Below are 111,551 nucleotides of genomic sequence, written 5' to 3'. Positions count from 1 at the left end.
GCCGGCTGGAGTACGCCGTTTCGGGCGGCTCGGCGATCGAGGTGCAGGGCGAGAAGTTCGAGGGCAGCTCCGACAGCGACCTCACCGTGGCGGTCCGGACGCCGGACGGCCTGGTGACGATGAGTGAGCCCTCGCCCGGGTTCGCGCCGGTCGCCCGCGCGGACATCGGCGAGCTGGTGACCCTGTTCCTGCTCATCGGGCTGCTGGCCGGGGCGACCGGCTGGCTCGCCGCCCGGGGCCTCTCACGGCCGTTCCAGAAGCTCGCCGTCGCGGCCGGCGCGCTGGGGCGGGGCCGGTTCGACCTCGAGCTGCCACGGACCCGGATCCCCGAGGCGCAGGCGATCGGGCAGTCGCTGCGGACCAGCGCCATGCAGCTCGAGTCGCGGCTGCGACGCGAGCGCGACTTCGCCGAGCACGCCTCGCACGTGCTGCGCACCCCACTGACCTCGCTGCGTCTCGAGCTGGAGGACCTGACGCTGCGCGACGACGTCCCCGAGGACGCCCGCGCGGCCGCCGAGCGGGGGCTGCGCTGCGTCGACGACGTCAACGCGTCGGCCGGCGAGCTGGTCGCGCTCTCCCGCAAGGGCGTGCTCGTCGAGGGCGCGCAGGTGAGCCTCCGGGAGATGGCCACCGACCTCGCCCAGCGCTGGGCAGACCGGCTCGGCGAGGACAGGCGCCGGCTGTCCGCCCGCGCCGAGGGCGACCTCGACCTGAAGTTCACCCCGGGCCCGGTCGAGCAGGTGCTGGACCTCGTCCTCGCCGACGTCGTGCTGTCCGGCAAGGAGCCGGTGCGGATGGCGTTCGTCGGCGAGGAGAACCACCTGCGCGTCCGGATGCCCGCCGGGGTCATCGCCGCAGGGACAGCCACCAACGGCCACGGCCGGCTCGCCGCTGCGGCGGCGGGGGTGCGTGCCTTCCTCGGCCCCCGGCGGCCCCAGCCCGGAGCGGGTCTCGCCGAGGCGCGGGCCGTCGCCGAGGCGCAGGGTGGCCGGGTCGTCGGGGACGGCGTCACCGACGACCTCGAGATCCTGCTGCCGCGCCGCTGACGCGCCGTGCACGGCCGGATCGAGGGGGGCATGACTAGGGACGTTCGGCCTGTCCTTGGTCCCGGCCGCTGAGTAGCGTGCTGAGCGCCGTGGGAGGGATGGCGCACATGAGGACCACCAGCAGGCACAGGCTGACGACCGGCCTCCGTACGTGTCTTCTGCTGGCCGAGCTCGCGCCGGGTGGCGTGAGGCCGCGCCGGGTGGCGACCGTGGTCCCGGCCGACTCCGTCCGGGCGCTGGTGCAGCAGGCGGTGCGCGAGGCGCGCTCGCAGCACTGGAGCGTGCTCCGGAGTGCGGAGCGACTCGTGGTCCGCGCGCACGGCAACCCCACGGCGCTGCGTGCCGCGTGCGACCGGCTGCGGCGCCGGCCGCCGCGGCAGACCGGCGCCTGGCACGCGCGGGCCATGGCGGCGCTGCTGGTGGCCATCGCAGCCGCGGAGGAGCGGCGAGACCACAGGACGCCGCGCGCCGGAGCGTCTCCCTGAGGCGGGTGGGGACCGCGGGCGCGCCCTGAGTGGCGTGCCGCGCGGCGGACGGCGGGCCGGCGGCCGGGGCGGGGGGTGCCCGGGACAGGGTCGGCCCGCCGTCCGCGACGCCCGCCCGACCAGTCCGTTCAGCCGGTCGGCACCATCAGCGCACGGTGCCGCCAGGTGCCGTCGCTGCTCAGCACCGTCGGCGGACCTGTCACCCGGCCGCCGCTGAACGGCACCGACCGGAGCGAGCCGTCCGTGGCGCCGTACAGGATCCGACCGCCGGCGAGGGTGAGACCAGCGACGGAGCTGAGGCTCACGCCGCCGTTGTCGGCGACGAAGGTCTGGCCGCCCACGATCTCGCTCTCGGGGGTGAAGTAGCGGTAGAGGAGCCGGCTGTCGCCCGCCACGCTGTAGTAGATCCGGTGGGTGCCCGGATCGAAGAACATCCCGGTGACCGACGCGATCGGCCACGGGATCCGGACGCCGGTGTCGGGGTCGTCGTGGAGGTCCACCGGCGCCTGCGGACCGAGCGCACCCGTCGCCGGGTCGAAGCTGCGCCGGTAGAAGCCGTTGTCGACGAGGCCGTAGTAGAGCGTGCCGCCGAGCAGGAAGGCTCCGCGCACCGCGCCCCAGTCCATGGTCCCCGGGCTGGTGGTCACCGGCGTCGCCGCGCCGGCCGGGGCGCCGGACGCGTCGACCGGCAGTCGCAGCAGCCCGCCGGGCGTGCCCGGGGACGCGCCCGCGTCGAGGATCTCGATCGCGCTGACCATCGCGTTGTCGACCACGTTGCGCAGGTCGATGTCGACGTTGCCGTCACTGGTGATCGCGAACTCCCGCATCGTGCCGGTGCGGTGGCCGACCGCCGCGACGACGTCGAAGTCGTCGAGCACCGTCGTGTTCTCGAGCCGGACGTCGAAGACGCGCTCGCCCGGCTGGTCCGTCGAGGTGCTCTGGTTGGCGAAGTAGAGCCGCACCCTCAGGGGGGTGCCGGACGCCACCGGGAAGTTCCAGTCCTGGCTGCCGCGGCGGTCGCTGCCGAACACCTCGGTCGGGGCGCTCGCCGGCAGCGTGGCGTCGCGGGCCGCCACGGTCGTGAACGTCGCGTTGCTGCCGCCGCTGACGCGGTTGCCCTGGCTGCTCCACGCCGGCCCGCCGTCGGTGGCGTTGACCGTGGACCCACCGGCGTTGACGCGGTGCAGCACGTTGCCGGGAGCGGTCGAGTACTGCGCGGCGTACAGGTCGTCGGGCAGCGTGGCCGCCGGGGGGGTCGTCGGCACGGTGGTGCCGCCGGCCAGCGGCAGGAACGCGACCCGGCCGCGGCGCTGGTTGGCGAACAGGGTGGTGTCGCTGCCGACCCACAGCCCCTGCGACGTCGCGAGCAGCGCCTGGGCGCCGACGCCGCGGTCGCGGCCGGGGTTCCAGCGCAGCGGCAGGCCGTTGCGCGGGTCGAGGGCCGCGATGCCCTCCCGCGACACGGCGCCCGGGCCCGCCTGGTCGCCCTGGAACGGGTTGTTCAGCCACCGCTGGTGGCCGCCGATGTAGACGGCGCTGCCGGTCACCGCGACGCCGTACAGCGTGTCGCCGCCGGTGTAGTCGACCCAGGTCGGGTCGTTGCCCGTCTGGTCGGTCTCCCAGCGGGAGACGGTGTCGCACAGGCCGCCGGAGTTGGCGCCGCCGCCGAAGGCGCCGGTCGTCGTGACCACGAAGAACGAGCCGTCGGGGGAGAAGTCGACGTCGCGGGTGAACGTGTCGAACGAGCCGGAGCAGACGCTGCGCGTGCGATCGAAGCGGTTGGTGGACCAGGGGGTCAGCGAGGCCGTCGGCCCGCTGACGTCGAGCACGGCCACCTGGTTGCGGGTCTGCCCCGAGATCGTGGTGAAGTTCCCGACCATCGCCAGCCGGGTTCCGGCGCTGTCGACGTCGAAGCGCTTGACGTTGGTGGTGCCGGGGTTCTTCTTGTTCGGGTTGTAGACCCCTGAGAAGGCCAGGTCGATCGCGTCGAGCGGGGTGCCGCGCACGCTGTCGAGGGCAGCGAGCCGGCCGATCGGGTAGGTGACCGTACGCGACTTGATCGAGGTGAAACCGCCGCCGACGTAGACCCGCGAGCCGCGCACCACGACCTCGTTGGTGACCGCGTTCGGGACCGCCTTGAACTCCTTGACCGGGGTGCCCGTCATGTCGAGCTTCACCAGCCGCTTGTAGCCGGACTTGCCGCCCACCGAGCCGAACGAGCCCGCGGCGTACACGTGCGTGCCGTCGGTGGCGAGGGAGTTGACCGGCCCGCCGAGGTTCGGGTCGAAGGCGGGGTCGATGACCCCGGTGGTCGCGTCGAAGGCGAACAGCCGGTTGCGGACGAGGTCGTCGCTGGTGTCGGTGTAGGTGGCCGACGGGCTGACCGAGGTGAAGCTGCCGCCGGCGACGATGGTGTTGCCGACCTGCACCAGGGCCGAGACGGTGCCGTTCATGACGTGCGGGGTACCGAGCTTCGGCATCGCGGAGACGACCTGGTTGCCGTGGTCGGCGTTGACGGCTCCGGTGGGGGCCGGCGTGAGCCCGACGAGGCCCAGCGCCCCGACGGAGACGAGGACCGGGAGGCGGCGGCTCAGCGACGCGCGCCGGCGCAGCAGTCGGTGGGGCATGGGGCAGCTCCTGGGGCACGCAGGGCGTCCGCGGCGTGGCGCCGTGGGATGGCTCGACCGTACGGACGGCGCGGGGGCGTGCCATCGCCGTCGTTGGGTAAGTCACGACCAGTTGCCCGACCATCCCCCCGGTTCTAGGGTCGTAAGGACGGGGGTGACCACCGACAGGAGGTTCCGGAGCCGTGAGTGTGAAGGAGAACCAACCGTCCGAGGCGGCCGGGAGGCCGCCCTGGAGAGCATCAGAGGGGTTGCTCTCATCCGTCGCGCCGGGCGTCTTCTGGCCCGCGCTCGCGATTCTCGGCGGCGCCGTCGTGCTGTCCATCGCCTTCCCGGACGGGACCGGCGAGTTCCTGGGTGACATCCAGGGCGGCATCGTGGACAAGATGGGCTGGTACTACGTGCTGGCCGTGGCCGGGTTCGTCGGCTTCTCGCTGTGGATGGGCTTCAGCCGCTTCGGCGACATCACGCTGGGCAAGGACGACGACGAGCCCGAGTTCAGCCTGATGGCCTGGTTCGCGATGCTCTTCGCGGCCGGCATGGGGATCGGACTGGTCTTCTGGGGCGCGGCCGAGCCGCTGACCTTCTTCACCAACCCGAAGCCGGGGGTCGAGGGTGATGACGCCGAGCTGGCTCAGGCGGCGATGTCCCAGGTGTTCCTGCACTGGGGCTTCCACGCGTGGGCCATCTACGTGGTCGTCGGCCTGGCCCTGGCGTACGCCGTGCACCGCAAGGGCCGCCCGGTGTCGATCCGCTGGGCCCTCGAGCCGCTGATCGGCGAGGAGCGTGCCCGCGGCTGGATCGGCGACGTCATCGACACGGTCGCCGTGGTCGGCACCGTCGCCGGCGTCGCCACCTCGCTGGGCCTCGGTGTCCAGCAGGTCTCGGCGGGCCTGGTGCACCTCGGCGTGTTCAGCGAGCCGAGCGACCTGCTCCTGGTCGTCCTCATCACGGTGATCACCGGGTTCGCGATCATCTCCGTGGTCACCGGCCTCAAGAAGGGCATCAAGTGGCTGTCCAACACCAACCTGGTGCTGGCCGGCGTGTTCCTGCTCGCCATCCTGCTGCTCGGCGAGACGTTCTTCTTGCTGAGGGAGTTCGTGCAGAACTTCGGCGGCTACTTCCGTGACGTGCTGCTGCTGAGCTTCGACACCAGCGCCTTCTCGGGCAACGACGGCCAGGTGTGGCAGAGCTCGTGGACGACGTTCTACTGGGGCTGGTGGATCTCGTGGGCGCCCTTCGTCGGCGTCTTCATCGCCCGCATCTCCCGTGGCCGCACGGTCCGCGAGTTCGTGGCCGGCGTGCTGCTGGTGCCGACGCTCGTGACGTTCCTGTGGTTCTCGGTGCTGGGCGGCCAGGCGATCTTCCGGCAGATCGAGGAGGGCGACCTCCTCGAGGACGACGGCAGCCTGATCAGCCAGAACGTCCTGTTCGACCTGCTGCAGACGCTGCCCGGAGGCGTGCTGCTGTCGGTCGGGGCAATCGTCCTGGTGACGATCTTCTTCGTCACCTCGTCCGACTCCGGCTCGCTGGTGGTCGACATGCTCGCCTCCGGCGGCGACCCGGACCCGCCGACGTGGAGCCGCGTGCTGTGGGCCTCGCTCGAAGGTCTCGTCGCGATCGCACTGCTGCTGGCCGGTGGCCTGGCGGCGCTGCAGACCGGAGCCATCATCACCGCGCTGCCGTTCAGTGTCGTCATGGTCGCCATGTGCGTGGCGACGTACAAGGCGCTCAAGTCCGAGCACCGGGTGCTGCTGCGCGCGCAGAACCACCAGCGCCACGAGCAGATGCACCGCGAGGTGCACGGACGGGTCACCGAGGACCTCCGGGAGAACTTCGACGAGCACTTCGAGGAGCCGGTGGCCCGCGTGGTCGAGAAGGTCGTCAGGCAGCAGAACGGCGACCTCGACGACGGCTCGAGCACGCGCGGCTCGGGCGGCTCGGGCGGCACGGGCGGCTCGGGCACGTCGGGCGGTTCCGGCGGGCCGGGCCCCGGCCGGCACCGCGACGACGGCACCACCTGACGCCGAGCTGCCAGCAGTTACCCGGTTGTCACCACCGAGCTGCCGCCAGTTCCCCCGCACGGGGGCAACTGGTGGCAGCTCGGCGCATCTCGGACCGCTCTCGCGCCGTAGCACTCCTTGGCCAGCGACACGCCGATGGTGGCGTGTGAAGTTTTCGTACAATCGCTCACAGATCGTCCGGATCGTCCGATGGTGGAAGGGACCAGCAGTTCTCCACGGGGGTGTGAGAGATGACCGGACGTGCCCGCCTTCTCGGCCCGGCCACGGCCCTGGCCGCCCTCGCGGCGGTCCTCGCCGGTGCCCCGTCCTGGTCTGCCACGGGCGACGTCGGCGACGAGCAGGGCGGCGACCCGACCTCCTCCGCCATCGCGACCGCCGTACCCGGCCTGGAGGACGACGACGTCCTCGACGTGGTCGAGGTGAAGACCCAGAAACGGCGTCAGCTGTGGGTCACCGTTGCGGTCCGCCGGGACCGTCGGAGCGTGGCGTTCAGCGCGCCGACCCGGGTGGACCTCGGCAGCCGCTACCGCGTGTCCGGGGTCGTCCCGAGCGCCTCCGGCGCGGAGCAGCGGCGGCCCGTCAGGGTGCAGCGGCGGGTGTCCGGCGGGTGGCGGACCGTCGCCTCGCTGCGCACGAGCCGTTCCGGCAGCTTCGCGACCCGGCTCCCCGGCGTGGGCCGGTCGCGGGTCGACGAGCTGCGCGCCTTCGCGCCGGCCACGAGCCGCCAACCCTCCGCCAGGTCGACGTCCATGCGCGTCGCCTACGGCAGCAAGCACCAGGTGGCCCGCAAGGGACGCGCGAACACCGCCGACGACTGGGGCTGGCTCCTGGACGGGCCGGCCCGGTGGGAGGGCTGCGAGCTGTCGTGGACGCACGACCGTTCCGGGGCTCCGCACGGTGCGGCAGGGGCGGTGAAGGACGCGGTCGCGGCCGTGGACCGGGAGAGCGGGTTCACCTTCACCGAGCAGCGGCGCGCGGTCGACGAGCAGACGATCGTCGTGGACTGGGCCACCGAGCGGAGGAACGCGCACCTGCGCGGCTCCGTCGTCGGCGTCGTGACGGTGCACGCGACACGCATCGAGGACGATGACCCGGGCCCGTGGACGATCCGGTCGGCGCGGATCACGCTCGACGCAACCGCCGGGCACCTCGCCGCCGGCGGGCTCTGGTCGGCGGTCGCGATGCACGAGCTGGGGCACGCGCTGGGCCTGGACCACGCCGTCGGAGACCGGCAGGTCATGAGCGGTACCCCGCTCCCGGCCGCGTGGGGTGCCGGGGACCGGGCGGGCCTGGCCGCCGCCAGCCGCCACTGCTGAAGAGCCGGACTGCGGGCCAGCCGGCCAGACGGCACTGCCGGGGGCGCTGCGCCGCCTCGGCATCGGGAGGCCCCGCACCAGGTCGCGGGTGCGGTCCCGGGACACTGACCCGTCCACACCGGGACGTCGTACAGATCCGCTCGGGACGGGCGCCCTGCTTCTCTGCAGAACCGTGGCGGCGAACGTCGTCGCCAGTGGAACGAGGAGAACCAGATGTCACTTGTCGCCGGCGCGGAGACCGGCTCGCGGCTGTCCACGGCCCGAGTCGCGGTCGCCGCCACCTTCATGCTTGCTGTGGCCCTGCTCTGGGCCGGCGGCGCGTACAGCCCCTTCCCTGGCGGCTATCCGGACGCGGCCACCACGGTGCAGGTCGCGGCCGAGCGCCAGGGTGACGTGATCGCCTTCGGGGCGATCAACCTCGCCTACTCGGTCCTGTTCTGCCTCGCCATGCTCGGTGTCGCCGGGTCCGTCCGGGGTCGTGGCGAGTGGCTCACCACCGCGGCAGCGGTCCTGGTGACCGCTGGCGTGGCCTCGCACGCGGGTGAGGCCGTGCAGTCCTTCACCCTCGTGGCGACGGCGCGCAGCGGCGGGGACGCCGCCGTGGCCGTCTGGAGCGACTTCATCGAGCTCTCCAGCCCGGTCTTCCTGCTGATCCCCGTGTTCCTGCTCGGGCTGCTCCTACTGCCGTACGGGCTGTGGCGAGCGGGACGCCTTCCCCTCGCGGTCCCGGTCGCGACGACGGTCGTGGTGATCGGCGGCATGATCGTGGGCGCAGGCGCCGACAAGTCGTCCCCGAGGTTCTGGCTGCCCGTGGCGGTGCACCTCGTGCTCACGGCATGGCAGGCAGTGGCCATCGCCCGCGCCGACAGCCTCGAAATCAGTGGCGCGTCCCCCGGCCGCCGCGAGTAGGCTCTTCGCCGTGGTCGTCGGGGCATCGTCCCAGTCGGCCGGAGTGCTGCAGGCCGACGCGCTCGGCGTCCTTCGCCGCAGCACTCCGGGCCGGCCCAGCGCGACGCCGATCGCCGTCGGCACGACGGCCGGTGCCGTCGCGGCCGTGGCCTGCGCGGCTCTGCTGCTGATCGTCTGGGACAACGGCCGCACGGCCGTCGTCGAGCCCGGCAGCTTCCTGCGACCGCTCAACGCCCTCGTGGTCCTGCTCCCGGCGGCGGTCCTGGCCGCGAGGCTGCCGCGCAGCCCGATCGGGTGGCTGTTGCTGTGGGACGCGGTCTGGCTGGCCGTCGGAGCCCTCGCCCAGCAGCTCGCCGTGCACTGGGGAGCGGTGGACGCGACGTCGACGCGCGTCGCGGTGGCCGCATGGGTCGCGACCCGGCTGGCGACCGCCCAGGTGCTCAGCTTCCCGCTGCTCCTGCTGCTGTTCCCGAGCGGCGGCCTCCCCTCCCGGCGGTGGCGAGCAGCCCTGCTGCCCGTGCTGCTCGGGCCCGGCGCGCTGCTCCTTCTCGCGCTGGTGCATCCCGGCCCGCTGCTGCCGGGCCTGCCCGGCAGGTTCGGCGCCGGGTCCGCCTGGGAGCTCGGACCGGTCGCGGATGTCGCGGTCCGGCTCCTCCCCGCCGCACTGGTGGTGTACGCCGTGAGCGTGGCCGTCGGAGCCGCCGCGATCCTGTTCCGCTACCGCGCCGCAGCCGACCGCGGCGCGTTGGGCTGGGTGGCGGGAGCCGCGGCCGCACAGACCGTGGCCACGCTCGTCGCACCGGCGATGGGGCCGGCCACGGGGAATGCGTTGTACTTCGCCGGGCACACGGCCTTCGCCCTGGCGGTCGCCCTGAGCCTCGTCGGTGGGCAGCTCTTCGGGGTCGGGCCGATGCTCAACCGGGCGCTGGTCTACGCCACGTGCACGGCGCTGGTCGCCCTGGCGTACCTCGGCTCCGCCGCGGTCCTCGCAGCCCTGCTGCCGGCACCGACGTCGCTGGCGCCGGTGCTGTCCGCCGTCCTGGTGGCCGTCGTGTTCGCACCGGCGCGGGCACGGGTCCAGCATCAGGTCGACCGGTTGTTCTACGGCGACCGGACGCGGCCCCACCAGGCGTTGCGCAGGCTCACCCGGCGGCTGGACGCGACCGACGAGCTCGAGGAGGTGGCTCACCACCTGGCGGCGTCCCTGGTCGACGCCCTGCGGGCGCCGTGGGTCTCGGTGCAGGTGGCCGAGGGGCCCGCCTGCGAGGCGGGCGGGCCGGTCGGCGACGAGGTGCGGGCGCGGGCCGAACGTCGACCGCTCACGCTGCACGGGCGGGTGCTCGGTGAGGTCCGCGTGGCGCGGCGGGGTCCGGGCGAGGCCTTCTCCGCGGCTGACCTGCGACTCATCGACGACCTGGTGCGTCAGGGGGCGGTCGCCGTCAGCGCCGTCCGGCTCTCGCGCGAGGTGGCGGCCTCTCGTGAACGACTGGTCCGGGCGCGGGAGGAGGAACGGCTGGCGATCCGGCGCGACCTGCACGACAACCTGGGCCCGACGCTGGCGGCGATGACGATGCGGGTGGACGCGGCCGCACGTTCCCTCGGGGCGGCCGACGGGGGGTCGGCGCGCCACCTGGCCGAGCTGCGTGGGCACCTGGAGGAGAGCATCCGCGAGGTCCGCCGGATCGTGCACGGCCTCCGTCCGGCGGTGCTGGACGACCTGGGCCTGGCGGGCGCCCTGCGCCAGCGGGCGGCCGAGCTGGGATCCGAGGGGTTCGAGGTGTCCGTCGTCGTGGAGGACCCGGGTCCCGTGGGCGCGGCCACCGAGGTCGCGGCGTACCTGATCGCGACGGAGGCGCTCACCAACGCGAGGCGGCACTCGAGCGCGCGTCGCTGCCGGGTCGAGGTGCGGGTGCAGGGCGGGGCGATCCACGTGGTGGTCGAGGACGACGGGGCCGGCCTCGCCGGTGACCGCGGAGGCGGAGGGATCGGGATGCAGTCCATGCGTGAGCGGGCCGAGGAGCTCGGTGGAGTCGTCCGGGTCGGGCCCGGGGCCTCGGCGGGGACCAGAGTCCATGCCGTGCTGCCGGTCGTCGCGACGAAGCAGGCCACCGATGGCTGACCCGACCACCGGGGCTCCGCTCCACGACTCGGTATCGGTCGTCCTGGCCGACGACCACCCGGTGTTCCTCGCGGGCCTGAGGGCCCTGCTCGACGTGCCGGGGATCGACGTGGTCGGCACGGCAACGACCGGTGCCGAGGTGCTCCGGCAGGTGGAGGAGGTCCAGCCCGACGTCGTGGTGATGGACCTGAACATGCCCGAGGTGAGCGGCGTCGAGGCGACCCGCCGGCTCGCGGTCAGCAGCCCGCACGTCGCCGTGCTCGTGCTGACGATGTCCGATGACGACTCGACGTTGCTGGCGGCGATCCGGGCCGGCGCCCGGGGCTACGTCCTCAAGGGCGCCGCGCCGGGCGACATCGAGCGGGCGGTGCGGGGCGTGGCGCGCGGCGACGCGGTGTTCGGCCCGGCTGTGGCCGGCCGGTTGCTCGACCTGGTCGGGACCTCAGACGCGCTCCGGCGGGCCACGGTGTTCCCGGACCTGACCGAGCGGGAGCGCCAGGTGCTGGAGCTGATTGCCGCGGGCCTGTCGAACGTCGAGGTCGCCCGGCGGCTCGGCATGAGTGCGAAGACCGCCCGCAACCACGCGAGCAACGTGTTCGGCAAGCTCCACGTCACCGACCGCGCGCAGGCGGTCGTCGTCGCACGGGAGGCCGGTCTCGTCGGTCCCTGACGTCGACCTGCCACCAGTTGGCTGCGGGATGATGCCGAGCTGCCACCAGTTGTCCTGCCCGGGGGACAACTGGCGGCAGCTCGGCGCCTCTCTGGGGTGAACTGGTGGCAGGTCGCGGAATCTTTGCCTTTCCACAGGTTGCGATCGGGGCGGAGCGGGGTAGGCGACGGCTGACGTAGGTTCGAGGCCGGCCCCGGGCGGGGCCGGCCTCACTCGGGGGACGGGGGTCCGCATGACCGTGGCCGACGCGCACGCTTCGCTCGTCGAGTCGCTCGACGAGCAGGTGCGTGCCCTGGTGCGCCACGAGGGCGTCGACCCGCAGCGCGACGCCATCGTCGTACGCCGGATCGCGGAGGGCGTGGTCCGCCGGCACGACGAGCGCAGCCTGACCGGCGCGGTCGCCCCGGTGCCCGACCCCGACGCGGTGGTGGGGGAGCTGGTCGCCCGGGTGGCGGGGTTCGGCCCGCTGCAGCCGCTGCTGGAGGACCCCGAGGTCGAGGAGGTCTGGATCAACGATCCGAGCCGGGTGTTCGTGGCCCGGCGCGGGCGCCACGAGCTCACCAACCTCGTGCTCACCCCGGCCCAGGTCAACGAGCTCGTCGAGCGGATGCTGAAGTCCAGCGGCCGCAGGGTCGACGTGAGCCAGCCGTTCGTCGACGCGATGCTGCCCGAGGGCCACCGGCTCCACGTGGTGCTCGAGGGCATCAGCAGGGGCTTCTCCGCGGTCAACATCCGGAAGTTCGTGCTCCGGGCGGGGCGGCTCGAGGGGCTCGTCGAGCTCGGCAGCCTGACGCCCCAGGCCGCGGCGTTCCTCGGCGCCGCGGTGCGGGCCGGCCTCAACGTCCTCGTCGCCGGCGGGACCCAGGCCGGGAAGACGACGATGCTCAACTGCCTGGCCGCCGCCATCCCCGGCGGTGAGCGGGTCGTGTCGTGCGAGGAGGTCTTCGAGCTGCGCTTCCCGCATCCCGACTGGGTTGCGCTGCAGACTCGGCAGTCCGGGCTCGAGGGCACCGGCGAGGTCACGCTGCGCACGCTGGTCAAGGAGAGCCTCCGGATGCGGCCGAGCCGGGTCATCGTCGGCGAGGTCCGGGCCGAGGAGTGCATGGACCTGCTCCTGGCGCTCAACGCGGGCCTGCCCGGGATGTGCACCCTCCACGCCAACAGCGCCCGCGAGGCCCTGATGAAGATGTGCACCCTGCCGCTGCTGGCCGGCGAGAACATCTCGGCCCGGTTCGTCGTCCCGACGGTGGCGGCGTCCGTCGACCTGGTCGTCCACCTCGGCATCGACCGGCACGGCGTACGCCGGGTCAACGAGGTCGTCGGCGTGCCCGGCCGGGTGGAGAACGACGTGATCGAGGTCGAGCCCCTGTTCGTGCGGACCGGGGAACGGCTGCAGCGGACCGGCGGGATGCCGCCACGGGCCGAGCTGTTCGAGCGGGCGGGCATCGACGTCCGCCGGATCCTGGCGGGTGCCTGATGGGGGCGCTCGTCGGCCTGGGCGTCGGCACCGGCCTGCTGCTCGTGTGGTCCGCATTCGCCCTGCCGCGGGGCGTCCGCGGGCCCGTGGCGTCGGCGCCCCGGAGCGCGTGCGGCCGGGTCGCCGAGCTGCTCGCCAGGGCGGGGATGGCACAGGTGTCGCCGCGCGCCTTCCTCGCCGTGTGCGCCACCCTGGGCGCCTCGACCGCGCTCATGGTCCAAGCGGTCTCGGCGACGCCGACGGTCGCGGCGGCGTTCGGGCTCATCGGCGCCTGGGCGCCGGTGACGGCCTTGCGCGGCCGGGCACGACGGCGGCAGCGGGAGTTCGCCGACGTGTGGCCGGAGGCCATCGACAACCTCGCGTCCGCGGTGCGGGCCGGCCTCTCGCTGCCTGACGCCCTGGCTGCGCTCGGCACCCGCGGTCCCGAGCCGCTGCGCGACGCCTTCGACCAGTTCGCGCTCGACTACCAGGTGAGCGGGCGCTTCGGCGACGCGCTCGACCGGCTCAAGGAGCGGCTCGCCGACCCCACCGGCGACCGGGTGTGCGAGGGGCTGCGAATCGCCCGCGAGGTCGGCGGCGGCGAGCTGGGCCGCCTGCTGCGGAACCTGTCCGGCTACCTCCGGGACGACGCGCGCACCCGCGCGGAGATGGAGTCGCGCCAGGCCTGGACCATCAACGGCGCCCGGCTCGCCGTGGCCTCGCCATGGCTGGTGCTCCTCTTCATGTCCTTCCAGACCGAGGTCATCCGTCGCTACGCCTCGCCTGCCGGCGCCGTCGTGCTCGTCGTCGGGGGAGCCGCGTGCCTCGCCGCCTACCGGCTGATGATGCGCATCGGCCGGCTGCCCCTCGAGCGGCGGATCCTGGCATGACTGCGGAGCTGTGGGGTGCCGCCTCAGGGGCGGGCGTCGCGCTGGGCGGGCTCCTGGTGTGGTCGCGGGTGCGGGCCGCCCGTCGGCCCCAGCTGGCGCTGCGCGTCCTGCCCTACGTGCGGGATCTGCCCCAGGTGGGCCGAAGCCCCGCGCTCCGGGTCGTCCCGCCGGTCGCGGCCGCCGCGGGACCCGGCCTGCTCGGGGCCCCGCTGCGGACCGCCGCCGACCTCGTGGAGCGGGTTCTCGGCGGCGCGACCTCGGTACGGCGCCGGCTCGACCGGGCGGCCCTGCCGCTGACCGTGCACGAGTTCCGCGTCGAGCAGGTGGTGTGGGGGCTGGTCGGCTTCGCGGTGGCCGCGGCGTGGGGGCTGCTGCGGGCCGTCGCCGGGACCGGCTCGGCGGGGTCGTCGCTGCTCCTCTGCGGCGTCGGTCTCGCTCTCGGAGTCGTCGCGCGCGACCACCACCTCACCTCGCAGGTCCGCACCCGCGAGCGCCGCATGGTCGCGGAGTTCCCCGCGGTCGCCGAGCTCCTCGCCCTCGCCGTGGCGGCGGGCGAGGGCCCGACCGCGGCCCTCGACCGCGTCGTACGACGCAGCGGCGGAGAGCTGTCGCGGGACCTGGCGCGGGTCCTCGCCGACGTCCGCACCGGCACCCCCGTGGCCGCAGCGTTCGACCGCTGGGGTTCGGTCACCGGGCTGCCGCTGGTGGCGCGCTTCGCCCAGGGGATCGCGGTGGCCGTCGAGCGCGGCACGCCCCTCGCCGACGTGCTGCACGCCCAGGCCGCCGACGTGCGCGAGGCGGGGCGCCGCGAGCTCATCGAGGTCGCGGCCCGCAAGGAGGTGCTGATGATGGTGCCGGTCGTCTTCCTGGTGCTGCCCGTGACCGTGTTCTTCGCCTTCTGGCCCGGAGTGGTCGGGCTGAGCCTGACCACCCCCTGAGGAGCACTCGCCGTACCCACCCACCCGAGCTGTCGTTGAAGTCGTCGTCGAACGGAGGACCATGGAGACCTTGACCCTCGCCCTGACCCGCTGCTGGCTCGCCCTGGCCGTCCCGGCCCGCCGCACCGATCGCGGCGACGTGCCCGGATGGGTGCTCATCACCGTGATGACCGCCGGCCTCGTCACGATCATCTGGCAGCTCGCCCGCGGCGAGCTGACCGGCATGCTGCGCGCCGCGCTGAGCTCCGTGAGCTGACCGTGGTGCGGTCGAGCCGCTCCCGCGACCACGGGGCCGCGGTGGTGGACCTCGTGCTGGTGCTCGTGGTGCTGCTGCCGCTGTTCCTCGGCATCCTGCAGGTGGCGCTCGTGCTGATGGTCCGCAACACGCTCGCATCCGCTGCCGCCGAGGGGGCGCGGCACGCCGCGTCGCTCGAGCACGACGCCGCCGACGGGGTCGCCCGCACCCGCGCACAGATCGACGCCGCCGTCTCCGGCAGGTTCGCCCGCGACGTCGAGGCCTCGTCGGTGACCGTGGACGGGGCGCCCGCCGTCCGGGTCACGGTGCGGGCCACCGTGCCGGCGCTCGGGCTGGGCGGGCCCGCGGTGGAGCTCGTCGTCTCCGGGCACGCCGTCGAGGAGCAGGTCGGATGAGACGCGGAGGACCCGAGGGCGGCGGGCCGTCGCCGGAAGAGCGCGGCAGCGCGGTCGTCGAGCTCATCTGGCTCGGCATCCTGCTGCTGGTTCCGGTGCTGTGGATTGTGCTGTCGGTGTTCGAGGTGCAGCGGGGTGCCTTCGCGACCAGCGGCGCCGCGCGGGCCGCGGGCCGCGCGTTCGTGCTCGCCCCCGACGCGGCCGCGGGCCACGCGCGGGCGCAGGCGGTGGCCGGGCAGTCGCTCGCCGACCAGGGGGTGCCCGACCAGCCGTGGCGGCTGACGGTGTCGTGCGCGCCCGTCCCGTCCGACTGCCACCGGGCGGGCAGCGTCGTCACGGTCGTCGTCCACTCCCGCGTGGACCTGCCGCTGCTCCCCGAGGCGCTCGGCGGCGACGCGCCGAGCTTTGCGCTCACCGCGTCCCACACGGTTCCCGTCGGCCAGTTCCGGGACGTGCCATGAGGGCCGCCGGGAGCCGCGGCGACCTCGGCCAGACGACACTCCTGATCGTCGGGCTCGCCGTGGTCCTGCTCATGGCGGTGGCAGTCGTGGTGGACGCCTCGGCGGCGTTCCTCGAGCGGCAGTCGCTCGACACCGTGGCGGACGGCGCCGCGCTGGCGGGTGCGGACGCCGGGTCCACCGACCCCGCCCTGCTGTACGCCGACGGCGTCGCCGCCGCAGGCCGGCTCGACCTGGCCGAGGCGCGGGTCCGTGCCGCGGTGGCCGAGCACCTGCGCCGGACCGGGGCCCACGCAGCCTTTCCCGGCCTGAGCTACGAGGTGGCGCTCGACCCCGCCGACGACAGCGTCGCGGTCCGGCTGCGCGCCCCGGTCGAGCTGCCGCTCACCTTCCCCGGCGCGCCGCGGACGGCGGTCGTGACGTCGCAGAGCGAGGCCGCGGTGACCCTCGAGCCGCTCGGCTGAGACCGGCCCCGGACTCCTCGGTGGACTGGACCGGGCGGACTGGACCTGTCGACCAGACCACCGGATCCCGCGCGACCATGAATCGTTGGACCCGGCAGGACCCCGAGGCGCGGAGGAGGGGTGGGCATGGGCTTTCGAGCGACCACGCACGTCATGCGTACGTCCCGAAATGACGAGGAGCAGAGGCGTCGGTGGGGGGTCCGACGTCCCTGCTCCTCAGTGCCGCCTGGGTGGGGGGTAAGGGGGTGAGTGCCCGAGCGGCGTGTCGACCGTCGCGGGGATCGGCTCCCGGGCCGCCGACCCACATCGACTGGTCTGACAAACTTGTTGACTGATTATTACCCGAGGCAGTCAACTGATGCAGCAGAATGAGGAAAACCGGCTCCAACCCCCGAACCGAGGAGTTTCCGATGAACCGCTCGCTCCGCATGGCCGTCGCCGTCATCGCTTCGTTCGCCGCCCTGCTCGTGGCCGGCGCTCCCGCCGAGGCCGGCAAGCCCACCGACCGTCGTGGCGGCGGCGACTCCTGGTGCTGCTGATCAGCGACCGCTGACCAGTTGAACGACGGCCGGTCGGGGGACCGGCCTGCGGCCTCGGCGCCGCCTCCTCCTCCAGCCTCCTGAGGCGCTCGCCTCGGAGGTGGCCGCGACCCCGGTTCCACGGGGTTGCCCGCAGTCTCTGCGTTGCTCCCCAGGCCAGCCTCTGGCGCCGTCCCTGTCCCGGCCCGACCTTGTGCGGCGCGGTTCCCGCGCGGCCCCGTCGGTGTCGCGATCCCCGGCTATCCGGGGATTCGTGGTGTGCGCGTGCGCGGGAGCAGGTCCGGGGCAGCCTGGCGCCTGCGTTTGCGCACACAGCGATGCCGCAGCCGGCGCCGTACGGCGCAACGCTCGGCCAGGCGGAGGCGCGGCCCCGCCGACGCCCGGACAGAGCCGGGCCAGGCAAGGTCAGCGCCGGACGGACTCGCTGGCGTCGGTGCTGCGCGCCGTGGTCCGCGGGGTGACCCGGCGGTCCTGGAGGCCGGCGGAGGCCGCCGCGCTGCGGAACGCGTCGAGGGCGCCGAGGGTGTCGCCGACCTCGTCGAGCTGGTTGCCGAGCTCGTACCAGAGCTGGGCGGCGCTACGGTCGGCGCCGATCGCGCTCAGCGCCAGCACCGCCTTGCGGTAGCAGTCCTTGGCGCGGTCGGTGGCGCCCTCGTCGGCTGCCAGCTGGCCGGAGAGGACCCAGGCCTCGGCGGCGAGCAGCGGGGTGCCGCGCGCCTCGTCGAGCGCGGCGGCGATCTGGAGCTCGGCGGCGCCGGTGTCGCCGGCGAGGTAGTGGGCGCGGGCGAGCGCGAGCTGGTTGCGGGCGACGTCGACGGCGCTGGCGCTGGACCACTCGAGCTCGCGGGCGGCCTGCAACAGCGTCTGCTGGGCCTCGGCCACCGGCGGCGGGTCCATGCGCAGCTGGGTGATCCCGAGCTGGGTGCGGAGCCGGGCGAGGTTGCGGCCGTCGTCGTCGACGTCGAGCAGTGCGAGCGCCTTCTTGGCCATGGACACCGCCGTCTCGACGGAGCCCTGCTGGGCCTGCATGACGCTGGCGTTCCAGTAGGCGGAGGCCTTGGCCTTGGGTGAGCCGAGCCGCTCGGCGCGGTCGATGGCCCGCTGGCACTGGCGGGCGGCGTGCGCGGTGTCGCCGCGCTCGTAGTGGGCGGCCGCCAGGGTCACGGTGAGCTGGACCGACTCGTCGGTGCCCTCGAGGCCGTACTCCTCGAGGTGGTTCAGCGCCTCCTCGCCGGTCTCGACGGCGCGCGTCAGGTCGCCGGTCTCCCGGTAGCAGCGGCACAGCGCGATCGCCGACGCCAGCCACACGTCGCTGGGTTCGGCGACGAGGTCCTCGAGGCCGATGATCGCCTCGTCCATCCGGTCTGCGGTCTCGAGTGCGCGCGCACGCAGGAAGAGGGCACGGTTGCGGAGCTCGGGGAGGACGCCGTCCTCGACCCTCGCGAGGACGGAGTCGGTGCGCTGCAGCGCCTCCTGGGCCTGTCCCGAGACCAGGGCGAGCTCGGCGTAGTCGAGCTCCAGGATGACCTCGGAGCGCTGCTCGGGCGCGATGCCGACCAGCAGCTCTTCGACAGCGACGCCGAGACGGCCGGCCATCTGCTCGAGCAGCTTCGCGTCGGGACGGCGGTGGCCGGCCTCGATGCGGGAGACGTAGGCGGTGGACGCGTCCTCACCGGCCACCTGGGCCTGGGTGAGGCCGGCCGCGACCCGCGCGTTGCGCAGGCGGGACCCGAGCGTCGGCAGGTCGATGTCCCTCAGGAGCCCCGCCATCTCGTTGTCCACGTGACTCATGCTGCCTCTTTTCCTGGCCGTGCCACCCCGGGATCGTGGTGGACCCAGAATAAGGTGGTCATGGGGACGTTGCCTCCGTTTGACTGAAAAGTGGCAATTCCTTTGACTTCGAAACCCGTGCCCGATCGACCGATCTGCCCCGGATCCCGGGGTGCCACGTCCGTTCCGGGAGGACATCATGGCCCTGGCAGTGGTCCGTACCAGCATTGCGGCCGTGGTGGCCGCCGTCCTGGCGAGCACGCTCGTCGCGGTCCCGCTCGCCCCTGCGGCGCACGCCTCCGAGGCGGGTGACTACGCCCGGCAGGCCTTCAAGGTGACCAACAACAAGCGCGACAAGCACGACCTGGCCGACCTGCGCCGGATGCGCTGCCTGCAGAAGGCCGCACGTCGCCACGCCAAGGACATGGCAGAGGCCGAGATGATCTGGCACCAGGACATCGGCCAGGTGATGCGCGACTGCGGCCTGGACCGGGTCGGGGAGAACGTCGCGGCGGGCTACCCGACCGGGCGGGCCGTCGTCCGGGCCTGGATGCGCTCGCCGGGCCACCGCCGCAACATCCTCAACGACGAGTTCGAGCGGATGGGGCTGGCGGCGCGCAAGGGCGACGACGGCCGCTGGTACGCCGCGCAGGTGTTCGGCCGCAAGGCCTGACCCGGCCCGCTCGACCCCCGGCCCACGCCCGGGCCGACCCCCACGGCCGCCGCGGCTAGGTCAGGAGGGGGCTGCCACGTAGGCTTGCCCCTCGTGGCAGGCCCCGACTTCGACGTAGAGATCAAGCAGCTCCAGGCGACCATGCGCACCATCGGCCAGGTCCTGGACCTCGACGCGATGCGCGCGGAGATCGCCGACCTCGGCGAGCAGGTGGCCGCCCCCGACCTGTGGGACGACCAGGCCAACGCCCAGCGCGTCACCGGCCGGCTGTCCGCGCTGCAGGGAGAGCTCGAGCGGTTCACCGACCTCGAGGGCCGGATCGAGGACCTCGGTGTCCTCGTCGAGCTGGCCGTCGAGGAGGGCGACGAGGCGTCGCTGGCCGAGGCCAACGCCGAGCTCGTCAAGATCAAGAAGGCCGTCGAGGCGCTCGAGGTCCGCACCCTCCTCTCCGGCGAGTACGACTCCCGCGAGGCGATCGTGACCATCCGCGCCGGCGCCGGCGGCGTGGACGCCGCCGACTTCGCCGAGATGCTGATGCGGATGTACACCCGCTGGGCGGAGCGCAACAAGTACCCCGTCGAGGTCTTCGACGTCTCCTACGCCGAGGAGGCCGGCATCAAGTCGGCCGAGTTCGCGATCCACGCGCCGTACGCCTACGGCACACTGTCGGTCGAGGTCGGCACCCACCGTCTCGTGCGGATCAGCCCCTTCGACAACCAGGGCCGCCGGCAGACGTCGTTCGCCGCCGTCGAGGTCGTGCCGCAGCTCGACCAGACCGACGAGATCGAGGTCGACGAGAACGACATCCGCACCGACGTCTTCCGCTCCGGCGGCCCGGGTGGCCAGTCGGTCAACACCACCGACTCGGCGGTGCGGCTGACCCACATCCCGACCGGCATCGTGGTCTCCTGCCAGAACGAGAAGAGCCAGCTGCAGAACAAGGCCGCGGCGATGATCGTCCTCAAGGCCAAGCTGCTCGCCAAGAAGAAGGCCGAGGAGGCCGCCCTCAAGAAGGACCTCAAGGGCGACGTCGCGGCGAGCTGGGGCGACCAGATGCGCAACTACGTGCTCAACCCGTACCAGATCGTCAAGGACCTGCGGACCGGCTTCGAGACCGGCAACCCGCAGCCGGTCTTCGACGGCGAGATCGACGGCTTCCTCGAGGCCGGCATCCGCTGGCGCCGCGGCGCCGACAAGCAGGCCGCCGACCAGAACTAGCCGGCACTCCGGCCTCTGGTACGCCGGCGGGCTCAGGCGCAGCCGGTGGCGCGCCACCGGTAGGCGCCCAGGCTGGCGTAGTCGTCGTACGCCGGCGAGCGGCCGCCCGCGCCGATCCCCGCCACCTCGAGGTGGTAGCGGCCGCGCGGCACCTCGACCTCCAGCCGCGCGCCGAGCCCGCGCACCCCGCCGAGCCGGGTCTTCCGGGTGCGCGGCGCGGCCCGGGCGACCGGGTCGCCGTCGCGGTCGAGCAGGGTGATCCGCAGGTCCAGGTTGGGGCTGGGGCGGGCGCCCCGCGCCCGCACCTCGAGCAGTCCGCGGCACCGCCCGAGCGCGAAGACGTCGACGTCGCCCGCGTTGACGAGGTGCCCCACGCCGGCGACCACCGGCCCCACCCGGACGGCCGGCACCGCCGCCGCGACCACGTCCCCCGCCTCGTCTGTGCGCAGCGGCGCCCCGTGGGCGGCGATCAGGGCCAGGTCGTCCTCGTGGTTGTTCGCGCCCCGGACCCGGCGTGCCGCGGGCGCCGGGTCCGCGGGCGCAACCTCGGGGAGGCGGTCGGTGACGAACCAGTGCCGGTCCGCGCCGCGCCGCAGCGTGGGGTCGGGCCGCCACGTCTTGCCTGCCTTGCCGGCCTTGTCGCCCGTTCCGAACGCCGCGGCCCGTTCGGCCGCGCTCGGCCCCGGGAGGTCCCCTCCGGTCGCGGCCGGAGCCCCCGCTCCGGCCGCGACCGGCCCCATCCCCACCGTCATGAGCAGCGCAGCGAGGGTCGCCGCACCGCGGCCCCCCTGCTTGTCCATCGCAGCCCCCTACGACGCAGCACGTTCCTGCCAGCCTGCGCGGACCGTCGTGGCCGCCGTGGCGGAACCGGGTGGGGGTACCACGGATTGGTGAGACGGTGCCCCGGCCGCGCCCGATGCGCTTGAATGGCGAGGGATGGGCGCCCCAGACGACGTGCACACAGCAGCCGAGAAGATCCTCGCCGGCATGAGCGCGGAGCGCCGCGAGGCGTTCGCGCTCCGGCTGGACCGGTGGTGGCTCGACCTCCACGACGGGGTCGCCGCGGTCCACGACGACGCCGATACCGTGGCGCGCCGCCTCGTCGACGTCGCCGCCCGGGGGTACGCCGACCGGCCGGCCGACCTGCACCGGCTCGACCTTCGCCGGCTGCTGCAACCCGACTGGCTGCAGCAGCCCGGCATGTTCGGCTACGCCTGCTACACCGAGCGGTTCGCCGACGACCTGCGCGGCCTGGCCGGGCACCTCGACCACCTGCGCGACCTCGGCGTCACCTACCTCCACCTGATGCCGCTCCTGCAGCCGCGCGACGGCGACAACGACGGCGGCTACGCCGTGCAGGACTACCGGCGGGTGCGCGCCGACCTCGGCACCATGGACGACCTGCGCGACCTCGCCACCACGCTGCGCGCCGAGGGGATCAGCCTGGTCCTCGACCTGGTCCTCAACCACGTCGCGCGCGAGCACGACTGGGCGGTGCGGGCCCGCGCCGGCGACCCGACGTACCGCGCCTACTTCCACGTCTTCCCCGACCGGGTCGAGCCCGACGCCTACGAGCGGACGCTGCCGGAGGTGTTCCCCGACTTCGCGCCCGGCAACTTCACGTGGGACGAGGAGCTCGACGGCTGGGTGTGGACCACGTTCAACGAGTGGCAGTGGGACCTCGACTGGGGCAACCCCGACGTGCTCGTCGAGATGGCGGACGTGATCGTCTCGCTGGCCAACGCCGGCGTCGAGGTGCTGCGGCTCGACGCGATCGCGTTCCTGTGGAAGCGGCTCGGCACCGACTGCCAGAACCAGCCGGAGGTCCACGCGCTCACCCAGGCACTGCGCGCGGTCGCGCACCTGGTCGCGCCGGCGCTCGCGTTCAAGGCCGAGGCGATCGTCGGGCCGCGAGACCTGGTGCAGTACCTCGGGCTGGGGGAGCGGGCCGGCCGCGTCAGCGACCTCGCCTACCACAACAGCCTGATGGTGCAGGTGTGGTCGATGCTGGCCGCGCGCAGCACCGTGCTCGCCCGCCACGCCCTCGCCGCGCTGCCGCCGACCCCGGCCAGCGGCACCTGGATCACCTACGTCCGCTGCCACGACGACATCGGCTGGGCGATCGACGACGGCGACGCCGCCTCGGTGGGGCTCGACGGCGCGGCCCACCGGCGATTCCTCGCCGACTGGTACGCCGGGGAGTTCCCCGGCTCCTGGGCCGACGGGCTGGTCTTCCAGCACAACCCGGCCACCGGTGACAAGCGCATCAGCGGCACCGCCGCCTCCCTCGCCGGGCTGGAGGAGGACGAGCACGGCGCGCTGGCCCGGATCTTCCTCGCCCACGCGGTCGTCGCCGGCTGGGGCGGGGTCCCGGTGGTGTGGAGCGGCGACGAGCTCGCCCAGCCCAACGACCCCGGCTGGGCCGACGAGCCGGGCCACGAGGACGACAACCGATGGGCGCACCGGCCGCGGCTCGACTGGGCCCGTGCCCGCGCCCGCCACGACCTGCGCACCGTGCCCGGCAAGGTCTTCTCCGGCATCGCCCACCTCGCCCGGGTGCGGGCCGGGCTGCCGCAGCTGCACGCGTCGGCGGCCGCGGAGGTGCTGACCGACACCGACGACGGCGTGCTCGCGGTGGTGCGCCGGCACGCCTTCGGCCCGCTCGTCGGGCTCTACAACGTGACGCCGACGCCCCGGCCGTTCCCGATGTGGCGGCTGCACGCCGCGGGCGTCGGGGCGCCGTACGACGCCCTCGGCGGGCACCCCGTCACCGCGGGCGCGGGCGGGCTCGCATGGCTCCCGCCGTACGCCGCGTGGTGGGTGGTCGAGCACCCGTCCTGAGGGTCGAGCTCCCGGTTCCGGGTGACCCGCGCCACGCGGCCGGCACGGGGTGGGGCGGGTTCGCCCGCCGGTCACCGGGCTCGACTACCCTCGATCCGGTGATCCGCTTCGAGAAGGTCGTCAAGACCTACCCCGGACAGGGCAGCGCCGCGCTCGACCACGTGACGGTCGACGTGGAGAAGGGCGAGTTCGTCTTCCTCGTCGGCACGTCCGGCTCGGGGAAGTCGACCTTCCTCCGCATGGTGCTCCGCGAGACCCGGCCGACGGCCGGCCGCGTCTACGTCGCCGGCAAGGAGATCAACCGGCTGGCCGGCTGGAAGGTGCCGCGGCTGCGCCGCCAGATCGGCACCGTCTTCCAGGACTTCCGGCTGCTGCAGAACAAGACCGTCGCCGAGAACGTCGCCTTCGCGATGCAGGTGATCGGCAAGTCGCGCGCCGAGATCAACCAGCTGGTCCCCGAGACGCTGGAGCTGGTCGGGCTCGAGGGCAAGGCCGACCGGATGCCCGACGAGCTCTCCGGTGGTGAGCAGCAGCGCGTCGCGATCGCGCGCGCCTTCGTCAACCGGCCGATGATCCTCATCGCCGACGAGCCCACCGGAAACCTCGACCCGACCACCTCGGTCGGCATCATGAAGCTGCTGGACCGGATCAACCGGACCGGCACCACCGTCGTCATGGCCACCCACGACGCCGGCATCGTCGACCAGATGCGCAAGCGCGTCATCGAGCTCGAGGCCGGCCGGGTCGTCCGCGACCAGGCGCAGGGCGTCTACGGCTTCCAGCACTGACCTCCGGCGACCGCCGGCACCGATCCGCACGCTCCGACTCCGCACCGAAGAGAGCCACCCACCCATGCAGCTGCGTTACGTCTTCTCCGAGCTCGGCCAGGGCCTGCGCCGCAACCTGACCATGCACGTCGCGGTCGTGCTGACCCTGTTCGTGTCGCTCACACTGGTGGGCCTCGGCGTCCTGCTCAACCAGCAGGCCGACAAGGCCGCGCAGCACTGGGGCAGCCAGCTGCAGATCACGGTGTGGCTGTGCAAGGACAAGGACGACAACCCGGCCTGCACGGGCGAGGTGACCGACGCCGAGAAGGCCGCGATCCTCGACGTGGTCGACGACAACCCGGAGGTCGCGGACTACCACACCGAGTCGAAGGAGGAGGCCTTCGACAAGGTGAAGGAGCTGCTCGGCCCGGAGCGGTTCGAGGGCCCCAACCCGGCGGCGACCGCCGAGGACATGCCCGAGTCGGTGTGGATCGAGCTGAAGGACCCCGAGGAGTACGAAGGCGTCACCAGCGCCGTCGTCGGCCTCGACGGCGTCTCCGGCATCCGCGACATGCGCGAGGTGCTCGAGCCGATCTACGGCTCGATCAACGCGCTGCAGTGGGGTGCGCTCGGCACCGCGGCTTTCCTGGTCCTCGCGGCGCTGCTGCTGGTCGGCAACACCATCCGGCTCGCCGCGTTCGCCCGCCGCAAGGAGATCGGCATCATGCGGCTGGTCGGCGCTTCGACGCTCTACATCGCGCTGCCGTTCCTGCTCGAGGCGCTGGTCACCGCGCTCATCGGCGTGGTGCTCGCCGGCAGCGCGCTGGCGGCGTTCATGTACTTCGGCATCGAGGAGCGCGCCGGCGACCAGCTGAAGTTCATGCCGTGGATCGGCATGGACGAGTTCCTCGTCGGCCTGGGCGCGATCGCGGTGCTCGGCCCGATCCTGACGCTGCTGCCGACACTCCTGCTGACCCGCAAATACGTCAAAGTCTGATCCCGCCGGGCTACGCGTCGACGCGTTCACTTCCCCGAAAGCTGAAGGCGAAACCGGTGCGCCCCTTCCCCCGTGCCGCCCGCCGCCGGCTGGCAGCGTCGCTCGTCGCGTGCGCCGTCGCCGTCGGCGCCATGACCGTCCCCTTCGCCCACGCCGACCCGCTCAAGGATCGGCAGAGGAAGGTCCAGGGCCAGATCCGGCAGGCCGACAAGGACCTCCACGCCTCCAGCGCCGCGCTGCGCAAGGCCGACGCCCGCCTCGCCACGGCGCAGGCCGCGCTGACGACGGCCCGCGGGGAGCTGCAGTCCGCCCGGACCCGGCTCGCCGCCGCCCGGGTCCGCGACCAGGAGATGCAGGCGCGGCTCGAGCAGGCCGAGGACCGGCTCGACACCGCCGAGGCCGACCTCTCGAACGGCCGGCTCGCCCTCGACGACCAGCGCGACGTGGTCACCGGGGTGATCACCTCCATCTACCAGGAGGGCGACCCGCAGCTGCTGACGTTCTCCTCGCTGCTCGACTCCGAGACGCCCTCCGACCTGACCCTGCGCATGGAGATGCAGAACGCCATGGTCGGCCGGGAGTCCCGCGCCTACGACGAGCTCCGCGCCGCTGAGGTGCTGCTCGAGGTGCGCCAGCAGCAGGTCGAGGAGGCGCGCAACGAGGTCGCCGTACGCCGGCGCGAGGCCGCCCGGCACCTCGACACCATGCAGGAGCTCGAGGCCACCGCCCAGGACGCCCGCGACCGGGTCCAGGTGCTCGTCGTCGACCGCCGCGACGCCCGCCGCTCGGCTGCCTCGGCCCGCGCGCAGGACCGCGCGCAGCTCGCGCGGCTGAGGGCGCAGGAGCGCAAGATCAAGGAGCGGATCCTCGAGCAGGCGCGTCGCGCCCGGCAGGGCCGCGGCGGCTACACCGGCAACCCGTCCGGGCTGCTGAGCCGGCCGGTCCCGGGCCCGGTGACCTCGCCGTTCGGCTACCGGATCCACCCGATCTACAAGTACTACGGCCTCCACAACGGCACCGACTTCTACACCGCGTGCGGCCAGGCCATGCAGGCCGTCGCCACCGGCCGGGTGATCGCGCGCTACCACTCGCCGGTCTACGGCAACCGGCTGTTCCTCGGCCTCGGCATGATCAACGGCAAGTTCATCACCGCCGTCTACAACCACGCCTCGTCGTACCGCTACGGCGTGGGCGCCACCGTGAGCCGCGGCGCCACGATCGGGTACGCCGGGTCGACCGGCTGGTCGACCGGGTGCCACCTGCACTTCACGATCCTGGCCAACGGCAAGCCGGTGCCGCCGTTCAACTACCTGTGACGGCCACCGGCCGCGACCAATCCGGTTGCGGCATTTGAGAGACTGACGGGATGCCGAAGGAACAGGGGCGCAAGCTCGTCGCGCAGAACAAGAAGGCGCGCCACGACTACCACATCGAGGACACCTACGAGGCCGGCCTGGTGCTCGTCGGGACCGAGGTGAAGTCGCTGCGGATGGGGCGCGCCTCGCTGGTCGACGGCTTCGTGGACATCGACAACGGCGAGGCCTGGCTGCACGGCGTCCACATCCCCGAGTACTCCCAGGGCACCTGGACCAACCACTCGGCCCGTCGCAAGCGCAAGCTGCTGCTGAACCGGATCGAGATCGACAAGATCGAGCGCCGGGTCAACGAGAAGGGCCTCACCGTCGTCCCGCTGTCGCTCTACTTCAAGGACGGCCGGGCCAAGGTCGAGATCGCCCTTGCCAAGGGCAAGAAGTCGTGGGACAAGCGGCACTCCATCGCCGCCCGTCAGGCAGACCGGGAGAAGGAGCAGGCCCTGGGCCGCCGCCTGAAGGGCATGCGTGACTGATCGGTCGGAGGCCGAGGTGACCGCCGACGGCGACCACCCGCCGGTCGATCCGGTGGTTGAGGTGCGAGGTTTCGAGACGGGCGCTGCGCGCCCTCCTCAACCGACATCTCCGCGAGCCTCGAAACCCCCGCACCCGACCGCCGACCGCCACCATCCGCCGGTCGAGCCCGTCGAGACCACGACGACCGCCGTCGGCGACCCCACGCCGGTCGAGCCCGTCGAGACCACGACGACCGCCGTCGGCGACCCCACGCCGGTCGAGCCCGTCGAGACCACCCGCCGCTTCTGGACAGACCTCGGCCTGCCCGGCCTCTACGACGTCCACGTCCACTTCCTGCCGGAGAACGTGCAGCGCAAGGTGTGGGCGCAGTTCGACCAGGCCGGCCCCAAGATCGGCCGCGAGTGGCCGATCCGCTACCGCGGCAGCCACGACGAGCGCGTCGCCCTGCTGCGCGAGCTGGGCGTGCGCCGCTTCCCGACGCTGCCCTACGCCCACCGGCCCGGCATCGCGGGGTACCTCAACGAGTGGGCTGCCGGCTTCGCCCGTGAGGTGCCGGAGTCGCTGTGGTCGGCGACGTTCTACCCCGAGACCGAGGCGCCGGCGTACGTCGCCGAGCTGGTCGAGGCAGGCGTGGAGATCTTCAAGGTCCACGTGCAGGTGGGGGAGTTCCACCTGCACGACCCGCTGCTCGACAACGTGTGGGGCACGCTCGCCGAGGCGGGGACGCCGGTCGTGATCCATGCCGGGTCCGGGCCGGTCGGCAACGCGTTCACCGGCCCCGACCCGCTCCGCAAGGTCCTCGAGCGGCACCCGCGGCTCGCCGCCGTCGTCGCCCACATGGGCGCCCCGGAGTACGCCGAGTTCCTGGCGCTGGCCGAGCAGTACGACCGGGTCCACCTCGACACCACGATGGTCTTCACCGAATTCTTCGAGGCCGAGGCGCCCTACCCCCGCGAGCTGCGGGACCGGCTGCGCGACCTGCAGGAGAAGGTGCTGCTCGGCAGCGACTTCCCGACCATCCCGTACCCCTACCTGCACCAGCTCGAGGGACTCGTCCGGCTGGACCTGGGTGACGACTGGCTGCGGGACGTGTGCTGGCACAACGGCGCGCGGCTGCTGGGGGAGGACCGCCGCCGTCCGTGACACTCTGGGCCCGTGGTCACTGAGGTCAGTCGAACCCGCACCTACCCGGTCGCCGTCGAGGACGCCTTCGACGCGGTCCTGACCGCCGACCTCACGAGCGTGTTCCGTCACTGGTACGCCGCGCTGCCGCCGATCCGCGAGGTCCGGGGTCACGAGGACGACTGGGGGAGCGAGGGGCAGGAACGCACGCTCTGCTTCGCCGCGGGCGGCGGCGAGCTGACCGAGACGCTGACCGAGGTCGACCGGCCCCGGGCGTTCGGCTATCGGCTGACCCCGGTGTCCGGCCCGCTCGGTCAGCTGGCGGAGCGGATCGACGGCCGCTGGGAGTTCACGCCGGCCGGGACCGGAGTGCGGATCACCTGGTCGCTGCGCATCCACGAGCGCGAGGGCGCCGCCGCTCGGGTCGCCGTGCCGGCGTACGTCCGGATGTGGCGCGGCTACGCCCGGCAGGGGCTGGAGGAGCTGGAGAGCCTGCTCGTCCCGTGACCCGTCCACGACCGGCTCGGGGAATGTCCTGTGCGGTGCGTGTGTTGAGTCCGTTAGCCTGTGACACACAGGTAGAGCGGTCCACGGGCCGCGCTTGACAACACCAGAGGGGCTGATCGGTTTCGACTTGGGACGTTAGTTCCAGGGGAAGCGGGTCGAGAAGCCAGCGTCATCTCGTAAACGATCGCTGGAAACCAATAACTGCCAACGCTAAGCGCAGTTCCTTCGCTCTCGCCGCCTGATTGCGGTGATCGAAGCGTCAGACCGGGTATCCGCCTCCGGCCCGGATCCTGGCGTCATCTAGGAGGCTTGCTGCTCATTCCGTGTCACGGAGGATGAGCGGGACTTTTTCGTGACTGAGCCTGTCGGGGACGTGTCCGTGCGAGCCCCGGGGCCGAGAAAAGCGACATCGCGGACTGCACCCGGAGAAGACCTGGTTCGACGCTCGAGGACGCGGGTTCGATTCCCGCCAGCTCCACTGACCTGAGAGGTCTCCGCAGATGGTGCGGAGTCCCTCGCAGCACGAGACGGGCCCGCGGCGACGCCGCGGGCCCGTTCGTGTCTCGTGACAGGACACCGGCGTCCAGCGTGGATACCGTTACCGGGGTCCCGCCCGCGGGCGCCGTTGCCGGACCAGGCGTCTGGCGAGCAACCGAGCGAGGTCGACGTGAACCGTAGGTACCGCGACTACATGCAACTGGAGGAGCCGCCGGACGACGGCGGGGCCGGACCGGACGGAGAGCCGGCGCGCGCCTGGATCCGGCAGGCCCCCACGCCCTCGTTCACGGGAGGCTGGTTCAGCGCAGGGCGTCCCATCCCTTGGCTGATGACGCTCGAGCGCGGCGGTGAGACCACCAGCCACGAGGCCTCCCTCGAGCAGCTGGTGTACCTGGCCCAACGCTCCGGGGTGCGCGACGTGCGGGTCTGGGACCCGGGGCTGGAGGACTTCCGGGCTCTCGGCCCCGAGGACGTCCGCCTGCTGGCCGAGTGACCCACGGGCGGGGCGCCTGCGCCGGTCAGGCGTTCGGGACGTAGCCGCACGTGTCGGCGACGGTGACCGCGGCGCCCGGGTCGTCGGCCTCCGACTCGTCGCTCTCCGTCACGCCGTCCACCGCCTCGGTGTCCTCGGTCGTGGTGCCGCCGTCGGCCGGCTCGGGCTCCTCGGCGGGGGCCGTCGCGACGGGCGGGTCCAGGGCCCGGTCCACCACCGACTGCATCCACTCGAAGTCCGGGTCACCGGAGAAGAACCGGTCGGAGGCGACGAACGCCACGGACCGCGTCTTGCGCTGCTTGACCTTCTGAGCCAGGTCGACGAACGCCGGCAGCAGCTCCTGCGGGATGTCGGTCTGCACGAGCTGCTTCCCCGCGGCGGCGAGGTCCTGGTAGCGGCGCAGCAGGTTGAAGGGGTCCGCCTCCGCGATCAGCGCGTCGATCAGGCAGCGCTGCCGCAGCATCCGCGCGTAGTCGTCCGAGCCGTACCTGCCGCGCGCGAACCACATCGCGTGGAAGCCGTCGAGGTGCTGGTCGGGCCCCGGCTCGAGCCAGCCCTGCGGGGGCACGCCGAGGTCGGTGATCCCGCCGATCGCCACCGGCTCGTTGATGTTCACGGTGACGCCGCCGATGGCGTCGACGAGCTGCGGGAAGCCCTGGAGGTCGACCAGGACGTAGTAGTCGACCCGGGTGCCGAGGGTGCCCGCGACGGCCTGCTTCAGAGCGTCCGCGCCCTCGTTGTCCGACCCACCCAGGACGCCGGGATGCAGGATCGGGACCTGCCCGTAGACCGCGTTCAGCATCCAGGCCGCGGGGTCCCCGTCGCCGCCGAACCCCTCGGGGTACAGCGCGTGCAGCGGGCTGTCGAGGGGGAACTGCGCGTTCATCATGTTGCGCGGCAGGCTGAACAGCACCGACTCGCCGGTGCGGGTGTCGACGTCCAGCAGCGCCATGGTGTCGGTGCGGGTCCCGTCCCGGTTCGGTCCGGAGTCCCCGCCGACGAGCAGCACGCCGACGTTCCGGCGACCGCCCCAGGGGTCGACCGGGGTGACGTCGCGCGGCACGGTCGCCGTCCGGTTGTCCTCGAACACCGACTCCACCAGGTCGGCCTGGGTGTCGGCGTACCTCACTGCCTGGACCGTCGGCACCGCGACGACCAGGCACAGCGCGCTCACCAGCACCCCGCCGGCCACCCGGCGGTGTCGCGGCATCCCCACCGGGCGGACCATGCGGTACGTCGTCACGACGACGAACGCCCACAGGGCAAGGCCGACCGAGACGGACGCCGCCACGAGCGTCAGCCGGGACGGGTCGACCGCCAGCGCGACGAGGGCGTCGAGGTCCGTCACACGCACCAGCAGTACCACCTGCGCGGCCACGGTGGCGGCGGCCAGCAGGTAGCCGAGCCGCCGGCCCGCCCAGACGTACCCCGCGCCCGGGACCACGGCGCCGAGCAGGGTCACGAGCAGCGCACCGCGCAGGGTGCGGGCGCGGCGCCTGCCGCCGGGGGACTCCCCTCCCATGAAGGCATCATCCGCCACCCGACGGTCGACGGACACCCTTCGGTACGGCGAGTCGTGGGGCCGTGGCGTCAGCGCTGGCGGCTGCGGGACCGGGTGCGGATCTCCTCGACGAGCTGATCGGGATCGATCCCGAAGGCGAGGATCGGCACGACCACGTCACCGTCACGGGACTCGACCCTGATGCCCGCCGGACTGCGCCGCTGGGTCTCCACCCGGGTGACCCGGTTCCACGGGATGGTCCGCGACGTCCGGAAGCCGCGGTAGGTGAGCCCGTCGGGGCCGAGCTCGAGGCGCCAGCGGTGCAGCCGTCCGGTGGTGAGTCGCACCAGGTCGGGCAGCGTCCCGATCGCGCCGACGACCGCCAGCAGCGCGCCGCCGGGCGACTCGATCTGCGAGAAGTCGGTGATCGCCACGCGCGCGATCAGGACGGCCAGCACCAGCACCGCCGCCCAGGCCGTGAGGACGCCGACCGTGATCGCGAGCGGCGACCGCAGGACGACCACGCCGTCCTCGTCGGGTGCCAGCTCGATCCGTCGGCGGCGCCCCAGCAGCGTCGGTCAGGCGGCGACGAGCCCCGCGACGGACGCCAGCGACACAGCCGTCATGGCGGGTGCAGCAGGCCCGTCGTCAAAGGCCCCCATGAGCGCGCCGAACAGCGCGAAGCCACAGAGCAGCGTGAAGACCAGGGGGACGTACCAGACCGGTAGGAATCGGCGCATGCTCACCACGGGGTCACCGCCTGGTTGCTCACGACCGACACCATGCCCCCTCTGTCCAGGAGGCATGCATGCGCCACGGGTGGAGCGCAGCCGGCCCCGATGGGGCAACCCAGACGGGCCAGTGACGTGTCGTCGGCCGCGGCGCGAGGATGGAAAGACCCGCCGGTCACGAGGCGGGGAACCCACTGAGCACTCAGGAGGCGATCATGGTCAGCTCGAAGGGCACGTTCGGCAGCTTCGCGGTCAGCGACCTCGAGGCCGCGAAGGAGTTCTACTCAGCCACGCTGGGCCTCGACGTCAAGAGCGAGGAGGACCCCCTCGGGAACGGCGTTCTCTGGATCCACGGCCCGGGTCCGGGATCGGTCATGGTCTACTCCAAGCCCGAGCACACACCCGCGGGGTTCACCGTCTACAACCTCGAGGTCGACGACCTCGAGGCCGCCTGCGACGACCTGTCCGGACGCGGCGCGACCTTCGAGCGCTATGAGCAGATGGAGCCTGACGACCGCGGCATCGTCCGGCAGGGCGGCATCGCCGCCGCGTGGCTCAAGGACCCCAGCGGCAACGTGGTCGGACTGATGGAGCGGAGCGACCAGGCGTGAGCCTGCCGGGGGAGCACGGGGAGGAACCGGCGCACCGGGTGCGCCGACTCCTCCCCGGGTGGAGGCGCTGCCGGTTCAGCCGAACCAGGCGTCGGACGTCGGTTTGTCCATCCGGCCGTCCCAGCTGCCGGTGGTGCCGTTCCAGAACAACCCCCACTCGAACCGGCCGGACACGAGGACCTCGGCCCGCATCGTCGCTGTCTTCGCGACCCGGTCGGGGTCGCTGACGGGTGCTCCCGTCTCGGCCAGGCCCGTGCGGGTGTAGCCCGCGGCGTCCGCGCCGGCGAGGATCTTGGCCACCTGCGCTGCCGGTGACTGCTTGCCGTAGTAGGCGTCGAAGGCGAACACGTCGACGGTTCCCGGCGCGGGCGTCCAGTCGGCGAGGTCACGCCCCGACCTGTAGTCGACGGTCCAGGCCATGAGGATGCTGGTCGGGATCATGCCCTCGGCGCGCATGAGCGGCGACTGCAGCGACCACTGGTTGCGGTACTCCGCCGACCACGCCTGGTACTCCGGCGAGCCCACGGCGCCGTGGTCGTCCTCGGGCTCGTGGTTGAAGCAGGTGTAGACCGTCAGGCCGTCGGGGATGCCCGCCAGGAACTGCTCGATCACCGGCAGCTCGGTCTCCTTCCAGGAGATGACGAAGATGCTGACGCCGTCCGCCAGGGCGTCCTGCACTGCCACGGACGTCAGGAACTGCACGTCGTTCAGCTGCTGGAAGAAGATCCGCGCCACGCGCGCGCGGTCCTCGTAGACCCCCTCGTCGACCTCCGTCAGGTGGGTGTAGTTCGCGCCGAAGAGCGTCGGGCTCACCGGCGGCGGCTCGGGCGCCGGGGCGGGACCTGGTTCGGGAGTGGGGTCGGGAGTGGGGTCGGGAGTGGGGTCAGGAGCCGGCTCCGGGCTGGGCTCGGGTGTGGGCTCGGGTGTGGGCTCAGGCGTCGGTTCGGGTGGTGGTGCCGGGGTGGGGTCCGGTGTCGGCTCGGGTGTGGGCTCAGGCGTCGGTTCGGGTGGTGGTGCCGGGGTGGGGTCCGGTGTCGGCTCGGGTGTGGGCTCAGGCGTCGGCTCAGGCGTCGGTTCGGGTGTGGGCTCAGGCGTCGGCGTCGGCCTCGGTTCGGGTGTCGGCGTGGGCGTGGGCTCCGGGGTGGGCGTGGGCTCCGGGGAGGGCGTGGGCTCCGGGGAGGGCGTGGGCTCCGGCGTGGGGGACGGTTCCGGCGGAGGTGGCGGAGGCGGCTCGGGGGCCGGGGCCTGGCCGGTCGTCCGGGCCTCGATGGTGTTGGAGAACTCGCCCTCGACGGTCTTGTTGTTCATGACGACCACGCGGACCCGAACCCAGTAGCTCGTGCCGGGCTGCAAGCTGCGCAGCGTGAGCTGCTTGTTCTTCGTGAACTTGCTGACGAAGCCCGCCATCGTCGGGGCGGTGGCGTAGTCGAGGCGGAACCGGGAGGCGCCGCTGGCTGCGGACCACGCGAGCGTCAGCGAGGTGTTCGTCGCCTTCGTGACGCGTAGGTTGGTGGGGGCCGGCGCGTTGCCGTGGGCGGGTCCGCCCACGACGAGGAGCGCGAGACAGACGAAGGCCGCCGACAGGGCGCCCAGCAGTCGCCGCGCAGAGGAGGTCTGCATGGTGGTCTCCGGGTGGATCCACGACCGGTCGACCCGTCGACGCGGACGCGCGTCGGCGGGGTCCTCCGGTGACCCGAACGGGGGGGCTGCGCTGAGGAGAGTCAGCACGGTGGCACCCCGCCGACCCGATGTGACGGTCGGAGGGCGGGCTGCCAATCTCGGCTCGGCTCGTGGCTCGAGCCCTCACGTCCACCACCCCGCGGTGAGCCCTCCGGAGCGGGCGGGCACGACCGTGGCGGAGTGCGCGCTGCGGGACCGGGATCCTCCCGGTCGCGTGCGGTACCGGGATGGCACCGCACGCGGAGCTACGAGGGTGCTGCCGAGCGACCAGCCGCGCCGGCGGGAGAGGTCCCGGTCCGGCGTCCGCCCCCCGGACGGCTGTGCGTTTCGGTCATCGGCTCGAATGCGCTTCCCATCAGGGCCCCGCGCGGCTTTCAGTATGCGCGTGCCGGGCACCCGCGACAAGAGACGCGAAGGCGCCCACGCACCCGGTGCGTGGGCGCCTTCGCGTTCAGGCGTACGTCGTGGCTCAGCCGAACCAGGCGTCGGCGGTCGCCGTGTCCATGCGCGAGTCGTAGCCGCCCTCGGCGCTGTTCCAGTAGAGGCCCCACTCGAACATGCCCGAGTCGATGATCGCGGCCCGCATCTCCCGGGTGTTCTGGACGCGGCCCGGGTCGCTGGTCGGTGCGCCGGTCTCCGCGAGGCCGGTGCGGTCGACGCCCGCCGCCTTGGCGGCAGCCTCCATGCGCGAGACCAGCGTCGCCGGGTCCTTGCCCTTGCCGTAGTAGGCGTCGAAGGCGAAGACGTCGAAGGTGCCCTTCGGCGGGGTCCAGTCGGCGACGTCACGGCCCGACTTCGGGTCGAGGGTCCAGCCCATGAGGATGTTGGTGGGGATCATGCCCTCGGCGCGCATCAGCGGCGCCTGGAGCGACCACTGCCGCTTGTACTCCTCCGACCAGGCCCGGTAGCTGGCGGAGCCCGGGTTCCCCTCGTCGTTCTCCGGCTCGTGGTTGAAAGACGTGTAGACGGTCAGGTCGTCCGGGATGCCGGCGAGGAAGCGCTGGATCGCGTCGCGGTCGGTCTCCTTCCACGAGATGACGAACGTCGTGATGCCGTCGGCCAGCGCTTCCTGGACCGCGCCGTTGCGCGAGAACTGGGTGGAGTCGAGCTGCTGGAAGAAGATCCGGGCAGCCTTGGCGCGGTCCTCGTAGACGCGCTCGTCGACCTCGGAGCGCGTCGTGTAGTTGGCGCCGAAGAGGGACTTGCCGGTCGGCGTGGGCTCGGTGGTCGGCTCCGGCGTGGGCTCGGGGGTCGGCTCCTGAGTCGGCTCCTGCGTCGGCTCCTGAGTCGGCTGCTGGGGGGCGCCGGCGCCCGTGGTCGTCACCTCGACCACCTCCGAGAAGTCGCCGTAGACCGGGGCGCCGTTCACGCCGGTGGTGCGGACCCGGACCCAGTAGGACGTGCCGGCCTCGAGGTCGCGCAGCGTGAACCGCTCGTTGCTGGTCCACTTCTTGCGGAAGCCGTCCATGACCGGGTTGTCGGCGTAGTCGAGCCGGAACTGGGTGGCGCCGGCGGGGCCGTCCCAGGCGACGGTGATGCTCGAGGCGGTGGCGTCGGTCGCGCGGACGTTGGTGGCGGCGGGCGCCTGCGAGCTGGTGACCGAGGCCTGACCGACATCCGCGGTGGGCAGGGCGCTGGCGACTCCGCTCACGGCGAGCGCCGAGAGCCCGACGGCGGACGCGGCCACGGCGGCCAGCGTCCGGTGGGGGGCAGAGAATCTCTTCACGGGTGTGCTTCTCCAGGGGGGATGACACGGGCCGGGGATGCCCGGCCGCGATGGGCGGTTGGATCGACGGCGACGCGCCCTGCGAGCAGGGCCGTGGAGGCAGCACCGAGGTCCCGAGAAGCAGGTCGGCACCGGGGCCGACCGGCTGACCTGTCAGTGCCGGCGGGCGTCGCCGGTGACGGGGGAGATCAGGGCCGTCGGGTGGTGGGTCACGACCTGAGGAGGGAACGGTTGGGTGGCGACGGCGTCGGGCCGCGATCGGGCCACGGGCCGGTCCGGGACGTCACCGGGCTGACCGACTGTCCACCCCGAGCTCCGCGGGGTGCGCCCGGCCGACTCGTGGTCGCGCCGTGGTTCACCTCGGTCCGCCTCCTGTCACCGGGACAGGTGCGTGTGTGGATCATCTGCCTGGACTCGCTTCCTCGTCAGGCCCCGCGCGGGGAGGACTGTGCCCGATCAGCGGCCGAAAAGAAACCTGATTGTGATCGAGGCCATGGATTTGGCCCGTAACTTCCCGCTGATTCCCTCGGAGCGACCGGGACCGTCCGCTGGCCGGTTCGACCCGGGCCCGCGAGCGCCGTTCCCTCAGCCGAACCAGATGTCGGCGATGTCCTCGGACATCCTGGCGTCGTAGCCGCCCTCCGCGCCGTTCCAGTACAACGCCCAGGCGAACATGCCCGCCTCGGTCACGGCGTCCTTCATCGCCGCAGTGGCCGACGGGCGGTCGGGGTCCCCGACCGGAGCCCCCGTCTCGGCGAGGCCGGTCGTCGCGAGGCCGGCGGCCTCGGTGGCGGCGACCATCCGGCCGACCTGCACGTGCGGGTCCTGACCCTTGCCGTAGTAGGCGTCGAAGGCGAACACGTCGACGGTGCCCTCCGGCGGGGTCCAGTCGGCGATGTCGCGCCCGGACCTCGGGTCGAGGGTCCAGCCCATCAGGATGCTGGTCGGGATCATGCCCTCGGCCCTCATCAACGGCGACTGCAGGGACCACTGCCGCCGGTACTCGGCCGACCACGCCCGGTACTCGGCGGAGCCGAGGGAGCCGTGGTCGTTCTCGGGCTCGTGGTTGAAGGTCGTGTAGACGGTGAGGTCGCCCGGGATCCCCGCGAGGAACCGCTGGATCGCCGCCCGGTCGGTCTCCTTCCACGAGATCACGAACGTGGAGACGCCGTCGGCCAGGGCCTCACGGACGGCGCTGTTGGTCGAGAACTGCGCACGGTCGAGCTCCTGGAAGAAGACCCGCGCGGCCCCGGCCCGGCCGCCGTAGACGCGCTCGTCGACGTGCGCCATCGTGCTGTAGTTGGCCCCGAACAGGGCCTTCCCGGTCGGGGCGGGGGTGGTGCGCACCTCCACCACGTCGGACCACGGCCCCACGTTCCGTTCGCCGTCGACCCGCACGACGCGCACCCGGACCCAGTAGCTGGTGTCCGGCTGGAGCAGGCGCATGGTCAGCTGCGGCCTGGCCCGCCGCGAGGTGCGCCGGTACCGCATCGCCGAGTCGGCGGCGTGGTCGATCCGGTACTTCGTGGCGGAGCGCATGGCCGACCAGGCGACGGTGAGGCGGGTGGGGGCGGTCGCGACGGGCCGGACCTCGACCGGTGCCGCCGGCGAGGTCCTCGCCGCCCACACGTGCGCTGCCTGCGGCTCCGCCTGCGCCGGGAGGCCGACGAGCAGCCCGCAGAGGACCCCACAGACGACGAGGACGGAGGCGATGATGCCGGCCCCGCGCGGGGCTTCCGGGATGCGCGTCATGAGGGCTCCGAGACGAGAGGACTGCGGCCGGGACGTCCGGCCGACGCGGGCGGGACCCGCGTCAGGTGGGTCACATTGTGGGCAGGGGTGGTTCCGGCTGTCCGTGGATTGGGCAGAACCCGGGTGCGGGGGCCGACCGAGAGCGAGGAGCGGCCATGGCGGACACCGGCGAGACCGTCTGCGTGTACTGCAAGGCGAGGACCGAGACCCACTGCACGACGGCCGGGTGCGACTGGCGCAGCTGCACCGAGTGCGGCGCCGTCCTGTGGGGTGCGGCGCGCCGGGCGCTGCGCCGGGGCAAGCCGGTGGCCTGGCCCTACACCCAGCCCGAGTCCGCCTGACCGACCCGCCCGACGGGGCCCACGGATCCAGGGGCACGACACGCCGCGCGGCTGGGTGTGGGCCGCGTCGGCGCGGGGCACAGTGCTCGCATGTCTCTCGGGATCCGCACCACGACCGGCCTCCTCGGCCTCGCCCTGACGGTGTCGCTCGCACCGCCCGCCCAGGCCCAGGAACCACCGGAGCCGCCGGCCGCCACCACCCTGACGCTGTCCGCCGAGGCGCAGTACGCCGACCGCGACACCGCCCTCGACCTCCTGCTCGTCCGCGAGGACGGCTCGCCGGTGGTCGGCGGCGAGCTCGTCGTCGAGCGCAGTGACGACGGCGCGTGGCAGCCGTTCGAGGTGCTGCCGACCGACGACGAGGGGCGGGCGGCCACGCAGGCCACCATGGCGCGGGAGGCCCGCGACAACATCTTCCGGGCGACGTACGCCGGCGACGGGGCCACCACCGAGGGCAGCGAGACCGGCTGGGTGCGGGTGCCGCTGCTGCGGCGCAGCACGAAGGTCGCCGTGCGCGGTCCTGACGAGGTGCGCGACGGGCAGAAGATCACCCTCGAGCTGCTCTGGCGCACCCGGGGCGGTGAGCCGGTCTCGGGCCCCGTGAGGCTGATGCGGCGCAACGCCGGCGGCTCCTGGCGGCTCGCGAAGAGGCTGCGTACCGGGGGCGAGGGCCGCGCGACGTACACCGTGCGTCCGCGCACCGACACCCGCTGGCGCGCCGTGGCCCGGCGCGTCGACTGGGCCACCGGCGACCGCAGCCGCGTCCACCGCGTCGACAACCGTCCGCCCGGCATCCCGGTCGCGCTGCCCAAGGGCGCGCCGCGGCCGCGGATCAACCTCCCCGACCAGCCACGCGCCGCGGGCAGCGGCCCGAACGCCGTCGTCACGGCGATCCCGAACGCGGTGTGGAACCACATGACCGGGCGCAGCTGGCACCAGGGCTGCCCGGTCGGACGGAGCAGCCTGCGCCTGCTGCGCATCAACTACTGGGACTTCTCCGGCTACCGCCGCCGCGGCGAGCTCGTCGCCCACGCCGACGCCGTCGGCAAGATGGCGGGGGCGCTGTCGGAGATGTACCGCCGCAAGCTGCCGATCCGGTCGATGTACCGCGTCGACCGCTTCGGCTGGTCCTCGCGGCTCCGCGGCGCTGACGACTACAAGTCCATGGCCGCCGACAACACCTCGGCCTTCAACTGCCGCGGCGTGGTCGGCAACCCGAGCCGCCGATCGCCGCACTCCTACGGCCGGTCCCTCGACATCAACCCGTGGGAGAACCCCTACCGCGCCAGCCACGGCTGGACGCCCAACTCCTGGTGGGTGGGCCGGTCGCACCCGCGGGTGGCCTGGCGGTCCCGCTCCCACGTCGTGGTGCAGGTGATGGCGCGCCACGGCCTTCGGTGGACCTACGGCACCTCCGACTCCCACCACTTCGACGCGGGCAGCCACTCGCACCGGGTGGCGGCGCGGATGGCCGACTGCGGCGGCTACGACTGCGAGTAGGTGGACTGGACCAGCCGAGGGAGTCTCCGGTCACCCGTACCCCTGCGGCCCCGCCCGTCGATCAGGAGGGCGAGGCGGGTCGCAGCGGTCCGCGTTGACGACAGGGGAGAAGAGCCATGGCAAGAGTCTTGGGTCGCATCGTCGCTTCCGTGGCGGTGCTGTGCTTGCTGGTCGCGGGACAGCCCGCCGTCGCAGGTGGCGGGAAGCCGGACCGGGTCGGTGACGTCCGGGAGCGGGCGATGAAGGTCCGGGTCGACAAGGCGGGCGGCAAGTCGAGGTGGGTGGAGGTGACCAAGCGGACGCGGGTCATCCTCAAGAACACGCGCACCGGTGAGCGCACCCGGCAGGACGTGAACGAGCTGGCCCGGGGTGCGAAGGTCCTCGGCAAGCGCGTCGTGGACGGCCGCCTCGCCCGGGTCGTGCTCAAGGAGATGCCCACCGGCAACGCGGACTGCTCGTTCGACAGCAGCGAGGAGGACGGCGACGACGTCACCGAGGACACCTCGTTCGACTGCTCGCTCGACTACGACGACGGCGACACCGCCACGGACACCGACTGCTCGTACGACTCGTCGGCCGACGGTCCGGCCAACGACTGGTCGATGGACACCTCGTGGGACTGCTCCTACTCCGAGGACAGCGAGGGTGACGCGGACGGGCTCGACTGGGACTGCTCCTACAGCGCCTCGGCCGGTGGCTCCGAGGAGGCCGGCGGCGGTGACGTGGACGCCGACTTCGACTTCGACTGCTCCTGGAGCGGCGCAGGCACCGACGCGCCGCTGTGGGACTGCACGTTCCTCAAGGGCGTCATGGGCTTCCGCTGCGTGTCGGCCGAGCTCGACCAGCAGTTCGAGTACGTCCTCGACTCCGAGACCATGCGGTTCGACGGCGGCTTCGACTTCCAGTCCGACCTGGTCGACGAGGACACCGACGACAACGGCGCCGGCTGCGCCGGCAATGCGGCCGACGGCTACGAGTGCAGCTTCGACGGCGAGGCCGGCCAGGGCGACTGCGGGCTCGACTGGGACTTCGACAGCAGCCGTGGTTCTCGCGAGGGCGACGTGAGCGGCTCGATGTCCTACTCCTGCTCGTGGGACTCGTGAGCCACCGATGAGGAGCGTCGTGGGACCGGGCCCGGGGGCCCGGTCCCACGACGCCGTTCGGGGCCTGCCGCAGCCAGATGTGAGTTCCCTCATCTGCCTGTCCCGAGCGGACGGAGCACGAAGGATGAGGGCATGGCTCGGACCGGCTGGCGCAGCGTCGTCGAGGCGGCCTGCGCCGGTGAGGAGTGGGCGTTCGCGGAGCTGTGGCGCGAGTACTCACCGCGGGTCCAGGCATTCGTCCGGGCCAGGGGAGCGTCGGAGCCGGACGACCTCACGAGCGAGGTGTTCCTCCAGGTCCTGCGACGACTCCCGACGTTCGAGGGGGACGAGTCCGACTTCCGGGCGTTCCTGTTCACGGTGGCCCGGTGCCGGCTGGTCGACGAGCTGCGCCGCCGGTCGCGGCAGCCGCTGCACCTCGAGTGGGCGCCCGAGCGGGACGGCCGCAGCAGTGAGAGCGCGGAGGCCCTGGCGATGCGGGCCGTCGCCGACGGAGAGACGGCCCGACTGATGGACGAGCTGACCCCCGACCAGCGCGAGGTCATCGCGCTCCGGGTGCTGGGCGAGCTGACGGTGGAGGAGGTGGCGAGGGTGACGGACCGGCCCGCCGGCGCGGTCAAGGCGCTGCAGCGCCGCGGCCTCGACCGGCTCCGCCGCCTCGTGAGGGACCAGGAGCAGGCCGCCGGGGGCGCCATCGAGGCAGGTGGTCGACGATGACCGGCCGCACCTTCCCGCCCGTGGACGACCTGCAGCTCGTGCTCGACGGCCACGAGCCGAAGAGCGACGAGCAGCGGGAGCTCGCCACGGTGGTCACGGCGCTGCGGTCGGCGTACGGCGAGGGCACGCCGACCCCGTCCGCCGAGCTGGCGGCCCTGCTCGACCGCGCCGCGACGGACCCGGCCCGTCCCGTGGCCGGACCGGTGGCCCGGCCGCCCCGATCGCGCGTCGTCCCACTGCGAGCCAGGGTCGTCGGCGCCGTCACCGGCGCCGGGGTCGCCGCCCAGCTGGCGATCGCCTCGGCCGCAGCCGCGACCGCCACGGTGGTCGCGGGCGTCGCGGGCGTCCTGCCGTCGCAGCTCCAGGAGGGGTTCGACGAGATGGTCTCCGTCATCGTGCCCGGTGCCTCGGCGACTGAGACCGAGATCGAGCGCGGCGACGTGCCCACGACAGAGCCGCAGCCCACGCAGGACGGGCCGGAGCCGGTGGTCGGGGGTGACCGGTTCGACGGTGCCACCAACCCCGTGGACGAGGTGGACGACTCCGCCGCGGACAAGAAGGACGCCGAGCGGGACGCAGCCGAGGACAAGGAGGACGACGACCGCGACGCAGCCGAGGACAAGAGGGACGCCGAGCGCGACGCTGCCGAGGACCAGAAGGACGCGGAGCGCGACGCCGCGGAGGACGTGAAGGACGACGCCCGGGACGCTGCCGAGGACGCGAAGGACGACGCCCGGGACGCCCAGGAGGACAAGCAGGACGCGGTCGCGGGTGCCGAGGACGACAAGCAGGACGCCGCCGAGGAGGCCCAGGACGAGGCGGAGGACGCGAACGGCGACGCCCGTGACCGGGGCGAGGACCGCGGCGAGCGGACCGACAAGGACGAGGCCGAGCGTGACCGCGAGGGGGATCGCTAGCCTGCCGGGGTGACTGCCGCCGCGGACTGCGTGTTCTGCCGGATCGTCGCGGGGGAGGCCGAGGCGGGCGTCGTGCTCGACGAGCCCGACTTCGTGGCGTTCCTCGACGCGCGGCCGCTGTTCAAGGGCCACCTGCTGCTGGTGCCGCGCCGCCACGTCGACACCCTGCTCGACCTGCCGGACGACCTGCGCGACGGCTTCCTCGCCACAGCCCAGCGGCTGGCCCGCGCGGTGGTCGAGGGGCTCGGTGCGCAGGGCTCGTTCGTGGCGATGAACAACGTGGTCAGCCAGTCGGTCCCGCACCTGCACCTCCACGTCGTGCCCCGGACCAAGGGCGACGGGCTGCGCGGCTTCTTCTGGCCCCGCACGAAGTACGCCGACCGCGACGACCGAGACCGGTTCGTGACCATGCTGCGGGCCGCTCTAGAGTGAGTGGCCGCCAGCAGCCCCCCACACGGAGGAGTCACACGATGGGTCGCTACGACGGACGCGTCGTCGTCGTCACCGGAGCCGCACGAGGCATCGGCTTCGGCACCGCCCAGCGCTTCGCCGAGGAGGGCGCCTCGGTCGCCGTGCTCGACCTCGACGAGGCCGCGGCCGCCGATGCCGCCGGCAAGCTGCCGCTGGCGGAGGGCGCGAAGGCCGTGGGCATCGGCTGCGACGTCAGCGACGCCGCCGCCGCGGAGGCCGCCGTCGAGCGGGTCGTCGCCGAGCTCGGCGGCATCCACGTGCTGGTCAACAACGCCGGCATCACCCGCGACAACCTGCTCTTCAAGATGACCGAGCAGGACTGGGACCTCGTCATGGACGTCCACCTCAAGGGTGCGTTCCTCATGACCAAGGCCGCCCAGAAGCACTTCGTCGAGCAGAAGTACGGCAAGATCCTGAACCTCTCGAGCGTCTCCGCGCTCGGCAACCGCGGCCAGGCCAACTACTCGGCCGCGAAGATGGGGATCCAGGGCTTCACCCGCACGCTCGGCATCGAGCTCGGCCCGTTCGGCGTCAACGCCAACGCCATCGCCCCCGGCTTCATCGCCACCGACATGACCGACGCCACCGCGGCCCGGCTGAAGATGGACGTCGAGGAGTTCCGCCGCCTCAACGCCGAGGCCAACCCGGTGCGCCGGGTCGGCTTCCCCGAGGACATCGCCGCCGCGGCCGCCTTCCTGTGCAGCGACGAGGCGTCGTACATCACCGGCCAGACCCTGTACGTCGACGGCGGGGCCAAGCTGGGCTGACGCCCGCCCCTCGCTCCGTCGCACCAGAACACCCGCAGAACCACACGATCGGATCACCCATGCGCCGCCTTCGCCTGACCGCCGCCGCCCTGGTCGCCACCAGCCTCGTCCTCGCCGGGTGCGGCGGGGGAGACGAGGAGCCCGCCGACGAGAAGCCGGAGGCCCAGGAGATCGCCGGGGGCTCCGAGTTCGCCTCCACCTGGCCGCTGACCGGCCTGCCCGTCGAGGGCGAGGACACCTCGGTCCGGACCCACCCGGTGCTGGTGACCAAGATCGACAACACCGGGTCCAGCGCGCCGCAGGTCGGCCTCGGCAGCGCAGACCTGGTGGTCGAGGAGCTTGTCGAGGGCGGCATGACCCGGCTCGCGGTCTTCCACTACTCCGAGCTCCCGGAGAAGATCGGCCCGGTCCGGTCGATGAGGGCCACCGACATCGGCATCGTCTCCCCGGTCGACGCCTCCGTGGTGACCAGCGGCGCCGCCGCGCAGACGATCGCGCGCGTCAAGAGTGCCGGCATCCGGATCATCCAGGAGGGCGCGAAGGGGATCTACCGGGAGAGCTCGCGCAGCGCCCCGTACAACGTCTTCGCCAACCTGCCCGACATCGCCGAGAGCATCGAGGGCGAGGAGGACCGGCCCGACGACTATCTCCAGTGGGGCGAGGCCGGCGACCTGCCGAAGGGCCAGAACGCCCGCACCGTTGCGGCGTCGTTCTCGGGCGGCCACACCACCAGCTGGTCCTACGACAAGGACGGCTACCGCAACGTCGACGGCTACGCCGCCGAGGGCGACGAGTTCGTCGCCGACACGGTGCTGGTGCTGCGGGTCCAGGTCGGCGACGCCGGCTACAGGGACCCGGCCGGCAACCCGGTCCCGGAGACCAAGCTCGAGGGCAAGGGCCAGGCGATGCTCTTCCACGACGGCCGGCTGGTGCGCGGCACGTGGACGAAGGACGGCCTCGACGCGCCGTTGGAGCTGTCGACCAAGGCAGGCCGGCTGACCGTGCCCGCAGGGCACACCTGGATCGAGCTGGTCCCGGCCAACGGCGGCAACGTCACCTTCGGCAAGTGACGCACCGCTGACGGGCGGGCGCCCGCCGCCTGCAGGTCAGCGGCGGGTGCTGCCCATGCTCGCGGGGAGCTCGGCCCCGGAGTCGGCGAGCGACCGGAAGCCCGCGAGGATGAACGCGATGGCCGTCTCGACGCGTGCCGCCGCGGCCTCGGGGTCGGAGGCGGTCGAGACCGACTCGCCGGCCGAGGACATCGCCCCGAAGAAGATCCGGGCGAACGTGTGCAGCATGTCCTCGTCGAGCTCCCAGGCCCCGGCGTTGAGCACCGAGGTCACGATGTCGAGCACGTTGGCGTACGTCGACCGCTCCTCCTGCTCGCGGTAGCGCGGATAGCCGAGGACGGCCGGGCCGTCCTGGATGACCACCCGGCGGTAGGTGGGCTCGCGCACCACGTCGAGGAACGCCTGCAGGCCGGCAATCGCCTTCTCCCAGGGGTCGTTGTGGCCGGCGTGGGCCTGCGAGATGGCCTGCGCCGCCCGGGTCTCGACCCGCTCGAAGACGGCCTCGAACAGCGCCTGCTTGCCGCTGAAGTGGTGGTAGAGCGCGCCCTTGGTGACGTCGGCGCCGGCCACGATCGCGTCCAATGAGGTGGCGGCGTACCCGCTCTCGGTGAACAGCTCCTCAGCGACGTCGACCAGTGCGCGCTTGGTCGACGCGGAGTACTGGGCGCGCCTGCTCGCGCCGCTGACCAGCTTGTGCACCGAGGACTTGGTCATTGGCGCAGTCTAGGTGGTTTCCCTCTCGTCACCGCGTCATGCCGGTGAGCGAGGTCACGGGCAGTTGAAGTTTGGCATACCCAGAGTGCGGGTCATACTGAGAGTACGTACCAAAGGTATGTGCGTGAGACAGGAGAGACAGAGCCATGACCTGGAAGTCCTTCCACCGCCGCGGAGAGGTCCTCCGCAGCGTGATCGCCGCCGCCAACGAGCGCCGTGACGGTGTCCTGCCCTGGGACCTCGACGGTGTCGCCGAGACGTTCGACGACGAGCTGGCGCTGCTGGCCGCCCTGCAGCTGCAGTGGCACACCCGGCTCGCGGGCCGTATCGAGCGCGAGCTGATGACCCAGCCGATGGACCTCGAGGCGGCGGTGATCGTGGCGTGGCGGGACCTCGCCGACGAGCAGCCCGGCGTGCTCGCGGTGCTGGACCACTACCGAGCCCACCCCACCGACGACGCCATGGCCGAGGCCATGGCCAAGTCGACCGAGAAGGAGCACATCCTGCTGGCCATGATGGCCGGCCGCTCCAGCGCGATGGACGCCGCGGCCGCCCGAGTCGGCGCCCTGATCGAGAGCCAGGCGCGCGCCCTGCCGCCCGCCCCGCAGTCCGTGGCCGCCGCGGCGGCCAACCACGGCCTCCTCGAGCGCATCAAGGCGGTCCTCGCGGCCTGATCGGCCGCACCCACGACCGGCCCCACGACCAGGCCCCGGCCCCGACGCACCCCCTCGCGGCTCCCTCCCACTTGCCGCACTCCCACCCGCGTCGGGCCCGGGGCCGACGCGTACCCGGTCCGGGTGTCGTGGCAGCCGTGGCGGTCGGCCATCATGGGGGCATGGTCGAGGTGCGTGCGGGAATGCTGCTCGTGGCGACGCCCGTGCTGCTCGACCCCAACTTCGCCGACACCGTCGTGCTGCTGCTCGACGCCGACGACGACGGCGCCCTCGGCGTGGTCCTCAACCGGCCTTCGGTCGTCGCCGTGGCCGACGTGCTCGCCGACTGGCGCGACGTGGTCGCCGCCCCCGAGGTCCTCTTCCACGGCGGACCGGTCAGCGCCGACGGCGCCCTCGCCGTGGGCCTGCTGCGCACCAGCGACGACGTCCCCGTCGGCTTCCGCGCGGTCACCGGCCAGCTCGGCATCATCGATCTCGACACGCCCGTCGAGCTCGTCGACGGCACCCTCGACGGGATGCGCATCTTCGCCGGGTACGCCGGCTGGGGCGCCGGCCAGCTCCAGGCCGAGATCGAGGAGGGCAGCTGGTACGTCGTCCCGGCGGAGGCCGTCGACGTGTTCCGGATGGACCCGACGGACCTGTGGCGCGACGTGCTGCGGCGCCAGCCAGGCGAGCTCGCCTGGCACTCGACGCGGCCGGTCGACCCGGACCTGAACTGAGATCCGACCGCTTAGGATGGGGGCCATCATGACCAGCATCGGCTTCTCTCCCGGCACCGAGACGATCGAGGATCGGCGCACCCAACCGACCGACGACGGGGACCACGAGCGGTTCTCCCACTACGTCGACAAGGACAAGCTGACCGAGGCCATGGTGATGGGCACCCCCGTGGTGGCCCTCTGCGGCAAGGTGTGGGTCCCCAGCCGCGCTCCGGAGAAGTACCCCGTGTGCCCGGAGTGCAAGGAGGTCTGGGAGTCGATGAAGCCTGGGGACGAGGGGAACGAGTGACCGGGCGGCCCGACGACGCCGCCCCTCCGACCCCCGCACTTCCTCCCGCCTGGCCCGAGCGCGCTGCCTGGGGCACCGCGCCGTCGCTGCGCGCGTGGCAGGCCGCGGCGATGGGGAAGTACTTCGAGGAGAGCCCACGCGACTTCCTCGCGGTCGCGACCCCCGGGGCCGGCAAGACGACGTTCGCGCTGACCGTGGCGGCCGAGCTGCTCGGCCGACGGGTCGTCGACCGGGTCACGGTCGTCGCCCCCACCGAGCACCTCAAGCTGCAGTGGGCCGAGGCCGCGGCGCGCGCCGGCATCCCCATCGACCCGACGTACTCCGCCGGCAAGGGGAAGACCTCGCAGGACTACGTCGGCATCGCGGTGACCTACGCCGGCGTCGCGGTGAACCCGCTCGCCATGCGGATCCGCACAGAGCGCTTCAAGACGCTGGTGATCCTCGACGAGGTGCACCACGCCGGTGACGCGCTGTCGTGGGGCGAGGGGATCCGGGAGGCGTTCGAGCCGGCCGCGCGCCGGCTGGCGCTGACCGGGACGCCCTTCCGAAGCGACGTGAACCCGATCCCGTTCGTCCAGTACGCGCCCGGTCCCGACGGCATCCCGCGCTCGGTGGCCGACTACACCTACGGCTACTCGCACGCGCTCGCCGACCACGTGGTCCGTCCGGTGCTCTTCATGGCCTACTCCGGCGAGATGAAGTGGCGCACCCGCGCCGGCGACGAGGTCGCCGCGCGGCTGGGGGAGCCGCTGACCAAGGACATGACCGGGCAGGCGCTGCGCACCGCGCTCGACCCGAAGGGCTCGTGGATCCCGTCGGTCCTCGCCGCCGCCGACAAGCGGCTCTCCGAGGTCCGCCGGCACGTGCCGGACGCCGGCGGCCTCGTGATCGCGACCGACCAGGACTCCGCGCGTGCCTACGCCAAGACGCTGCGCGAGATCACCGGCGAGGGCCCCACCGTCGTGCTCTCGGACGAGAAGGCCGCGTCGAAGAAGATCACCGCCTTCAGCGAGAGCGAGGACCGCTGGATGGTTGCGGTCCGGATGGTGTCCGAGGGTGTCGACGTGCCGCGGCTCGCGGTCGGCGTCTATGCCACGACCACCTCGACGCCGCTGTTCTTCGCGCAGGCCGTCGGTCGCTTCGTCCGGGCCCGCGCCAAGGGCGAGACGGCGTCGGTCTTCCTGCCGTCGGTGCCGAACCTGCTCGGCTTCGCCTCCGAGATGGAGGTGCAGCGCGACCACGTGCTCGGCCGGGTCGTCACCGACGAGGACGACATCTTCGCCGCGGAGCAGGAGCTGCTCGACCGGGCGGCCGCGTCCGAGGCGGCCTCGGCCGAGCTCGAGCAGTCCTTCGAGGCGATCGGCTCCGAGGCCCGCTTCGACCGGGTGCTGTACGACGGCGGCGAGTTCGGCCACAGCGGCGAGGTGCACGTCGGCTCCGAGGAGGAGATGGACTTCCTCGGCATCCCCGGCCTGCTCGAGCCCGACCAGGTGCGCGAGCTGCTCCACCACCGGCAGAGCGAGCGAGCCCGCAAGCAGAAGGCGGCGCCGCCGCCCGGGTCCCAGGGGCCGCACGCCGACACGGTCCGCGAGGTCTCCACCCACGAGCAGCTCGCCGTGCTGCGGCGCGAGCTCAACGGGCTCGTGGCCGCGTGGTTCCACCGCACCGGCCAGCCGCACGGCGTGACGCACGCGGCGCTGCGCAAGGAGTGCGGCGGCCCGGCCGCGGCGATCGCGAGCGCCGAGCAGCTGCACGCCCGCATCGACCGGATCCGCGACTGGGCGGTGAAGAAGTCCTCCTGACGGGAGCCCGGTCAGCCCTTCGCGGCGCGGGCCACCTCCCCGGCGCGTCCGCCCCAGGCGAGCAGCTGGTCGGGGTCCTGCAGCACGGCGTCGGGGATGCGCCAGTAGGGCATCCGGCCGTGCCGCTCGCTGCCGGCGGCCTCGAAGTCGGGCGCCGTCGCGTCGTCGGCGCGGAGGTAAGCCGCGCCGCGGGTGTCGACGAGCGCGAACATCGTGCCGTCGAGGAAGATGCCGTGGCCGCCGAACATCGTGCGGCTGGTGACCGGGCCGAGCGGCTCCAGCGACTCGACGAGCATCGCCGCCCGCTCCGCTCCCTCGGCCGACTGCCTCGCGCCCTTCTCGCCCATCCTCCGATGCTCCCACCGGGCGCGAGCGGCGTCACGGCGCCTCCCGCAGGTGGGGTACGCGAGGTCCGATCGGCGTCCGGACCCTCGGCCTGACCCGCCTGCCCTCCCTAGAGTGGGGTCCATGGCGGCCGAGACCTCCCAGACGCTGGACCGCGGGCTGCGCGTCCTCGACGCGCTGGCGGGAGCGCCCGGCGGGCTGACGGTCACCGAGCTCGCGCGGCACCTCGGCGTGAACCGGACGGTCGTCTACCGGCTCGTCAGCACCCTCGAGCAGCACGCCCTGATCCGCCGCGACGGCCGCGGCCGGCTCCACGTCGGCCTCGGCGTCCTCCACCTCGCCTCGGCCGTGCAGCCGGTGCTGCGCGACCTCGCCGTCCCCGTGCTGCGGGCGCTCGCCGAGGACGTCGGCTGCACCGCCCACCTGACCGTCGCCGACGGCGACGAGGCGCTGGCGCTGGCGGTCGTCGAGCCGTCGTGGACCGACTTCCACGTCGCCTACCGGGTCGGGGCCCGGCACGCGCTGGCCAAGGGCGCCGCGGGCAAGGCCATCCTCGCCGGCCGCGAGCCCGGCGGACCGCCGTACGTCGTGACGCAGGGTGAGCTGCAGTCCGGGGCCACCGGACTGGCGGCTCCCGTCCCTGGCATCGAGGGGCTGGAGGCGAGCGTCGGCATCGTGACGCTGGACTCCCTGGACGCCCCGCGGATCGGCCCGCAGGTGGCCGCGGCGGCACGCGAGGTCGCGACCCGCCTGGCCTGACCCGCGAGCTGCCACCACTTACCCCGGAGAAGGCGCCGAGCTGCCACAAGTTCCCCCGGAGAAGGCGCCGAGCTGCCAACAGTTCCCCTCGCAGGCGGGCCGAGCTGCCAACAGTTGTCAGTCCTCGACGCTGGCGCGGGCCAGCTCGAGGACCCGGAACGGCACCTGCTCGGCCAGCGCGATCACCGTCGAGCTGCGCACGATCGCGGCGTCGTCGAGGACCCGGTCGATCACCCGCTGCAGGTCGGCGTTGGTGCGCGCGACCACCCGTGCCCACATGTCGCCGGCCCCGGTGATCGTGTGCGCCTCCAGCACCTCGGGGATCGCGGCGAGGTGCCGCGCGACGGCGTCGTGGCCGGCGCCCTGGCGGATCTCGAGGGTGAGGAACGCGGTGACCGGGTAGCCCAGCGCCTCGGGGGAGAGCTCGGGTCCCCAGCCGGTGATCACACCGCCGGCGACGAGCTTGTCGAGCCGCGCCTGGACCGTGCCACGGGCCACCCCGAGCCGGCGCGACGCCTCGAGGATCCCGATCTTGGGCTGGCTGGCGAAGAGATCGATCAACCTGCTGTCCAGTGCATCCATCATCGTCCTCGGAGTGGGCAACTTGACCAGTGAATTGTCGTACTGTTGCACAGGATGCCCTGTGGCGGCAGGGTGATCTGCATGACCTCCACCCACGAGACCCCGACCACCGGCGGCGCCCTCACCGCCGACGAGCTCAAGGCCGACCTCACCCTCGACCAGCTCAAGCAGCTCGTCGGGCTGGTGGAGTACGACGCCAGCAACGACCCGTTCCCGGTCATCGCGATGGACTCCGTCGGCTTCGTCGTCGGCAACGCGACCCAGACCGCGAACTTCTACCAGCTGGCGCTCGGCATGGAGCTCGAGGCGTACCGCGGCCCCGAGACCGGCCACCGCGACTCGAAGTCCTTCGTGCTGCGCTCCGGCTCCGCCCGGTTCGTCTTCACCGGCGGCGTGACTCCGGACAGCCCGGTGCTCGACCACCACCGCAAGCACGGCGACGGCGTCGTCGACCTCGCGCTCGAGGTGCCCGACGTCGACCGGTGCATCGAGCACGCCCGCGCCCAGGGCGCCACCGTCCTCGAGGAGCCGCACGACGTCTCCGACGAGCACGGCACCGTCCGGATGGCCGCGATCGCGACGTACGGCGAGACCCGCCACACCCTCGTCGACCGCTCGCAGTACCACGGCCCCTACCTGCCCGGCTTCGTCGCGAAGACCACGACGGTCACCCGGCGCGAGGGGCACCCCAAGCGGCTCTTCCAGGCGATCGACCACTGCGTCGGCAACGTCGAGATCGGCCGGATGGACGAGTGGGTCGAGTTCTACAACAAGGTCATGGGCTTCACGAACATGGCCGAGTTCATCGGCGACGACATCGCCACCGACTACTCCGCGCTGATGTCGAAGGTCGTCGCGTCCGGCAACCACCGGGTGAAGTTCCCGCTCAACGAGCCGGCCATCGCCAAGAAGAAGTCGCAGATCGACGAGTACCTCGAGTTCTACGACGGCGCCGGCTGCCAGCACATCGCGCTCGCCACCAACGACATCCTGCGGACCGTCGACATCCTGCGCGACAACGGCATCCAGTTCCTCGACACCCCGGACTCCTACTACGACGACCCGGAGCTGCGTGCCCGGATCGGCGAGGTGCGGGTTCCGATCGAGGAGCTGAAGAAGCGGCGGATCCTGGTCGACCGCGACGAGGACGGCTACCTGCTGCAGATCTTCACCAAGCCGATGGGCGACCGCCCGACGGTCTTCTACGAGTTCATCGAGCGCCACGGCTCCCTCGGCTTCGGCAAGGGCAACTTCAAGGCCCTCTTCGAGGCGATCGAGCGCGAGCAGGAGATCCGCGGCAACCTCTGACCTCTCGCCCGCAAGGGCTCCGGCGCACACGGCCCGGCCGTCGGTAACCGATGGCCGGGCCGTCCCGTCCGCCGTACGCTGAGGCTGAACGGCAGACGAGGTGCGACATGGTCCAGAGCCCGGGACTCGACAGCGCAGGCGTCGACGCGCTGGCTGCGGGGCGGGCCGCGCTCGAGACCGGCGACTGGCCGGCCGCTGCCGCCAGCCTCGAGGCCGCGGTCGCCGCCGACGCCGCGCCAGATGCGCTGGAGTCGCTCGGCACGGCGTACTTCTGGCTCGACGACCCGCGCACCATCGAGGTGCGGGAGAGCGCCTACCGCGGCTACCGGCAGCGCGGCGACCGCCGGGACGCGGCGCGGGTCGCGATCACGCTGGCCTACGACCTGGTGACCTTCCGGGGTGAGCCGGCGATCGGCCAGGGCTGGCTCGAGCTCGCCGAGCGGCAGCTCGACGGGGTGCCGCTCTCGCCCGAGCACGGGCTGCTCGCGATGTGGCGGGCCGACTTCGCCCTCGACGCCTTCGGCGACACCGAGGAGGCCGTCCGGCAGGCCGCGCGGGCCCGGGAGATCGGCCGCGAGCTCGGCCAGGACGACATCGAGCTGTTCGGCCGGGCCATCGAGGGCAACCTGCTCGTGACCCGCGGCCAGGTCACCGAGGGGATGCGGCTACTGACCGCCGCCGCGGCCGCCGCTGTGAGCGGGGACATCGCCGACCGGGCGCTGGCGGGCTACGCCTGCTGCTACCTCATCAACGCCTGCGACCTCGTCAACGACTTCGACCGCGCGGCGCAGTGGTGCCGCCAGCTCGACGAGCTGTGCGGGCGGGTCGGCTTCCACTCGCTGCAGCAGCTGTGCCGCGCCGAGTACGCCGGGGTGCTGCTCGAGCAGGGCGACTGGACCCGCGCGGAGGAGCACATGGTGGCCGCGGCCGAGGCGCTCGGCCGGGCCCGCCCGGCGATGGCGGGGGAGGCGTGGGTCCGGCTCGCCGAGCTGCGGCGGCGCCAGGGGCGGCACGACGAGGCCGTCGACATCCTCGGGCGCGCGGCCGGCCACCCGCGCCTGCCGCTGGTCGAGGGCGAGCTCGCCCTCGACGCCGGCGAGGCGGCCGACGCCGCCGCGGCGGCCGAGCGCTACCTGCGGGGCGTCCGGCCCCAGGACCTCGCCTGGCGGGCGGCCGGGCTCGACCTCCTCGCCCGCGCCGGGGTCGAGGCCGGCGACCTCGACGAGGCCGAGACCGCGCTGGCCGAGCTCGAGCAGATCGCGGCGCACGTCGGGCCCGGGCCGCTGCTGGCCGGCGCCCGGCTTGCGCGCGCCGAGCTGCTGCTGCGGCGCGGCGACCACGTCCGCGCCCGGCACTGCGCCGAGGACGCGATCGACCTCTACGACAGAGCCGGCGCCCGCTACGGCGCGGCCCGCGGGACGCAGGTGCTGGCGCGGCTCCTCGCCGCCGCCGGCGACCACGAGTCGGCCGCGCGGGAGGCCGCGGCGGCCGACCGGGCGCTGCGGGCACTTCGGCTGCCCCCTGGCGGGCCCGGCGACGCGCCCCAGCCGGCCGGGCGGCCGGACTCGCCGCTCTCGCCCCGCGAGCTAGAGGTCCTGCACCTCGTCGCCGAGGGACTGACCAACGCCGAGATCGCCGGTCGCCTGGTGCTCAGCGAGCACACCGTGCACCGCCACGTCGCCAACGCGATGGGCAAGCTCCAGGTCGGCAGCCGGGCGGCGGCGGTCGCGCGCGCGTCCGCCCTCGGCGTGCTCTGAGGCGGATCAGGCAGCGTCCTGTGAGGAGGAGTCGGTGGCCCGTTCGGGCCATCCGTGCGCAGCCCCGGAAATGGCCGCTCCGTGCGACGCGGCGACCCGGTCACCGTTCCTAGCGTGGCGTCACCAGCCACCCCAGGAGGAGCCATGACCGAGACCGTCCGCGACGCCGCGGCCCAGCCCAGCAGCCGGGCCGGCGAATTCCTGACGCCGGGCGACCCGGCGTACGACGAGGCGCGCCGGCTGCACAACGCCATGATCGACAAGCGCCCGTCCGTGATCGCCCGCTGCACCAGCGCCGACGACGTGGTCGCCGCGCTGGCCTACGCCCGCGAGCACGGGCTGGAGGTCGCCGTGCGCGGCGGCGGCCACGGCGTCGCCGGCACTGCGCTCGTCGAGGACGGCCTCGTGGTCGACCTGTCCCGGATGCGGGAGGTCGAGGTAGACCCGGACCGGCGGACCGCCCGGGTCGCCGGCGGTGCCCTGATGACCGACCTGGACCGCGCCTGCCAGCCGCACGGACTCGCCACCACCGGCGGCCGGGTCTCGACCACCGGCGTCGGCGGCTTCACGCTCGGCGGCGGGACGGGCTGGCTCGACCGGGCGTTCGGGCTCGCCTGCGACAACCTGGTGTCGGTCGACCTGGTCACCGCCGACGGCCGGAAGGTGACCGCCTCCGAGGACGAGAACCCCGACCTGTTCTGGGCGCTGCACGGGGGCGGCGGCAACTTCGGCGTCGCGACCTCGCTCACCCTGCGGCTGCACGAGCTGCCGGTCTTCAGCGCGGTGCTGATGATGTTCGAGGTCGAGGACGGCGAGGCCGCGATCCGGGAGTACCGCGACATCGTCGAGAGCGCCGGCGACCACGTCAGCGGCGGCTGCATCTATGTCGCCGCCCCCGAGGAGGACTTCGTCCCCGAGCGGCTCGTCGGCAAGGTGGTGCTGCTCGTGCTGACCACCGTGATCGCGGGAGAGGCCGAGGCGCGCGCTCTCACCGGGCCGCTGCGCGACCTCGGCCCGGCCATCGACGAGGTCATGGAGATGCCGTACGCCGACGTGAACTGCATGCTCGACGACCCGCCGGGGAACCGGAACTACTGGTCGGCCGAGCACCTGATGACGCTGCCCGACGCGGCCGTGACCGCGCACGTCGCGGCGCTGGAGACGATGCCGCAGCCGACCGGTTGCCAGCACGTGCTCTTCGCCGCGGGCGGGGCGTCCGCGCGGAACACCGCCGGCTACCCGGTGCCGTGGCGCGACGCGCCCTGGGTGGTGCACCCCTTCGCGGTGTGGGCCGACCCGGCCGACGACGACCGGGCGCGGGCCTGGGTCCGGCAGGTGCGGGAGGCGGTCCGGCCCTGGTCGACCGGCGACGTCTACCTGAACTTCATCGGGCACGAGGGCGCCGACCGGGTCCGCGCCGGCTACGGCGAGGCCGCCTGGCGGCGGCTGGTCGAGGTCAAGCGCGAGTGGGACCCCGGCAACGTCTTCCACCTCAACCACAACATCGACCCGGACTGAGGGCGGGTCGGGACAGAATGGCCGGGTGCCGACGTACGTGGGGTTCCTGAGGGCGATCAACCTGGGGGCGACGAGGAAGTTCCCGAAGGACGCCGTGGTGGCGGCGGCGGAGGGCGCCGGCTTCTCCGACGTCGCCACCCACCTCAACACCGGCAACGTCCGGGTCAGCACAGCGCTGCGGTCGCGGGCCCGGGTCGAGTCGGCGCTGGAGGAGGCGTTCGCGGCCGACCGCGGCTTCGCGGTGCCGACCGTGGTGCTGACGCCGGCCGAGCTCCGGGCGGTCGCGGCCGACGCCGACGCGCTCGGTGGCGGGCACGACGGGATGCACTACGTCTCGTTCCTCAAGGAGGAGCCGACGGCGGAGGGCACCGAGGCGCTGGAGGCCCTCGCCCGTGACGGTGAACGCGCCCACGTGCGCGGCCGGGCGGTCCACCTGCTCGTCGGCGCGGAGTACCGCTCCGCCCGGCTCACCAACGCGGCCGTCGAGAAGTGGCTCGGCGTCGCGACCAACCGCAACGTCACCGTGGTCCGCGCCCTCGCCGAGAAGTGGGCCTGACGGGCGGGAGCCGCGTCAGGAGCCGCTGAAGTCGGGGGCCCGCTTCTCGCGGAACGCCGCCAGGCCCTCCGCCGCGTCGGCAGTGCGCAGCAGCATCGTCTGGCCGACCCGCTCCCGCTCCAGGGCGGGATCGAGCCCGGTCGGTCCCACCAGGGTTGCGGCGTTGACCGCCCGCTTTGTCGCCGCGAGCGCGAGCGGCGGTCCGGCCGCCAGCCGCCGCGCCACCTCGTCGGTGGCGTCGGCCAGCTCGTCGTCGGGCACGAGAAGGCTCACCAGCCCCGCGTCGTACGCCGTCCGCGCCGGCAGCGGCTCGGCCAGCAGCGCCAGCCGCATCGTCCGCGCCCGGCCCAGCGAGGCCGCCAGGGTCGTCGTGGCGCCGCCGTCGGGCATCAGGCCGAGCCGGGTGAACGGCAGCAGGAACGACGCCGACTCCGCGGCCAGCACCAGGTCGGCGGCCAGCGCGAGCGAGCAGCCGAACCCCGCGGCGACGCCGTTGACGGACGCCACGACCGGCTTGTCGAGCCGGACCACGGCCCGGACGATCCGGTTGGCCCGCTCCACGGCCGCCTCGTCGAGCGCTGCGGAGCCCTCACCGACGTCCGCGCCGGCGCTGAACGCCCCGCCGGACCCGGTCAGCACCACCACCCGCACGTCGTCGTCGGCGACCGTGTCCTCGAGAACCCCGGCCAGCCGGTCGGCCAGGCCGGGGGTGAGGGCGTTGCGCGCCTGCGGCCGGTCGAGGACCAGCCGCAGCACGGCGCCGTCCCGCCGGACCAGGAGGCCGTGGTCCGCGTCCTGGCCGGCGTCGGCGTCAGCCAAAGCGCACGCCCGCGTCGCGCATCTCGGACAGCGCGCGGGTGGTCGTCTCCGGCGCCACACCGGCGCTGAGGTCCTCGAGCAGGCGGACGTTGAACCCGTGGCCGACCGCGTCCAGTGCCGTGGCGCGCACGCAGTAGTCGGTGGCGAGGCCGCACACGTCGACGTCGGTCACCTCGTGGCGGGCCAGCCACTCGGCCAGCCCGGTGCCGGTGACGTCCTTGCCCTCGAACCCGGAGTAGGCAGCCTCGTGGTTGCCCTTGAGGAAGATCGCGTCGAACGGCTGCGGGTCGAGGTTCGGGTGGAACGCCTCGCCGTCGGTGCCGACCCGGCAGTGCACCGGCCAGGAGTCGACGAAGTCGGGGTCGGTGGACCAGTGGTCGCCCGGGTCGACGTGGTGGTCCTTGGTGGCGACGACGTGGGCGTAGTCGGGGGCCTTCGGATCCTTGAGCACCCAGTGCCGCAGGATCTCGGCGATGTCGTGGGCGACCTGCGCGCCGCCCTGCACCGGCAGGGAGCCGCCCTCGCAGAAGTCGTTCTGCACATCGACCACAATCAGCGCCCGCTTCATGCTCGCGAGCCTAGCCGCGTCAACGCCCCGGCAGCCACGCGATGACGTCGCGGATGCCCTGGTCCCAGAAGCCCCACTCGTGGTCGCCGGGCCGCAGGTCGAACGTCACGTCGACCCCCCTGGCCCGCGCCTCGGCCACGAACCGCTCGTTGCTCGCGAGCAGCTCGTCGTCGGTGCCGCACGAGACGTGCAGCGGCGGGACCGCCCCGGCCGGTGCGGCGGCGAGCAGCGCGAAGAGGTCCGCGTCGGGGCCGGGAACTCCTGCGAAGACCCGGTCGTGCATCTCCGGGTCCCGCTCCGGGGAGGCGGCGAGCCCCACGACGTCCAGCGCGCCCGACAGGCTGGCCGCGGCGGCGTACCGCTGCGGGTGCGTGAGCGCCAGCTTCAGCGCGCCGTAGCCGCCCATGGAGAGGCCGGCCACGAAGGTGCTGTCGGGTCGCTCGGTGACCCGGAAGAACGAGCGCACCACCTGCGGCAGCTCCTCGGAGACGTACGTCCAGTAGTCGTGGCCCCGCGCCTCGTCGGTGTACCAGCTGCGCGCCACCGCGGGCATGACGACCGCGATCCCGGCCGCGGCGGCGTACCGCTCGATCGAGGTGTAGCGCGCCCAGGCGGTGTGGTCGTCGGAGAGCCCGTGGAGCAGGTAGAGCAGCGGGAAGCCGTCGTCGCCGCCCGGCGCGCCTGCGTCGGCCCCGACGCCGATCTGGGCGGAGGTGGCCTGCGGGAGGACGACGCTCATCGACGTCCCCGTCCCGAGCGACTCGGAGAAGAAGTCGCAGGTCACGAACGCCATGTCGCCTCCACGCGTCAGGCTCCCGTCCGGTCGAGGAACGTCGTCGGGATGACGGGTTCGCCGCGCGACATCTGGTGGGCCTGTGCCGGCAGCTCGGCGCGCGCCCGCTCGTGACGCTCACGGGCCGCCTGCAGCGGCTCGGCGCCGACGGCCTCCCCGTCGCGCACCAGCTCCCGGATGAGCGGCCGGTGGTCGTCGCCGTCCGGGGGAGTGCCGGTGCCGACGACCTCCTCGACAGCCACGCCGGCGGCGTCGCGGCGCCGGACGGCGAACTTCAGGCCGCCGTGGGAGATCTTGGCCGGGCTGCGCTTCTCGACCGCCTGCATCGTGCCGTCCGCACCCTCCCGGGCGACCAGCTTGTAGACGAAGCCGGCGGTCGGGTGGCCGGAGCCGGTGACGAGCTGGGTGCCGACGCCGTAGGCGTCGACCGGGGCGGAGGCCAGCGCCGCGATCGCGTGCTCGTCGAGGTCGCTGGTGACCACGATGCGCGTCCCGGTGGCGCCGAGGGTGTCGAGCTGGGCGCGGACCTTGTGAGCGATCTCGCCGAGGTCGCCGGAGTCCAGCCGGACGGCGCCGAGATCGGTACCGGCCACCTCGACGCCCAGGGCGACGGCCTCCTCGACGTCGTAGGTGTCGACGAGGAGGGTGGTGCCCGTGCCGAGCGAGGCCACCTGGGCCCGGAACGCGTCCTCCTCGCTGTCGTGGAGGAGCGTGAAGCTGTGGGCGCTGGTGCCGGCGGTCGGGACGCCGTACCGCTGGCGGGCCGCGAGGTTGGAGCTCGACGCGAAGCCGGCGAGGTAGGCGGCGCGGGCACTGGCGACGGCGGCCTCCTCGTGGGTGCGGCGCGACCCCATCTCGATGCAGGGCCGGTCGCCCGCGGCGAGCGTCATCCGGGACGCCGCGCTGGCGATGGCGCTGTCGTGGTTGTAGACCGACAGCAGCAGTGTCTCCAGGACGACGGCCTCGACGAAGCTGGCCTCCACGCGCAGCAGCGGCGAGAACGGGAAGTAGGCCTCGCCCTCGCCGTAGCCCCACATGGAGCCCGTGAACCGGTAGTCCGCCAGCCAGTCGAGCGTCGGGCCGTCGACGACGTCGGCCAGCGTGGCGAGGGCCTCGTCGTCGAAGTGGAACCGCTCGACGGCCTCCAGCACGCGGCCGACGCCGGCCACGACGCCGTACCGGCGGCCCTCGGGGAGCCGCCGCGGGAACAGCTCGAAGACGGAGCGCCGGTGCGCGGTGCCGGCGGCGAGTGCCGCCTGGACCATGGTGAGCTCGTAGTGGTCGGTCAGCAGGGCGGTGGAGCCACGGTCGGCGCGAGTCACCGGGCCAGCGTAGGAGACGACCACCTGTGCCACGATGGCCCCGTGAGCGCAGCGAGCCCGGTCGAGGTCGACCCGACACTCACACCGGACGAGATCACGTTCCTGGCCAAGCCGTGGGTGACGATCGTGTGGAACGACCCGGTGAACCTGATGTCGTACGTCACCTTCGTCTTCCAGAAGTACTTCGGCTACGACAAGCAGAAGGCCGAGAAGCTCATGCTCGAGGTCCACAACGACGGCAAGTCGGCGGTCAGCACCGGCTCGCGCGAGGAGATGGAGCGCGACGTGCAGGCGATGCACGAGTACGGCCTCTGGGCCACGATGGAGCAGGCCACGTGACCGGATTCGCCCGGCACCGCCGGAGCGGGCGCGTCATCGCCACCTTCACCGGGTTCGAGGCCGACCTGCTCCGCTCGCTCGCGTCCCAGCTCGTCGAGCTGCTGCGCAACGAGGCCGCCGCCCCGCACGGGTCCGGCGACCCGCTCGAGGCGATGCTCGACTTCAGCGGCCCCACCACCGAGCCCGAGGACCCGGTCCTCGCGCGGCTGTTCCCCACGGCGTACCCCCAGGACGAGGAGGCGGCGGCCGAGTTCCGGCGCTTCACCGAGGGCGGGCTGCGCGACGGCAAGGCCAACGGCGCCTGCGCGATCATCGACGGCCTCGAGGACGCCGGCCTGCCCGCGGAGCTCACCGAGGACGGCCTGATGATCGACGTCGAGCTCGAGCCGGCGGCGGCGATCGTGTGGCTGCGCTCGTTCACCGACCTGCGGCTCGCCCTGGCGACCCGGCTCGGGGTCGAGGACGGCGACGAGGAGTACTGGATGTCGCTGCCCGACGACGACCCGCGCGCCCAGGCCCACGACATCTACGAGTGGGTCGGCTACCTCCAGGAGACCCTCGTCGAGGCGCTCTCTGCCTAAGGGGTCGGCGAGCGGTCTTCGTCACACCCACGCATCCACATGCTGGGTGGAGGTGCTTCCGGGGTCCGGCCGTCTCTACCCTTGAGACGTGCTGACCATCGACCGGGCGACGTACGACGCCATCGTCGCGCACGCCAAGCGCGACCACCCCGACGAGGCGTGCGGCATCGTGGCGGGCCCGGAGGGCAGCGACCGGCCCGAGCGGGTCGTGGAGATGGTCAACGCCGCGGGCAGCCCGACGTTCTACGAGTTCGACTCCACGGACCTGCTGCAGCTGTACAAGGAGATGGACGCCCGGGACGAGGAGCCCGTGGTCGTCTACCACTCCCACACCGCGACCGAGGCCTACCCGAGCCGCACCGACATCGGCCTGGCGAGCGAGCCGAACGCCCACTACGTGCTGGTGTCCACACGCGAGCACGGGAATAACGACGGCCCTGTGGAGTTCAGGTCCTACAGGATCGTCGACGGCACCGTGACCGAGGAAGAGGTCGTCGTCGTCGACGAGCTCCCCCCGAACTGACCGCAAGTCGACAGCAGAAGTCGACAGCCCCCGGAAGCAACCGAGGAGACAACCATGGCCATCGAGGTCCGAATCCCGACCATCCTGCGCACCTACACCGGCGGCGAGAAGGCCGTCACCGGCGACGGTGCCAGCCTGAGCGCGCTGATCGACGACCTCGAGGCGAACCACCCGGGCATCAAGGAGCGCCTCATCGAGGACGGCGACCTGCGCCGGTTCGTCAACGTCTACATCAACGACGAGGACGTGCGCTTCATCGGCGGCCTCGAGGCCGAGCTGTCCGACGGCGACCAGGTGGTCGTGCTGCCGGCCGTCGCGGGCGGCTGACCCACCCGCCCATGCGCGCCGACAACCTGCTGGCCTCGGTCGGCAACACCCCGCTGGTCGGGCTGCCGAGGCTCTCGCCGAGCCCCGACGTCCGGCTGTGGGCCAAGCTCGAGGACCGCAACCCGACGGGCTCCATCAAGGACCGTCCGGCGCTGCGGATGATCGAGGAGGCCGAGAAGGACGGCGTGCTCCGCCCGGGCTGCACGATCCTGGAGCCCACCTCGGGCAACACCGGCATCTCGCTGGCCATGGCCGCGAAGCTCAAGGGCTACCGGCTCGTCTGCGTGATGCCGGAGAACACCTCCGAGGAGCGGCGGCTGCTGCTGCGCATGTGGGGCGCGGAGATCTTCTCCTCGCCGGCGGCGGGCGGCTCCAACGAGGCGGTCCGGGTGGCCAAGAAGATGGCCGCCGAGCACCCCGACTGGGTGATGCTCTACCAGTACGGCAACGCGGCCAACGCCCTCGCCCACGAGGAGGGGACCGGCCCCGAGCTGCTCGCCGACCTGCCCGGCATCACGCACTTCGTCGCGGGCCTCGGCACCACCGGCACCCTCATGGGCGTCAGCCGTTACTTCCGCAAGGCCAAGCCCGACGTCCGGATCGTCGCCGCCGAGCCACGGTACGGCGAGCTGGTCTACGGCCTGCGCAACCTCGACGAGGGCTTCGTGCCCGAGCTGTACGACGCCGAGCTGATCGACGGCCGGTTCTCCGTCGGGCCGCGCGACGCCGTACGCCGGGTCCGTGAGCTGCTCGAGCTCGAGGGCATCTTCGCCGGCATCTCGACCGGTGCGATCCTGCACGCCGCTCTGGCGCAGGCGGCCAAGGCGGTCAAGGCCGGCGAGTCGGCGGACATCGCGTTCATCGTGTGCGACGGTGGCTGGAAGTACCTCTCGACCGGCGCCTACGAGGGCACCGTCGACGAGGCCGAGGAACGACTCGAAGGGCAGCTCTGGGCGTGAGGACACGAGGGGCGTGGCGGGCCCTGGTCCCGCTCATGCTCCTCGGCTCCGTTTTCTTCGGCGTACCTGCCGGGCCCGCCGGCGCCGGCGTCGCCGAGCCGCCGGTGGCCGTGGAGCTGCCGACTGTGTCGGGCGACGCCGTCTACCGCGGCTTGCTCGTCGCCGACCCCGGAACCTGGACCGGTGAGGGCGAGCTCGAGCACGCCTACCGGTGGTTCCGCGAGGAGCAGGAGATCGACGGCGCGACGCGTCCCCGCTACCGGCCCGGTCTCGACGACCTCGGCCACCGGCTGCACGTCGTGGTGACCACCACCGACGAGTCCGGACAGAGCGGCACGGCGGCGAGCGAGCCCACGGATCGTGTCCGCAAGGCGTCGTTCGCGGTGGCCGAGCGGCCCTCGGTCGACGGTGTCGCCCGCTTCACGCGCCGGCTGACCGCCGACCCCGGCACCTGGCAGCCGCGTCGCCACGCGGTGCGGTACCGCTGGTTCCGTGGCGACCGACCCATCACGGGCGCCACCTCCCGCCGCTACCGGCTCCAGGCCGCTGACGTGGGGGAGCGGGTCCGGGTCCGGGTGACCGTCCGCAAGGAGGGCTACCGCGTAGCCCGTGCGTTCTCGCGCGGCCGGAAGGTCGGCCACCTCGTGCCCGTCCGCCGCTCGGTGACGTACCGGATCGAGACCCGCGGCCGGATCACCGCCTCGATGAAGGTCTTCCGCCGCCAGGTGGCCCAGACCCTCGCAGACCCGCGCGGCTGGCGCTCGGCGGGTGTCTCGTTCCGCCGGGTGGCCTCCGGGGGCAGCTTCTCGGTCGTGCTGGCCGAGGCGAGCACCGTGCCGTCGTTCTCGCCCGTGTGCAGCGCCAGCTGGAGCTGCCGGGTCGGCCGCTACGTGATCATCAACCAGATGCGCTGGCAGCACGCCACCCCGTCGTGGAACCACGCGCGCAAGTCGCTGCGCAGCTACCGCCACATGGTGCTCAACCACGAGACCGGCCACTGGCTCGGCCACGGCCACCTCGGCTGCGGCGGTCGCGGCCAGCTGGCGCCGGTGATGATGCAGCAGTCGAAGGGGCTCGACGGCTGCCGCCACAACCCGTGGCCGCTCCCCTCCGAGCGCTGGTACCGCTGAGCCACGGCGAGCCCGCTGGTCGAGCCCCTCGAGACCCCGTCGTATGGGCAGGGCGGTGACCTCACGGCGGTCGAGCCCGTCGAGACCCGGCCGGATCGACAGGGCGGTGACCTCACGGCGGTCGAGCCCGTCGAGACCCCGCGAGCCACGCACGGCGGTGAGGTACGCCGGTCGAGCCCGTCGAGACCCCTGAAGCCGGGGTGGTGGCATGCCCGCGCCCCCGCCGAGCGTTGCCTGGCGGGGTGTGGGGCGGGGCAGCTACTCCTCGGGTGGAGTCCCGGCGCGGTGGGCGTCGATCAGTCGCTGCCGACACGCGTCGGGGTCGGGGGTGACGTCGCGGGTTCCGGTCTCGTCACGCAGGTAGGCGTGTCCGTACGGACTGCGCCAGAGGAAGGTGCCGTCGTCGACGTGGGTGTAGGTCCAGCCGCCGTGGGTCTTGAGTCGGTGGTGCTTGCGACACAGGGCGGCAAGGTTGCAGCGACACGTCGGCCCGCCTGACTCCCCGTGCGGGATGACGTGGTCGTGGTCGCAGGCCTTGGCCTTGCGGGTGCACCAGGGGAAGACGCAGTGGTGGTCGCGGTCGTCGACCAGGTCGGCCAGCCGGTCGGGCACCTCGTACGCCCCCACCGGGGCGCAGCCGGACGGGTCGACCACCGGCTTCACGACGATCTGGGCGTCGGGTGCCGCGAGCCAGGTCCGGATCTGGTCGGTCGTCACCGGGCACCGCAGTCCTTCGACCCGACCGAGCGGGCCGGCACCGACCACGGCGTCCTCGGACACGTGGATCACGAGGCTGATCTTGCGGCGGCGGGTCGGCCGGCGGTGCAGCCGCCGCGGCCCGTCAGTCTCGGAGTCGCCGTCGTCGCTGCCGGTGAGGTCGAGGGTCTGCGCGCCGCGGGCGAGCTCCCCGACCGCCTTGGACCGCCGCACGTCCAGCGACTCCTCGGAGCCGAGCTGGCGCAGCTGGGTGGCGAGGTCGGCGACCGCGTGCTCGAGGTCCATGGCGTCGGCGGCTTCGAGGACGCCGTGGACGTCGACGGTGCCGTCCAGCGTGGCCTGGTCGAGGTGGATGTCGAAGCCGCGGTGGTCGGCCTTGGCCTTGAACCGCTCGGCCGCGAGGGCGGGGTCGTGGCGGGCGATCGCCTCGTCGACCAGGTCGTTCAACCGGGTGGGGCCGATCTTGTGGGCCACGTGGGCGACGTGGCAGTCGACGAACTCCGCCGCAGCCGGGCTGAGGGCGATGGTGTTCCGGGCGATGTGCCGGGCCCGCCAGGCCGGCAGGTCCCCGTGTACCACCCGTCGGTAGACCCGCGGGAGGCGGTAGCGGAGCTCGACCGCCTCACCCAGGTAGGCGCGGCCGGAGTCGGTGGACATGCCGAGCGAGGCGGCCCACTCGGCGACGCAGAACTCGGTGATCAGCGGGGTGCCCTCGCCGGCGATCGGGACCGCGGCCTCGGACCCGTCGAGCTCGAAGCCGGCGGCAACCTCGAGCGACTCGGCGGGGTGCTGGACCGCCCACTCCACCGCAAGCTGCAGCATCCGGGCCTCCGACCGCATCGCCGCCGCTCGCTGCTCGCGTGCGGCAGCGAGCACCCCGGCCGGGGAGTCGAGGCTGTCGCACACGGTGGCTGTCATGGGACTACTCAAGCAGCGACCACCGACAGTCCCGGCCCGAAAAGCCCGCGGTTGAGCCCATCTGAGGGAAGAAGAAGGTAAAGAAATCGCAGACCGCAACCCGAGCCGGTGGTTGAGGTGCGAGGCGCCCCAGCGCCGAGCCTCGAAGCCCCGGAAGTGAGGCAGGGCCCCGACCACCGAGGCAACGGGTCTCGACGGGCTCGACCGGCGTACCTCGCCGCCCTGCGTCGCTGGGTCTCGACGAGCTCGACCGGCTACATCGCGGCCCTGCCTCGGCTGCGGGGTTTCCCGTCTCGCTGCGCTCGCACCTCAACCACCGGTGCCACTGGGTCTCGACGGGCTCGACCGGCGTGGGTCGCTGCCCTGCCCACCGCGCCGGGTCTCGACGGGCTCGACCGGCGTGGGTCGCTGCCCTGCCCACCGCGCCGGGTCTCGACGAGCTCGACCGGCGTGGGTCGCTGCCCTGCCCACCGCGCCGGGTCTCGACGAGCTCGACCGGCTACATCGCCGCCCTGCCTCGGCTGCGGGGGTTTCGAGGCTCGCTGCGCTCGCACCTCAACCACCGGTGCCACTGGGTCTCGACGAGCTCGAACACCGTGTGGCCGCGCCACCGCTCCACGAGCTGCTCGGTTCGAAGCGATGGCGCGACACATCGTGACGCGACCTGACGTCGTCAGTCGGCCGTGACGAACTCGGCCGAGGAGAGCGTCTGGTTGCCGCCCCTCTCGATCGCGAGAACCTCCCACTCGTACTCGGTGTCCGGCTTCAGGAATCCGCGGGGGACCCGCATCCGGTTGGCGTCCGGGGGCATCGTCACGTCGAGCGTGATGTTGGGCAGGGCGCGGATGCCGGTGTCGGGCTCGACGACCAGCACCTGGTAGCCGATGATCGGGCTCCCGTTGGGCGGCGGCACCCGCCGCCAGCGGAGCACCGTGCGGTCCGGGTCCTGCGGGCCGGCGCCGTCGACCGGCCGCAGCAGCCGCGGGCCGTCGGGCAGGTCGTGGGTCAGCCTGGCCTTCCCGCGGTACCGCTCGCCCTCGAGACCACGGCCGCGGACCTTGTAGGTGCCGGCCGGCCACCGCTCGAGCAGCTCGTCCAACGGCAGTGTGTCGAACGTCGGCTCCGCGCTCTCCATGAACAGCTCGGTGCCGCCCTGCAGCGCCATGATCCCCTGCGTCCTGACCTTGAGGATCCTGCGGCCCGACGGGTCGTGGAGCGACATCCACTTCCACTGCTCCGCGTCCAGGAACAGCTGGATCCCGCCGTCGCCGTCGGTGTCGTTGATCTCGAACTTCAGGCGGGCGTCGTCGACCTTGACGACCTCACCGCGTGCGCCTCTGGTGGCCCGGTCGGCGTCTCCGGCCGGGTCCTGGTCGTCCGTGCCCGCCTGGCTGACGCCGGCCAGCCCACCGGCCAGCAGCGCCGTCGGCAGCATCAGTGCCAGCAGCCTCCTCATGACTACTCCCTCTCCTCGGCCCCCGGTCTCGTCCCCGCGCGGTCACCGTCCCGACGGCGACGCTAGGAAACGCAGGTGAGGGATCGATGAGCGGTTCAGACGAGCGCGGAGGGGAGCGCGTCGCGGTAGCTGCGGATGCCGCCCGCGGACTCCGCGGCGAGCACGGCACGGGCGACCGCCCGGGTCACGCACCGGGCGGCGACCGTCAGCAGCTCGTGGAACGCCGCGGGGTCCGGGGCCGCGCGTCCGCCCGTGGCGAGGGTGAAGACGGTGTCCCCGTCGAACATCGTGTGGACCGGGTCGATCGCGCGGGCCAGGCCGTCGTGGCCGATGCCGCTGACCTTGGCGCACTGCGCCTTGGTGAGGGTGGCGTCGGTGGCGAGCACGACCAGGGTGGTCGCGAGCGGTGCGGGGTACGGCGTGACCGCGCCACCCGCCAGCCGCGCCGCCTCCAGCTCCTCGGCGTCGGGACGCCGCAGCGGCGGCAGGTCGCCCGGCAGGCAGTGCCGCGCGGCGTACAGCTCCCCGGTCGCCGGGTCGACGCAGGACCCGATCGGGTTGGCGACGACCAGCGCCCCGACGGTCGAGCCGTCGGGGAGCGGGGCCGCGCAGGTGCCGACGCCGCCCTTGAGCCCCCCGGCGCGGGCACCGGTCCCCGCACCGAGGCTTCCCTCGGCCACCTGCCCCGAGGCGGCGTCGTACGCCGCGGCGCCGAGCGCAGCGTCGGGGTGGTTGCGGAAGACGCCCCCGCGGCCGAGGTCGAAGATGACGGCCGCCGGCACGATGGGGACGACCTCGCCCGGCCCGCCCACGGGGTAGCCGATACCGGCGTCGAGCAGGCGCCCCATGACGCCGTCCACGGCTGCAAGCCCGGGTGCCGAGCCGCCCGTCAGCACCACGGCGTGGATCCGCTCGACGGCGTTGCGCGGGTCCAGCAGGTCCGTCTCCCGGGTGCCGGGCCCGCCGCCCCGGACGTCGACGCCGGCCACGGCGCCCTCGGGCCCGGGCAGCACCACGGTCACCCCGGTCAGCCAGCCGTCGCCGGTGCGCTGCGCGTGGCCGACCCGGACCCCGGGCACGTCGGTGATCGATCCCGCCATCAGAACGGCCCTCCGCGCGGGTCGACGATGTCGACGGTGCAGGCCACGGTCCGTGTCTCGAACCGAGGGTCGCCGAGCAGCCTGTCGGCCAGCGCGTGACTGCCGCCTATCCCCGTCCACGAGCTGTCGACGTCGAGCGCCATGAACCACGCGTGGTCGTCGGGCCACATCGCCGCCGGACTGCCCAGCCCCATCCCGTCGGCGCGAGCCGGCATCCCGACGTCGCGGGCGACAGCGTCGGCGGGTGCCCCACGGAAGAGCAGGTACTCCCGGTCCGGGTGGTCCTGCGGCAGCCGGACCCGCGGCCCGGCGAGGGCCTCCCGCGGCATCAGCCCGGGGTGGTCGGTGTAGCCGTCGCCCTCCCACCAGGCGATCCAGCAGTCGTCGGGCGTGCCGGTGTGCTCCGCGAGCACCTCGGTGAGGGAGGTGAAGACCCGGTCGTCGAGGTTGCCCTCGACGTCGGCCAGCGTGAAGACGCGGTCGTCCTCGTCGTCGAGCGGGTGCAGCACCTGGACGTACGCGGCGAAGCCCCGCGGCCCGATCGTGCAGAGCTGCTGCCAGGGCTCGTCGCGCCCCGCCCACCAGTCGGCGTGCGAGACGTCCGGCTCGAAGCGCAGGGCCATGCCCCCAGTGTGGCCCGTCAGCCGGATCCGGTCAGCGGGGGAGCGCGCTGGACCGCCAGCCGCCCGGCCCGTGCGGCAGCGTGCGGCGCACCTTGCGGTGGTGCGCCGACCACTCCGACACGGGCCGTCGCGCCGGCGGCTCGCCGCCGCCGCCGAGTGAGGAGAGGACCGCCACGAGGGCGGCCACCTCCTCCGGCGTGGCGTCGCCGTTGACGACCCTGAGAAGGGGCTTGGTCTCGACGGGCTCGGCCGCCGTGCCGTCGCCTTCGCTCCCGCCGCTCACAGCGGGATGTTCCCGTGCTTCTTGGCCGGCAGCGACTCGCGCTTGGTGCGCAACAGCCGCAGCGCCCGGACGACCTCGACCCGCGTCTCGTGCGGTGCGATGACGGCGTCGACGTAGCCGCGCTCGGCCGCGAGGTACGGGTTGGCCAGGTGGTCCTCGTACTCGGTGATCAGCTCGGCGCGACGCTCGGCCTCGTTGCCCTGCTCCGTCGCCTCCTTGATCTCCTTGCGGTAGAGGATGTTGACCGCGCCCTGCGCCCCCATCACCGCGATCTGGGCGGTGGGCCAGGCGAGGTTGATGTCGGCGCCGAGGTGCTTGGACCCCATGACGACGTAGGCGCCGCCGTAGGCCTTGCGGGTGATGATGGTGACCAGCGGGACGGTGGCCTCGGAGTAGGCGTAGATCAGCTTCGCGCCGCGGCGGATGATGCCGTTGTACTCCTGGTCGGTACCGGGCAGGAAGCCGGGCACGTCGACGAACGTCAGCACCGGGATGTTGAAGGCGTCGCAGAACCGCACGAACCGCGCGGCCTTCTCGGAGGCGTCGATGTCGAGGGTGCCGGCGAACTGCATCGGCTGGTTGGCCACGACACCGACCGAGTGGCCCTCCACGCGGCCGAAGCCGACGACGATGTTGGGCGCGAACAGCTCCTGGACCTCGAGGAACTCCTCGTCGTCGACGACCGTCCTGATGACGTCGTGCATGTCGTAGGGCTGGTTCGGCGAGTCCGGGATGATCGAGTCGAGCGCCCGGTCGACGTCGGTGAAGTCGAGCTCGGCGGGCTCGTCGAACGTCGGCACCTCGTCGAGGTTGTTCTGCGGGAGGAACGAGAGCAGCGCCTTGACGTACTCGATCGCGTCCTCCTCGTCGTGGCCCATGTAGTGGGCGTTGCCGGAGCGCGTGTTGTGGGTCCGGGCGCCGCCGAGCTCCTCCATGGTCACGTCCTCGCCGGTGACCGTCTTGATGACGTCGGGACCGGTGATGAACATGCTCGACGTGCCGTCGACCATGATCGTGAAGTCGGTGACGGCGGGGGAGTAGGAGTGGCCGCCGGCGCAGGAGCCCATGATCATCGAGATCTGCGGGATCACGCCCGACGCGTGGACGTTGCGGCGGAAGATCTCGCCGTACAGGCCGAGCGAGACCACGCCCTCCTGGATGCGGGCGCCGGCACCCTCGTTGATGCCGATGATCGGGCAACCGGTCTTGATGGCGAGGTCCATGACCTTGGTGATCTTCTCGCCGTAGACCTCGCCCAGCGAGCCACCGAAGACGGTGAAGTCCTGGGAGAACACGCACACCTGGCGGCCGTCGATGGTGCCGTAGCCGGTCACCACGCCGTCGCCGTAGGGCCGCCGCTCCTCCAGCCCGAACGCCGTGGACCGGTGTCGCGCGAGCTCGTCCAGCTCGACGAAGGAGCCCTCGTCGAACAGCATCTCGATGCGCTCGCGGGCGGTCTTGCGCCCCTTCGCGTGCTGCTTCTCGACCGCCTTGGCGGATCCGGCATGGACCGCCTCGTCGAGGCGGCGCCCGAGATCCTCGAGCTTGCCCGCGGTGGTGTGGATGTCGATGCCCTGAGGGACGTCGGTGCCCTCGCCCGGCTGGGTCGCCGGTCGTGCCTGCTCTGCGCTCACGCCTGTGGCCTCCTCGGAGAGTTCATCGGCAGACTAGTGCCCGTGACCGCGCACCCGCCCCCTCGCCCACCACTCGACCGCGAACGACTCGCCGCGGTGCCCTCCGGGCGGCTGTCGTACGACGTCGACGTGCTCGACGAGACCCGCAGCACGAACGCGGTCCTGACCGAGCGGGCGCGCGGCGGGGCGGCCGAGGGGCTGGTCGTGGTTGCGGAGCACCAGACGGCCGGCCGGGGCCGTCTCGACCGGTCCTGGGAGGTGCCGGCGAGGTCCGGGCTGACCTTCTCGGTCCTGCTCCGCCCGCCGGTCGCGCCGGCCCGCTGGCCGTGGCTGCCGCTGCTCACCGGCCTGGCCGTCCAGGGCGCGGTCGGCATCGGGTCGGAGCTCAAGTGGCCCAACGACCTGCTGATCGGCGAGCGCAAGGTCGCCGGCCTGCTCGTCGAGCTCGTCGACACCCCCGACGGCCCGGCAGCGGTCGTCGGCGTCGGCCTGAACGTGTCGATGACCCAGGAGGAGCTGCCCGTCCCCACCGCGACGTCGCTGGCCATCGCCGGCCACGACCGAAACCGCACGGACCTGCTGATCGAGATCCTCGTCGAGCTCGACCGGCAGTACGCCGCGTGGTCGTCGCCCGGGGCCGGCGACGAGCTGCTGCGCTCGTCGTACAGCCGCCACTGCGCCACCATCGGGCAGCTGGTGCGGGTCGAGCTGCCCGGCGGCGACTCGTTCACCGGCACCGCCGTGGACGTCGACCGGTCGGGCCGGCTGGTGGTCCGGTCGGGCGCGGAGACGACGGTGGTCGGGGCGGGCGACGTCATTCACGTGCGTCCCGCGGGGTGACATGATCGCCCCGTGGCGTTCCCCGAGAAGCTCCTGAACGAGGGCGAGCACGTCGTCGTCAGCACCCGCACGCATCCCAAGGTGCTCGCGGGGCCGGTCGTCGTGCTGGTCCTGGTGCTGGCTGCCGCGGCCGTGGTGCAGCGGGTCGGCACGGGTGCGGCCTTCGACGTGCTGCACCTCGTCACCTGGCTGGTGGCGGCCGTGCTCGTGGTGTGGTTCGTGCTCCGGCCGTTCGTTGCGTGGGCGACCACGACGTACACCTTCACCAACCGGCGCTTCATGAAGCGTTCCGGGCTGATCGCCAAGGAGGGCCGCACGATCCCGCTCAACCGCATCAGCGGCGTCGACTTCGAGATCGGCGTGATCGACCGGCTGTTCGGCTGCGGCACCCTCGTGGTGACCGACGCCAGCGAGCAGGGCCGGGTCGAGCTCGACGACATCCCCCGGGTCGAGCAGGTGCAGCTGCAGGTGGCGGAGGAGCTCCATCGCCTCTCGCAGCGCGAGAGCGAGCGCAGCGACGATGGCGCCTGAGGGCGCGTCGGGGGACGAGTCGCAGCAGGACCAGCCGCAGGACGAGCCGCAGAACCAGCCACAGCCGGCCGCGGAAGGCCCCCGCGCGGAGCTCGAGCGCGCCATCCTGCGCGAGGCCCCGACGCTCAACGCGCTCGAGGTCGCCGCGACGACCGGCCTCGACGTCGACGCGCTGCGGCGGCTCTGGCGGGCGCTCGGCTTCCCCGAGCACGGCCTCGAGGTGGCCTTCACCGAGGGCGACACCGACGCGGTCTCGACGCTGTCCGGGCTCGTCGACAGCGGAGTCATCAACTTCGACATGGCCGTCAACCTGACCCGGGCGCTCGGCCAGACCATGGCCCGGCTCGCCGACTGGGAGGTGGCGACTCTCGCCCACCGCGTCGAGGAGCTCGAGGCGGGGGAGCAGGCCATGGGCAGCCGCCGCGCCCAGGCGCTGCGGCTGGTCGAGGAGATGAACGAGTCGTTCGAGGGGCTCCTGGTCTACGCCTGGCGCCGCCACCTCGCCGCGGCGGTCACCCGCCTCGAGGCGCTCGGCGCGAGCGAGGACGACCTGCACACCGCCAACGTGACGGTCGGCTTCGCCGACATCGTCAGCTTCACGGCGCTGTCGAACGAGATCACGCACGCCCGGATCGGCGAGCTGGTCGAGGTCTTCGAGTCCCGCTGTGCCGACGTCGTCGCGGCCCACCGGGGCCGGGTCATCAAGAGCATCGGCGACTCGGTGCTGTTCGTGAACCCCGACCCCATCAGCGCCTTCGACACCGCGGCCGGGATCATCAACGTGATCGGCCGCGACAGCCGGATGCCCGACGTCCGCCTGGGCCTCGCCAGCGGCTCCGTCGTGATGCGGCTCGGCGACGTCTTCGGCCCGCCGGTCAACCTCGCCTCGCGGCTCACCAACGTCGCCCGCCGCAACCGGATCATCATCGACGCCGCCACGGCGGAGCGGCTGCCGGCCGACCAGTTCGAGACGCGGCGGCTGCCGGCGCGGCCGGTGCGCGGCTTCGGGCTGCTGGAGCCGGTCGCCGTACGCCGCCACTAGGCCGGGCAGGCCCGGGAGGCGGGGGCGGCACGCTCCCACGGCCGGCACCGTGCCACAAGACCGCGAAGGTAAAGAAAACCTCTTGCTTTCGCGATTCGGCTCCGTTGCGCAGCGCACCTTCCTACCGTGTCGGTGTGCTCAAGGTGCAGGACGTCGTCGTCGACCCGGAGAGCCGCCGTGCCTGGCGGGCCGGGCGCGAGGTCGTGCTGTCCCGCAAGGAGTTCGACCTGGTCCACGCGCTGATCGCGCGGGCCGGCGACATCGTCACCCGCGACGAGCTGATGCGGGAGGTCTGGCAGACGTCGTTCTGGACGTCGTCGAAGACCATCGACGTCCACCTCGGGTGGGTGCGGCGCAAGCTCGGCGACGACAGCAGGCGGCCGACGCTCATCACCACGATCCGCGGCAAGGGGCTGCGGTTCGAGACCGAGCACAGCCGCTCCCTGGTGCACGACTAGTCTGCGGGGCGTGCCCCACCCCGACCGCGCACCCACGCTCGCCGTCATCGGCGGCGGCCAGCTCGCCCGGATGATGGCCCAGCCGGCGATCGCCCTCGGCCTGCCGCTGCGCCTGCTCGCCGAGGCCGAGGGCGTGTCTGCCGCGCAGGTGATCCCCGACCAGACGGTCGGCGACTACCGCGACCTGGACACGCTGCGGAAGGTCACCGACGGCTGCGTCGTCGTCACCTTCGACCACGAGCACGTCCCGACCGAGCACCTCCACGCCCTCGAGGAGGCCGGGGTCGCCGTCCGGCCCGGCCCCGAGGCCCTGGTCCACGCCCAGGACAAGGCGGTGATGCGGGCCCGGCTCGACGAGCTGGGAGTGCCGTCGCCGCGTCACGCGGTCGTCTCGTCGGTGGCGGAGGTGGAGGCGTTCGGGCTGCCGTGCGTCCTGAAGACCACCCGCGGCGGGTACGACGGCAAGGGCGTGTGGTTCGCCCGCTCCGCCGACGACGCCGCCACCGCGCTGCGGGCCGCCGAGGAGTCCGGGGTGCGGCTGCTGGCCGAGGAGCTCGTCGACTTCCGGCGTGAGCTGTCCGCGCTGGTGGCGCGCTCCCCGAGCGGTCAGGCCGCGGCGTACCCCGTCGTCGCCTCGACGCAGAAGGACGGCATCTGCCACGAGGTGGTCGCCCCGGCGCCCGACCTCGACCCCGACCTCGCCGGCGAGGCCCAGGCCATCGCGCTGAAGGTCGCCGGTGAGCTCGGCGTCACCGGCATCCTGGCCGTGGAGATGTTCGAGACCCGCGACGGCCGGGTGCTGGTCAACGAGCTCGCGATGCGGCCCCACAACACCGGTCACTGGACGCAGGACGGCGCGGTCACCTCGCAGTTCGAGAACCACCTGCGCGCGGTCATGGACCTGCCGCTCGGCTCGCCCGCGCCGCGCGCCCGCTGGACGGTCATGGTCAACATCCTCGGCGGCGACGTCGAGACCGGCCGGCTGTACGACGGCTACCCGCACGCGCTCGCCCGGGACCCCCACCTGCGGGTCCACCTGTACGGCAAGGACCTGCGCCCGGGGCGCAAGGTCGGCCACGTGAACGCCTACGGCGACGACCTCGACGACTGCCTGGAGCGGGCGCGGCACGCCGCCGCCTGGTTCCGCGGAGACCTGGGAGACCACAGTGAGTGAGCAGCAGGCGGGCACCGCGGGCGGGCCTCGCGTCGGCATCGTGATGGGCTCCGACTCCGACTGGCCGGTCATGGAGGCCGCGGCGACGGCGCTGGCCGAGTTCGACGTGCCGTTCGAGGCCGACGTCGTCTCCGCCCACCGGATGCCGGACGCGATGCTGGCCTACGGCCGCGACGCGGCGGACCGCGGGCTGCAGGTCATCATCGCGGGCGCGGGCGGCGCCGCCCACCTGCCCGGGATGCTGGCGGCGGTCACCCCGCTGCCCGTCATCGGGGTCCCGGTGCCGCTGAAGTACCTCGACGGCATGGACTCGCTGCTCTCGATCGTGCAGATGCCTGCGGGCGTGCCGGTGGCGACCGTGGCGATCGGCAACGCCCGCAACGCGGGCCTGCTGGCGGTGCGCATCCTCGCCGCGGCCGACCCGGACCTGCAGCGCCGGATGGTCGACTTCCAGGACGACCTGCGCCGGGCGGCCGAGGAGAAGGGCGCCGTGGTCCGCGACGCGTCGGCGCCGCGGCGCATCGGTTTCTGAGAGACCCTCAGCCGGTGCCGGGGCAGGATCGAGGCGTGACCTCAGCCCCGGCCCCACCGGCCAGCCGGACCGACCGCCGCCTGGTCGGCGTCGACGTCGCCCGCTGCCTGGCGCTGCTGGGGATGGTCGCCACCCACGTCCTCGACCCGAGGAACGCTGCCGGCGAGCTGACGCTGGCCCAGTCGATCTCGGGGGGCCGCGCGTCCGCGCTGTTCGCTGTGCTGGCGGGCCTGAGCCTGGCGCTGATGACCGGCCGGACGACGCCGCTGCGGGGCTCCGAGCGGTGGGCGCGCAGCGCCGGGATCGCCGTCCGGGCGCTGCTCATCGGCGGCCTCGGGCTATGGCTGGGAGGTCTGGACACCGGGATCGCGGTGATCCTCACCTACTACGCGCTGCTCTTCCTGCTCGGCATCCCGTTCCTGGGGCTGCGCGCCCCGGCCCTCGCCGCGCTCGCCGGCGTCTGGCTGGTGGCCGCGCCGGTGGTCTCCCACCTGGTGCGGCCGTCACTGCCCGACCGCACCTTCAACAGCCCGTCGTTCAGCCGGCTCGACGACCCGTGGCCGTTCCTCACCGAGCTGACCTTCACCGGCTACTACCCGGTGGTGCCGTGGCTCGCCTATCTGCTCGCCGGGATGGCGCTCGGGCGGCTGGACCTCACCGACCGCCGAGTGCAGGCGCTCGTCGCCGGGGCCGGGGGAGTGCTCGCCGCGACCGCGGTGATCGTGTCCCGCAGCCTGACCGCCCAGCCGGAGCTGGTCACGCCGCTCATCGGCGCGGGTGGGCCGGCCGCGCGCACGGGGCCCGAGCTGCTCGACCTGATCGCCCGCGGCCTCTACGGCACCACCCCGACCGGCGGGGCCTGGGAGTGGCTGCTCGTGGTCGCCCCGCACACCGGCACGCCGTTCGACCTCGCGCACACCATCGGGTCGGCGTGGCTGGTCATCGGCGTCACGCTGCTGGTGCTGGGACTGCTGCCCGCGGCCGGCCGGCGCGTGGTCGCCGTCGCCTTCGGCGCGGGTGCGATGACGCTGTCCCTGTACACGCTGCACGTGCTGATGCGGACCCCCGACGTCCCGCCCGCCGAGGAGCCGGACTCCTTCGCCGTGCACGTGGCGGTGCTGCTCGGCATCGGCGCGGTCTACGCGCTCACCCGCTCCCGCGGCCCCCTCGAGCGGGTCGTCGCCTGGGCCGCTTCGGGCGTGACGCGGCTGGCGCGAGCGGCGTAGAGTCGACAGCGTGAGCACCGCCTCCGAGGCGGACGTCCGTCGCGTGACCTCACCGGACGGAACGGCACTGGCCGTCTACGTCTCCGGGCGGGGGCGGCCGCTCGTGGTCGTGCCCGGCTCCACCAACGACCACAGCGCCTGGGACCTCGTCGTCCCGCTGCTCGCGCGCCGCGCGCGTGTGCACGTCATGGACCGGCGCGGCTACGGGCACTCCGACGACGGCGACCCCGCCGACCCCTACGACATCACCCGCGAGTACGCCGACGTCGCCGCAGTCGTCGAGTCGGCGGCCACCGACCACGGCGGCCCGATCGACCTGCTCGGCCACTCCTACGGCGGCAACCTGTGCTTCGGCGCCGTGGGACTGACCTCACGCGTCCGGCGGCTGGTCCTCTACGAGGGATGGCCGGTGCCGAACCCGGCCCACCGAGCGTCGCCGCCGGAGCTCCTGGCCGAGCTCGACGGTTTCCTGCACCTGGGCCTCCGCGAGGCGATGCTGCGGCTCTTCTATCGAGAGGTGGTCGGGCGGACGGAGGAGGAGATCGCCCAGGTGGAGGCGTCCCCGGGCTGGGCCGGTCGGGTGGCGGCTGCCCACGCGGTACCGCGGGAGCTGCGGGCGTTTGCCTCCCAGGCCTTCGACCCGGCGGCCGCCGCACGGATCGGCATCCCGGTCCTGATGCTCGTCGGAGAGCTCAGCCCCGCCGCTCTGCGTGCCGACCCCGAGGTCGTCGCGGCCGCCCTGCCGGACGCGCGGATCCGCGAGCTCGCGGGCCAGGCGCACACGGCCCACCTGGCGGACCCCGAGGCACTCGCGGCGGCGGTGCTGGAGTTCCTGGCCGACTGAGCAGGCGACTCAGGTGTCGCGGACCCGGCCGCGCAGCGCCTTGGTCTCGGCGCGCTGCCGCTTGGCCTCGAGCCGGCGCCGCTGCGAGCCCCGGGTCGGCTTCGTCGGCCGGCGCTTCGGGGGAGGGGGAGCGAGCGCTGCGCGCAGCAGCGCAGCCAGGCGCTCGCGGGCCGCGACCCGGTTGCGGTGCTGGCTGCGGTGCTCGGAGGCGTCGACGACCAGTCGGCCGTCTACGAGTCGTCCGCCCAGCCGGGCGACGGCACGCTCCCGCTGGGCGTCGTCGAGCGCCGACGACGCGGAGACGTCGTACTCGAGCTCGACGCGGCTGTCGGTGGTGTTGACGCCCTGCCCGCCGGGCCCGGAGGACCGGCTGAAGCGCTCGACCAGCTCACCGGCGGGGATGGTCAACCCTCCGGGGATGCCGGGGCCCGGCGGCACCCGCAGGTCCGTGCCCGGGGCGCTCACGTCGCGCCCCCGACCCGGCTCAACGGGAGTGGGAGGTGTTGTCGACCCCGTTGAAGAAGTACGCCGGGAAGCCCGGGGTGTCGGGCTGGTCCTTGATGCACACCACCCCGTCGCCGTTCTTGTCGAACTTGGTGAGTGCGCCTTCGCGGACGAGGGCAGCCAGCGCGTCCAGGTCGGGCACGCCGAAGGCCTCCAGCGCGGCCTCCAATGTGCCGAACTCCTGCTCCAGTCCCGCCAACGTGAGCACCCACAGCAGGCTGCTGGTGTCCCCGCCGCCCGCCGGCAGGGTGGTGGCGCTCCACTGCACGCCGGGGCAGCCGCCGACCGGCTTCACCGCCTCCGCGGGCGAGGCGAGGACCGTGAGGCCGGCGGTGAGGACGAGGGCCGCGGTCGCGGCCAGGGATCGGCTGGATCGGCTGGGTCGGCTGGGTCGGCTGGGTCGGATGTTCATGGCGACGTCCCTTCTCCTGGGACGAGGATCCGGCGGCGCCGAGGCCGGCACCATCCCCTGGTTGGGGGGAAACGGGAGTATTCCTGGGGGTCACGCGGCCCCGCGGCGCCACTCCATGGCCGGGCAGGTGTCCATCACCATCGGGATCCCGGCCCTCGTGGTGCGCTCGAAGGCCTCGTGGTCGACGACCCCGAGCTGGAACCACACCCCGCGGGCCCCGACCGCCACGGCCTGGTCGGCGAACTCGCCGGCCGCCTCGGATCGGCGGAAGACGTCGACCACGTCGACCGGGAAGGGCACCTCCGCCAGCGTCGCGTAGCCCTGCTCGCCGAGCACCACGGGCGCGTCGGGGTGGATCGGGACGATCCGCTTGCCGCGCCGCTGCAGCAGCTCGGCGATCCGGTACGCCGTGCGGCTGGGGTCGCCGGACAGGCCCACGACGGCCCAGGTGTCGCACTCCTCGAGCATGAAGTCGATGTTCTTGCGGTCGAGCCAGTCGGACACGATCACTCCTTTGTTGTCCCCCCGAGCATTCCCTGCATCTTTTCCCCACAACCCTCTACCCGTCAGTAGCGTTCCCCGACTGCCTTGAGGGAGGCAGCACCGAGATGCTTCGGGAGGGAGCACACTTCATGGACCTCAGCACCTGCACCAGCGTCACCAAGCGGGTCGCGGCCACCGCCGCGGCGTCCGCCCTCGCCGCAGGGGCGCTCGTCGCCGCCTCGGCGACGCCCGCCCAGGCCGTCGTGGCCAGCACCGACTACGTCTGCGCGGTCCCGACGGTGGGCAGCTTCACCGTCCCGGTGCGGATGGACGTCCCGGCGCTCGACGCGGTCACGCAGATCAACGCCGGCCAGACCGTTCCGGAGAGCCTGATGAACCTCGGCGGCACCCACGCCGTCGACCTCACCTTCGGCCTGCCGGCCACGCTGGCGGGAACGCTCACCTCGCTCGGCGGTGTCTCCGCCCTCGACCTGCCGGACTTCGGCCTGGGCCTCGGCGACGCCTCGGTTCCGCTGGCGGGTGCCGCGATCGGAGCGATCCGTTCCGGCGACGCGGGCGCGCTGCTGGTCGGGGCCACCGCCACGAACGGCGCGTTCACCACGCCGGTGGCGGGCGACTACCCGATCCTCATGCCGCGCACCTTCACGATGGTGCCGACGGTCGGTGCCCTCGGTCCGGTCCCGATCACCTGCGCGACCGAGAACCCGGGCACCGTCAAGACGCTGCCGGTCGTCAAGAACACCTCGGCCACGACGGCGAAGCCGGCGAAGAAGAAGTTCGTCAAGGGCCAGGCGGCGAAGTTGAAGGCCGTCGTCACCGGCCAGACGCTGACGCCCTCGGGCAAGGTCGTCGCCAAGAAGGGCGCGAAGACGGTCGGGCGCGGCACGCTGGACGACGCCGGCAAGGCCGTGATCAACCTGGGGAAGCTCAAGCCCGGCGTGCACAGGTTCACCGTGAAGTACCTCGGCTCGGGCTACCACGACAAGAGCGCCACCGAGGGCCCGGTGACCGTCAAGGTCGTCCGCTGACGTGACCGGGTGGCCGGCGGCCGGGGTCCACTCCGGCCGCTGGTTACCCGGAAGTACCATCCGGGCATGAGCTCCGACTTCCCGATGTACGCACTCTCCGAGGAGCACCAGGCGGTGCGCGAGGCGGTCCGCGCGATCTGCGACGCCAAGGTCGCGCCGTACGCCGCCGAGGTCGACGAGGAGGCCCGCTACCCGCAGGAGGCGGCCGACGCGCTGCTCGCGGCGGACTTCCACGCACCGCACGTCCCGGAGGAGTACGGCGGCGCAGGTGCCGACGCGCTGGCCACGGTCATCGTGATCGAGGAGGTTGCCCGGGCGTGCGCCTCGAGCAGCCTCATCCCCGCGGTCAACAAGCTCGGCTCGCTGCCGGTGGAGCTCGCGGGCGGCGAGGAGCTCAAGAAGAAGTACCTCGGCGCGCTCGCCCGCGGCGAGGGCGGCTTCTCCTACTGCCTGTCCGAGCCCGACGCCGGCTCCGACGCGGCCGGGATGAAGACCAAGGCCGTCTTCGAGCCCGGCAGCGACGGCGGCCACTACATCCTCAACGGCGTCAAGCGCTGGATCACCAACGCCGGCGTCTCGGAGTTCTACACGGTCCTCGCCGTGACCGACCCGGAGAAGCGGAGCAGGGGCATCTCGGCGTTCGTCGTGGAGAAGTCCGACGAGGGGGTCTCCTTCGGCGCCCCGGAGAAGAAGCTCGGCATCAAGGGCTCGCCGACCCGCGAGGTGTACCTCGACAACGTGCGCCTTCCCGCCGACCGGATGATCGGCGAGGAGGGCAGGGGGTTCGAGCTCGCGCTGCGGACGCTCGACCACACCCGCGTCACGATCGCCGCCCAGGCCGTCGGCATCGCCCAGGGTGCTCTGGACTACGCCCTCGGCTACGCCCAGGAGCGCCAGCAGTTCGGCAAGCCGATCGCCGACTTCCAGGGCCTGCAGTTCATGCTCGCCGACATGGGCATGAAGGTGGAGGCGGCCCGTCAGATGACGTACGCCGCGGCCGGCCGCTCCGAGCGCGGCGACAAGGACCTGACCTTCTTCGGCGCGGCCGCGAAGTGCTTCGCCTCCGACGTCGCGATGGAGGTCACCACCAACGCGGTGCAGGTGCTCGGTGGCTACGGCTACACCCGTGAGTACCCCGTCGAGCGGATGATGCGCGACGCCAAGATCACCCAGATCTACGAGGGCACCAACCAGGTGCAGCGCATCGTGATGGCACGACAGCTCCTCTCCGGGATCCAGACCAACCTGTGATGCAGGGCCCGGCCCCAGCCTGACGGAAGCCCCGTCGATCGGGACCAAGGGCTCGGGGGACCCGTCCCTGGCCGGACCTAGTGTGGAAGCACGGGGACGGTCAGGAGGGTGGTACGCGTGGGCGACCAGCGAGATCTGGTGATCGAGACCCGTGGCCTGACCAAGCTGTTCGGTCACGTCGCCGCCATCGAGGACCTCGACCTGCACGTCGAGCGCGGGGAGGTCTTCGGCTTCCTCGGCCCGAACGGCGCGGGCAAGACCACCACGATGCGGGTCCTGGTGGACCAGATCCGGGCCACCAGGGGCAGCGCGCTGGTCCTCGGCATCGACAGCCGCGCCCAGTCGGTGGAGATCCGGCGCCACCTGGGCTACCTGCCGGGCGACTTGGCGCTCTACCCCCGGCTGACCGGCCAGCAGACGCTGGACTACTTCGCCCGGCTGCGCGGCGGCGTCGACCACGAGTACGTCGCCCACCTCGCCGAGCGCTTCGGTGCGGACCTGTCCCGGAAGGTGGGCGAGTACTCCACCGGCAACCGCCAGAAGATCGGCCTGATCCAGGCATTCATGCACCGGCCCGACCTGCTGGTGCTCGACGAGCCGACCATCGGCCTCGACCCGCTGGTCCAGCAGGAGTTCCACCTGCTCGTCGACGAGGTGCGCGCCGAGGGCCGCACCGTCTTCCTCTCCTCGCACACGCTGTCCGAGGTCGAGCGCGTCGCCGACCGGGTGGGCATCATCCGCAACGGCCACCTCGTGGTCGTCGAGCGGGTCGACGAGCTGAAGCGCAAGGCGATCCGCCGGATCGACTTCGAGTTCGCCGGCCACGTCCCCGCCGACCTGTTCGAGGGCGTCGGGGGCGTCCGCTCGGCCGAGATCGAGGGCCGGATCGCCAGGATCTCCTTCGAGGGGTCGGTCAACGCGATCCTGCAGGCCGCGATGGCCCACGAGGTGCTGAACCTGAACAGCCGGGAGTCGGACCTCGAGGAGATCTTCCTCGCCTACTACCGCGAGGACCGGGCGGACGCCGCGGACCAGGCGGCTGTCGCCGGCAGCGGGGAGACGCTCCGTGTCCACTGACGTCCTGGTCAAGGACCTGCGCGACCGGCGGACCTCGGTGACCACGGTCGGGCTGAGCCTCGTCGCGATGACGTTCTTCGTGCTGGGCATCTACTCCGGCATGCGGACGACCTTCGACGACCTGACCCGCGACTTCCCGCCCGAGCTGCTCGCCTTCATGGGCGGCGAGACCACCGGCGGCTACGTCGTCGCCGAGCTGTTCCACCTGATCGCGCCGGCGACGCTGGTCGGCTACGCCGTGGTCGCCGGGTCCGGCGCGACGGCCGGGGAGGAGCAGCGCCGGACGATGGGGATGCTGCTGGGGGCGCCGGTCAGCCGCACCGATGTGCTGCTGTCCAAGACGGCCGGCCTGGTCGCCGGGGTCGGCGCGACGACCGCGATGTTCATGCTCGGCGCCGTCGTCTCCTCGGTGGTCTGGGACGTGGGGCTCGAGGCGTCGAACGTCGCCGCCACCTCGCTGCACCTGGCGCTGCTGGCGCTGCTCTTCGGGCTCCTCGCCCTCGCGGTGGCCGCCGCCACCGGTCGGCCCGGCACGGCCGGCGCGGTGTCCGGGGGGCTCGCCCTGGCGTGCTACCTCGCCGACAGCATGCTGCCGCTGGCAGGTCACGAGCGGTGGGCCGAGGTGACGCCCTGGTTCTACTACGCCGGCAGCGACCCGCTGACGAACGGCCTCCACCTCGGCCACCTCGCGCTGCTTGCCGGCCTGTGCCTCGCGGCGGTCGCGGTGGCCGCCTGGGCCTTCGACCGACGCGACCTGCGGGGGTGAACCGTGACGCTCGCACCCACCCGCACCCGCGCCCGGCGTACCGACGCCCCCGGCACGCTCGCCGTGGGCGCCGAGGTCGTCCGGCAGGCGCTGGGTGAGCGGCGCACCACAGTGGGGGTCTTCTCCGCCGTCGTGATCGGCATGTCGCTCATGGTCGGCGGGATGTGGCCCTCCATGCAGGACACGCTCGCCGAGATGGCCGACGTCCTGCCGCCGGCCTTCGACGCCATGATGGCCGGCGCCGACCTCGGGACAGCGACCGGCTGGGTCAACGCGGAGCTCTTCTCGATGGTGGCGCCGGGCTGCCTCATCGCGGTCGGCATCATCTCGGCCGTCCGCTCGACGGCGGGGGAGGAGGACGGCAAGACGCTCGGCATGCTGCTCGGCGCCCCCGTCGGCCGGTCCACGTTCCTGGCGGCCAAGGCGGCGGCGATGCTGCTCCACGTGGCCCTCGTCGGCGTCGCGGCGGTCGTCGGACTGCTGCTCGCCGACCTTGTCGGCGGGCTGGGGCTGAGCCTGGGCGGGATCCTCTCGCTGGTGCTGCACACGTGCCTGCTGGCGGCCCTCTTCGGAGCGATCGCGCTCGCCCTCGGGGCCGGCACCGGCAGCCGCCGGATCGCGTACGCCGTGGCGGCGGGGCTGGCCACCGCGGCCTTCCTGGCGGCCGGCTTCCTGCCGCTGGTGGACTCGCTCGCGGGAGGCGCCGAGCTGAGCCCCTGGTACTGGTTCAACGCGACCGACCCGCTCGTGAACGGCGTCGACCCGGCCCACGCCGGCCTGCTGGCCGGCTCCACCCTGGCGGTCCTGCTGCTGGCGATCCCGGCCTTCCGCCGCCGCGACCTGAGCGGCTGACCGCCCGGGCGGGTCGTCACCCGGACTTCACCGGCTGTCCGGGTGTCCGGCGCGAGGGGTTGGCCCGACCTGACAGAGTGCAGGCATGCGGAAGCTGGGTGCGGCCACCAAGCGGGTCCTCCTCGAGGGCCTCGGCTGGCTGCTGGTCGCGGCCGGCATCGCCGCCATCTTCCTGCCCGGCCCGGGTCTGCTGATGCTCTTCGCCGGCGTGGTCGTCCTGTCGCAGCAGTACGAATGGGCCGAGCGCAGGGTCGAGCCGCTCAAGCAGCGGGCGCTGAAGGCGGCCTCGGACAGCGTCGAGACCTGGACCCGGATCGTGGCGTCCTCCGGTGTCGCCCTCGTGCTCATCGGCTTCGGCGCCCTGTGGATCTGGGACCCGCCCGCTCCTGGCTGGTGGCCGATGTCGGACGGCTGGTGGCTGGTCGGCGGCTGGGCCACCGGTCTCACGCAGGTGCTGTCCGGACTGATCGCCCTCGGGACGATCGCCTACAGCTACCGCCGGTTCCGGTCGCCCAGCCGGGCCTGACCCTCAGCTGCGGCCGATCAGGTCGAGCACGGCCTCGTTGAAGGCCGGCAGGTCGCCGGGGTTGCGGCTGGTGACGAGGTTCCCGTCGACCACGACCTCCTCGTCGACCCACTCGCCGCCCGCGTTGCGGATGTCGGTCTGCAGGCTCGGGAACGAGGTGAGCCGCTTCCCGCGCAGCACGTCCGCCTCGACCAGCGTCCACGGCGCGTGGCAGATCGCGGCGAGCGGCTTCCCGGACTCCGCGAAGGCCTTGATGAAGGCGACCGCGGACTCGTCCATGCGCAGCGCGTCGGGGTTCGCGACGCCTCCGGGCAGCACGAGGGCGTCGTACGCCGAGGCGTCCGCATCACCCACCACCTCGTCGACGTCGAAGGTGTCGGCCTTGTCGAGGTGGTCGAAGGCCTGCACCTTGCCGGACTCGGTGGAGAGCAGCCGCGGCGTGCCGCCGGCCTTCTCCACCGCCTGCCACGGCTCGGTGAGCTCCACCTGCTCGATTCCCTCGGTGGCCACCAGGAAGGCCACGGTCCTGCCGGTCAGGTCTGTCATCGTCCGTCTCCCTCGGGGTCGGTGGCGTTGTCCTGCTCCTCGGGGTCCAGGTCGACCCGCTCGGCGGCGTCCGCCTGGGAGACGCCCTCCTCGTCGGGGACCGCCTCGACGTCGACGGGTCGGTCGCTGGGCTCCGGGGGTTCCGGTGTCACGGTCATGAGGTGGGGTACCCGCTGCCCGGGCCGGCATGCCCGTGGGCTCGTATGACTCACCCGTGCGGGTGTGGTGTGCGGACGCGGTGTGTGAATGGACCGATCTCTGACAGTCTGGGTCGATGGACGACACCGGCAGACCCACCCTGCGGCGTGACCTCGCGTCACTGCCGCAGGTCACCTCGCACCTCGCGAGCGAGCGACCGGGGCTGGTGGTCGACCGTGACTTCGTGATCCGCGGCGCCAACAAGGCGATCCTGACGGCCACCGGCCGCGACGCCGACGAGCTGATCTCGGTGCCGGCCTTCGAGGCGTTCCCCGGCAACCCGGAGGAGCCGCACGGCGAGGAGGGCGTCGCCGCGATGACGGACTCGTTCGAGCAGGTGCTGCGGCACGACCGGCGCCACGACCTCGTCATCCAGCGCTACGACATCCCGGACGCCTCGCACCCGGGCCGCTTCCTGACGAAGTTCTGGGCGCCCACGAGCACGCCCTTGCACGACGGCGACGACGTCGTCGGCGTCGCGCTGCAGACCCGCGAGATCCCGGCGCCGCGACCCGACGTGCTCGCCACGCTCGAGCGCTGTCGCGACATCCTGCTCGAGGACCACGGGCTCGAGGAGGAAGTCGCCGAGGAGCTCGTCCGGGCGATGGTGTGGGGCATGGAGGAGTACGACGCCCTCGGCCGCCAGGTGACCAACCTGCAGCGTGCGCTCGTCTCCCGAGCGACCATCGACCAGGCCAAGGGCGTCGTGATGGCGCAGCGCCGCTGCGATCCCGAGACGGCCTTCCGGGTGCTGGTGCAGATGTCCAACGAGAGCAACGTGCCACTCGCCCAGGTCGCCCACGCGCTGGTCTACCAGGTGGTCGCCGGCGCCCCGGCGGACGAGGAGTGACCGAGCCGGACCCGCAGCAGGTCGCCCAGCAGCTGGCGGAGCGCAGCGCCGCCGCGATGTGGGCCGACGACCGCGCCAGCCAGGCGCTCGGCATGGTGCTGGACGCGGTGGCCCCGGGGCGCGCGACCTTGCGGATGGTGCTGCGCGAGGACATGGTCAACGGCCACGCCATCGGCCACGGCGGGCTGACCTTCGCGCTGGCGGACTCGGCGTTCGCGTTCGCCTGCAACTCCTACGGCCGGCGCACCGTCGCCGCGGGGGCCGAGATCAGGTTCCTGGCGCCGACCAGGTTGGGCGACGAGCTGGTCGCCACGGCGGTCGAGCGGGCCCGCGACGGGCGCGACGGCGTCTACGACGTCACGGTCACGGTCGGCGAGACGGTGGTCGCGACGTTCGTCGGGCGGTCCCGCGAGATCGGCGGCTCGCTCGCCGGGGAGTGAGCCCGGCCGGTCGGCCCGCTCAGTCCGGTCAGCCAGGTCAGCCAGGTCAGCCCGGGAAGATCCGCGGCAGCCGCGACGCCTGCCCCCTGAATCGCGGCTCGCGCTTCGCGAGGAAGGCCGCAACGCCCTCCTTGCCGTCGCCGGTGGAGGTGGCGTACATCGCCATCGACTCGGCGACGTGTGCCTCCAGCGGGTGCTCGGCGCCGAGCCCGCGGTGGAACATCTGCTTGGCCAGGCCGATCGCCACGGGGGAGCGGCCCACCACGTACGAGCGGGCCAGCCCGAGCGCGGCGGGCAGCAGGTCGTCCGGCTCGTGCACCGACCGGACCAACCGTCCCGCGAGGGCCTGGTCGGCGGTCAGGATGTCGGCGGACCAGATCCAGTCGAGAGCCTGCTGGAGCCCGACGATGCGCGGCAGGAAGAAGGTCGAGGTGGCCTCGGGCACGATGCCGAGCCGGCCGAAGACGAACCCGATCCGGGCCCGCGTCGACGCGAGGCGCACGTCCATCGCGACCGTCATGGTCGCGCCGACGCCGACCGCGGCGCCGTTGATCGCGGCGATCACCGGCTTGGGGCAGGCCTGGATCGCCAGCGCGACGCGACCGCCGGTGTCGCGGACGCCGTCGTGGTACGGCGCCTCGTCGAGGTGGTCGCGCAGGTCCTCGGGCGTCGGTTCGACCGACTCGTCGAGGCCGAAGACGTTGCCCTCGACGTCGAGGTCCATGCCGGCGCAGAACGCCCGCCCGGCACCGGTCACCACGACCGCGCGCACGTCGTCGTCGGCCGCGGCGGCGAGGAAGACCTCCTCGAGCTCGCGCGCCATCGTCACGTCGAAGGCGTTGAGCTGGTCGGGCCGGTCGAGCGTGAGCAGCGCGATGCCGTCCTCGTCGACCTCCCAGCGCAGTGTCTCGAGGCCGCGGGCGAGGGGTGACCGGCTCACTGGGGCGGGAAGCCGGTGGGCGTGCAGAGCGACTTGCCGACGGAATCGGTCTCGTCGTTGATGATCGCCTTGAACATCTGCTGGCTGCGCTCCGGGTCCCAGCGCACCGACAGGTCGGCGATGGGCACGCCGCAGGTGAGGCCGTTCTCGCCGTCCACGCGGGTCATCGCCCACGCCCACTGCACCATCGACAGCGGGCTGGTGCCCTCGCTGACGGCCAGCGCCGACGGGGCGGCCATGTTGAGCCGGTAGTAGCGCAGCGGGTTGATGACCGACCACGGGCTCGCCGCCTCGCGGCCGATCGCCGAGACCACCTCGCGCTGTGCCTTGGCGCGGTCGATGTCGCCGTTCTCGGTGTAGAGCTTGCGCGACCGGGCGTAGCCGAGCGCGGTGGCGCCGTCGGCCTCCTGGCAGCCCTTCTTGATGTTCAGCTTGGCCTGCGGGTCGTTCATGGCCTGCTTGGGGCAGATCTCGACACCGCCGACCGCGTCGACCAGGTCGACGAAGCCGCCGAAGCCGATCTCCACGTAGTGGTCGACCCTGATGCCGGTGGCGCCCTCGATGGTGCGGGTCAGCAGCTTGGGGCCACCGAAGGCGTAGGCGGCGTTGATCTTGGTCGTGCCGTAGCCCGGGACCTCGACGAGCGAGTCGCGCGGGATCGACATCAGCAGGTTCGGGCCGCTGCCGGTGTGGAGCAGCATGATCGTGTCGGTGCGCTGGCCCGACGCGTTGCCGGTGCCGAGCTCCTTGCGCTCCTCGGCCGACAGGTCGCCGCGGGAGTCGCTGCCGACCATGAGGTAGGTCGTCCCCGGCTGGTCGTCGAGCTGGTTCGCCGGGAAGGCGTCGACCTTGTCGACCTTCGACCACGCCCAGAACGGGATGGCCACGAGGAACACCAGCCACAGCAGGAACAGGGTCCACAGCCAGCGGAGGCGGAACCGAGGGCGGCGGGGGAGGCGCGGGCCGGAACGCCCGGGCTTCGACGGGGCCGGCGCGGGCGCGGGCTGCGCGGCCGGCTGCCGGCGGGCCTTCTGGGCGCCCTTCTGGGCGCCCTGCGGGGCGCCGGAGGGCATGACGCGGGTCTCGTCGGCGCGCGGCTCGCGCGGCACGGCCCGGGTGGCGTCGTCGCCGGGGGTCGAGCCGCCCTGGGAGCCGTAGAGCCAGTTGTACTCGGGCGTGCCCTTCTCGGGCCCGCCGTTCGCCCGGGGACGGTCAGCCATGCGGGTGACGGTACACGCGGCCGGGCGCGCCGGGCTCGCCGCTGCGGCCAACGCCACACCGCTAGCGTGCGGGGCATGGCCACCGACCCCACCCCGGGACCCGAGCCGCGTCCGCCGTCGTACGCCCGGGTCTCGCTCGCGATGCTCACCCAGAGCGCCGAGTCCAACCTCCTCGGCAACGTCCACGGCGGCGAGATCATGAAGCTCGCCGACTCCACCGCGGGCGCCGTCGCGCAGCGCCACAGCGGCGGACCCGCGGTCACCGCGGCGATGGACGAGATGGTCTTCCTCCATCCCGTGCACGTCGGCGACATCGTCCGCGCCTCCGCCCAGGTCAACTGGGCCGGCCGTTCGTCGATGGAGATCGGGGTGCGGGTCGAGGCCCAGCCGTGGGACGACGCCGCGGACGAGCCGCGGCACGTCGCGTCGGCGTACTTCGTGTTCGTCGCCATCGACGAGACCGGCGCGCCGCGTGAGGTCCCTTGCCTGCTCCCGGAGACGCCCGACGAGCACCGCCGGCGGCGCGAGGCCGAGATCCGCCGCTCCCACCGGCTGGCGCGCAAGGCCGAGATCCAGGCCGGGCGCCAGAAGTGACGCCGGCGGAGACCCGGGCGACCCCGGACTGGCGCCATGTCCGGACCGGGCGCCTGTGGCTCGACGTGCCGGTCGAGCCGGACGTCGACGACCTGCACGCGATCCACACCGACCCCGCCGTGTGGCGGCACTTCCCGAGCGGCGTCTTCACCGAGCGGGGGCAGGCGCAGGAGCTGGTCCGCCAGAGCGCCCGCCAGTTCGCCGAGCACGGACTCGGTCTCTGGTCGGTGCGCGAGGCCCCGGGAGGACCGGTCGTGGGCCGGGCCGGCTGCTCGGTGCCCGTGGGCCGGCCGTGGTGGAACCTCTACTACCGGCTGGCCGCGGGCGTGCACGGCCGGGGCTACGCGGCCGAGGTGGCGACGGCCTCCGTCAACGCGGCGCAGGAGGTGGCCCCCGAGCGGCCGGTCCTGGCGTACCTGCTCGAGCACAACATCGCCTCGCGGCGCACCGCCGAGCGGATCGGGCTGCGGCTGGTGTGGCGGGGGCCGGACCGCGGCAACCCCGACCCGGACGCTGTCCGGCTCGTCTACCTCGACCGCGACCCGGACGCGACGACGTACGCCGCGATCGAGGAGCACTGCCGGCCGGACCGGGTGGACCAGGGCACCTGACCCGTCCGGATGGTTGTGGGGGGAGCGCGGCGCGTCGTACGGGTGTGACGTGTGTGACTGGTGATACTGGCCGGACCACTGCTCACTTCCCCAGCAGAGAGAGGCACCGCCCATGTCCCTCGGGCCGCCCGCACCTTCCCCCGGGTTGCTCGACGGCCGAACCCGCAGCGCGCAGGACCGCGCCGCGCGGGTCCGGTTCCGCCGCGCCGTCGCGCTGATGATCATGACCCTGCTGCTCCCCGGCTCGGCGCAGCTCGTCGCCGGCAACCGCCGGGTCGGGCTGGTCGCGCTGCGCACCTGGCTCGTGCTGGTGGTGGGCACCGTCGTCGCGGCCGTCGCGGGCCTGCTGTGGCACGGCTTCGCCTTCTGGATGGTCTCCGACCCGCTGGCTCTCGGGCTGCTGCGTGCCGCGCTGATGGCCCTGGCCGTCGGGTGGGCCGTGCTCTTCATGGACGCCTGGCGCATCGGCCAGCCGCTCACCCTGCTGCACCAGCACCGTCGCGCCGTCGTCGGCGTCAACGGCCTGCTCAGCCTGTCGGTGGCCGGAGCGCTGCTGTTCGGCGCCCACCTCGTAGGGGTGCAGCGCGACTTCATGGTCCACATGTTCGGCGACGGCGCCGCCACCAGCGCCGACAACGGCCGCTACAACGTGCTGCTCCTCGGCGGCGACTCCGGCGCCGGCCGCGCCGGCCTGCGGCCGGACTCGCTGACCGTCGCCAGCATCGACGCCGAGACCGGCAAGGCGGTGCTGGTCGGCCTCCCGCGCAACATGGCGAACTTCCCGTTCGCCAAGGGCTCGGTGATGCGCCAGCAGTTCCCGAACGGCTTCGACTGCGACGGCTGCTACCTCAACGGCGTCAGCACCTGGGCGATGGACAACACCGAGCTCTTCCCGAAGTCGGACAACCCGGGCGTCGACGCCACGATCATGGCCGTCGAGGGGATCACCGGCCTGAAGATCAACTACTGGGCGATGGTCAACCTGCAGGGGTTCAAGGACCTCGTCGACGCGGTCGGCGGCGTCACGCTCAACGTGCGCCAGCCGATCCCGGTCGGCCTCCCCTGGGAGGACACCTTCCACTACATCGAGCCCGGCATTCGCAAGCTGGGCGGCCACGACACGCTCTGGTTCGCCCGCGCCCGCGAGGGCTCCGACGACTACTCGCGCATGGCCCGCCAGAAGTGCGTGATGAGCGCCATGCTCGAGCAGGTCAGCCCGCAGGTGGCGCTGCGCAACTTCCAGCGGATCGCCGAGGCGAGCTCCGCGATGATCTCCACCAACCTGCCCGGCAGCGAGGTGGGCCGGTTCCTCGACCTCGCGCTCAAGGCCCGCAGCCAGAAGATCGCGACCGTCTCGCTCGTCCCGCCGCTCGTCAACACCGGCGCCCCGGACATCGAGGAGGTCCGCGGCATCGTGCAGCAGGCCATCGACCGCTCCGAGGGCACCGCGCCGCCGGCCGAGACGACGGGCAAGAAGAAGCGCACCACCCAGTCCGTCACCGGCGGGTCGCTCGGCTCGATGGCCGAGGGGTACGCCGCCAACCAGGCCGAGGACCTCGGCGCGGCTTGCTGATCGCGCACGTGCCGCGGGCGCGGTGGTCCGGGCGGGGGAGTTTCTCCCGCCCGGCCGGACAGGCCTAGGGTGATGGCCGTGCAGCCCCCCGTCCCACCCCCTGCGCAGTCCGGGCGACCCCGGCGGCCCGAGCAGCACCGGCGGATCGTCGCGGTCGTGGTGACCTTCAACCGGCTCGCGCTGCTGCAGCGGCTCGTCGAGCGGCTGGCCAAGGTCGCCGAGGTCGACGAGGTGGTCGTGGTCGACAACGCCTCGACCGACGGCACCGGGGAGTGGCTCGACCGGCAGGCCCGGGAGCCGGGCGTGGTGGCCCACCGGCTCGACCGCAACCGCGGCGGGGCGGGCGGGTTCCACGAGGGCCTGCGGGTCGCCCTGGACCGCGGCGCCGACCTCGTCTGGCTCATGGACGACGACGGGCTGCCGGAGCCGGACTCGCTGGCGCTGCTGCTGGAGCACGACGGCGAGCTCGACTTCTGGGGCCCGGTGGTCGTCGAGGAGGACGACCCCGACCGGCTCGTGTTCCCGATCCGGCTGCCCGGCGGCACCCGGGTGGTGCACCGCATGGCCGAGGTCGAGGCGGCCGCGACCGACGGGATGATCCGCGACCTGGTGATCCCCTTCAACGGGGTGCTCGTCACCCGCGACCTCGTCGAGCGGATCGGCCTGGTCCGCGAGGAGTTCTTCATCTGGGGCGACGACCACGAGTACCGCCTCCGGGCCGAGCGGGCGGGCGCCCGGATCGCCACCGTGACCGGCGCCCGGGTGCTGCACCCCCGGGTCGGTGACCTCGGCACGCCGCTGATGCTCGGCCGCACGACGTACAACCACAGCCCGAGCGACCTGAAGCACTACTGCATGGCCCGCAACAACACGGTGAACCTGCGCGACTACCGTGGCTGGCCCCACGTGCTGATGTTCCTGGTCAAGACGATCTGGTTCTACACCCTCACCCGCCGCGACCCCGGCCGCCTGCTGATGAGCCTGCGGGCGATGCGGGACGGCCTGCGCGGCGACTTCACCGGACACGAGAGGTACCTGTGAGCGGGGAACGCGTCGCCGTCGTCGTCGTCACCTTCAACCGGGCGGACCTGCTCGAGCGGATGCTCGACGGGCTGGCCGCCCAGACCCGTCCCGCCGACGCGGTCTTCGTCGTCGACAACGCCAGCACCGACCACACCCGTGAAGTGCTCGAGAAGCGGGTCGCCCGCGGCGACCTGCCGCTCCACGTCACCCACGGCACCGACAACGTCGGTGGGGCCGGGGGCTTCCACCTCGGCGTACGGCAGGCGTACGACGCCGGCCTCGACCGGATCTGGGTGGTCGACGACGACGTCGTCCCCGCCCCCGACTGCCTCGACGTGATGATGGCCACCGACGAGCCGTGCCTGGCCGCCGTCCGCGAGGACCTCTCGGGCCGGGTCGTCGAGAAGGCCGCCGTCGAGTTCGACCTGCGCAACCCGCTCGCCATCCGGCCCAAGCGGGCCTCCGTGGACGACCGCTGGCAGGTCCGCAGCGAGATGCCCGAACGGGTGGAGCTGCAGAACGTCTCCTTCGAGGGCTTCCTCTTCCGCCGCGAGGTCATCGACGCGGTCGGGTTCCCCGACGCGTCGTACTTCATCTTCTACGACGACGTCGACTTCGCGGTCCGCGCGCGTCGGGCCGGCTACCGCATCTGGGGACTGCGCGACGCGGTGCTGGTGCGGCAGCTCGACTTCGACCAGCAGCACGCCCTCGACACCTGGAAGGGGTTCTACATGTTCCGGAACCTCTTCGTCGTCCACTTCCGCTACGGCGAGAACGCACTCGTCCGCGCCAAGCCCTGGCTGATCGCCGCGGCGGTGGTCCTGCTGAGCCCGCTGCGCGGCGGCCGGGCCGAGGCGGGCAACGTGATTCGCGCCATGCGCAGCGCCCGGGGGATGCGGCAGGCCCCCTCTTCATCCGTAGACTGACCCACTGCGCGCCCACCCAGGCCCACCCACAAGGAGATCTCTTGAGTAGTCCTGACCTGGTCGTCGTCGGCTCCGGCCTGTTCGGCCTGACCATCGCCGAGCGCTGCGCCAACGAGCTGGACCTGAAGGTGCTGGTGCTCGACCGTCGGCACCACCTCGGCGGCAACGCCTACAGCGAGCGCGACCCGGAGACCAACGTCGAGGTGCACAAGTACGGCGCGCACCTCTTCCACACCTCCAACGAGCGGGTCTGGGAGTACGTCAACCGGTTCACGTCGTTCACCGACTACAAGCACCGGGTCTTCGGCAAGTACCAGGGGCAGGTCTACTCCCTGCCGATGAATCTCGGGCTCATCAACCAGTTCTTCGGGAAGTCGCACACCCCCGACGAGGCCCGCGCCCTCATCAAGGAGCAGGCGAGCGAGATCGCCACCGAGGACGCCACGAACCTCGAGGAGAAGGCGATCAGCCTGATCGGGCGCCCCCTCTACGAGGCGTTCATCAAGGGCTACACCGCCAAGCAGTGGCAGACCGACCCGACCAAGCTCAGCGCCGACATCATCACCCGGCTCCCGGTGCGCTACACGTTCGAGAACCGCTGGTTCAGCGACACCTACGAGGGCCTCCCGGTCGACGGCTACACCGCGTGGCTGACGCGCATGGCCGAGCACCCGAACATCGAGGTCCGGCTCAACACCGACTTCTTCGACGTCGCCGACGAGTTCAAGGGCAAGGTCCCGATCGTCTACACCGGCCCCGTCGACGAGTACTTCGGCAACTCCGAGGGCCGGCTGTCGTGGCGCACCGTCGACCTCGAGGAGAGCGTCGAGCAGGTGGACGACTTCCAGGGCACCGGCGTCGTGAACTACAACGACCAGGACGTGCCGTTCACGCGGATCATCGAGTTCAAGCACTTCCACCCGGAGCGGGTGAAGACCCACCTGCCCGGCAAGACGGTCATCGTCCACGAGTACAGCCGCTTCGCGGAGGAGGGCGACGAGCCCTACTACCCGATCAACACCGCCGAGGACCGCGAGAAGCTGCTGAAGTACCGCGAGCTCGCCAAGAAGGAGCCGATGGTGCTCTTCGGCGGCCGCCTCGGCACCTACAAGTACCTCGACATGCACATGGCCATCGGCTCGGCCCTGTCGATGTTCGACAACAAGCTCAAGCCCCACTTCGCCGAGGGCGCCGAGCTCAAGAGCGGAGGAGTCGACGAATGAGCGTGACGCACACCCAGACGAGCGAGCCGTCGGAGTCGACCGCGCCCGGCACCGAGCGGGTCCTGCTGCAGCGGCAGATCATGCCGGCGGGCCGTGACACCGACGTCATCAAGCTGTATGTCGACCCGGACCCGGCCGCGCTGGACGCCGACAAGTACGACATCGGCCACACCCGCGCGGCGCAGGAGGCCAACGCCATCGCGCAGCGGATCCAGAACGCCGCGCGCGGGGTCAGCGCGATCCACCCCGACCAGATCGAGTCCCGGACCGCCTACCGCGTCGAGCAGGGCGACACGGTCTCGTTCGGCACCTACTTCAACGCCTTCCCGGCGTCGTACTGGCGCCGCCACACGATCGTCTCCGAGGTCCGGCTCACCGTCCGGCTCCAGGGCAAGGGCGCGACCGTCACCGTCTACCGCTCGCTGGCCAACGGCCGCTCGCAGCGCGTCGACTCCGCGACCGTCGAGGGCTCCACCGGCGAGTTCACCTTCGAGCTCCCGCTCAAGCCGTTCGTCGACGGCGGCTGGTACTGGTACGACGTCGTCGCCGCCGACGAGGACGCGGTCGTCGAGTCGGCCGAGTGGACCGCGGTCGTCCCGCAGGACCGCGCCGAGCACGGCACGGTCACCATCGGCATCACCACGATGAACCGGCAGGACTTCTGCGCCAAGCTGCTCGCCCAGCTCGGCGAGTCCCGCCAGCTCGACGGCTACCTCGACGAGGTCGTCGTGATGGAGCAGGGCAAGGACAAGGTCGTCGACTCGGAGTTCTTCCCCGAGGCCGAGAAGGCGCTCGGCGACAAGCTCCGGATCATCGAGCAGGGCAACATCGGCGGATCCGGCGGCTTCGCCCGGGCGCAGTACGAAGGCCTGAAGTCGGGCCGCTCGAAGTACGTCATGATGCTGGACGACGACGTCGAGTGCGAGACCGAGGGCATCGTCCGCGCGATCACCTTCGGTGACCTGTGCCGGCGTACCACCATCGTCGGTGGCCACATGTTCAGCCTCTTCCAGAAGACGCAGCTGCACAGCTTCGGCGAGCGCGTCGACCCCTACACCTTCTGGTGGGGCTCCGCGCCCGGCGTCTTCCCGGGCTGGGACTTCGCCGAGCGCAACCTGCGCTCGACCCGCTGGCTGCACGCCCGCATCGACGTCGACTACAACGGCTGGTTCATGTGCCTCATCCCGCGCGAGGTGATCGCGGAGATCGGCCTGTCCCTGCCGCTGTTCATCAAGTGGGACGACTCCGAGTACGGCCTGCGCGCCAAGGAGGCGGGCTTCCCGACCGTCACCTTCCCGGGTGCGGCCGTCTGGCACGTGCCGTGGACCGACAAGAACGACGCCCTCGACTGGCAGTCGTACTTCCACGTCCGCAACCGCGTCATCGCCGCGCTGCTCCACTCGAAGTACCCCCGCGGCGGCCGCCTGGTGCGCGAGAGCTTCAACCACCAGGTCAAGCACCTCGTCTCGATGCAGTACTCCACCGTGGCGCTGCGCCACAAGGCGATCGAGGACGTGCTGGCCGGTCCGGAGCGTCTCCACGAGACGCTGCCGACCGTGCTGCCGGCGATCAAGGAGCTGGTGAAGGGGTACGACGACGCCACGCTGGTGTCCGACCCCAGCGCCTTCCCCGAGGTCAAGCGCCACAAGCTGCCGCGCAAGGGCAAGGAGCCGTCGCCGGTCATCTCCGGCAAGCAGGCCACGCTGCAGGCCCTGCTGCAGCCGCTGCGCCAGCTGCGCCAGCCGCGCGAGCTCGCGAAGGACCACCCGGAGGCGGAGATCCCGTCGCAGGACGCGAAGTGGCACAAGATCGCCCGCTACGACTCGGCCCTCGTGTCGATGCCGGACGGCACCGCCGCGGCGTTCTACCGCCGTGACCGGGAGAAGTTCGTCGAGCTGCTCAAGCGCACGTCGGCGGCCCACAAGCGCCTGGCGGCCGAGTGGGACGACCTCGCCGAGCGCTACCGCGCAGCTCTGCCGCACATCACCTCGCCGGAGGCCTGGGAGGAGACGTTCGGGCCGTGGCTCGACGGCGGTACGGATGAGCGGTAGCACGACGACGACCGGGCCGGCCGCCGCCGCACCCGACATCCCGCCGCTGCGTCCGGCGAGCCACAACAACGGGCTGCTCGAGGTCTTCCGGCGCCGCTACCTGCTGAAGCTGCTCGTGCGCAGCACCGTGCAGGCGCGCTACCAGGGCACCTTCCTGGGCTGGTTCTGGAGCTACCTCCAGCCGGCGACGCGCTTCGCGATGTTCTACTTCGTGTTCCAGGTGCTGATCGAGCGTGGCGGGCCGCAGCTCTACCCGTTCGCGATCCACCTGGTCTGCGGCATGGTGCTGGTCCACTTCTTCACCGAGACCTTCAACGGCGGCACCCGCTCGCTCGTGACCAACCGCGGGCTGATCGTGAAGCTGCCGATGCCACGCGAGCTCTTCCCCGTGGCGACCATGCTCGTGGCGTTCTGGCACACCATCCCGATGATCGTCATCACCCTCCTCGTGAGCCTGATCCTGGGGTGGACCCCGACGTGGGCGGGCGTGGGAGCCGCGCTGCTGTCGCTGGCGATCGTCGGCGTCCTCGGGCTCGCCCTGGCGCTCCTCTTCAGCGTCGCCAACGTCTTCTTCCGCGACTTCAGCAAGGTGACGCAGACGCTGACGCAGTTCACCACCTTCAGCGTGCCGATGATCTACCCCTTCTCCATGGTGGAGGAGCGGTTCGACAAGCTGCCCTGGGTCACCGACGTCTACCTCCTCAACCCGATCGCCGAGGCGGTGCTGCTCATGCAGCGCTGCTTCTGGGTGCCGCTGACCAGCGACCCGGAGCGGGCGCTGGCCGAGGACATCCCCGCCGACCTGTGGGACCGCGGCCTGATCATGCTGGGCATCTCGATCGTGGCCCTCGGCCTCGCCCAGATCTGGTTCAGCCGCCTCGAGCGCCGGGTCCCGGAGCGCCTCTGATGACGACGTACATCTCGGTGGAGGACGCCACCAAGTCCTTCACCATGCAGTACCACCGCTCGATCAAGCAGATCGTGCTGGCGAAGGCGCGCGGGCAGAAGACCCACGACCGCTTCAACGCCGTCGACGGCGTCTCGTTCACCGTCGAGCAGGGCGAGTCCGTCGGCCTGATGGGCCTCAACGGCTCCGGCAAGTCGACGCTGCTGAAACTGATCAGCGGCGTGATGCAGCCCGACAGCGGCAAGGTGCTGACGCGCGGCCGGGTCGCGGGCCTGATCGCCACGGGTGCGGGGTTCCAGCCCCAGGTCAGCGGTCGCGACAACCTGTGGCTCAACGCCGCCATCCTCGGCATGAGCGAGGCCGAGACCCGCCGCAAGCTCGACGAGATCATCGACTTCGCCGACCTCGGCAAGTTCATCGACACCCCGGTCGCCTACTACAGCTCCGGGATGAAGGCCCGCCTCGGCTTCGCGGTGGCGATCCACGTCGAGGCCGACATCTTCATCGCCGACGAGGCTCTCGCGGTGGGGGACCGGCCCTTCAAGCGCAAGTGCAAGCAGAAGATGCGCGAGATCCGTGAGAACGGCACGACGATCTTCTTCGTCAGCCACGCTCCGGGCGCCGTCCGCCAGCTCTGCGACCGCGTCATCGTGCTGGAGAAGGGGCGGCTCGGCTTCGACGGCGGCGTCGACGAGGGCATCCACTACCTGCACTACGACGAGGGCGACGACGGCGACGACGACGAGGGTTTCGGCCGGGACGACTGACGGGCGCGCCCGGCTGCCGTAGGCTCCCAGCCGGGCCGACTTGACAAATCTCGGTTTGCCCGGCGTGTCGAGTAGAAATTACAACGTTGTAGTTACTCGATTCCCCTGTCGTGACCAGTGTGACTGGTGTGAAACTTGCTACCCGTGTGAATCCTTCCCCGCACACCGAGGTAGCCCGACATGCGTCCGAGCAAGGCCCGTTTCGTCACCGCCTGCCAGCAAGTGCTGGCGCTGGGCGTGGTGCTGGCCGTCCTGACCCCGGCGGCCACCGTCATCAGCCTCGACGTGGTGCGCCAGGCGCCCCTGCCGGGCGCCCACCAGGCGGTGACGAATCCCTCGGCCACCCTCTCGGCGTACGGCCGTGAGGCGAGCCGGTCGTCGCTGGTCCCGACTGCCCCGGTCGACGCCGAGGTCACCGAGATCGAGCTGACCGCCCCGGCAGCGGGCGCTGCCGCCGGCCGCCGGGTCGCGCCGCAGCCGACGGCCCGGGCCAAGATGAGCCCGCTGGAGCGCGGCACGAAGCTGATGACGGTGCCGGTCCCCGTCGAGGGGTACGCCGGCGTCGGCCTGACCTGGGACCCCGAGGTCGAGGTGGACGACCACGACCTCACCTTCGCGGTGCGCACCCGGCAGGACGGCGCCTGGTCCTCCTGGACCGAGGTCGAGTACCACGACGAGCACGGCCCCGACCCGGACAGCGTCGAGGCGCGCAACGCCCGTCCCGGCACCGACCTGGTGCTCGTCGGCGAGGTCGACGAGCTGCAGGTGCGCGGCGTCGCCGAGCAGGGGCCGATGCCGGCCGGCCTGCGGATGGCCGTCACCGAGCCGGGCGAGGCCCCCGCGACGACCCGGGAGAAGCCCGAGCTCGCGGCCGAGGCCACGGTGACCCGCAGCGCCCCCGGTGCGGGTGACACGGGCACCGACCCCGGGACCGACACCAGCGACGCGGCGCTGGACCTGCAGGCGGCGTCGTACACGCCGAAGCCGGTGATCTACTCGCGGGCGCAGTGGGGCGCCAACGAGAACCTGCGCAACAAGAGCGCGCTGAGCTACTACGAGGTGCACGCCGGCTTCGTGCACCACACCGTCAACGCCAACGACTACAGCCGCGCCGAGGTCCCTGGGATCCTGCGCAGCATCTACGCGTACCACACGCAGTCCCGCGGCTGGAGCGACGTCGGCTACAACTTCCTCGTCGACAAGTTCGGCCGGATCTGGGAGGGCCGCTACGGCGGCATCGACCGTCCCGTGGTCGGCGCCCACACCCTCGGCTACAACGAGTACTCGTTCGCGATGTCCGCGATCGGCAACTTCGACGTCCGCCGCCCGCCCGCCGCGATGCTGCAGGCCTACGGCAGCCTGATGGCCTGGAAGCTGTCGCTGCACGGGGTCTCGGCCACCGACAGCAGCCAGCAGGTGGGCACCCGGACCTTCCCGGCCATCAACGGCCACCGCGACGCCGGCACCACCGCCTGCCCGGGCCGCTACCTGTACGCCGAGCTCGGCACGATCCGCCAGCTCGCGTCCGCGGCGCAGAAGGGCTGGGACGGCCGCGAGCTCGAGTCGGACCTCGCCGGCTCGGCGCACCCCGACCTGATCGTCCGGGACAAGGCCTCCAAGGAGGCCTACATCGTCCCCACCCGCGGCCTGCTCGCCTTCCGCAAGCCGACCAAGCTCGACGGCTACCTGGCCGGCAGCGACCTGGTCGTCGCCTCGCCGGACCTCACCGGCGACGGTACCGCCGACTTGCTGGTGCGCGGCACCGACGGCACCGCCACGGTGCGTCCCGGCACCGGCAGCGGCTTCGGCGACGCCGTGCAGTCGACCCGGATGTTCGAGGGCCGCGACCTGGTCACCGCGGTCGGCGACCTCGACGGCGACGGCCGCCACGACCTGGTGGCCCGCAACACCGACTCCAACGCCCTCAACGTCTTCCTGGGCCGCGGCGACGGCTCCTTCTCCCGCAACGGGGCCGGCGGCGACTGGAGCGGCTACGACCTGCTCGTCGGCGCGGGCGACGTCGACGGCGACGGCCTCGCCGACCTGATGGCCCGCGACCGGCAGGGGCTGCTCTGGCGGTTCCCGGGCGACGGCAACGGCGGCTTCGGTGCGGCCGTGGCGGTCCCCGGCGCCTGGTCCGACTACGACCAGATCACCGGGTACGGCGACTTCGACGGTGTCCGCGGCGGTGACCTGGTCGTCCGCGTCGCCGGCGGCAAGGGCTACGTGCTGCCGGGCCGCGGCGATGGCACCTTCGGCAAGCGGCTCGGCCCGATCGGTCGGCTCAAGCGCGGCACGCAGCTCAGCGGCGCCGGCAACCTCGTCGACCAGGGCGCGCCGGACGTCGTCATGCGGCGCGGCTCCGACCTGCTGCTGGTGCCCCACCGCGGCACCTACGACACCGGGGAGCCGATCGCGACCGGCATGCGGCTGGGTGGCGTCAACGCCCTGCTCAGCGCCGGCGACTGGGACCGCGACGGCCTCGGCGACGTCATCGTCCGCAAGGTGAAGAACGGCAACCTCGTGCTCCGGCGGGGCAACGGCGAGGGTGGCTTCGAGTCCGGCACCCGGCTCGCCCGCGGCTTCGGCAACGTCTCGCTGCTCGCTGCGGTGGGCGACATGACCGGCGACGGCTGGCCCGACCTGATGGGGCAGCCCGCCGGCGGCTCGATGCGGATCTACCCGGGTCGCGGCGCCGACGGCATCGGCGAGAGCTACGCGGCGTACAGCCGGATCGACGCCACCAGCCAGATCGGCATCGGCCGCTGGGACGAGGACGGCGCCCCCGACAGCCTGCTGCGCAAGGGCTCCGGCGTGACGCTCTACGTCGGCAACGGCCCCGGCGGCCTGCGGAGCCCGAAGAACCTCGGCGTCGACCTGTCGTCGTACGACTGGGTGATCGGCACCAGCAGCCTGACCATGCGCGGCCGGTCGTCGCTCGTCGTGCGGCACCGCACCACCGGCGACCTCTACGTGCTGCAGCGCAACGCCAGCGGCTTCAAGCCGCGTCGACTGATCGGGGAGGGGATGTCGGCCTACGACCTGGCCGGCTGAGGCCGGCCGGGCTTCAACGCCCTGGACTCACGACCAAGGGAAGCGAGCCGTCGCGCGCTCGTCGGCGTACACCGCCTCGAGGCGCTCCGGGTCGGCGTGGGAGACCAGGACCAGCGAGCCCGCTCGGACGAGCGGCTCGGTGAAGGAGGAGAGACCGGAAGGGGAAGCCGGGTTCGCCTCGCAGAGGACGCGGTCGCCGTCACGGAGTGGGCTCCGGGCGGCGGCCGCGTCCCACATCTCCGCCTGCGTGAGGTCGTCGGTGGCCGCGTCGTCGCCGGTCGGCGGGTCGATCGCGATGAACGCGTCGGGCTGCGACCAGACCTCGACGCCGAGGTCGACCACGCCCGGCGGCAGCGGCTCGGTGAACCGGGTCGCGAGCGGGTGCAGCGCGCTCGCCAGCACGGTGAGGTCGCCCGCCCGGTCCTGCCAGCGCGGCAGCGCGTCGGGCCCGCAGACGACGGCGTCGGGGTCGTCGGACTCGGTGACCCGCAGCCCGAGGGTCCAGGCCGCGCCCAGGAAGACCGGGCCGAGCCAGTGCGGGGGCAGGTCGATGAGCAGTGACTGGCCGCGCTCGAGGTCGAGCTCGTCGGCCAGGAGCGAGGCCGACTTCGCCACCCAGTTGGCGTACGTCGTCACCGAGAGCTCGGTGCGCTCGCCGGTCGCCCCGGGTGCACAGTCGTAGAAGGTCACCAGGGGGCGGCCGGGCTCGCTGCGCAGCAGCCGGTCGAGGACGTGGCTGAAGGTCGTCACGGAGGGCCAGCCTAGGCTGCGGGCTGTGACTGCTCGTGTACCCGTCCCCGACGCGTCCGGTCCGGTCGACGGCTTCTGGGCGGTCGTGCCCGCCGGGGGAGCGGGGACGCGGCTGTGGCCGCTGTCCCGCAAGGCCTCCCCGAAGTTCCTGCACGACCTCACCGGCTCGGGCCGGTCGCTGCTGCAGGAGACGGTGGACCGGCTCCGGCCGCTGGTCGAGGACCGCGTCGTCGTGGTGACCGGGGCCGTGCACGCCGAGGCCGTGTCGGCGCAGCTGCCCGACCTGCCCGCCGAGGCCGTCGTGGCCGAGCCGTCGGGTCGCGACTCGATGGCGGCGATCGGCCTGGCGGCGGCGATGGTGGAGCGCCGGGACCCCGACGCGGTGATCGGCTCGTTCGCGGCCGACCACGCGGTGCGCGACCGCGCGGCGTTCGGCGAGGCGGTCCGGCTGGCCGTCGCGGTCGCTCGGGCGGGCCGGGTGGTCACCCTCGGCATCGACCCGACGCACCCGGCGACGGCGTACGGCTACATCCACCTCGGCGAGCCGCTGGCCGGGCACGACGGCGCCCACGAAGTCGTCGAGTTCGTGGAGAAGCCGGCCCGCGCCACCGCCGACGAGTACCTCGCGACCGGGCGCTACCGCTGGAACGCCGGCATGTTCGTGGTGCGGCCGACCGTGCTGCTCGACCTGCTCGAGGCCGAGCACCCGGGCTTCGCCCGCGACCTGCGCGCGATCGCCGCGGAGCCGGAGCGGCTGGCCGAGCTGTGGTCGACGCTGCCCGCGGTCGCCATCGACCACGCGGTCGCCGAGCCCGCGGCGCGCGCCGGTCGCGTCGCCGTGGTGCCGGTGGACCTCGGCTGGGACGACATCGGCGACTTCGACTCGCTGGCGACCGTGCTGGCGGACGGTGTCGAGGCCGCTGGGCTGCAGGTGCTCGGCGACGGTGCGGTCGTGCTCGGCGAGGGCTCGACCGGCCTGGTCGTGCCCGCCGCGGGCAAGCCCGTCGCGGTCCTCGGCCTCGACGACGTCGTCGTGGTCGACACCCCCGACGCCCTGCTCGTGACGACTCGCGCTCGGGCGCAGGAGGTCAAGGACGTCGTCGCACGGCTGCGCGACGCCGGCCGCGACGACCTGCTCTAGCCGGGATCAGCTCGACATCACGCCTTGCGCAGGTCCTCGAGACGCGCTGCCAGATCATCCGGCACCGGAGCCTTGCTGCCCGTGGCGTAGTCGAAGGTGACGATCAGCGACTCGCCGTCTGCTGCTGGGGCGCCGTGCTGGTGGCTCACCGCCCGGTACCTCATGACGAACCGGTCAGCCCCCACGTCCCCGATCTGGGCGCCCACGGTCACGGTGTCGGGGTGGGTCAGGGGGATCCGGAACCGGCAGCTTGCCGAGTGCAGGATCGGCCCGACGCCGCCCGACTGCCCGATCGAGCCGAGGCCCAGCTCCTCGAAGCACCTGATGCGAGCGGTCTCGAAGTAGCGGAAGTAGACGGCGTTGTTCACGTGGCCCATGGCATCCATGTCGCCCCACGCAACGGGGATCTCCACCGTCACAGGGAAGTCGACGAGAAGCTCGCCGATCCGGTTCTCGTCAGTCACCGGCACAGGCTAGCGATGGGGAATGCCCGCGCAGTCTCGCCCCGGAGGACGCTGCCTCAGGTCAGCTCCGAGATCTCGAACAGGTGGCCGTCCGGATCACGGAAGAACGCACGCGTCTCGCCGTCGCGAACGTCTGGTGGGGCCAGGAAGTCCGCGCCACGGCTCGACAGCAGCTCGTAGAGCCCCAGGCAGTCATCGACGCGGAAGACGAGCTGGGCACTCGGGCGGTCGGGGTCGGCGGGCGCAGCCAGCGTCACGTCCGGCTTGCCCGCATCGGGACCTCCACCGGTCACCAGGAGGATCCAGCTGTCGAGCAGCCGGAGGACGACCGACGTGCCGCCGTACTCGCCGAACACCTGGGCGTCGAGCACGCGGACGTACCAGTCACGACTGCGCACCACGTCCGTGACGACCAGCATGTGCGTGAGTGCCGACGCCTCGAACCGCTCCACGCTGGAACGGTAGCGACGCTCGGGCGACACGACCACCATGCCCGGTTCCCGGCTAGAGCCGTCGACCGGAGGAGTAGCGCCCGTGGAGAGGAGGGAGCTGCCAGGGCGGGGGCCGTCGAGGGGCGCGCCCGACATCCCCTGGACGAGCCGCAGGATCTCGGCCAGGGCAGGGTCCCGCCAGCGGGCGTCCTCGTCGAGGTCGAGCGGTTCGGGCATGGGGCCGCCGCGACGGTGGCGGTGGGCTGCGGGGCGGGCGTGGCCCTCGAGCTGCTCGACCGCGCCCAGGACGAGGTGGGCGTCGGCGAGCGGAGCTCCGGGCCAGATCAGCTCGACGAGCTCGGGCGCGGCGCGGAGCTCGGCCAGCCGGGGAGCGAGTTCGGCCACCACGGTGGGCGGCAGGTCGAGGGCGCGCGGCCAGAGACCGTCCTCGCCGTACCACCAGAGCACGCGCGCCAGCGACAGCGGCGACGTGATGACGTGCTTGACGGAGATCGGAGAGAGGTCCGGGCCCACCTCGCCATGGTCGCAGCAAAGAGAGGGGCGTCGCCCCCACGCGGGGAGCGGCGCCCTTCTGCTGTGCTCGTCGGCGCTGCCGAGCAGCGACGTCACATGGCGTTCGGCTCGGGCGAGTCCGTGTAGGGGTACTCGGTCATGAAGTCCTCGAGGGCCTCGCCGCTGACCTCGGAGCAGTACTGCCACACGCCCTTCTGGTCCTCGGGCTGCTGGCCCGACCAGTGGGTCAGCGCGACGTGCTGGTCGTCGGGGAACGGGTCGCCGTCCTCGGACGTCCACGGCACGGCCTTGAACTTCGAGCGCATGTTGTTGTTGTCGCTGAACTTGTCGACGATTCCGCGGAGCTGCTGCATCTGCTCCTCGTCCTCGGCGATGGTCTCGTCGAACCACAGGATCGTGTAGCCGTGCTCGAGGTTGTGGACCAGCGCCTCGAGCTCGGGGCGGTCCTCGGCGGTGTAGAGGCGGCGCTCGAGCGGGGCGGGTGCGACGCCGAACTCGTTCCAGTGGGGTCCGAAGACCGGCGGCGACTCCTCGTAGGGGACCGGGGTGCCGGTGGGCACGTGCTCCGCGTTGCCGGTGGCCTTCTTGGTGGTGATGTCGGCGCACACGTCCGCGGCGGCGCCGATCTCGTTGAGCCCGAGGGACTCGAACTGGCGCAGCTCCCACCAGTTCTTGACCGGCTGCCACGCGGCGGCGCCGATGATCAGCAGGGCGATGACCACGGAGACACCGACGATCGCGAAGCCGCGGCGCTTCTCGGCGCCCTTCTGCTTGTTGCGGATCTGGTCGATGACCGCCTGTCGGTCGGTCTTGGCGGGCTTGGCCACGGGTGCTCTACCTCGTTCTGGCTCGGCTCGGGAGCGCGGGTCGCTGTCGTCGGCAGAGTCTACGTAGCGAACGGCCGGAAGCGGACCTCGGTGGCCGAATCGTCACCGTCGACCGCCCAGCCGTGGGCGAATGCCAGCGTCCGGAGCACCTCGCCGGGCGCTTCATTCCCCGCGAGGACCACAGCATGGTCGGCCCCGTCGGCCCCGCCCGGTACTACGCGCGCCCGGCCGCCACACACTTCGGCCAGCACGGCCGCGAGCTCCTCCGCCGGCACCGGGGTGCCGAACGGAGCCCGGTCAGCCGGATCGCCGACGAGCGCGCGGACCACGGCCTCGCGGGCGCCGTACCCGAACATGTCGCCGGCCTCCGGACGGACCAGCGCCGCCGCGCCCTCGCCGTGCTCGCCGGGCGGCAGTACCAGGTCGGCGCGGCCGGTGACCACGGCGAACGGCCGGCCGGCGAGCTTGCCCTGCGCGAGCTCCGCCATCGAGGCGATCTCGTCGGCGACGGCCGGCGCGGTGACGGCCAGCGGATTGCCGTGGGCGTCGTGGCGACCGGCGTACCGCTCGAGGACGACGAGGCCGGCGACGCCGATCGCGAGGTCGGTCTGCCCCTCGCGCCAGGCGCGGCCCGCGGTGTCGGTGACGACCACGCCGACGTTGGCGCCGGTCCGCTCCAGGACCGCCTCGCGCAGCGCGCGGGCCGACCGGTCCGGGTCGGTCGGGAGCAGCACCAGCCGCCCCGCCTCGACGTTGGAGGCGTCGATGCCGGCGGCCGCCAGCGTCAGGCCGTGCCGGGTCCGCACGATCGTCGTCGGCCCCCGGCGGGCCACCACCCGGACGGTCTCGCCGGCCAGCGCGTCCTCGCGGGCGCCGTCGGCGAGCCGACCCTCGGCCTTGCTCACCACCTTGCTCGTCACGACCACCACGTCGCCGTGGCGCGGTGTGGCCACGGCCAGCAGCAGCTTCGCGAGGTCGTCGCCGGGCCGGACCTCGGGGACGCCGTCGGGCGCGGTGACCGAGACCGTCGCCCCGCCGGAGGTCACGCGCGCACCAGGTCGATCGCCGCCGCGGCCATCGCCGCCGTCGCGTCGTGGTCGCGCATCATCAGCGGCACCGCGCGGCAGGGCAGGCCCGCCTCCTCGACCTTCGCGGCCTGCTCGGCGTCGGCCTCGTCGACGAGCCAGCCGTCGAGCACGCCGCCGTTCGCGCGTCCGCCGTAGTGGAGGCCGACGCCGGCGGCGCTGACCTCGATACCCTGGGCGGTCAGCATCTGCTCGGCCATGCCCCGCACGTGGCGGCCGGCGATGATCGGCGACAACCCGACGACCCGGGCGCGGGTGGCGGTGAGCGCCTCGCGGACGCGGGGGACGCCGAGGATCGTGCCGACCGACACCACGGGGTTGGAAGGCGGCAGCACCACGAGGTCGGCGTCGGTGATGGCGTCGATGACGCCCGGGGCGGGGGAGGAGTCCTCGAGCCCGACCACGACCACCGCCTCGGCGGCCACCTCGGCGCGCAGCCGGACCCAGTACTCCTGGAAGTGGACGACCCGCCGGCCGCTGGGGGACTCGGGGTCGGCGACGGCGATGTGGGTCTCGACCCGGTCGTCGGTCATCGGCAGCAGCCGCACGCTGTCGCCGTACGTCGGCGTGAGCCAGCGCCGGCAGAGCGCCTCGGTCACCTGCGAGAGCGGGTAGCCGGCGTCGAGCATCTGGGTGCGCACGAGGTGCGTGGCGATGTCACGGTCGCCGAGGCCGAACCACGTCGGCTCCACGCCGTACGCCGCCAGCTCCTCCTTGGCGCTCCAGGTCTCGTCGCGCCGTCCCCAGCCACGACCGGGGTCGATCCCGTCGCCGAGGGTGTACATGACGGTGTCGAGATCGGGGCACACCTTGAGGCCGTGGATCCACAGGTCGTCCGCGGTGTTCGCGACGACGGTGACCTCGGCGTCGGGTGCGACACCGGGGAGGGTGCCGGAGCGGATGCCGTGGAGGAGGCCCTGCAGGAACTTGGCCCCGCCCATGCCCCCACTGAGAACGGTGATCGAGCGCATGACAAATAGCCTGCCGGACAATCGAAATAGCCCACTCGGGTGGTTGTGGCCCATAGCAGATTGCGGCTTGACTTCCAGTGTACGACAGGCATGTAATTCCCACAGTGTTCTTCACGGGGGAGCGGGGCTCAGCGGCAGGGGGAACCGCCTTCCGGGATCCACTGGGGATGGGTGCAACACCGGGTCGAAAGGGCGAAGGCCGTGAGAGAACTATTTCTTCTCGACGGGAACGCCGAGGAAGCGGGCTGGCAGGAGCGCGCACTGTGCGCTCAGACCGACCCCGAGGCGTTCTTCCCGGAAAAGGGAGGATCAACCAGGGAGGCCAAGAAGGTCTGCCTGACCTGCGAGGTGCGGGACGACTGTCTCGAGTACGCCTTGATGAACGACGAGCGCTTCGGCATCTGGGGCGGGCTCTCCGAGCGGGAGCGTCGCAAGCTGAAGAAGCGCGCAGTCTGAGCAGACCGGGCCGGGTCCGCCTCGAATCCACGGAGCGGACCCGCCGGCCCGGCCACCTGACCGGCCACCTGACCGGCCACCTGACCGGCCACCTGCTGGAGACGGGCGCCAACTCACGCCGCGAACCCCGCTGCGGTTAGGGTCGTCGACCGTGAATTCCTCCGTCGCGGTCCTCCTGGTCAGCCACGACGGTGCCCGCTGGCTCCCGGCCGTCATCGACGGGATCCGCGCTCAGACCAGCCCCGCCGGCCGCGTCGTCGCGGTCGACACCGGCAGCAAGGACGACAGCGCCTCGCTCCTCGCCGAGGCCTTCGGTGACGTCCTCGCGCTGCCCGGCGGCACGTCCTTCCCCGCCGCCGTCGAGGCCGGCCTCGAGCAGGTCGGCGACGCCGAGTGGATCTGGATCCTCCACGACGACGCCAACCCCGACCCGCGCGCCCTCGAGGCGCTGCTGGCCGCCGCCGTCGACGACCCGCAGGCCGACATCCTCGGCCCCAAGCTGCGCGAGTGGCCCTCGCTGCGCCGGCTGCTCGAGCTCGGCGTCACCATCTCCGGCACCGGCCGGCGCGAGACCGGGCTCGAGCGCGGCGAGTACGACCAGGGCCAGCACGACGAGGTCCGCCGGGTCCTCGCCGTCAACACCGCCGGCATGCTCGTGCGGCGCACCGTGCTCGCCGAGCTCGGCGGCTTCGACCGGCAGCTGCCGATCTTCGGCAACGACATCGACTTCGGCTGGCGCGCCGCAACCGCCGGCCACCGCACCCTGGTCGTGCCGCAGGCCGTCGTCTTCCACGCCGAGGCCGCCCACCGCGGGCTGCGCCGCACCCCGCTCACCGGCCGCCACACCCACTACCAGGAGCGGCGGGCCGCGCTCTACACGCTGCTCGCCAACTCCGCGGCCTGGTCGCTGCCCTTCCAGGTGGTCCGGCTCGGCCTCGGCACGCTGCTCCGGATGATCGGCTTCGTGCTCGTCCGACAGGTCGGGCAGGCGCTGGACGAGCTCGCCGCCCTCGTGTCCATCTACTCCAGCCCGCGGGAGATCCTCGCCGCCCGGCGCGAGCGCCGCGGCGCCCGCACCGCCGACCCCGACGACGTACGACGACTGCTCGCGCCGCGCTGGCTGCCCTACCGACACGGGCTCGACTTCGTCAGCGACCTCGCCGCCGCGGTGACCAACCAGGCCGCCGACGTGGCCGAGCGCCGCCGCGCCGCCGAGCTCGCCCACGCCGCCGCGTCGGGGGTGCCCCGTCGACCCGTCGACGAGGAGGAGACCTACACGCAGGACAGCGGGTTCCTCGTCCGGTTCCTCACCAACCCGGTCGCGGTCACGGTGACTCTGTTCGTGGTGCTGGCGCTCGTCGGCGCCCGCGAGGCGTTCGGCACCGTCGCCGGCGGCGCGCTGGCGCCCGCGCCGGAGAGCGCCCTGGACTGGTGGCGGCTCCACCTCGCCACCTGGCACCCGATCGGGCAGGGCACCGACGCGCCGGCGCCCGCGTACGTCCTGCCGATGGCGCTGCTCGCCACCGCGCTGGGCGGGAGCCCGGGTCTCGCGGTGTCGGCGCTGCTGGTGCTGGCGGTGCCGCTCTCGCTGTGGGGCGCGTGGCGGTTCCTGCGGGTCGTCGGTCGGCTGGTCGACCCCGCCGGGCTCCCGACGTGGTTGCTCGGCTGGGGCGCCGCGACCTACGCGCTGATCCCGGTCGTCAGCGGCGCCTGGGGCGAGGGGCGGCTCGGCGTCGTCGCCGCCACCGTGCTGCTGCCGTGGCTCGCCCACGCCGGACTCGGCTTCGCCGACCCGGAGGCCGACCGGCGGTGGCGCGCAGCCTGGCGGGCCGGCCTGCTGCTGGCCCTCGGTGCGGCGTTCGCCCCCGTGCTCTTCTGGTTCGCGCTCGTGCTCGCCCTCGCGGTGGTGGGCGCCGGCTTCACGATCAGCCCGCGCTCGATGCGCGACCGCTCCGTCTGGGGCCCGCCGGCCGTCGCGCTCGGCGTGGTGCCCGTCCTCGGGCTGCCCTACTGGCTGCCCGCGCTGCTGACCGGCGCCGGCCCCGGCCTGCTGCTCGACGCCGGCCGGCTGCCGATGGAGCAGCTCGGCTTCCGTGAGCTCGTGGTCGGCCGGCTCGGCGACAGCGGCGCCCCGTGGTGGCTCGGGCTGCTGCTGGTCGTGCTGGCCGCGGCCGCCCTCGTGCCGGCCCGCACCCGGATCCCCGTGCTGGTGTGCTGGATCGTGGCGTTCGTGTCCGCGCTGCTCGCGGCCGGTCTGTCGCTCTTCTCCTTCGAGCTCGCTTCGATCGGCACCGGGCCGGGGCTCGGCCTGCCGCTGCTCGCGCTGCAGGCGTCGTTCCTCGTCGCCGCCGTGCTCGGCGCCCAGGGCTTCCTGGCGCGCCCCCACACCGGCAGCGACCGGCCAGTCTGGTGGCGGCCCGCCGCGGTGCTCGTGGCCGGGGCCGCCGTGGTCGTGCCGGCGGCTGGGCTGATCTGGTTCGTGTCCGGGGTCGAGACCGACCTGTCCGACGAGGAACCGTCGGCGATCCCGGCGTACATGCTGCAGACCGCAACCACCGCCCCCGAGCAGGGCATCCTCGTGGTCCGCGGCGACGTCGGGTCGGGCCTGACCTACGGCGTCGTGCGCGAGGACGGGCTCACGCTCGGCGAGGACGAGGTGCTCGCCCTCTCCGGCGAGGACGAGACGATGACCGCCGACGTCGACGCGCTTGTCGGTGGCCCCTCGCAGGAGGCCGTCGCAGCGCTGTCCGAACAGGGGATCGAGTACGTCGTGCTGCCACCGCCTGCCGACGGCAACGTCGCCTCGGTGCTCGACGCGACCGACGGCCTCCTGCAGGCCAGCGCCGAGGACCGGTCCACCCGCGCCTGGCAGGTCGAGGCCGACCCCGCCGCCGACGCCGTGGACGGCTCGCGGTCGTGGTGGCGGACCGCGCTGCTCGTCCTGCAGGGCCTCGCGATCCTGGCGGTGCTGGTCCTGGCTGCCCCGACGATGCACGGAGGGAGGCGGTCGTGAGCGAGTCCCGACGGAGCGCGGGTGCCGAGGGCACGCCCGGACGCCGGTCGGCGGCCGGCCGGCGAGGCCTGCACCCGACCGCGATCATCGCGGCGGCGCTGGTGCTGCTGACCCTGGGCGCGCTGCTGCTGGTGCGGCCCGACGAGGCCGCCGACCGCAGCCAGGCCGCCGCCGAGGTGCCGCTGCGCAGCGCCGCGCTCACCTGCCCGTCAGCGCTCCCCGGCGCCGGGACGGCGTACCTCTCCACCGGTGTCGACCCCGGCGACTCCGAGGTGTCGGTCTTCGTGGACCAGGAGCGCGACCGGCTCGACGTGGCGCACCACGAGATCACGGCGGTCAGCGACGCCGCTGGTCCGGTGGTCCTCACCGCGCAGGGCGACGTCGCGCCCGGCCTGCTCGGCGCCCGCTTCGGCGACGGCCAGATGGCCGCCGGCGAGTGCGGCGTACCGCAGCCGCAGACCTGGTTCACCGGCGTGGGCGCCGGCGCCACGCACGCCTCCGTGCTGGAGCTGGTCAACCCCGACGGCGGCAGCGCGGTCGCCGACATCACCCTGTACGACGCCCGCGGTCCCATCGACGTGCCGGAGCTGCGCGGTGTGACCGTCCCCGGCCGCGAAGGGCAGCAGCTCGACCTCGCCGAGATCGTGCCGCAGCGGGGTGAGCTCACCGCGCACGTCGTGGTCGCCCGCGGCCGGCTCGGCGTCTCCGTCCTCGACCGGATCCCCGCCATCGGCGCGCAGCCGCTGACCGAGGACTTCCTCGGCGGGCAGGCGGAGCCGATGACCGAGGCGCTGCTGCTCGGCCTGCCGACCGGCAACGGGCGACACGACCTCGTCGTCACCAACCCCGGCGAGAACGAGGCGCGCGTCGAGGTCCGTGTCGTCACCGCCGACTCGTCGTTCCTGCCCGAGGGGCTCGAGGAGCTGCGCGTGCCCCCGGGCGCGACGAAGTCGGTGTCGCTCTCGACGGTGCTGTCGCAGGCGATCAGCGACGGTGCGCTGGGGCTCTCCGTGACGGCCGGCGAGCCAGTGACCGCCACCACCCGATCCGTGGTCGGCGGCGACATTTCGCACGCCGTCCCGGTCATCCCCTCCGACAAGGCGATGACCGTGCTGGTGCCCCAGGGGCAGGCCGCGGTCGTGCTCGGCGACGCCTCGGCCGTCGGGGTCGCCACGGTCGACGCCTGGGACGCGGACGGCGAGCCGCTCGAGCAGCAGAAGGTCGAGCTCCAGCCCGGCCAGGGCGGTGTCGTCGAGCTGCCCGAGGGCGCCGCGATCGTCCAGGTCACGCCCAGCCGCACCTCGCTCCACGCTGTCGCCCGCGTCACCGGCCCCGGCGGCACCACCGTGCTGCCCTTCCGCAGCCGGGTCACCAGCGCCCTCGACCCCGCCGTCCGCCCCGGCATCCCCTGATCGAGCCCTCGAGGCCCGCGCCGGTGGTTGAGGTGCGAGCGGAGCGAGCCTCGAAACCCCCGCAGCCTGTGCAGGGCGCCGAGGTACGCCGGTCGAGCCCGTCGAGACGTGGGGGGCGCTGCCCTGCCTCCCTCCCGGGGCTTCGAGGCTCGGCGCCGGGGCGCCTCGCACCTCAGCCACCGACTGGAGCGGGTCCCCAGAATTCTTTACCTTCTCCTTCCCACAGATGGGCTCAACCGCGGGCTCTTTGGGCCGGTTGTGTCGGTGGTCGCTGCTTGAGTGGACCCATGACAGCGACCACGGTCACCACCGCACCGGGCGACAGCCCGGTCGAGGTGCTGGCCTTCGCCCGCGAGCAGCGGGCGTCGGCGAACCGGTCGGAGGCGAACCTCCTGGTCGCGGCCGTGGAGTGGGCGGTCCAGCATCCCGCGGAGTCGCTGGTCGAGGCGGCGGGGTTCGAGCTGGACGGGTCCGAGACGGCGGTCCCGATCGCCGGCGAGGGCACCCCGCTGATCACGGAGTTCTGTGTCGCCGAGTGGGCCGCGTCCCTGGGGATGTCGACCGACGCGGGGAAGGCGTACCTGGGTGAGGCGGTCGAGCTGCGGTACCGGTTGCCGCGGCTCTACCGCCGCGTCGTCGCCGGCGACCTGCCCGCT

Annotated in this window: 114 protein-coding genes, 1 other RNA gene and 1 pseudogene (1 of these 116 only partly in view); 81 read left to right on the top strand and 35 right to left on the bottom strand. The window is 72.9% G+C overall.

The window, feature by feature from the left end; genetic code table 11:
- Positions 1-1,046, top strand: partial view of a sensor histidine kinase gene (locus ACFP2E_RS14920; protein WP_378523036.1) — the 3' portion only. It extends 220 nt beyond the left edge of the window; the window shows 1,046 of its 1,266 coding nt (coding positions 221-1,266); its start codon lies off the left edge, out of view; it ends in the stop codon at positions 1,044-1,046.
- 107 nt (positions 1,047-1,153) lie between these two features.
- The gene (locus tag ACFP2E_RS14915; protein ID WP_378523037.1) at positions 1,154-1,531 is read left to right on the top strand and encodes a hypothetical protein; all 378 of its coding nucleotides are present in this window, start codon (positions 1,154-1,156) and stop codon (positions 1,529-1,531) included.
- A 128-nt stretch (positions 1,532-1,659) separates the two neighbouring features.
- Here the strand turns inward: ACFP2E_RS14915 and ACFP2E_RS14910 are convergent, their stop codons facing one another.
- Positions 1,660-4,158 (bottom strand): malectin domain-containing carbohydrate-binding protein, encoded by a 2,499-nt coding sequence (locus ACFP2E_RS14910; RefSeq protein ID WP_378523038.1) that lies wholly within the window; start codon positions 4,156-4,158, stop codon positions 1,660-1,662.
- Positions 4,159-4,406: 248 nt separating this feature from the next.
- Between ACFP2E_RS14910 and ACFP2E_RS14905 the strand changes: the two genes are divergently transcribed.
- The 13 genes from ACFP2E_RS14905 to ACFP2E_RS14845 all read left to right on the top strand — a co-directional run bounded on the left by ACFP2E_RS14905 (position 4,407) and on the right by ACFP2E_RS14845 (position 16,589).
- On the top strand, positions 4,407-6,179 hold the full coding sequence (locus ACFP2E_RS14905; protein WP_378523039.1) for a BCCT family transporter: 1,773 nt from the start codon (positions 4,407-4,409) through the stop codon (positions 6,177-6,179).
- A 230-nt stretch (positions 6,180-6,409) separates the two neighbouring features.
- Positions 6,410-7,495 carry a matrixin family metalloprotease gene (locus tag ACFP2E_RS14900; RefSeq protein WP_378523041.1) on the top strand — a complete coding sequence of 362 codons (1,086 nt, stop codon included), beginning with the start codon at positions 6,410-6,412 and terminating at the stop codon, positions 7,493-7,495.
- 213 nt (positions 7,496-7,708) lie between these two features.
- Positions 7,709-8,404 (top strand): hypothetical protein, encoded by a 696-nt coding sequence (locus tag ACFP2E_RS14895; protein ID WP_378523042.1) that lies wholly within the window; start codon positions 7,709-7,711, stop codon positions 8,402-8,404.
- 10 nt (positions 8,405-8,414) lie between these two features.
- Positions 8,415-10,523, top strand: coding sequence for a histidine kinase (locus ACFP2E_RS14890; RefSeq protein WP_378523043.1), 2,109 nt, complete (start codon positions 8,415-8,417; stop codon positions 10,521-10,523).
- Positions 10,516-11,193 (top strand): response regulator, encoded by a 678-nt coding sequence (locus tag ACFP2E_RS14885; RefSeq protein ID WP_378523044.1) that lies wholly within the window; start codon positions 10,516-10,518, stop codon positions 11,191-11,193. The genes ACFP2E_RS14890 and ACFP2E_RS14885 overlap by 8 nt, the downstream gene beginning before the upstream one ends.
- Before the next feature lie 232 nt (positions 11,194-11,425).
- Complete coding sequence (locus tag ACFP2E_RS14880) at positions 11,426-12,670, top strand: CpaF family protein (protein ID WP_378523045.1); 1,245 nt, start codon at positions 11,426-11,428, stop codon at positions 12,668-12,670.
- Positions 12,670-13,539, top strand: a complete 870-nt coding sequence (locus ACFP2E_RS14875) for a type II secretion system F family protein (RefSeq protein ID WP_378523046.1) — start codon at positions 12,670-12,672, stop codon at positions 13,537-13,539. Before ACFP2E_RS14880 ends, ACFP2E_RS14875 begins: the two co-directional genes overlap by 1 nt.
- Positions 13,536-14,477 carry a type II secretion system F family protein gene (locus ACFP2E_RS14870; protein WP_378523047.1) on the top strand — a complete coding sequence of 314 codons (942 nt, stop codon included), beginning with the start codon at positions 13,536-13,538 and terminating at the stop codon, positions 14,475-14,477. Before ACFP2E_RS14875 ends, ACFP2E_RS14870 begins: the two co-directional genes overlap by 4 nt.
- Positions 14,478-14,538: 61 nt before the next feature.
- Entirely contained in the window at positions 14,539-14,733 is a 195-nt protein-coding gene (locus ACFP2E_RS14865) for a hypothetical protein (protein WP_378523049.1), read from the top strand.
- Positions 14,734-14,738: 5 nt separating this feature from the next.
- Entirely contained in the window at positions 14,739-15,128 is a 390-nt protein-coding gene (locus ACFP2E_RS14860; RefSeq protein ID WP_378539347.1) for a TadE/TadG family type IV pilus assembly protein, read from the top strand.
- On the top strand, positions 15,125-15,589 hold the full coding sequence (locus ACFP2E_RS14855; RefSeq protein WP_378523051.1) for a hypothetical protein: 465 nt from the start codon (positions 15,125-15,127) through the stop codon (positions 15,587-15,589). Before ACFP2E_RS14860 ends, ACFP2E_RS14855 begins: the two co-directional genes overlap by 4 nt.
- Positions 15,586-16,050 carry a pilus assembly protein TadG-related protein gene (locus ACFP2E_RS14850; protein ID WP_378523052.1) on the top strand — a complete coding sequence of 155 codons (465 nt, stop codon included), beginning with the start codon at positions 15,586-15,588 and terminating at the stop codon, positions 16,048-16,050. Before ACFP2E_RS14855 ends, ACFP2E_RS14850 begins: the two co-directional genes overlap by 4 nt.
- A 410-nt stretch (positions 16,051-16,460) precedes the next feature.
- Complete coding sequence (locus ACFP2E_RS14845) at positions 16,461-16,589, top strand: hypothetical protein (RefSeq protein ID WP_378523053.1); 129 nt, start codon at positions 16,461-16,463, stop codon at positions 16,587-16,589.
- Between the two features lie 405 nt (positions 16,590-16,994).
- Here the strand turns inward: ACFP2E_RS14845 and ACFP2E_RS14840 are convergent, their stop codons facing one another.
- On the bottom strand, positions 16,995-18,380 hold the full coding sequence (locus ACFP2E_RS14840) for a helix-turn-helix domain-containing protein (protein WP_378523054.1): 1,386 nt from the start codon (positions 18,378-18,380) through the stop codon (positions 16,995-16,997).
- Between the two features lie 178 nt (positions 18,381-18,558).
- Here ACFP2E_RS14840 and ACFP2E_RS14835 point away from each other — a divergent pair, with 178 nt between their 5' ends.
- Both ACFP2E_RS14835 and prfB read left to right on the top strand, forming a co-directional pair.
- Positions 18,559-19,032 (top strand): CAP domain-containing protein, encoded by a 474-nt coding sequence (locus ACFP2E_RS14835; RefSeq protein ID WP_378523055.1) that lies wholly within the window; start codon positions 18,559-18,561, stop codon positions 19,030-19,032.
- Between the two features lie 93 nt (positions 19,033-19,125).
- The gene (prfB, locus tag ACFP2E_RS14830) at positions 19,126-20,250 is read left to right on the top strand and encodes a peptide chain release factor 2 (RefSeq protein WP_378523056.1); all 1,125 of its coding nucleotides are present in this window, start codon (positions 19,126-19,128) and stop codon (positions 20,248-20,250) included.
- A 32-nt stretch (positions 20,251-20,282) separates the two neighbouring features.
- On the opposite strand, the gene ACFP2E_RS14825 is transcribed toward prfB, so the two are convergent.
- On the bottom strand, positions 20,283-21,050 hold the full coding sequence (locus ACFP2E_RS14825) for a hypothetical protein (RefSeq protein WP_378523057.1): 768 nt from the start codon (positions 21,048-21,050) through the stop codon (positions 20,283-20,285).
- 187 nt (positions 21,051-21,237) lie between these two features.
- Between ACFP2E_RS14825 and ACFP2E_RS14820 the strand changes: the two genes are divergently transcribed.
- The 9 genes from ACFP2E_RS14820 to ACFP2E_RS14780 all read left to right on the top strand — a co-directional run bounded on the left by ACFP2E_RS14820 (position 21,238) and on the right by ACFP2E_RS14780 (position 29,322).
- Entirely contained in the window at positions 21,238-23,091 is a 1,854-nt protein-coding gene (locus ACFP2E_RS14820) for an alpha-amylase family protein (RefSeq protein ID WP_378523151.1), read from the top strand.
- A 98-nt stretch (positions 23,092-23,189) separates the two neighbouring features.
- Entirely contained in the window at positions 23,190-23,879 is a 690-nt protein-coding gene (gene ftsE / locus ACFP2E_RS14815) for a cell division ATP-binding protein FtsE (RefSeq protein ID WP_378523058.1), read from the top strand.
- Between the two features lie 64 nt (positions 23,880-23,943).
- On the top strand, positions 23,944-24,855 hold the full coding sequence (gene ftsX, locus ACFP2E_RS14810) for a permease-like cell division protein FtsX (RefSeq protein WP_378523059.1): 912 nt from the start codon (positions 23,944-23,946) through the stop codon (positions 24,853-24,855).
- Positions 24,856-24,911: 56 nt separating this feature from the next.
- A complete protein-coding gene (locus ACFP2E_RS14805; protein ID WP_378523060.1) occupies positions 24,912-26,171 on the top strand; it encodes a peptidoglycan DD-metalloendopeptidase family protein in 1,260 nt (419 codons plus the stop codon).
- A 50-nt stretch (positions 26,172-26,221) separates the two neighbouring features.
- Positions 26,222-26,701, top strand: a complete 480-nt coding sequence (smpB, locus tag ACFP2E_RS14800) for an SsrA-binding protein SmpB (RefSeq protein WP_378523061.1) — start codon at positions 26,222-26,224, stop codon at positions 26,699-26,701.
- A complete protein-coding gene (locus tag ACFP2E_RS14795; protein WP_378523062.1) occupies positions 26,694-27,845 on the top strand; it encodes an amidohydrolase family protein in 1,152 nt (383 codons plus the stop codon). The genes smpB and ACFP2E_RS14795 overlap by 8 nt, the downstream gene beginning before the upstream one ends.
- Before the next feature lie 12 nt (positions 27,846-27,857).
- Complete coding sequence (locus ACFP2E_RS14790) at positions 27,858-28,331, top strand: SRPBCC family protein (RefSeq protein WP_378523063.1); 474 nt, start codon at positions 27,858-27,860, stop codon at positions 28,329-28,331.
- Between the two features lie 108 nt (positions 28,332-28,439).
- Positions 28,440-28,812, top strand: a transfer-messenger RNA (tmRNA) gene (ssrA, locus tag ACFP2E_RS14785).
- A 210-nt stretch (positions 28,813-29,022) separates the two neighbouring features.
- A complete protein-coding gene (locus tag ACFP2E_RS14780; RefSeq protein WP_378523064.1) occupies positions 29,023-29,322 on the top strand; it encodes a hypothetical protein in 300 nt (99 codons plus the stop codon).
- A 25-nt stretch (positions 29,323-29,347) separates the two neighbouring features.
- Here ACFP2E_RS14780 and ACFP2E_RS14775 read toward each other — a convergent pair whose 3' ends face one another.
- From ACFP2E_RS14775 to ACFP2E_RS14765, 3 genes are all read right to left on the bottom strand, one after another.
- Positions 29,348-30,844: an LCP family protein gene (locus ACFP2E_RS14775; protein ID WP_378523065.1), complete on the bottom strand. Its 1,497-nt coding sequence runs from the start codon at positions 30,842-30,844 to the stop codon at positions 29,348-29,350.
- Between the two features lie 68 nt (positions 30,845-30,912).
- Positions 30,913-31,347 (bottom strand): PH domain-containing protein, encoded by a 435-nt coding sequence (locus ACFP2E_RS14770; protein WP_378523066.1) that lies wholly within the window; start codon positions 31,345-31,347, stop codon positions 30,913-30,915.
- Positions 31,348-31,401: 54 nt separating this feature from the next.
- On the bottom strand, positions 31,402-31,569 hold the full coding sequence (locus ACFP2E_RS14765) for a hypothetical protein (RefSeq protein ID WP_378539346.1): 168 nt from the start codon (positions 31,567-31,569) through the stop codon (positions 31,402-31,404).
- A 200-nt stretch (positions 31,570-31,769) separates the two neighbouring features.
- Between ACFP2E_RS14765 and ACFP2E_RS14760 the strand changes: the two genes are divergently transcribed.
- Complete coding sequence (locus tag ACFP2E_RS14760) at positions 31,770-32,165, top strand: VOC family protein (RefSeq protein WP_378523068.1); 396 nt, start codon at positions 31,770-31,772, stop codon at positions 32,163-32,165.
- Positions 32,166-32,240: 75 nt separating this feature from the next.
- On the opposite strand, the gene ACFP2E_RS14755 is transcribed toward ACFP2E_RS14760, so the two are convergent.
- From ACFP2E_RS14755 to ACFP2E_RS14745, 3 genes are all read right to left on the bottom strand, one after another.
- A complete protein-coding gene (locus tag ACFP2E_RS14755; RefSeq protein WP_378523069.1) occupies positions 32,241-33,785 on the bottom strand; it encodes a fibronectin type III domain-containing protein in 1,545 nt (514 codons plus the stop codon).
- Positions 33,786-34,314: 529 nt separating this feature from the next.
- A complete protein-coding gene (locus ACFP2E_RS14750) occupies positions 34,315-35,571 on the bottom strand; it encodes a fibronectin type III domain-containing protein (RefSeq protein WP_378523070.1) in 1,257 nt (418 codons plus the stop codon).
- A 585-nt stretch (positions 35,572-36,156) separates the two neighbouring features.
- On the bottom strand, positions 36,157-37,323 hold the full coding sequence (locus ACFP2E_RS14745; protein WP_378523071.1) for a hypothetical protein: 1,167 nt from the start codon (positions 37,321-37,323) through the stop codon (positions 36,157-36,159).
- Between the two features lie 155 nt (positions 37,324-37,478).
- Between ACFP2E_RS14745 and ACFP2E_RS14740 the strand changes: the two genes are divergently transcribed.
- The 8 genes from ACFP2E_RS14740 to ACFP2E_RS14705 all read left to right on the top strand — a co-directional run bounded on the left by ACFP2E_RS14740 (position 37,479) and on the right by ACFP2E_RS14705 (position 44,206).
- Positions 37,479-37,664 carry a hypothetical protein gene (locus tag ACFP2E_RS14740; protein ID WP_378523072.1) on the top strand — a complete coding sequence of 62 codons (186 nt, stop codon included), beginning with the start codon at positions 37,479-37,481 and terminating at the stop codon, positions 37,662-37,664.
- Between the two features lie 90 nt (positions 37,665-37,754).
- A complete protein-coding gene (locus ACFP2E_RS14735; RefSeq protein ID WP_378523073.1) occupies positions 37,755-39,164 on the top strand; it encodes a M15 family metallopeptidase in 1,410 nt (469 codons plus the stop codon).
- Positions 39,165-39,280: 116 nt separating this feature from the next.
- A complete protein-coding gene (locus ACFP2E_RS14730) occupies positions 39,281-40,267 on the top strand; it encodes a hypothetical protein (protein ID WP_378523074.1) in 987 nt (328 codons plus the stop codon).
- A gap of 132 nt (positions 40,268-40,399) precedes the next feature.
- Positions 40,400-40,981 (top strand): RNA polymerase sigma factor, encoded by a 582-nt coding sequence (locus tag ACFP2E_RS14725; protein ID WP_378523075.1) that lies wholly within the window; start codon positions 40,400-40,402, stop codon positions 40,979-40,981.
- Positions 40,978-41,898: a hypothetical protein gene (locus ACFP2E_RS14720; protein WP_378523076.1), complete on the top strand. Its 921-nt coding sequence runs from the start codon at positions 40,978-40,980 to the stop codon at positions 41,896-41,898. The genes ACFP2E_RS14725 and ACFP2E_RS14720 overlap by 4 nt, the downstream gene beginning before the upstream one ends.
- 9 nt (positions 41,899-41,907) lie before the next feature.
- Entirely contained in the window at positions 41,908-42,330 is a 423-nt protein-coding gene (locus ACFP2E_RS14715) for an HIT family protein (RefSeq protein WP_378523077.1), read from the top strand.
- 38 nt (positions 42,331-42,368) lie between these two features.
- Entirely contained in the window at positions 42,369-43,136 is a 768-nt protein-coding gene (locus ACFP2E_RS14710) for an SDR family NAD(P)-dependent oxidoreductase (protein ID WP_378523078.1), read from the top strand.
- A 59-nt stretch (positions 43,137-43,195) separates the two neighbouring features.
- A complete protein-coding gene (locus tag ACFP2E_RS14705; RefSeq protein ID WP_378523079.1) occupies positions 43,196-44,206 on the top strand; it encodes a DUF3048 domain-containing protein in 1,011 nt (336 codons plus the stop codon).
- Between the two features lie 36 nt (positions 44,207-44,242).
- On the opposite strand, the gene ACFP2E_RS14700 is transcribed toward ACFP2E_RS14705, so the two are convergent.
- The gene (locus tag ACFP2E_RS14700) at positions 44,243-44,920 is read right to left on the bottom strand and encodes a TetR/AcrR family transcriptional regulator (protein WP_378523080.1); all 678 of its coding nucleotides are present in this window, start codon (positions 44,918-44,920) and stop codon (positions 44,243-44,245) included.
- Between the two features lie 146 nt (positions 44,921-45,066).
- On the opposite strand from ACFP2E_RS14700, the gene ACFP2E_RS14695 reads away from it, so the two are divergent.
- The 4 genes from ACFP2E_RS14695 to ACFP2E_RS14680 all read left to right on the top strand — a co-directional run bounded on the left by ACFP2E_RS14695 (position 45,067) and on the right by ACFP2E_RS14680 (position 48,404).
- Positions 45,067-45,594, top strand: coding sequence for a hypothetical protein (locus ACFP2E_RS14695; RefSeq protein ID WP_378523081.1), 528 nt, complete (start codon positions 45,067-45,069; stop codon positions 45,592-45,594).
- 161 nt (positions 45,595-45,755) lie between these two features.
- A complete protein-coding gene (locus ACFP2E_RS14690) occupies positions 45,756-46,313 on the top strand; it encodes a YqgE/AlgH family protein (RefSeq protein WP_378523082.1) in 558 nt (185 codons plus the stop codon).
- Positions 46,314-46,341: 28 nt separating this feature from the next.
- A complete protein-coding gene (locus ACFP2E_RS14685) occupies positions 46,342-46,602 on the top strand; it encodes a DUF3039 domain-containing protein (protein WP_378523083.1) in 261 nt (86 codons plus the stop codon).
- 110 nt (positions 46,603-46,712) lie between these two features.
- Positions 46,713-48,404 (top strand): DEAD/DEAH box helicase, encoded by a 1,692-nt coding sequence (locus ACFP2E_RS14680; protein WP_378523152.1) that lies wholly within the window; start codon positions 46,713-46,715, stop codon positions 48,402-48,404.
- An 11-nt stretch (positions 48,405-48,415) separates the two neighbouring features.
- On the opposite strand, the gene ACFP2E_RS14675 is transcribed toward ACFP2E_RS14680, so the two are convergent.
- Positions 48,416-48,751, bottom strand: a complete 336-nt coding sequence (locus tag ACFP2E_RS14675) for a TfoX/Sxy family protein (RefSeq protein WP_378523084.1) — start codon at positions 48,749-48,751, stop codon at positions 48,416-48,418.
- A gap of 121 nt (positions 48,752-48,872) precedes the next feature.
- Between ACFP2E_RS14675 and ACFP2E_RS14670 the strand changes: the two genes are divergently transcribed.
- Entirely contained in the window at positions 48,873-49,508 is a 636-nt protein-coding gene (locus ACFP2E_RS14670) for an IclR family transcriptional regulator (RefSeq protein WP_378523085.1), read from the top strand.
- Between the two features lie 117 nt (positions 49,509-49,625).
- Here ACFP2E_RS14670 and ACFP2E_RS14665 read toward each other — a convergent pair whose 3' ends face one another.
- Positions 49,626-50,090 carry an Lrp/AsnC family transcriptional regulator gene (locus ACFP2E_RS14665; protein WP_378523086.1) on the bottom strand — a complete coding sequence of 155 codons (465 nt, stop codon included), beginning with the start codon at positions 50,088-50,090 and terminating at the stop codon, positions 49,626-49,628.
- An 81-nt stretch (positions 50,091-50,171) separates the two neighbouring features.
- Between ACFP2E_RS14665 and hppD the strand changes: the two genes are divergently transcribed.
- The 4 genes from hppD to ACFP2E_RS14645 all read left to right on the top strand — a co-directional run bounded on the left by hppD (position 50,172) and on the right by ACFP2E_RS14645 (position 55,229).
- Positions 50,172-51,398 carry a 4-hydroxyphenylpyruvate dioxygenase gene (hppD, locus tag ACFP2E_RS14660; RefSeq protein WP_378523087.1) on the top strand — a complete coding sequence of 409 codons (1,227 nt, stop codon included), beginning with the start codon at positions 50,172-50,174 and terminating at the stop codon, positions 51,396-51,398.
- A gap of 107 nt (positions 51,399-51,505) precedes the next feature.
- A complete protein-coding gene (locus ACFP2E_RS14655; RefSeq protein ID WP_378523088.1) occupies positions 51,506-53,155 on the top strand; it encodes a LuxR C-terminal-related transcriptional regulator in 1,650 nt (549 codons plus the stop codon).
- 144 nt (positions 53,156-53,299) lie between these two features.
- Positions 53,300-54,673, top strand: coding sequence for an FAD-binding oxidoreductase (locus tag ACFP2E_RS14650; RefSeq protein ID WP_378523089.1), 1,374 nt, complete (start codon positions 53,300-53,302; stop codon positions 54,671-54,673).
- A gap of 25 nt (positions 54,674-54,698) precedes the next feature.
- Positions 54,699-55,229: a DUF1697 domain-containing protein gene (locus tag ACFP2E_RS14645; protein WP_378523090.1), complete on the top strand. Its 531-nt coding sequence runs from the start codon at positions 54,699-54,701 to the stop codon at positions 55,227-55,229.
- Between the two features lie 15 nt (positions 55,230-55,244).
- On the opposite strand, the gene ACFP2E_RS14640 is transcribed toward ACFP2E_RS14645, so the two are convergent.
- The 4 genes from ACFP2E_RS14640 to ACFP2E_RS14625 are packed head-to-tail and all read right to left on the bottom strand — an operon-like array spanning position 55,245 to position 58,731.
- Positions 55,245-56,048, bottom strand: coding sequence for an enoyl-CoA hydratase-related protein (locus ACFP2E_RS14640; RefSeq protein ID WP_378539345.1), 804 nt, complete (start codon positions 56,046-56,048; stop codon positions 55,245-55,247).
- Positions 56,041-56,616, bottom strand: coding sequence for an isochorismatase family protein (locus ACFP2E_RS14635; protein WP_378523093.1), 576 nt, complete (start codon positions 56,614-56,616; stop codon positions 56,041-56,043). Before ACFP2E_RS14635 ends, ACFP2E_RS14640 begins: the two co-directional genes overlap by 8 nt.
- A 19-nt stretch (positions 56,617-56,635) precedes the next feature.
- Entirely contained in the window at positions 56,636-57,409 is a 774-nt protein-coding gene (locus ACFP2E_RS14630) for an alpha/beta hydrolase (protein ID WP_378523094.1), read from the bottom strand.
- A gap of 14 nt (positions 57,410-57,423) precedes the next feature.
- A complete protein-coding gene (locus ACFP2E_RS14625; RefSeq protein ID WP_378523095.1) occupies positions 57,424-58,731 on the bottom strand; it encodes a nicotinate phosphoribosyltransferase in 1,308 nt (435 codons plus the stop codon).
- A gap of 42 nt (positions 58,732-58,773) precedes the next feature.
- Here ACFP2E_RS14625 and clpS point away from each other — a divergent pair, with 42 nt between their 5' ends.
- From clpS to ACFP2E_RS14595, 6 genes are all read left to right on the top strand, one after another.
- Complete coding sequence (gene clpS / locus ACFP2E_RS14620) at positions 58,774-59,070, top strand: ATP-dependent Clp protease adapter ClpS (RefSeq protein ID WP_378523096.1); 297 nt, start codon at positions 58,774-58,776, stop codon at positions 59,068-59,070.
- Positions 59,067-59,651, top strand: a complete 585-nt coding sequence (locus tag ACFP2E_RS14615) for a DUF2017 domain-containing protein (protein WP_378523097.1) — start codon at positions 59,067-59,069, stop codon at positions 59,649-59,651. The genes clpS and ACFP2E_RS14615 overlap by 4 nt, the downstream gene beginning before the upstream one ends.
- A gap of 88 nt (positions 59,652-59,739) precedes the next feature.
- Entirely contained in the window at positions 59,740-60,174 is a 435-nt protein-coding gene (locus tag ACFP2E_RS14610; RefSeq protein ID WP_378523098.1) for a Mov34/MPN/PAD-1 family protein, read from the top strand.
- 54 nt (positions 60,175-60,228) lie between these two features.
- A complete protein-coding gene (locus ACFP2E_RS14605; protein ID WP_378523099.1) occupies positions 60,229-60,501 on the top strand; it encodes a MoaD family protein in 273 nt (90 codons plus the stop codon).
- Between the two features lie 11 nt (positions 60,502-60,512).
- The gene (locus ACFP2E_RS14600) at positions 60,513-61,460 is read left to right on the top strand and encodes a PLP-dependent cysteine synthase family protein (protein ID WP_378523100.1); all 948 of its coding nucleotides are present in this window, start codon (positions 60,513-60,515) and stop codon (positions 61,458-61,460) included.
- Positions 61,457-62,590: a DUF3152 domain-containing protein gene (locus tag ACFP2E_RS14595; protein WP_378523101.1), complete on the top strand. Its 1,134-nt coding sequence runs from the start codon at positions 61,457-61,459 to the stop codon at positions 62,588-62,590. The genes ACFP2E_RS14600 and ACFP2E_RS14595 overlap by 4 nt, the downstream gene beginning before the upstream one ends.
- A 258-nt stretch (positions 62,591-62,848) precedes the next feature.
- Here the strand turns inward: ACFP2E_RS14595 and ACFP2E_RS14590 are convergent, their stop codons facing one another.
- From ACFP2E_RS14590 to ACFP2E_RS14565, 6 genes are all read right to left on the bottom strand, one after another.
- On the bottom strand, positions 62,849-64,225 hold the full coding sequence (locus ACFP2E_RS14590) for a DUF222 domain-containing protein (protein ID WP_378523102.1): 1,377 nt from the start codon (positions 64,223-64,225) through the stop codon (positions 62,849-62,851).
- Positions 64,226-64,898: 673 nt separating this feature from the next.
- On the bottom strand, positions 64,899-65,681 hold the full coding sequence (locus tag ACFP2E_RS14585) for a fibronectin type III domain-containing protein (RefSeq protein ID WP_378523103.1): 783 nt from the start codon (positions 65,679-65,681) through the stop codon (positions 64,899-64,901).
- A 95-nt stretch (positions 65,682-65,776) separates the two neighbouring features.
- Positions 65,777-66,781 (bottom strand): P1 family peptidase, encoded by a 1,005-nt coding sequence (locus ACFP2E_RS14580; protein ID WP_378523104.1) that lies wholly within the window; start codon positions 66,779-66,781, stop codon positions 65,777-65,779.
- On the bottom strand, positions 66,781-67,404 hold the full coding sequence (locus ACFP2E_RS14575) for a hypothetical protein (RefSeq protein ID WP_378523105.1): 624 nt from the start codon (positions 67,402-67,404) through the stop codon (positions 66,781-66,783). The genes ACFP2E_RS14580 and ACFP2E_RS14575 overlap by 1 nt, the downstream gene beginning before the upstream one ends.
- Positions 67,405-67,435: 31 nt before the next feature.
- Positions 67,436-67,687 carry an acyl-CoA carboxylase subunit epsilon gene (locus tag ACFP2E_RS14570; RefSeq protein WP_378523106.1) on the bottom strand — a complete coding sequence of 84 codons (252 nt, stop codon included), beginning with the start codon at positions 67,685-67,687 and terminating at the stop codon, positions 67,436-67,438.
- Positions 67,684-69,258, bottom strand: a complete 1,575-nt coding sequence (locus tag ACFP2E_RS14565) for an acyl-CoA carboxylase subunit beta (RefSeq protein ID WP_378523153.1) — start codon at positions 69,256-69,258, stop codon at positions 67,684-67,686. The genes ACFP2E_RS14570 and ACFP2E_RS14565 overlap by 4 nt, the downstream gene beginning before the upstream one ends.
- A gap of 105 nt (positions 69,259-69,363) precedes the next feature.
- Between ACFP2E_RS14565 and ACFP2E_RS14560 the strand changes: the two genes are divergently transcribed.
- The 8 genes from ACFP2E_RS14560 (at position 69,364) to ACFP2E_RS14525 (ending at position 75,968) form a co-directional block, all read left to right on the top strand.
- The gene (locus ACFP2E_RS14560; RefSeq protein WP_378523107.1) at positions 69,364-70,161 is read left to right on the top strand and encodes a biotin--[acetyl-CoA-carboxylase] ligase; all 798 of its coding nucleotides are present in this window, start codon (positions 69,364-69,366) and stop codon (positions 70,159-70,161) included.
- Between the two features lie 12 nt (positions 70,162-70,173).
- Complete coding sequence (locus ACFP2E_RS14555; protein ID WP_378523108.1) at positions 70,174-70,692, top strand: PH domain-containing protein; 519 nt, start codon at positions 70,174-70,176, stop codon at positions 70,690-70,692.
- Positions 70,682-71,734, top strand: coding sequence for an adenylate/guanylate cyclase domain-containing protein (locus ACFP2E_RS14550; RefSeq protein WP_378523109.1), 1,053 nt, complete (start codon positions 70,682-70,684; stop codon positions 71,732-71,734). Before ACFP2E_RS14555 ends, ACFP2E_RS14550 begins: the two co-directional genes overlap by 11 nt.
- Before the next feature lie 134 nt (positions 71,735-71,868).
- On the top strand, positions 71,869-72,192 hold the full coding sequence (locus ACFP2E_RS14545) for a winged helix-turn-helix domain-containing protein (RefSeq protein WP_378523110.1): 324 nt from the start codon (positions 71,869-71,871) through the stop codon (positions 72,190-72,192).
- Between the two features lie 10 nt (positions 72,193-72,202).
- Complete coding sequence (locus ACFP2E_RS14540) at positions 72,203-73,366, top strand: 5-(carboxyamino)imidazole ribonucleotide synthase (protein ID WP_378523111.1); 1,164 nt, start codon at positions 72,203-72,205, stop codon at positions 73,364-73,366.
- Entirely contained in the window at positions 73,359-73,898 is a 540-nt protein-coding gene (gene purE, locus ACFP2E_RS14535) for a 5-(carboxyamino)imidazole ribonucleotide mutase (RefSeq protein WP_378523112.1), read from the top strand. Before ACFP2E_RS14540 ends, purE begins: the two co-directional genes overlap by 8 nt.
- Positions 73,899-73,933: 35 nt before the next feature.
- Positions 73,934-75,124, top strand: coding sequence for a heparan-alpha-glucosaminide N-acetyltransferase domain-containing protein (locus ACFP2E_RS14530; protein ID WP_378523113.1), 1,191 nt, complete (start codon positions 73,934-73,936; stop codon positions 75,122-75,124).
- Positions 75,125-75,134: 10 nt separating this feature from the next.
- Positions 75,135-75,968 carry an alpha/beta fold hydrolase gene (locus ACFP2E_RS14525; RefSeq protein ID WP_378523114.1) on the top strand — a complete coding sequence of 278 codons (834 nt, stop codon included), beginning with the start codon at positions 75,135-75,137 and terminating at the stop codon, positions 75,966-75,968.
- Positions 75,969-75,977: 9 nt separating this feature from the next.
- Here ACFP2E_RS14525 and arfB read toward each other — a convergent pair whose 3' ends face one another.
- The 3 genes from arfB to ACFP2E_RS14510 form a co-directional block, all read right to left on the bottom strand.
- Positions 75,978-76,433, bottom strand: a complete 456-nt coding sequence (arfB, locus tag ACFP2E_RS14520) for an alternative ribosome rescue aminoacyl-tRNA hydrolase ArfB (protein ID WP_378523115.1) — start codon at positions 76,431-76,433, stop codon at positions 75,978-75,980.
- 19 nt (positions 76,434-76,452) lie between these two features.
- Complete coding sequence (locus ACFP2E_RS14515; RefSeq protein ID WP_378523116.1) at positions 76,453-76,884, bottom strand: hypothetical protein; 432 nt, start codon at positions 76,882-76,884, stop codon at positions 76,453-76,455.
- A gap of 90 nt (positions 76,885-76,974) precedes the next feature.
- Positions 76,975-77,388 carry a CoA-binding protein gene (locus ACFP2E_RS14510; RefSeq protein WP_378523117.1) on the bottom strand — a complete coding sequence of 138 codons (414 nt, stop codon included), beginning with the start codon at positions 77,386-77,388 and terminating at the stop codon, positions 76,975-76,977.
- A 128-nt stretch (positions 77,389-77,516) separates the two neighbouring features.
- On the opposite strand from ACFP2E_RS14510, the gene ACFP2E_RS14505 reads away from it, so the two are divergent.
- The 6 genes from ACFP2E_RS14505 to ACFP2E_RS14480 all read left to right on the top strand — a co-directional run bounded on the left by ACFP2E_RS14505 (position 77,517) and on the right by ACFP2E_RS14480 (position 82,888).
- Entirely contained in the window at positions 77,517-78,416 is a 900-nt protein-coding gene (locus ACFP2E_RS14505) for an Ig-like domain repeat protein (protein ID WP_378523118.1), read from the top strand.
- Between the two features lie 66 nt (positions 78,417-78,482).
- Positions 78,483-79,667 carry an acyl-CoA dehydrogenase family protein gene (locus ACFP2E_RS14500; RefSeq protein ID WP_378523119.1) on the top strand — a complete coding sequence of 395 codons (1,185 nt, stop codon included), beginning with the start codon at positions 78,483-78,485 and terminating at the stop codon, positions 79,665-79,667.
- Between the two features lie 117 nt (positions 79,668-79,784).
- Complete coding sequence (locus ACFP2E_RS14495) at positions 79,785-80,744, top strand: ABC transporter ATP-binding protein (RefSeq protein ID WP_378523120.1); 960 nt, start codon at positions 79,785-79,787, stop codon at positions 80,742-80,744.
- The gene (locus ACFP2E_RS14490) at positions 80,734-81,510 is read left to right on the top strand and encodes an ABC transporter permease subunit (protein ID WP_378523121.1); all 777 of its coding nucleotides are present in this window, start codon (positions 80,734-80,736) and stop codon (positions 81,508-81,510) included. The genes ACFP2E_RS14495 and ACFP2E_RS14490 overlap by 11 nt, the downstream gene beginning before the upstream one ends.
- A gap of 3 nt (positions 81,511-81,513) precedes the next feature.
- Complete coding sequence (locus ACFP2E_RS14485) at positions 81,514-82,362, top strand: ABC transporter permease subunit (RefSeq protein ID WP_378523122.1); 849 nt, start codon at positions 81,514-81,516, stop codon at positions 82,360-82,362.
- Between the two features lie 85 nt (positions 82,363-82,447).
- Positions 82,448-82,888 carry a PGPGW domain-containing protein gene (locus ACFP2E_RS14480; protein ID WP_378523123.1) on the top strand — a complete coding sequence of 147 codons (441 nt, stop codon included), beginning with the start codon at positions 82,448-82,450 and terminating at the stop codon, positions 82,886-82,888.
- Between the two features lie 3 nt (positions 82,889-82,891).
- On the opposite strand, the gene ACFP2E_RS14475 is transcribed toward ACFP2E_RS14480, so the two are convergent.
- Together ACFP2E_RS14475 and ACFP2E_RS14470 are read right to left on the bottom strand one after the other, a co-directional pair.
- The gene (locus tag ACFP2E_RS14475) at positions 82,892-83,434 is read right to left on the bottom strand and encodes a type 1 glutamine amidotransferase domain-containing protein (protein WP_378523124.1); all 543 of its coding nucleotides are present in this window, start codon (positions 83,432-83,434) and stop codon (positions 82,892-82,894) included.
- Positions 83,431-83,586, bottom strand: a complete 156-nt coding sequence (locus ACFP2E_RS14470) for a hypothetical protein (protein WP_378523125.1) — start codon at positions 83,584-83,586, stop codon at positions 83,431-83,433. Before ACFP2E_RS14470 ends, ACFP2E_RS14475 begins: the two co-directional genes overlap by 4 nt.
- Before the next feature lie 122 nt (positions 83,587-83,708).
- On the opposite strand from ACFP2E_RS14470, the gene ACFP2E_RS14465 reads away from it, so the two are divergent.
- Positions 83,709-84,482, top strand: coding sequence for an ANTAR domain-containing protein (locus tag ACFP2E_RS14465; protein WP_378523126.1), 774 nt, complete (start codon positions 83,709-83,711; stop codon positions 84,480-84,482).
- A complete protein-coding gene (gene paaI / locus ACFP2E_RS14460) occupies positions 84,479-84,922 on the top strand; it encodes a hydroxyphenylacetyl-CoA thioesterase PaaI (RefSeq protein WP_378523127.1) in 444 nt (147 codons plus the stop codon). The genes ACFP2E_RS14465 and paaI overlap by 4 nt, the downstream gene beginning before the upstream one ends.
- Positions 84,923-84,968: 46 nt before the next feature.
- On the opposite strand, the gene ACFP2E_RS14455 is transcribed toward paaI, so the two are convergent.
- Positions 84,969-85,862 (bottom strand): crotonase/enoyl-CoA hydratase family protein, encoded by an 894-nt coding sequence (locus tag ACFP2E_RS14455; protein ID WP_378523128.1) that lies wholly within the window; start codon positions 85,860-85,862, stop codon positions 84,969-84,971.
- Positions 85,859-87,082, bottom strand: coding sequence for an LCP family protein (locus ACFP2E_RS14450; RefSeq protein WP_378523129.1), 1,224 nt, complete (start codon positions 87,080-87,082; stop codon positions 85,859-85,861). Before ACFP2E_RS14450 ends, ACFP2E_RS14455 begins: the two co-directional genes overlap by 4 nt.
- A 75-nt stretch (positions 87,083-87,157) precedes the next feature.
- Between ACFP2E_RS14450 and ACFP2E_RS14445 the strand changes: the two genes are divergently transcribed.
- The 10 genes from ACFP2E_RS14445 to ACFP2E_RS14400 all read left to right on the top strand — a co-directional run bounded on the left by ACFP2E_RS14445 (position 87,158) and on the right by ACFP2E_RS14400 (position 99,811).
- Positions 87,158-87,676, top strand: coding sequence for an acyl-CoA thioesterase (locus tag ACFP2E_RS14445; RefSeq protein ID WP_378523131.1), 519 nt, complete (start codon positions 87,158-87,160; stop codon positions 87,674-87,676).
- Complete coding sequence (locus ACFP2E_RS14440; protein ID WP_378523132.1) at positions 87,673-88,287, top strand: GNAT family N-acetyltransferase; 615 nt, start codon at positions 87,673-87,675, stop codon at positions 88,285-88,287. The genes ACFP2E_RS14445 and ACFP2E_RS14440 overlap by 4 nt, the downstream gene beginning before the upstream one ends.
- A 112-nt stretch (positions 88,288-88,399) precedes the next feature.
- Entirely contained in the window at positions 88,400-89,860 is a 1,461-nt protein-coding gene (locus ACFP2E_RS14435; RefSeq protein WP_378523133.1) for an LCP family protein, read from the top strand.
- Between the two features lie 78 nt (positions 89,861-89,938).
- Entirely contained in the window at positions 89,939-90,901 is a 963-nt protein-coding gene (locus ACFP2E_RS14430; protein WP_378523134.1) for a glycosyltransferase family 2 protein, read from the top strand.
- Complete coding sequence (locus ACFP2E_RS14425) at positions 90,898-91,809, top strand: glycosyltransferase family 2 protein (RefSeq protein WP_378523135.1); 912 nt, start codon at positions 90,898-90,900, stop codon at positions 91,807-91,809. The genes ACFP2E_RS14430 and ACFP2E_RS14425 overlap by 4 nt, the downstream gene beginning before the upstream one ends.
- 41 nt (positions 91,810-91,850) lie before the next feature.
- The gene (gene glf, locus ACFP2E_RS14420) at positions 91,851-93,032 is read left to right on the top strand and encodes a UDP-galactopyranose mutase (protein ID WP_378523136.1); all 1,182 of its coding nucleotides are present in this window, start codon (positions 91,851-91,853) and stop codon (positions 93,030-93,032) included.
- Entirely contained in the window at positions 93,029-95,083 is a 2,055-nt protein-coding gene (locus ACFP2E_RS14415; protein WP_378523137.1) for a glycosyltransferase, read from the top strand. Before glf ends, ACFP2E_RS14415 begins: the two co-directional genes overlap by 4 nt.
- Positions 95,073-95,990, top strand: a complete 918-nt coding sequence (locus ACFP2E_RS14410; protein ID WP_378523138.1) for an ABC transporter permease — start codon at positions 95,073-95,075, stop codon at positions 95,988-95,990. Before ACFP2E_RS14415 ends, ACFP2E_RS14410 begins: the two co-directional genes overlap by 11 nt.
- Positions 95,990-96,757, top strand: a complete 768-nt coding sequence (locus ACFP2E_RS14405; RefSeq protein ID WP_378523139.1) for an ABC transporter ATP-binding protein — start codon at positions 95,990-95,992, stop codon at positions 96,755-96,757. The genes ACFP2E_RS14410 and ACFP2E_RS14405 overlap by 1 nt, the downstream gene beginning before the upstream one ends.
- A 180-nt stretch (positions 96,758-96,937) precedes the next feature.
- The gene (locus ACFP2E_RS14400) at positions 96,938-99,811 is read left to right on the top strand and encodes an FG-GAP-like repeat-containing protein (protein WP_378523141.1); all 2,874 of its coding nucleotides are present in this window, start codon (positions 96,938-96,940) and stop codon (positions 99,809-99,811) included.
- A gap of 27 nt (positions 99,812-99,838) precedes the next feature.
- On the opposite strand, the gene ACFP2E_RS14395 is transcribed toward ACFP2E_RS14400, so the two are convergent.
- Positions 99,839-100,561 (bottom strand): TIGR03089 family protein, encoded by a 723-nt coding sequence (locus ACFP2E_RS14395; RefSeq protein WP_378523142.1) that lies wholly within the window; start codon positions 100,559-100,561, stop codon positions 99,839-99,841.
- A 25-nt stretch (positions 100,562-100,586) separates the two neighbouring features.
- On the opposite strand from ACFP2E_RS14395, the gene ACFP2E_RS14390 reads away from it, so the two are divergent.
- Positions 100,587-101,702: a mannose-1-phosphate guanylyltransferase gene (locus tag ACFP2E_RS14390; RefSeq protein ID WP_378523143.1), complete on the top strand. Its 1,116-nt coding sequence runs from the start codon at positions 100,587-100,589 to the stop codon at positions 101,700-101,702.
- Between the two features lie 17 nt (positions 101,703-101,719).
- Here the strand turns inward: ACFP2E_RS14390 and ACFP2E_RS14385 are convergent, their stop codons facing one another.
- The 5 genes from ACFP2E_RS14385 to cofD all read right to left on the bottom strand — a co-directional run bounded on the left by ACFP2E_RS14385 (position 101,720) and on the right by cofD (position 106,014).
- Positions 101,720-102,166: an acyl-CoA thioesterase gene (locus ACFP2E_RS14385; RefSeq protein ID WP_378523144.1), complete on the bottom strand. Its 447-nt coding sequence runs from the start codon at positions 102,164-102,166 to the stop codon at positions 101,720-101,722.
- 56 nt (positions 102,167-102,222) lie between these two features.
- The gene (locus tag ACFP2E_RS14380; RefSeq protein ID WP_378523145.1) at positions 102,223-103,131 is read right to left on the bottom strand and encodes a VOC family protein; all 909 of its coding nucleotides are present in this window, start codon (positions 103,129-103,131) and stop codon (positions 102,223-102,225) included.
- A gap of 92 nt (positions 103,132-103,223) precedes the next feature.
- The gene (locus tag ACFP2E_RS14375) at positions 103,224-103,958 is read right to left on the bottom strand and encodes a DUF3105 domain-containing protein (RefSeq protein WP_378523146.1); all 735 of its coding nucleotides are present in this window, start codon (positions 103,956-103,958) and stop codon (positions 103,224-103,226) included.
- Between the two features lie 59 nt (positions 103,959-104,017).
- Positions 104,018-105,004 carry a coenzyme F420-0:L-glutamate ligase gene (gene cofE / locus ACFP2E_RS14370; RefSeq protein WP_378523147.1) on the bottom strand — a complete coding sequence of 329 codons (987 nt, stop codon included), beginning with the start codon at positions 105,002-105,004 and terminating at the stop codon, positions 104,018-104,020.
- Positions 105,001-106,014: a 2-phospho-L-lactate transferase gene (cofD, locus tag ACFP2E_RS14365; protein WP_378523148.1), complete on the bottom strand. Its 1,014-nt coding sequence runs from the start codon at positions 106,012-106,014 to the stop codon at positions 105,001-105,003. The genes cofE and cofD overlap by 4 nt, the downstream gene beginning before the upstream one ends.
- Positions 106,015-106,215: 201 nt before the next feature.
- On the opposite strand from cofD, the gene ACFP2E_RS14360 reads away from it, so the two are divergent.
- The 4 genes and pseudogenes from ACFP2E_RS14360 to ACFP2E_RS14345 all read left to right on the top strand — a co-directional run.
- Positions 106,216-106,470 (top strand): WhiB family transcriptional regulator, encoded by a 255-nt coding sequence (locus tag ACFP2E_RS14360; protein WP_378523154.1) that lies wholly within the window; start codon positions 106,216-106,218, stop codon positions 106,468-106,470.
- Between the two features lie 151 nt (positions 106,471-106,621).
- Positions 106,622-109,483, top strand: a complete 2,862-nt coding sequence (locus ACFP2E_RS14355; protein WP_378523149.1) for a glycosyltransferase family 2 protein — start codon at positions 106,622-106,624, stop codon at positions 109,481-109,483.
- A complete protein-coding gene (locus ACFP2E_RS14350) occupies positions 109,480-110,895 on the top strand; it encodes a DUF5719 family protein (RefSeq protein ID WP_378523150.1) in 1,416 nt (471 codons plus the stop codon). The genes ACFP2E_RS14355 and ACFP2E_RS14350 overlap by 4 nt, the downstream gene beginning before the upstream one ends.
- A gap of 287 nt (positions 110,896-111,182) precedes the next feature.
- Positions 111,183-111,551: pseudogene (locus tag ACFP2E_RS14345) on the top strand (HNH endonuclease); the annotation flags it as partial.

Origin of the sequence: Nocardioides sp. GCM10027114 (assembly GCF_042659625.1) — a bacterium.
Lineage (GTDB): Bacteria > Actinomycetota > Actinomycetes > Propionibacteriales > Nocardioidaceae > Nocardioides.
Note: the sequence above shows the minus strand (reverse complement) of the source record. Positions and strands in the feature narration are given on the sequence as shown.

Excerpts from the sequence above, each read along its gene's own strand:
- ACFP2E_RS14915 (WP_378523037.1), top strand. The coding sequence starts at position 1,154 with ATGAGGACCACCAGCAGGCACAGGCTGACGACCGGCCTCCGTACGTGT.
- ACFP2E_RS14910 (WP_378523038.1), bottom strand. The coding sequence starts at position 4,158 with ATGCCCCACCGACTGCTGCGCCGGCGCGCGTCGCTGAGCCGCCGCCTC.
- ACFP2E_RS14900 (WP_378523041.1), top strand. The coding sequence starts at position 6,410 with ATGACCGGACGTGCCCGCCTTCTCGGCCCGGCCACGGCCCTGGCCGCC.
- ACFP2E_RS14895 (WP_378523042.1), top strand. The coding sequence starts at position 7,709 with ATGTCACTTGTCGCCGGCGCGGAGACCGGCTCGCGGCTGTCCACGGCC.
- ACFP2E_RS14885 (WP_378523044.1), top strand. The coding sequence starts at position 10,516 with ATGGCTGACCCGACCACCGGGGCTCCGCTCCACGACTCGGTATCGGTC.
- ACFP2E_RS14880 (WP_378523045.1), top strand. The coding sequence starts at position 11,426 with ATGACCGTGGCCGACGCGCACGCTTCGCTCGTCGAGTCGCTCGACGAG.
- ACFP2E_RS14875 (WP_378523046.1), top strand. The coding sequence starts at position 12,670 with ATGGGGGCGCTCGTCGGCCTGGGCGTCGGCACCGGCCTGCTGCTCGTG.
- ACFP2E_RS14870 (WP_378523047.1), top strand. The coding sequence starts at position 13,536 with ATGACTGCGGAGCTGTGGGGTGCCGCCTCAGGGGCGGGCGTCGCGCTG.
- ACFP2E_RS14865 (WP_378523049.1), top strand. The coding sequence starts at position 14,539 with ATGGAGACCTTGACCCTCGCCCTGACCCGCTGCTGGCTCGCCCTGGCC.
- ACFP2E_RS14855 (WP_378523051.1), top strand. The coding sequence starts at position 15,125 with ATGAGACGCGGAGGACCCGAGGGCGGCGGGCCGTCGCCGGAAGAGCGC.
- ACFP2E_RS14850 (WP_378523052.1), top strand. The coding sequence starts at position 15,586 with ATGAGGGCCGCCGGGAGCCGCGGCGACCTCGGCCAGACGACACTCCTG.
- ACFP2E_RS14845 (WP_378523053.1), top strand. The coding sequence starts at position 16,461 with ATGAACCGCTCGCTCCGCATGGCCGTCGCCGTCATCGCTTCGTTCGCC.
- ACFP2E_RS14840 (WP_378523054.1), bottom strand. The coding sequence starts at position 18,380 with ATGAGTCACGTGGACAACGAGATGGCGGGGCTCCTGAGGGACATCGAC.
- ACFP2E_RS14835 (WP_378523055.1), top strand. The coding sequence starts at position 18,559 with ATGGCCCTGGCAGTGGTCCGTACCAGCATTGCGGCCGTGGTGGCCGCC.
- ACFP2E_RS14825 (WP_378523057.1), bottom strand. The coding sequence starts at position 21,050 with ATGGACAAGCAGGGGGGCCGCGGTGCGGCGACCCTCGCTGCGCTGCTC.
- ACFP2E_RS14820 (WP_378523151.1), top strand. The coding sequence starts at position 21,238 with ATGAGCGCGGAGCGCCGCGAGGCGTTCGCGCTCCGGCTGGACCGGTGG.
- ftsX (WP_378523059.1), top strand. The coding sequence starts at position 23,944 with ATGCAGCTGCGTTACGTCTTCTCCGAGCTCGGCCAGGGCCTGCGCCGC.
- smpB (WP_378523061.1), top strand. The coding sequence starts at position 26,222 with ATGCCGAAGGAACAGGGGCGCAAGCTCGTCGCGCAGAACAAGAAGGCG.
- ACFP2E_RS14780 (WP_378523064.1), top strand. The coding sequence starts at position 29,023 with ATGCAACTGGAGGAGCCGCCGGACGACGGCGGGGCCGGACCGGACGGA.
- ACFP2E_RS14775 (WP_378523065.1), bottom strand. The coding sequence starts at position 30,844 with ATGGGAGGGGAGTCCCCCGGCGGCAGGCGCCGCGCCCGCACCCTGCGC.
- ACFP2E_RS14760 (WP_378523068.1), top strand. The coding sequence starts at position 31,770 with ATGGTCAGCTCGAAGGGCACGTTCGGCAGCTTCGCGGTCAGCGACCTC.
- ACFP2E_RS14755 (WP_378523069.1), bottom strand. The coding sequence starts at position 33,785 with ATGCAGACCTCCTCTGCGCGGCGACTGCTGGGCGCCCTGTCGGCGGCC.
- ACFP2E_RS14745 (WP_378523071.1), bottom strand. The coding sequence starts at position 37,323 with ATGACGCGCATCCCGGAAGCCCCGCGCGGGGCCGGCATCATCGCCTCC.
- ACFP2E_RS14740 (WP_378523072.1), top strand. The coding sequence starts at position 37,479 with ATGGCGGACACCGGCGAGACCGTCTGCGTGTACTGCAAGGCGAGGACC.
- ACFP2E_RS14735 (WP_378523073.1), top strand. The coding sequence starts at position 37,755 with ATGTCTCTCGGGATCCGCACCACGACCGGCCTCCTCGGCCTCGCCCTG.
- ACFP2E_RS14730 (WP_378523074.1), top strand. The coding sequence starts at position 39,281 with ATGGCAAGAGTCTTGGGTCGCATCGTCGCTTCCGTGGCGGTGCTGTGC.
- ACFP2E_RS14725 (WP_378523075.1), top strand. The coding sequence starts at position 40,400 with ATGGCTCGGACCGGCTGGCGCAGCGTCGTCGAGGCGGCCTGCGCCGGT.
- ACFP2E_RS14720 (WP_378523076.1), top strand. The coding sequence starts at position 40,978 with ATGACCGGCCGCACCTTCCCGCCCGTGGACGACCTGCAGCTCGTGCTC.
- ACFP2E_RS14710 (WP_378523078.1), top strand. The coding sequence starts at position 42,369 with ATGGGTCGCTACGACGGACGCGTCGTCGTCGTCACCGGAGCCGCACGA.
- ACFP2E_RS14705 (WP_378523079.1), top strand. The coding sequence starts at position 43,196 with ATGCGCCGCCTTCGCCTGACCGCCGCCGCCCTGGTCGCCACCAGCCTC.
- ACFP2E_RS14700 (WP_378523080.1), bottom strand. The coding sequence starts at position 44,920 with ATGACCAAGTCCTCGGTGCACAAGCTGGTCAGCGGCGCGAGCAGGCGC.
- ACFP2E_RS14695 (WP_378523081.1), top strand. The coding sequence starts at position 45,067 with ATGACCTGGAAGTCCTTCCACCGCCGCGGAGAGGTCCTCCGCAGCGTG.
- ACFP2E_RS14690 (WP_378523082.1), top strand. The coding sequence starts at position 45,756 with ATGGTCGAGGTGCGTGCGGGAATGCTGCTCGTGGCGACGCCCGTGCTG.
- ACFP2E_RS14685 (WP_378523083.1), top strand. The coding sequence starts at position 46,342 with ATGACCAGCATCGGCTTCTCTCCCGGCACCGAGACGATCGAGGATCGG.
- ACFP2E_RS14680 (WP_378523152.1), top strand. The coding sequence starts at position 46,713 with ATGGGGAAGTACTTCGAGGAGAGCCCACGCGACTTCCTCGCGGTCGCG.
- ACFP2E_RS14675 (WP_378523084.1), bottom strand. The coding sequence starts at position 48,751 with ATGGGCGAGAAGGGCGCGAGGCAGTCGGCCGAGGGAGCGGAGCGGGCG.
- ACFP2E_RS14670 (WP_378523085.1), top strand. The coding sequence starts at position 48,873 with ATGGCGGCCGAGACCTCCCAGACGCTGGACCGCGGGCTGCGCGTCCTC.
- ACFP2E_RS14665 (WP_378523086.1), bottom strand. The coding sequence starts at position 50,090 with ATGGATGCACTGGACAGCAGGTTGATCGATCTCTTCGCCAGCCAGCCC.
- hppD (WP_378523087.1), top strand. The coding sequence starts at position 50,172 with ATGACCTCCACCCACGAGACCCCGACCACCGGCGGCGCCCTCACCGCC.
- ACFP2E_RS14655 (WP_378523088.1), top strand. The coding sequence starts at position 51,506 with ATGGTCCAGAGCCCGGGACTCGACAGCGCAGGCGTCGACGCGCTGGCT.
- ACFP2E_RS14650 (WP_378523089.1), top strand. The coding sequence starts at position 53,300 with ATGACCGAGACCGTCCGCGACGCCGCGGCCCAGCCCAGCAGCCGGGCC.
- ACFP2E_RS14635 (WP_378523093.1), bottom strand. The coding sequence starts at position 56,616 with ATGAAGCGGGCGCTGATTGTGGTCGATGTGCAGAACGACTTCTGCGAG.
- ACFP2E_RS14630 (WP_378523094.1), bottom strand. The coding sequence starts at position 57,409 with ATGGCGTTCGTGACCTGCGACTTCTTCTCCGAGTCGCTCGGGACGGGG.
- ACFP2E_RS14605 (WP_378523099.1), top strand. The coding sequence starts at position 60,229 with ATGGCCATCGAGGTCCGAATCCCGACCATCCTGCGCACCTACACCGGC.
- ACFP2E_RS14600 (WP_378523100.1), top strand. The coding sequence starts at position 60,513 with ATGCGCGCCGACAACCTGCTGGCCTCGGTCGGCAACACCCCGCTGGTC.
- ACFP2E_RS14590 (WP_378523102.1), bottom strand. The coding sequence starts at position 64,225 with ATGACAGCCACCGTGTGCGACAGCCTCGACTCCCCGGCCGGGGTGCTC.
- ACFP2E_RS14585 (WP_378523103.1), bottom strand. The coding sequence starts at position 65,681 with ATGAGGAGGCTGCTGGCACTGATGCTGCCGACGGCGCTGCTGGCCGGT.
- ACFP2E_RS14580 (WP_378523104.1), bottom strand. The coding sequence starts at position 66,781 with ATGGCGGGATCGATCACCGACGTGCCCGGGGTCCGGGTCGGCCACGCG.
- ACFP2E_RS14575 (WP_378523105.1), bottom strand. The coding sequence starts at position 67,404 with ATGGCCCTGCGCTTCGAGCCGGACGTCTCGCACGCCGACTGGTGGGCG.
- ACFP2E_RS14550 (WP_378523109.1), top strand. The coding sequence starts at position 70,682 with ATGGCGCCTGAGGGCGCGTCGGGGGACGAGTCGCAGCAGGACCAGCCG.
- ACFP2E_RS14515 (WP_378523116.1), bottom strand. The coding sequence starts at position 76,884 with ATGAACATCCGACCCAGCCGACCCAGCCGACCCAGCCGATCCAGCCGA.
- ACFP2E_RS14505 (WP_378523118.1), top strand. The coding sequence starts at position 77,517 with ATGGACCTCAGCACCTGCACCAGCGTCACCAAGCGGGTCGCGGCCACC.
- ACFP2E_RS14500 (WP_378523119.1), top strand. The coding sequence starts at position 78,483 with ATGAGCTCCGACTTCCCGATGTACGCACTCTCCGAGGAGCACCAGGCG.
- ACFP2E_RS14480 (WP_378523123.1), top strand. The coding sequence starts at position 82,448 with ATGCGGAAGCTGGGTGCGGCCACCAAGCGGGTCCTCCTCGAGGGCCTC.
- ACFP2E_RS14475 (WP_378523124.1), bottom strand. The coding sequence starts at position 83,434 with ATGACAGACCTGACCGGCAGGACCGTGGCCTTCCTGGTGGCCACCGAG.
- ACFP2E_RS14465 (WP_378523126.1), top strand. The coding sequence starts at position 83,709 with ATGGACGACACCGGCAGACCCACCCTGCGGCGTGACCTCGCGTCACTG.
- ACFP2E_RS14450 (WP_378523129.1), bottom strand. The coding sequence starts at position 87,082 with ATGGCTGACCGTCCCCGGGCGAACGGCGGGCCCGAGAAGGGCACGCCC.
- ACFP2E_RS14445 (WP_378523131.1), top strand. The coding sequence starts at position 87,158 with ATGGCCACCGACCCCACCCCGGGACCCGAGCCGCGTCCGCCGTCGTAC.
- ACFP2E_RS14435 (WP_378523133.1), top strand. The coding sequence starts at position 88,400 with ATGTCCCTCGGGCCGCCCGCACCTTCCCCCGGGTTGCTCGACGGCCGA.
- ACFP2E_RS14415 (WP_378523137.1), top strand. The coding sequence starts at position 93,029 with ATGAGCGTGACGCACACCCAGACGAGCGAGCCGTCGGAGTCGACCGCG.
- ACFP2E_RS14410 (WP_378523138.1), top strand. The coding sequence starts at position 95,073 with ATGAGCGGTAGCACGACGACGACCGGGCCGGCCGCCGCCGCACCCGAC.
- ACFP2E_RS14405 (WP_378523139.1), top strand. The coding sequence starts at position 95,990 with ATGACGACGTACATCTCGGTGGAGGACGCCACCAAGTCCTTCACCATG.
- ACFP2E_RS14400 (WP_378523141.1), top strand. The coding sequence starts at position 96,938 with ATGCGTCCGAGCAAGGCCCGTTTCGTCACCGCCTGCCAGCAAGTGCTG.
- cofD (WP_378523148.1), bottom strand. The coding sequence starts at position 106,014 with ATGCGCTCGATCACCGTTCTCAGTGGGGGCATGGGCGGGGCCAAGTTC.